We start from the raw sequence: 115,343 nt of genomic DNA, 5'->3' as shown, positions 1-115,343 counted from the left end.
AACCAAGGCTTTGGATGATGTAAGTGTAGCATTTCGGGAAAAAGAGTTCGTGGCTATTTTAGGGCCGAGCGGATCGGGCAAAACTACTTGCCTCAATATTATCGGCGGACTGGATCGGTATGACAGCGGCGATTTGATCATCAAGGGCAAAAAGACTAAGGATTTTAAAGACAGCGATTGGGATGCCTATCGGAATAATTCGGTGGGCTTTGTGTTTCAAAGCTACAACTTGATTACCCACTTGAGCGTTGTGGCCAATGTGGAACTTGGCATGACTCTGTCCGGTGTGTCTAAGGCGGAAAAGCACAAAAGGGCTTTGGATGTGTTGGAGCAGGTGGGCTTGAAAGACCATCTGCACAAGCGGCCTAACCAGCTTTCCGGAGGGCAGATGCAGCGGGTCGCCATTGCCCGTGCGCTGGCCAACGACCCGGAAATCTTGTTGTGTGACGAACCTACCGGCGCGCTGGATACAGTTACCAGCGTGCAGATTATGGATCTGATTAAAAAACTCTCCGGCGAGCGTCTGGTTATCATGGTCACCCACAACCCACAGCTGGCGGAGGAGTATGCAGACAGGATCATCCGGTTCCAGGACGGCAAAATAGTCTCCGATTCCCATCCCCACCAGGAGCGGCCAAAGCCGGACAGCTTCAAGCTGCGAAAAACCAGCATGAACTTTCTCACCGCCCTGAACCTCTCCTTCAACAATATCAAAACAAAAAAGGGGCGTACCTTCCTCACCTCCTTTGCCTCCAGTATTGGCATTATCGGAATTGCCGTTATCCTGAGCCTGTCTTCCGGCTTCCGTACGACGATCGATGATTTCCAGCGGGATGCGATGGCGCAGTTCCCAGTGCTTATCACGCAGAATACGGCGGAAATGGATTTGGAGCAGATGCGAAAGGAAATGGGTCAAAGACAGAATCTGGACGATGACGGCTACGCGGATTCTCAGGAAGTCTATTTAAAAGATCCTTCCAGTACCATTAAGCAGCATACCAACGTCTTTTCAGAGGAGTATCTGAATTATCTTTCACAAATTGATCCGTCGGTTTGTTCCAGTGTGGGGTTGACACGTATTGTCAACATGAATCTGCTGCGGGAGACGGAGGAGGGCGCTGTCCCCGTCACGTTTTCCAGTTCCTCCGGCGGGTCGGAAAGCGGAGGAAACGCCATGATGAGCGGGATGGAAAGTATGGGGATTTCCTCTTTCCCCCGGCAGCTTCAGGAGGAAGATTCCTATCTGGAACAAAATTATGAGCTTCTGGCCGGAGAATATCCAGATTCCCCTGAAGATATGGTGCTGGTGGTCGGCAAGGACAATACCCTGGATCAAACTATCCTCAAAAATCTGGGCTTTCCTATTGACGGAAGGGAATCTGTGAAATTTGCCGATATTGTGGGAACGGAGTTCCGTATCGTCTCAAATGATGATTACTATGTGAAGACTGAGTACGGTTTTTTGCCCGGTGAGGACTATCAGGCGATGTACGATTCTGATCGAGGGATCACAGTGCGGATTTCTGGAATCGTCCGGATCAGCAGGGACGCCGGCGTAGGCGTGCTGTCTGCGGGCGTGGCCTACAGCGATGAGCTGACGCAGAAAGTGATCGAACTGCAGGAAAGCTCCGAAATTGTCAAGGCTCAGCGGGACAGCGACAGAAATGTAATGACCCAGGAAGAACTGGATGCGGATGGTAAGAAACAGTTTCTTGCCTACCTGGGAGGAGACTCCACTCCTTATATGATCATGATGTATCCCAATTCCTTTGAAAGCAAGGATGAGGTGATCGCCTATCTGGATGCCTGGAACATGGGGAAGGACGACGGAGATATGGTGGTCTACACGGATATGGTAGAGACGATTTCCAATATGACCGGAAGCATTATGGACGGAATTACGGTAGTGCTTATCGCCTTTGCCGCCATATCTCTTGTGGTGAGCATGATCATGATCTGCATTATCATTTATACGTCCGTGCTGGAGCGCACCAAAGAAATTGGTATCCTCCGAGCGCTGGGCGCCAGGAAGCGGGATATCACCCATGTGTTTGACGCAGAAACCTTCCTGTTGGGTCTGTTTTCCGGTGTGCTGGGCGTGGTGATTGCCTGGCTGTTCACCTTCCCGATCAATGTGATTATTGAGAACATGACGGGGCTTGCCGGAGTTGCTCATCTGCAGCTGCTGCACGCAGTGCTGTTGGTGGCGGTGAGCACGGTGCTCACCATGCTGGGTGGTCATATTCCTGCAAGGATTGCCTCGAAGAAGGATGCTGTGGAAGCGCTGCGTTCTGAATGATAGGGAAGCGTTTTCCAGGATGCGGTAGAAACTTTTTCTGAATTTTCTAATTGAGCAGCCAGGGATGGTTTTGGCTTCGGAGAAAGAATTTTTGGATGTACTTGAACAGAGAAAACAAAATGGGAAAAACCTCCGGCCGCAGGGTGAAACTGCGAACGGAGGTTTTTCTGCGTCTGGAACAGAAGCGGTGATACTTTGTCAAGGCTTCTTTCTTGCCTGAGAAAAATTTACGCCCAGATCAGGGGAAACAGTAATCCCCCGCACATTGGGATTGGTGACAAAATAGGTGTTGTCCCGGAAAATAGGATAAAAAATACAGGCGTCAAGCAGAAAAGATTCCAAATTCCGATAGGAGGAAAGGTCGAAGTTCAAACTGTGCAGGGCGCTGTCATAGGAGGTGTCCTGCATAAGGCTTGGGGTTGCCGTGCTTTCAAAAGCCTTCAGCACATCGTAGGGCGTAGTTCCTCCAGCCCGCAGGGTGTAGAGAGCGGCTTCATAATCGCCAGAGGAGATTCTGCTTTGAAATTCTGATTCACTTAAAGGCTGGATATTAAAGGCGTTGTCCAATTTGTTGTTCCACGCCACCAGCATACCGTTGGCTACATTGACGGAATCCTCGTCATTGGGGCAGATGACAGTGATGCTGGGCAGCTTTTCAAGCTCCAGAGAGCGGAGCAGTGCATTGAGATCGATAGAATCGTCCTGCTTCTGAAAAAACTGTTCCCCCTCCGCATAATAGGGTTCGCCGTCCCAGCGAACACAATCCGGCATGATACCGCTGGCTTCCCCGGTGCCCTGCACCGTATTGGTATGGCGGGAGAGCAAATCCCCACGATCCAGAGTTTTAAGGAAAACTTCCCGTACACTCGTCTCTTTCAGCGAATCTGCCTGTGGGTTGAGGAGCAGGCCTGTCACTGCGTCATCCAGCGCCATAACGCCGCAGCCTTGATCTGCCGCAGCTTTAGCGGTGTCTTCGGGAAGCGAAAGAATATCTACGGCGCCCTCCTTTAGAGCGGCAATGGGATCTGTATCGATTTTAGAGCTGTAATCGATCAGATATGTTATATCGGAGGGCACAACGTTGTGGTCGCCTCTGTAGTATTCTGAACGGGAGAGAGAAATAGACCGTTTCCCATAATCTGTATTCCAAGAATAGATGTTGGTAAAGGCAAAAGGTCCATTTGTGATCAGGTATTCCGAGGAAAGTCCGTAATGGCCGGCGCTCTGCTCAAAAAAAGAACGGCTGCAGGGCATGTAGTGGATACCTGCTGTCAGTGCGGGAAAATCGGGATAACTCCTCTCCAGTTCCACCACAAGCGTGCGGTCATCCTTGGCGGTAACACCCAGCGATTCCGGCTCCAATTCTCCGGCGTAGACCGCCCTGGCGTTTTTCAGGACAAACATATCGTCGACAGAGGGCGTATTTGTCGAGGCTGTCAGGGCACGGGTGATACCGAAAACGAAATCGTCTGCAACAACCGGACTGCCGTCGCTCCATTTGGTATTGCCTCTTAGGTGGAAGGTAAATACAGTAGAATCGTTGTTTTCATCCCAGCTTTTTGCAACACCGGGCTGTGTTTTGCCTTCGGCATCAATCCGGCAGAGCCCTTCAAAGAGGGAGTCCAGCACGGCGCCGGCCGCTGTTCCCGAGGCTGTTTGAGGATCCAGTGAGGAGATATTCTGGGCGAGCACATAGGTAAAGCTCATATCGCTTTTAAAGCCGCCGTCTCCGCAGCCCCATAAACTGCACAGGAGACAGAGACAAACTATCGCGTTGAGGAAACGTTTCAAGGCAGCACCTCCTTCTACAGAATGAAACGAAAAAGGCAACAACTGTACCGTTTCAAAAGAGCAACCAAGTTTTTAATACTGCCCTTATAAAACGGCCAAATGGATTACTTAAATAGAAATAAGAGGCGGGAGGGCTTGAGATTTGGGATCAGACCCGCTACTATCAGCTCTCCAATTTATCAGAAGATTAAGATCATTATTTTTCTAGTATACACAGCAGCGGTAAGTTTATAGTTCTTATATTGAAATATAATTTTGAGCTCTCCAGAATATTTGTACGCTGTGACTGAAAAGAGAATATAGAAGTGGACGGCTTGCGGATTTTGACTGTTTGCGGTATAATCGACTCCGGATTTTGTTCAGGGAGATACAGTATGGAAGCTGCTCTCCCCTGGAAGGAGAGGAAAGACCTTTGGAAGAGAGAAAGGAAGCACTGGAAATGGCAAAGCGCGTACTGCGCTATTTTTTAGCCTTTTTGAAATGGGTGTTGGCGGCTGTTGTTCTGGGAGGAATCTGCGGGTCTGTAGGCACGCTGTTTCACAAAACGATTGATTTTGCCACGGAATTCCGAATGGGCCATCCATGGATGGTCTGGTTTTTGCCCCTGGCAGGAATATTGACACTGTTGCTTTACCGGCTGTGCAAGGTGAGCTTTGGAGCAGGCACCAACCTCATAATTGAATCGGTGAGCACCAATGAGCATGTTCCGGCATTTTTAGCGCCTTTGATTTTTGCCGGAACTTCGCTGTCTCATCTGTTCGGCGCTTCTGTAGGCCGAGAGGGCGCGGCCCTTCAGTTGGGGGGAAGTATTGGCCACAATTTTGGAGAACTGCTGCACTTCGATGAGGATGATGTGCGGGTACTGGCTATGTGTGGGATGACGGCATGCTTTTCCGCATTGTTCGGTACGCCTTTGACAGCCGCCATCTTCGTGTTGGAGGTTATCAGCGTGGGGGCGATCCGTTACAATGCTTTCCTTCCCTGCATCATTGCTTCCTACAGTGCTTTTGTCACTGCAGGGCTTTGGGGAGTAAAGCCTTTGGTTTTTACATTGGTCAACGAAATACCAGAACTCTCGACAGCTTCTTTCCTGCAGGTGACCGGCCTGGCGGCACTGTGCGGACTGGTGGGAATCCTGTTCTGTGTGGCGATACACTCTGCTACCCATTTTTCTGGGAAATTGTTTCGGAATCCCTATCTGCGCATTGCTTTGGGAGGCCTGTTGATGGCGGTGCTCACCACGGTTTTTGGGCTCTATGACTATAATGGCGCAGGTACGGATATTATTCAGAATGCCATGAACGGCAATGTAAAGCCTGCCGCTTTTCTTTTGAAAATTCTGCTGACAGCCCTCTGTGTGGGCGTGGGATTTCGGGGGGGCGAAATTGTCCCCACCATGTTTGTAGGAGCAACTTTCGGCTGTATGATGGGTCCGCTGTTGGGGTTGGATCCGGATTTTGCCGCCGCCATTGCTTTGGTGGCCCTGTTCTGTTCGGTGGTCAACTGCCCGATTGCATCCATCTTTCTGGCCGTAGAGCTGTTCGGCACCCTAAACCTGCCGCTTTTCGCCATTGCCATAGCGGTGAGCTATGTGCTTTCCGGCTATTTCGGGTTGTACAGCAGTCAAAAGATTGTCTTCTCGAAAATTAAGCAGCAAATTATTGACGCAAACACAAAATAGTACCGCGCAGCTGTGCGGAAGGAAAGAGGGGTATCTCAATGAACGATTTCAATATACTTGCCATTGGAAACAGCTTTTCCACAGATTCTACCCATTATATCCATCAAATCGCTGAAGCGGGCGGTGTGGAAGTCAAGGTGGTAAATCTCTATATCGGGGGATGTCCTTTGGAACGCCATTGGCAGAACATTCAGGCGGATGCTGCCGCGTACCGTTATGAACTTAACGGCATTCCTACAGAGCGCATGATTTCAATCCGGGAAGCGCTGGAAGAAGAGAATTGGGATTTTATTGTGACCCACCAGGCCAGCCATGACAGCGGCTTGCCGGAGACCTACCGCCCCTATGCCCGTTTGGTTACGGACTATGTCCGTAACCACTGCCCGAAAGCCCGGCTCTATCTGCAGAAAACCTGGGCCTACGAAATTGACAGCAATCATCCTGAATTTTCCCGGTATCATAAGGACCAGGCGGAGATGTATCGAAGGCTGAGTGAGGCCTATGAAGGGATCGCCCGTGAACTGGAACTCCCTCTGATCCCCAGCGGCGACATCATTCAGGAGGTACGGGGACTGCCGCCCTTCCGTTATCAGGAGGGAGGGCGTTCCCTTTGCCGGGACGGTTACCATATGGATTATCTCTATGGCCGGTACCTCTTGGGTGCGGCCTGGGTGGAGGCCTTGCTTCAAAAAGATATCAGAAGCATTGATTATCTGCCCCAGACACCCCTTGTTCCGGTGGAAGCGCCTGATCCAGCGGCGCTGCAGGTGATCAGGGAAACGGTGCATAAAATTTGCCATGGCGGCGATGCATGAAAAGCAGAAAGCTCCGATAAAACCGGAGCTTTCTGCTTTTTTCTGCCGGACTGTTACCTTTTTTCTGTGGGAAAGGTCTATTGTATAAGAAATCTAAAGAAGGAGGTGAGAGTCATCGGAAACGCAGTCGGTAGTTCAAAGCTGGTGCGCAGGGCGGTAAATGGGGATCAGAGCGCATTTATAGAGTTGGTCGACCTGTACCGCCGTTCTATGTATGCCACTGCTGTAGCGGTAACTCACAATGAGAACGACACATTGGATGCGATTCAGGATACGATTCTCATTTTATGGGAAAAGCTTTCCACGCTCAGGCGTCCGGATTTATTTAAAACATGGATGACCCGGATTTTGGTGAACAGATGCTGCAGCCTGATGCGGAAAGGCTGCAGAGAGATGCCTTCAGAGATTCTCAGGGAAGAGGAGCAGGAACAGAGGGAATGGGATACCTCCCTTGACGTGAGGGAAGCTCTTCAGCGGGTTTCGGAGGACGACCGTCTGATCCTGCAGCTATTTTATTTCGAAGATTTTTCCCTGCGGCAGATCGCACAGATACTCTCTATCACGCCAAATGCGGCAAAGATGAGACTCTCCCGCAGCAGAAAACGGTTTCTTGAGCAATATGAAACGGAGGCGCAATATGAACGATCATGAAATCAGAGAGTTGGTAAAAAGTGAACTCCCCTATCCTCAGCTGACAGACCGGGCCAATATTGCCTTCGAGAAAGCCTATCTGGCGTTACGCCCTTGTGCGGAGCGCGGTGATGCACGGCGTCAGGCTTCGGAAGAAGGCTGGAAGGAAGAGGCTGTTTTCAGTAAGGCCAGAAAGCACAGGGGACTGCGGACAATGGCTGTTTCCCTTTCTTCTGTGGCGGCCGCGTTCCTGTTTTTAGTGCTTCTGAATTCCGCCTTTCCTGCGCTGGCAGAAAGTATTCCAGGATTGGGCGGTATTTTCAGGACGCTAAATTACAAATTCGGATTGGGCTCCAACCTTCCTACCTATGAAAATCTCATTCAGCCGGTCAATGTGACATCGGGTTCAAAGTCCTGTGAAATCACTGTGCGGGAAGCTTACAGTGAAGGGGAAAATATTTTTCTGTCCCTCCAGCTGAAATCGGCGGATGAGGGGATAAACTCCGCCAAATGGCTTTCTACCGTCTACCATTACGACGAGGCTCTTGAGGGCTACCGAAAGGAATATTCAGCGGCGGTCAATGGGGAACAGGCCGAGATGACAAAGGAGATCATCTTCACAAAGGAGGGCGAAATCTTTGAATGTGCCGCCGTAATTCGGCTGCCTCATGAGGCAGCCGAAGGGGAGAAGCTCCACGTGGAGCTTCAAATCGACGCACTGCGTGGACTCAGGGAAGGGACTGTAATGCGTGCGTATCCCAACGAGACGACGCCAGAGGTGGAGATCACGGAGCCTGTGCTTCTCTCCTTCGACGTTACGGCGGATACCAGCAGGAATACCCAGGGAGAGGCAGGCGTCACAGTGGACAGCGTCGCCTTTGAGAGTTATGAGAGCACGCCCTCCTGTTTTCGAGCGACCCTCTCCTATCCCTGCATTGGAGGAGTGGTGTACGATTTTCCAGACTTTGGTTGGGTGGAGGCCCATACGGAGGACGGTACGCTTTTAGACCGTGTTTCCGGAAAAGACGGGGCGAGCCCTTCTGCTGAAGAACTGTCGGTGGGAGATACCGTCACCCATACGGCATCCTTTTCCGGCGTGCCGGAGGGAACCAGGCAGGTGATAATCACGCTGTATAACAATCAGCCCAGAGGGGAATCTATTGGGGACTGGGTGGACGGCGGTGTGATCGGTTCTTGTGTGTTTGCCGAATTTACTCTGGATTTGGAAACCGGAGAGGCTGCTGCCACAGAAAACTATGTAGAGGAGGGGTATGAAAAACTGCCCATCCAGGAATATCTGGAAATTCTCAAAGCGGGTCCTGAATTCCAAAACCATGTTTTCCTGCCCACGGCAAGCTTCGGCTATGGCAGACTGACCGGCCCGGACGAGGAATATGTGGAGGAAGAAATGCAGGGCGAATGGACTGTTTCCTTTTATGCCGACACGGAGGAGCCGCTTCCCTTAGAGGTGGAGTTCCACTGGGGAGACGAGATTGCGTTGACCATCCCTCTGCAGGAGCAGGAGGATAGTATCCCAACCGATACCGGGTATCGGACCCTCCGGGAAGAGTGGGGTGTCAATGTAGACAATTGCGTCTTGGAAAAGGAGCAGTTCGGCCTGGGATATGTGGACAGTATCAAACGTGAGTATACGGCATGCTTCTATCTGAATCGGGAGCAGAGCCTGAAACAACATTTCTGGCATTATGGCGATCCGGAGCTCATGTCATACCGGATTCTTAACGCGGAAACCGGCGAGGTGGTCTTTGACCATGAAAACTATGAACGTCCAATTCATTACATCAGGCCTCAGGATTTGGAGGAGTAACGGACAAAAGGACTGCCGCAGGTGATCCATTTCAGATCTGCCGTCATTTGTTGTGAAGGCCCTCTTTGGAATTGTGTTGTTGCCATAGGCTGAAACACGTGCTACGATAGGAACGGTTCCCTTTCTTTATGAAAATCAGGATGTGCGGAGAGCAATTTTCCTTTGTGGAAGGTTGCTCTCCGCTGCTTTTCAGCATGGATTCAGTAACCGGCTGAAATGTTTTTTCCATTGGAAGGAATTTTTTTGGTGTGGAATGTTGCATTTCAGAACTGTTGTCCATCTAATTAACGAAAGAGGAAGAAGGAGGGAGGCGGCGAATGGTGGAGAAACCAAAGACAGCGGTTCTGATACAGGCTGCACGAAAGGGGGACAGGCAGGCATTCACGACGCTGATCGGGTTCTACCGGCAAACCCTGTATGCCACAGCCATGGCGATTACCCACAATGAAAATAATGCAATGGATGCCATTCAGGATACGGTGCTCTCTATGTGGGAAAAGTTGGGCAGCTTAAAAAAGCCTGCCTATTTTAAAAGCTGGATGACAAGGATTTTGATTAACAACTGCTGTAGCTATATAAGAAAAGAAAAGCGGGAGGTCCCGGCAGAGTTTTTCGAGGAAGAGGAGGCGGAAGAATCAGACCTGGATACGCCGTTGGATGTGCGCGAAACGCTTTCCCGGCTTTCACAGGATGACCGGCTGCTGTTGCAGCTTTTCTATTTTGAAGATCTTTCCGTGAGGGAAATCTCCCGGATACTGGTCCTGACCCCGGGGACGGTGCGCATGAGGCTGACCCGCGGCAGGAAGCGATTTGCCGAGCAATACAGAGCGGAGGTGCGTTATGAAAAAGAATGAGATCAAACGAATTCTGGAAAGTTCGCTGCCCTATCCCAGAATGACTATTTGGGCGGACCAAAGGTTTGATGCGCTCAGTGCGATGCTGGAGGAACAACCCGGCACAAGTTCTCGGACTCAGAAAATTGGTCTGGAAGCGGAAAGCGATATTTCCCAGGCTGGAGAACTGCTGGAGGCTGAGCCCACGGTCAGGCGCCGGAGAAGGCCTGTGCTGAAGCTCTGCTTCTCCCTGGCTGCACTTGCCCTTGTCTTCCTATTTGTTCTGAATTTGACGCAGCCGTCCCTTACAGAAGCACTGCCTGGGATGGGAGGGCTGTTTCAGGCGTTCAACAAAGGCTTGTCCGGGGAAGAAGATACGTCAGTCTCCTCTTCTCCGGAAGAACCGCGTCAGATCCTGGAGTCTGAAGCGCCGTACCGTATCTCTTTGACTGACGCCTTCTGTGAAGGCAGTTGCATAAATGTCAGCCTGAGGTTGGAAACGGAGGATGCCGGCCTGTTGTCCGCTGTCTGGCTGTCACCGTATATTGATCCGAATGATCCGAAAAATGAAGAATACTCTGTCACGGTAAATGGTCAAAAAGCGAAACTGCTGACGGAAATCACGTTTGACAGAGAGGAAAATGGCTTTGACTGCCACAATATCTGCATTGAGCTTCCATTTCCGGCGGAAAATGGGCAAAAGCTTGCGGTGGAGCTTCGTCTGGATACGCTATGGGGAATAAAGGGTGATTATTCCACGGGCGTCACTTCTCAGTCGGAGATGATAACCGAGGAACCGGTCGCATTTTCTTTTGAAGTGACCGCCGACACCACAGCGAACCGGAGCGGAGAGTCGGCTTCGACAGCTGACGGCATCACCTTCGTGGGGTTTGAAAGCACGCCGCTTTACTTCAAAGCGAAGCTCTCCTACCCGGCGATCCTGCAGACGCCGCTGTCCAGGACAGGAGAACTGGTACATGTGGAAGCGCGCACGGAGGACGGCGGGGAACTGTATTATGCCGCAGAAGCGAATGAATGGCCGGAACCCGGTACGTATTTTCCGGGAGAGGTAATCAGCCATACGGCGGCTTTTTCTGGTGTTCCATCTACAGCAGGACAGGTAATCGTCACACTGTATAATACCTATTCCCAGGAAACCGTTTTCCCCTACGTGGACGGAGGCGTAATAGGGGCCTGTGTGTTCGCCGAGTTTACCGTGGATTTAAATACGGGAGAGGTAGCTGCCACGGAAACCTATCTGGAAAGGGGATATGAAAAGTTCTCCATTTCAGACTACACAGCCACCATGACGGCTGGTCCGCAGTTTGTGGATCATATGTTTGACCACCAAATCCAATCCGGTTTCGGCAGGGATTGCCTTCAGGAAGAAGAGTCAGCGGAGCCGGACAGTAAACCATCCCCGCTGCGGTGGACAGTCTTCTTCTATTCCGATACGGATGGAGAGCTTCCCTATGAGGTCCGTTTCTATATACAGGGCGAACTCTATCAAACAGTGCCTCTCTGCAGGACGGAGGACAGCGTGGATACGGAAACCGGCTACATGACGATTCGGGAGGAATCCGATCTGCGGGTGGAGGATATCGATCCCGAAAAGTGTGGGTTGACGGATGCCGTCAAACGTATTTATCACGCAAGCGCATATTTTGAAGGCGATTTAGATGACAGTGGATATGATTTAGTCAGCCTTGCCAATTACCAGATTGTAAATACAGAAACAGAGGAAGTGCTCTTTGATTACTCTTCCTATGAACGGCCGATGCACTTTTTTACCCCACCCGGTGATACAGGTGCGGAGCCTTAGAGAAAACGGCCGGATTTCATTGGGATTTTGCCAACTGAAAAAAAACTATGGCGCTATCAGAAAAGATAGCGCCATAGTTTTTTTATATGCCGTTCTTATTTGATGATACTCTCTCCCGTCATCTCTTCCGGCTGGGGCAGGCCCAATACCTTGAGCATGGTTGGGGCAATATCGGCCAGACGGCCGCCCTCACGCAGCTCACAGGGATGGTTGATTACGCAGAAAGGCACAGGATTGGTGGTATGGGCGGTGAAAGGGGTTCCGTCGTCGTCCACCATCTTGTCAGCGTTGCCATGGTCGGCGGTAAGCAGGATACAGCCGTCCATTTCCTTAACAGCCTCCGCCACGCGGCCCACACAGGTGTCCACCGCTTCCACCGCTTTGACGGCAGCTTCAAACACGCCGGTATGCCCTACCATATCGCAGTTGGCATAGTTGAGGATCAACGCGTCGTACTTGCCGGACCTGACGGCTTCCACCATCTTATCGGTCACCTCATAGGCGCTCATTTCAGGCTGCAGATCATAGGTTGCCACAGCGGGGGATTTGACCAGGATACGGTCCTCTCCAGGATACTGCTTTTCCACACCGCCGTTGAAGAAGAAGGTCACATGGGCGTACTTCTCAGTTTCTGCAATGCGAAGCTGGGTAAGGCCCTTATCGGAAATATATTCGCCAAAGGTATTCTTCAGGGATTGGGGCTTGTAAGCTACATCCACATTGGGCATGGTGGCGTCGTATTGTGTCATGCACACAAAATGAACAGGGAAGAACCCTTTTTTTCGCTCGAAGCCGGTGAAATCCGGATCCACCAGCGTCCTGGTGATCTCCCGGGCACGGTCCGGACGGAAGTTGTAGAAAATGACCGAGTCACCCGCGGAAATCGGTTCTGCGCCGTCACACACAGTGGGAAGCACAAATTCGTCGGTCACTTCTTTCTCATAGGAATTCTGCACTGCGCAGACAGGACAGGCCGCCTTTTCACCCTCGCCGTAGACCATTGCGGCATAAGCTTTTTCCACACGCTCCCAGCGGTTGTCGCGGTCCATTGCATAGTAGCGGCCCATCACGGTGGCCACTTTGCCTATGCCGATTTCCTGCAGCTTGTTTTGGAGCTGCTCCACATACTCTTTACCGCTGGAAGGGGGAACGTCGCGGCCATCCAGGAAACAGTGGACGAATACCTTCTCAAGACCTAAATGTTTTGCCATCTCCAGCAGGGCATACAAATGGCTGTTGTGGCTGTGAACGCCGCCGTCAGAGAGTAAGCCCATAAAATGCAGCGCCTTACCGTTTTCCTTTGCGGCAGACATGGCCTGCAGCAGCGCTTCATTTTTCTCCATATCACCGTCCTGCGCGGATTTGGTGATGCGAGTGAGCTCCTGATAGACAATGCGTCCCGCGCCGATATTGGTGTGGCCCACTTCGCTGTTGCCCATCTGTCCGTCCGGCAGGCCGACGTCCATACCGGAGGCTCCGATTTGGGTGAGCGGGTTTTCCTTCAAAAGCCGATCCAGGTTTGGCGTTTTTGCCGCCGCAATGGCGTTTCCCTCCTTGGGAGCAATACCAAAACCGTCTAAAATCATCAAAACCAAAGGTTTTTTCATGCTGGCACTCCTTTTTACTGAAGATATATTTCCGCGGCAATAAATGTACGGAAGGAAGACGCGGGGCGCTCATAATCTCACCCTGCATCTTCCTGTACGGCGGGCGCATCAGCCCTTGGTGGCTGCCTCTACGATTACTGCAAAATCATTGGGCTTCAGGGAAGCGCCGCCGATCAGGCCTCCGTCTACGTCAGGCTGGGCCAGAAGTTCCGCCGCATTGGCCGCGTTCATAGAGCCGCCGTACTGGATGGTGATCCCGTCTGCGGAAGCTTTGCCGTACAGCTCGCAGATTACTTCCCGAATGGTGTGGCAAACCTCGTTGGCCTGCTCTGCAGTGGCGGTTTTTCCAGTGCCGATTGCCCAAACAGGCTCGTAGGCAATAATCACACGCTTGAGCTCTTCCGCGGAGACGCCGCCCAAAGCGATCTTGGTCTGCATGGCCACCAGTTCGCTGGTGATGCCCTGCTCGCGCTGCTCCAAGGTTTCTCCCACGCACAGGATTACGGTCATTCCGGCATCCAGAGCGGCGCGTACACGCTTCTGCACGGTAACGTCGGTCTCACCGAAATACTGGCGGCGCTCGCTGTGGCCGATAATGACGATCTTCACGCCCATAGAGACGAGCATATCGGCAGAAATTTCGCCCGTATAAGCACCGCTCTTCTCCCAATGGCAGTTTTCAGCGCCGATCTGAATGTTGGTGCCTTCAGCGGCCTCCTGCGCGGAGCTCAAATCAACAAAAGGAGTGCAGGCCACCACGTCGCAGCCCGCATCCTTTACCAGGGGGGCAATGGCGGCAATGAGCTCTTTTGCTTCGGTTGGGGTCTTGTTCATTTTCCAGTTGCCTGCAATGACAGCTTTTCTCAGTGATTTGTTCATGATAGTATTTCCTTTCCATTGCGATATTATAAATGAAAATGTGATTGTCCGGTCCGAGGATAGGACAATAATACGGATGTTGCCTAACAGCAGAAAGGGCGGGAAGAAATCCCGCCCTACGGTGTGTCTTATTTCTCGTTGAGGCAGGCAATGCCGGGAAGCTCCAGGCCCTCCAGGAATTCCAGAGAAGCGCCGCCGCCGGTAGAAATATGGGTCATCTTGTCTGCAAAACCCAGTTTCTCCACAGCTGCAGCAGAATCGCCGCCGCCGATGATGGAAATAGCGCCACTCTCAGCTACGGCCTTTGCTACGCCGATGGTACCGGCGGCAAAGTTTTCCCATTCGGAAACACCCATGGGGCCGTTCCAGACCACGGTTCCTGCTCCCTTGATGGCTTCGGTGAAGGATTCAATGGTTTTCGGGCCGATATCCAGTCCCATCCAGCCGTCGGGAATATCGTCAGAGGGGACAGCCATGGACTCAGTGTCGGGCTTGTATTCCTTACCCACCTTGTTGTCCAGGGGCAGAAGGAATTTCACGCCGTTCTTTTCCGCATTTTCCATGGTAGTCTTGGCGAGCTCCAGCTTGTCCTCTTCGCAGATGGAGGTGCCGATGGGATGACCCAGCGCCTTCAGGAAGGTATATGCCATGCCGCCGCCGATGATCAGGGTGTCGACCTTGCTGATCAGGTTGTCGATAACGCCGATCTTATCAGATACCTTGGCGCCGCCCAGAATGGCGACAAAGGGACGCTTGGGATCCTGCAGGGCGCCGCCCATTACAGTGATTTCCTTCTGGATCAGATAGCCGCAGACAGAGGGCAGATAATGGGAAACACCCTCGGTGGAGGCGTGAGCGCGGTGAGCAGTGCCAAACGCGTCGTTGACGTAGATTTCAGCCATAGAAGCAAGCTCCTTGGCAAAATCGGGGTTGTTCTTGGTTTCTTCATTGTGGAAGCGCACGTTCTCAATGAGCTCCACTTCGCCGTCCTGCAGAGAGGCGGCAATGGACTTGGCGCTTTCGCCGATGACGTCCTTCGCCATCTTTACTTCCTGGCCCAGGGCCTTGGAGAGATATTCTGCTACGGGAGCCAGGGAATACTTGGGATTGAACTCGCCCTTCGGACGGCCCAGATGGGAACAAAGGATCACCTTTGCTTTGTGATCCACCAGATATTTGATGGTTTTCAGCGCTTCGTTAATGCGTTTGGGGTCGGCAATATTGCCGTTTTCATCGAAGGGAACGTTGAAGTCGCAGCGGACGAGGACTTTTTTGCCGCTGACGTCGATATCTTCGACGGTCTTCTTGTTCAGATAGTTCATGTTCAGTGCACTCCTTTATCAAAAATATGAGATTGTGAAATAATGCACAAATTACCAGAAACAATTGTACAGCAAAACGCGGCTCTTTTCAAGCCAAACTTTGCAAAATCCTCAGGGAATCAGCAATTTTCTAAGGCCTGAACAAAAGCCGCTTTGCTTTGAAAGCGCGTTACTGTTTGGTATCGTAGCGAATCTTGTCGAAATAGCTCTCCAGAGCAGAGCCTGCCTCCGTCGTACCGTCTCCGATTAAAAGAAATACATAATTTCGGGTTCTGCGGATTTGATAGGTTTTCACCCGGGCAGCCTCCTCGGGATTATCCGTATCATAGCGGTCTATCAGGTCCTGACAGTAGAGGCTCAGTACAGAGGCGGCCTTGTCGGCGCTTTTTTTGTCGACGGCATGCAGCAGTAGGATTTTCCGTGAAGTTCCGTCCGTAGCGACAAAGGCCTTTCCCTCTGAAAAGCCGGAAGAAGACACGCCCCAGCGGGTTTCCAGCTCAGAGAAATCTAATTCTTGCATCCCTTGTGAATAGACTGAGGTTTTCAGCAGGCAGTCGGAAACCTCATTCAGATTTAAATCTGTTTTGGGCCGCATGAAGATTAGAAGAATCAGCGCGATCAGCAGAATTGCAGCCGTACCCAGCACGGCCAGCCATTTTTTATAAGTCGATTTTTCTGGCGTCATAAAATTCCTTCTTCCCTGAAACTTCTGCAGCAGAAAAGCTTCTGTATGCATGCTGCGGAAAAATTTGGAAAACAAACCTGTCATTCCGGCGCTTTCATACTCTCCACCATGCTTACTTTTTTCAGCTTTCTGTGCATTACAAGGTTGACCAGCAGACTGAAAAGCAAGGTGAGCAGTGCAGCCCACAAATAACTTGGGGCGTAAATGGCTCGGCCAAACATTACCATATCCACCTCTGCAGTGCGGATGACAAACTGGTGAAGGAAAATGCCCAATACGAGGCCTACAGCAGTACCGATGATGGTAAGGGCGGCGGTTTCCCGGTAAATATAGGAGGAGACCTCCTTGTCGTAAAAGCCCAGCACCTTGATGGTGGCAATTTCCTTTTCCCGTTCTGTAATATTGATGTTGGTCAGGTTATAAAGCACCACGAAGGCGAGTGCTCCGGCAGAAATGATAAGTACAATTACGATGTAATTGATGCTGGCGATTGTGTTGCCGAAGCTTCTGGACAGCTCCGTGGTAAAGCTGGCTCCCGCCACATCGCGACATTTCAGCAGGTCTGTGGTGAGACTGTCCTCGTCCTCGGGTGTGCCATCAACCGGAAGCTGACAGAGAAGGGCGTTCTCTTCCATTTTCTCCCCGAAGGCCTTTTCATAGGCGGATTGGGACAGATAGAGGTAGTGGTAGACATAATTTTCACAAATATCTGTAATGGTAAAGCTGGCTTTTGTTTCCGCCTGGTTCTCCACGGTGATGGTATCCCCGACCTTGAGGTGGTGACGCTCCGCAAGCTTCTCCGTGATGATTACGGAGTTTTCATCAAAGGCGACCGGCTGGTCGTCGGTACGGTGGCGGAAGGTGAAATAATCCGGCAGAGCGGAAGCGTCGGAAGGTACGAAGATGGTGATGCTGTCTGCAGGGTCTCCCTTTTTCGGCACGATTTTTCCGTCGTTCTGCATGACGGCGAGGGAGCCCTTGATACGTTCTTTGTCCGATAGGATTTTTTGGAGATCCCGTCCCTCCAGGGCGCTGGGATCCTTGAGGCCGACGGTTAACTGGTACTTGCTCAGGTCGTTAAACTGAAGGGAGACGATGTCGGAAATGGAATCCTTGATACCGAAACCAGTCACAAGCAGGGCCGTACAGCCGGAAATACCGATCACGGTCATGAAGAAGCGTTTCTTGTATCGAATCAAATTTCGGGCCGTGACTTTGCGGGTGAATTTCATGCGGCTCCAAATAGGCGTGATATATTCCAGGAAAATCCGTTTTCCGGCCTTTGGAGCTTTTGGGAGCATCAAGCGTGCAGGCACTTCCCTCAGTTCGGCCCAGCAGGCGCTGAGGGTGGCAGCCAGCGTACAGGCGATGGCTGCCAGAGAGGAAAAGAGGGCGTAAGGGAAATTGAAAGGAGTCAAAATCTTCGGGATGTCATACATGATGTTGTAGGCACTGATGATGATGGTGGGGAAGAGATTCATACCCACCAGAAGGCCGAACACACTGCCCGTCACACTGGCAAAGGCGGCGTAGAACAGATACTTTCCCGCAATTTTTGCAGAGGAGTACCCAAGCGCCTTTAATGTGCCGATCTGCTGACGCTCTTCCTCCACCATGCGTGTCATCGTGGTGAGGGCCACCAGTGCTGCAACCAGGAAGAAAAAGACAGGGAACACCGTGGCGATGGCAGCGATTTTATCTGCATTGGAATCATAGCTGGAGAAACTTACATTGTCATCCCGGGTGAACAGATACCATTCACCCTCTTCGATATCCCGGATCTGCGCCTCGGCATCCTTGATCTTTTCATCTGCATCAGATAGCTTCTCTTCAGCCTCCGCTTTCTTTTCCTCATATTCTTTCTGGCCGTCTGCCAGTTTTTGCTTGGCGTCTGCCAGCTCCTGGACCCCGTCGGCATACTGAGCCCGGGCATCTGCCAGTTCTGCCTCAGCGGAGCTAAACTGGGCTTCTGTGGAGTCGATGGTCTGCTGCAATACAGCGGCGTTTGCATCCAGCTCCGCTCTGTTTGCGTTCAGAGTATCCTGCTGGCTTTGAAGTTCAGCTGACTTGTCATCCAGCAGTTTCTGCTGGGCGTCCAGCTGTGTTCTTGCAGCCTGTGCGGCAGCTAGGTTCTTCTCATACTCTGCAAGCCCGGCTTCCAATTGGGTTCGGGCCGAAACGGTATCCAGCCCCTGTTCCGCCAAAGCCTGCAGCCCGCCCTGCAGAGAGCTGAGCTGTTCCACCAAAGCGGCTGCCTGTTCCGGTGGGATAGGCAGCTCTGTCCCGGAGCCCAGCAAGCTCTGCAGCTGAGCAATCATAGCCAGAGCGCCTGCATCTGTGGTGTCGGAGACGGGAAGCCCCAGGGAGGCGGCCGTCTGCCAGAGCGCCTCTTTGCCGCTGTCCAGGCCGTCAAGATTCTGTTGGGTGGCGTCCAGCTGGGCCTTGGCGGCTTCCAACTGGGCATCGCCGTCAGAGAGCTGGGAATAGCCTTCCGTCAGCTGCGCCTGCGCATCTGTCAGCTGCTTTTTTCCCTCGTCAAGCTGGGCCTGGTAGTTCTGAATTTGGGCATATCCATCGTTCAGCTGCTGCCTGGCTGAGGCAATCTGGGTATTATAGGAGGCTCGGTTAGAATCCAACTCTGCCTGACCGTTATCGATGGCGGACTGGGCGTCCTTAAGCTCCTTTTCACCGTCTGCGATCTCCTGGGCTCCGTCGTCCAGTTCCTGTTTGGCATCCGCAAGCTTCTGGTCAGCCTCGGCCTTTTTTTCTGCATATTCCTCTTTGGCATCATCCAATTCGGCATTGGCATCGTCTACAATCTGTTCATAACGGATGGCAGAGCGGTCTTTGCCCAGGGTTTCCAGCTGATCGGTCACCGCAGCAACAGCATCTTCGTAGGCGCTGCCGAAGGAATTCATGTCCTTGGCGCCGCGGACTGAAAGGTAGAACCCGGTGTAATAATCCATGGTAAAACTGTCATCCGCCGTATAGGCCAGAAGCCCCACCTTACCGCTGCCTGCGGTGGTGTGCTCCTGCTCCATGGAGACATAGGCGGGACCCTTTACAGTACCCACCACGGTGAAGGTGTTGGCAACATGGTCTTTCAAATCTTCTTCATCGGGGTCAAGCGTAAGCGTTTGCCCCACCCATTCGTGCTGCTGCCCGATTGATTTGCTCAACAGCACCACGCATTCACCCGCCTTTTCCGGCAGTCGGCCCTCCACCAGGGTCAGGCGGTTCAGATAATCGGCGCTGCCGTCTCCAGTGTCTGACGGCAGACTGTGCATTCTTGTGGTGTAGGAGTCCCCTTCGGAAGACAGCAGGACAAAATCGCTGTCATGCACCGGCATGACAGCCTCAACTTCATCCAGTTTCCGGACTTCCTCCAAATCACTGTCGGTCAGGCCCAGTGTAGAGAGAATTCTAATGTCGTAAAGGTCTGCCTCGTCATAATAATGGTCTGCCGAAAACCGCATATCCACAGGGGAGGACAGCAGTCCGGCGAGAAAGCCGACACCCAGGGCAACAATGGCAAAAATAGCCAGGAATCTGGACAGGGTGCTGCGGATGGTACGAAGCACTGTCTTATGGTATGTTTTGTTCATGGAAGGAATATTTCCTTTCTCCGGGCTGCGGCAATCTTCTGTTCCCAAGAATTTGAAAGACGCAGCCTGAAAAATGCGGTACGGTCGTAAAAAGTGGGAACTACCATTCGATCTCCTCAACGGGAGTAGGATGCAGGTTCACTTCATTTGAGACAGCTTTGCCGCTTTTAATACGGATGATGCGGTCCGCCATACCGGTGAGGGCGCTGTTGTGGGTGATGACAATTACCGTTCGGCCTGTATTCCGGCAGGTGTCCTGCAGCAGCCCCAGCACTGCCTTGCCGGTGTTGTAATCCAGGGCTCCGGTAGGCTCGTCGCACAACAGGATTTTCGGATTCTTGGCCAGAGCACGTGCAATTGCCACACGCTGCTGCTCTCCGCCTGAAAGCTGGGCGGGGAAATTCCGCAGCCGCTCTCCAAGCCCAACGCCGGTCAGGGTTTCCCTGGCGTCCAGCGGATCCCGGCAGATCTCGCTTGCAAGTTCCACATTTTCCAGGGCGGTCAGGTTCTGTACCAGGTTGTAAAACTGGAACACAAAGCCCACATCGTACCGGCGGTAGGTGGTCAGCTGCTTTTGGCTGTATTCGCTGATCAGGTTCCCGTCCAGCACAATACGTCCCTCGTCGCAGGTGTCCATTCCGCCCAACATATTGAGCACAGTGGTTTTGCCGGCGCCGGAAGGGCCTACAATGATGCAGAACTCTCCCTTCTCCACAAAAAAACTGATGTGGTCTGCCGCCGTTATCTTATTTTCTCCCATGACATAATATTTACAGACATCTTCAAATTCGATGAAATGAGACAAGATACATTCCTCCTGTTCCGATTCTATATGTAAGTGAGAAAACTCACAGATATTCCGAATCCGGATGAGCTGATTTTGCGGCGGCCCAATCAAACTGCCGCAGCTCGCCGCTGCATTGCAGCATTGGAAAGCCCCACTGCCGCAGCACCTCGAACACGCCGATGGCCACGGAATTGGAAAGATTCAGACTCCGTGCGCCCTCCAGCATGGGAATGCGCACACAGGAATCCGGGTGTCCGAACAGCAGGGATTCCGGAAGTCCGGCGGATTCTTTTCCAAAAAACAGATAGCTGTTGTCCGGGTAGGAGACGTCGGAATACCGTTTCTGTGCCTTCGTTGAGAAAAAGAAGAAATTGCCGCTGTTTTTTTCAAAAAATTCGGGAAGGCTTTCATAATGAGAAAGAGTCAAAAGGTTCCAATAATCTAAACCCGCATGGCGAAGCTTTCTGTCGTCTAAAGGGAAGCCCATGGGACCCACTAAGTGCAGCGCCGCACCGGTGACGGCACAGGTACGGGCTATATTGCCTGTGTTCTGGGGGATTTCCGGCTCCACCAGAACGATGTGGAGAGATGCCAAAGGAAAACACGGCCTTTCAAAAAATAGATTTTAGAAAAGCCCTTTTGGAAGGACTTTTCTCGCATAATGGAAGAAGGAGACGGGAACCATGAAATTGTCCACAGTTTTAAAACTGCTCAACGCCACAATCATGATTTGGAGGTTCGATACGATGTACAAACAGACAATGAACGTAGCAAAAGGAATCGGCATGGGAGTGCTGGCAGGCGTCACGGTTGCCGCAATCAGTACCAAGGCAATGGCCGGCGGCCACCGCAAGGCAAGCCACATGAAGAAAAATGCTGGGAAGGCCATGCACACAGTGGGCAACCTGATCGGCGATGTGGAGAAAATGCTGCGCTGACGGCTGGAAACCGCCAGGAGGGAACTCCGGCGGTACATAGAGAGAAATGCGTTTTATTTCACTGATTTGCCACTTAATTATACCACTTGTCTTCCCAAAAAGAAACAGACAGGTTGCGCCCTGTCTGTTCATTTTTGGTATTAGTAAGGCCTGCCGCTGTCCTCACAGATGCAGGCGTGCTCTCCGGAGGGGCCCACAGTACGGATCTGGCAGCCGGGTTCCGCACGCCTTCCAGTGGCGGCGGGGCATTTGATCACTAATCCTGCGCCGGGCTCCTGGTCATAGCAATAGGAAAGCCTGTTGCAGCAGGCCTGGGAGGTCTGGAACCATTTGCAGGCATTGTGGTTGGTGCAGTGACGCACAGAATCCTGCAGGTCGATATATTCCTGCGCCACGGAACCTCCCGCATGGTATTCCCCGTTGCTGATGAGAATATGGGCGGCGCTCATTTCGGAGAACAGCCGGCAGTAGCCGGAGGCAGTGCCATGATGGGGCGCTTTCAGCACATTATAGCCGTCATACAATTCGTCCTGCAGACTTTCCAGAACCTCCGGAGTCACGTCGCCGGTCATCAGAATATCGTCAAAGCTGGCCTCTCTGGCACGTACATTGTGGAACACAACGGAGGCGGCGTTGATACAGTCGGAATAGGAGGTGGCGCTGATGGGACGCTCCAAAATTTCCCGTACATCGTGAGCGTTGGGACAGAGATTCAGCTCTGCCTTCAACCCTTCGATTTCCCGCAGGGTTTCATCCAGCCCTGCCAGATACTGACGGCGTTTTTCCGGAAGCGCACGGCCAGAAACAGAAAATGCTTCGCAGCACTTAACATAGAGGGAGAGAAAATCATTCTTCAGCGCCAGAAATCGTTGTTCGCATTCAGGCAGGAAAGGAGAAGAAAACAGAATATTCATCTCCTCAACAGCCGAGGCGACTTCCGCCTCAAAAGGAAATTCTTCCACCCGTGGCCAGAGAACCTTGTAGTCTACGCCGTCGAAGTGGAACAAATCCCCCGCCCGGAGAGTAAAAATCCGGTCAGGTCCCAGTTTTTCGCCCAACATGCGGAAGATACGGATACAGGAAGTATTCACCTGAGAACAGTCGGTCTGCGGAGGCAGAAAAAGATAGGCGAACATGGCAAAATCCAACAGCAGCGGAATGCCGTGGGAATCCAGAGGCATGCTGGGCAGAAATACACGGCTGAAATAGCCTTCCCGGGAGTCCAGCAGCTTTTTCAGCCCGCACAGATGGTCCCGGTGGTAGTGTGTGAGAAGGAAGAAGCGGTCCATAGCGTCTTCGTACCGCTCTGCTATGGATTCAAAACGCACGTCCAACGGGGTGTCTCCGTCCCGGACTTTCTGGTTCATGCTGCCGCAATCGACCATCAGGATACTGCGGTCCCTGCCGCCGAGCACGATGCATTCTCCATATTCCACATTGTTCAGTTCAATCCACAGCATAAAAAGCCCTCCGCAGGAGCCGGCTGATCAGGACTGGCCTGGCGCCTGTCCCGAAGCCTCGCTCAGCTCGTCTTTCGTCAGTTTTTTGTAGAGGATACCGTTGTGGTATTTTCCATCCTTCCATTCGCCTGAAAACACGATTTCTCCGTTTTCGTCGAATTCTGTCCCGCTTCCGCAGCGCTTCCCATCCTTCCACATACCGGTGTAGAGAAGATTGCCTTCACGGTCGAAGGCTGTGCCGTAGCCGGTGGGAACTCCGTCCATCCATTTGCCCACAAAAACACTGCCGTCCTCTCCATTATAGGAGATGCCGACGCCCTGTTTCTTTCCATTTTCAATTCTGCCGGCATAACGCAAGCTGCCGGACCGATCAAAAAGGGAGGCAAATTTACCGGGCCGTCCCTCTTCCCAGGGAGCTACGTGCAGGGCGTGGTCAGAATTCCGAAACGAGACGCCGACGCCGTCCTTTCTGTCGTCCTTCCAAAAGCCCGCATAACAGAGGGCGCCATCCTTATAATAATAGGAACCAAAGCCGTGGCGTTTTCCGTCCATGTAGTCTCCGTCGTATGCGGTGAGACCGTTGGGCTGTTCCGTGCGGCCGCGGCCGGAAATTCTGCCGTCCAAGATGGAACCGCAGTACCCTGCTCCGGATTCCGCCGACAAAGGAGCTCCTTCTGATTCTGCCTCCAGATATTCTTCTTCAGTGACCGGGACTGCTGCCGTCTGTTCTGCTTCTTTGAAGGCAGCGGCGGATTTTTCGCTTTCCATCCTGCCGGCGTTGTCCTTTGATTCTGCGGCCTTATGGGCGGCGTCCAGAATTTCCCGGTCTTCCGGAGCTTCCGGGAGACGGGCACGCTCTGATTCTGAAGATTTTTCAGGTTGCTGCGGCTTCTGTGCTGCGAAGCTATGGGCGGCTTCCAAAATTTCTGAAGCGTCCGGCTCTGCTTTTTCTGTGCAGTTTGACTTCGGATTCTCGGGCTCTGGAGAATGCTCACGGGCTGCCGCTGCGCGTAGCTGCGCCGTCTCGTCCTGCAGCAATTCCGCTTCCGGCGCGGCGGCCACAGCCGTTTCCTCGGGTGGACGGATGCGGGCGTATTCTTCCAGGCTTGTGAAAGCGATCTCGCTTTCAGGTTCTTCCTGGCTTTCACCGGTGAGGGAACCGTCTTTGACCTCCCAGGCAGGCATCAGCAGGATGGAACCGTTTCCGATATCCTTCAGCGCATTTTTGCGGCTGTCCGCCTCCTGTTCAGGACAGTAACAAAAATCTCCCTCTCCCGTAGAGAGGATGAGCTGCGGTTCTCCAAAGCGGGCGTTGAGCAGGCTCTGCTCCGCACTGCCCGGCAAATACGGTACGGGGTAGAGCAGGGTGGAGCGATACCTCTTTTTCTCCCGGTCGTAGTCAAACCGCTCCACGGCGTCAAAGGTATCGCAGGGCTTGAAAATGACCCGGGCGTTGGAATAATCCCTCGGCTCATAGTACTCGGATTTCAGCCAGATCTGACTTCTATCGAAAAACATGCGCCCAGTAATAATGCCCCGGAAATCCCGAAGCACCAGCATGGTTCCTCCCTTATGGTCGAAGGATTCCTCCAGAGCAACCTTTTTATTGCCTGAGGGAGCCGACTTATGGGCGGTTTTTTTCCAGTAAAAAGACCTGCGTGTAAGCTTTCCCTGCAGCTTTCCGTCGAAACCCTTGACGATTTCCCTTTGGCCCACCCGGACCGTCTTTCCGTTGCCGGTGAAGAATTTCTTTCGCGCCTCGGCAAATTCTCCGTGAAATATATCCATGCTGTCTCTGGCTGTAAAGCAGACGCAGTATACGTTGCGCGCCAGAAGGCTGGAACTCATGGCATTCGTCGTAATTGCTTCCATAACTAAAACGCTCCTATTACCCGATAAAACGACTTGATAGAAGACATTATAGCATAGTTTTCAGGCAGGAAAAACAGGTAAGGAAAAATTATCCGGCAGAATTTTTGAATTTTGCGTGTTTCCAAGAGCGAAGTCTGAGAGCGTGCCCGGAAGCCGGCTGCAGCAGGGCGTTCTGAACAAAACTTGCGGCTTTCCCCGGAACGCACTATAATAGGCAGAAAAAGGAGGAATGAATGTGCAGGAAACCTGGAATAACATCCTGAAAAAACTGGTGGATTGGGCCGGCGGATTTGCGGGGAACCTGCTGCTGGCGGCGCTGATCCTGTTGGGCGGCTGGTGGCTGGCAAAGCTGGCTGCGAAGCTGACCAAGCGCACGGCCTCCCGGGGAAAGGCTGATGCGCTGGTGGTCAGCTTTATAGGGTCTTTGGTGAAGACGTTGGTGCTGGTAGTGGCATGTATCAGCGCTGTGGCCCAGCTGGGTATCAACATCACCTCCCTGATTGCCGCCTTGGGTGCGGCGGGCCTTACAGCCAGTTTCGCGCTGCAGGGCAGCCTTTCCAATCTGGTGAGCGGGATGCAGATTATCTTTACCAAGCCTTTTAAGATGGGGGATTATTTGGCTTTTGGAACCTACGAAGGTACGGTCAAGCGCATAGAAATCCTGTCCACCACCTTGGCGACCTTTGACAACAAGGAGGTCATCATACCAAATTCCAAGATTACAGGCGATGTTGTGGTGAATTTCAATTCGAACCTCACCCGAAGGCTGGACCTGAGCTATGGGATCTCATACGGGGCGGATTTGAAAAGAGCCAAAGCGCTGCTGGCCCGCATCGCGGAGGAGGAGGAACGGGTTCTTAAGAATCCCGCTCCTGTTATAGCGGTGGGGGAACTGAAGGAGAGTTCCGTGACACTGGTGGCAAAGCTGTGGTGCAGCAGCGGCGACTACTGGAACCTGTATTATTCCATGCAGGAAAGAGTGAAGCTTGCCTTTGATAAGGAGAAAATTGCGATTCCCTTCCCGCAGCTGGATGTCCATCTGGATCATATGGAAAGGGATAGGCCGGGGTAATAATAATTGAGGATTTCCCGGTAGTCCGCTCCCTGGCGGGCCAAAAAAACAGCGCCGGCCTGGCTCATACCCACACCGTGCCCCCAGCCGCGTACCGTGAAAGTATAACTGCCGTCCGCATAGCTGATCTCGAGACAGGCGCTGCGCAGGGAAAGCATGGAGCGCAGCTCAGCCCCTGTCAAAGTGACTCCACCCAGCTGGATGCTTTTTGTATAACCGGAAGGAGATCGCTCCTGGTTTTGGAACCAATCCTCCTCCGGTCCGGAAAAATCGAAGTTTTTTTCCGCAAGCTGCCCGGCGGCATCCCTGATCTCATCAGCGCTGAAAACCGCTTCGCTGAGATACCCGTCGCAGAACGCATCCCCTGGACTGGCTACGGCTTGAAGATAGGCCAGGCCGGGCCCCCACACATTTTCTGCCGTCTCCGTATTGCCGGCAGAGATTGCGAAATAAGTGGCGCAGGCGGTGCGGCCGTTTATCATGAGCTGCTGCCCGCAGACATCTTCCGCAATGGCTTCTAAAACAGCATAGTATTCTTCAAAATTTTCTCCCCAGCGTTCTTGCATGGCCTCTTTTGGAACGTACACCAGCCAGCTTTCGCTGTCACAGGCAAAGTCGGCGCCATTCACCTTTTCGCCGGATGCCCGCTTGTAGCTGTAGAGCGTATAGATGGCGACAGCCTGCGCTTTGAGCGCCTCCTCCGGCGCTGATAAGTCCATTTCACAGGCTAGGGCTGAGACGAGAAACTCCTGTTCAGATACCTTGAGCAGCTGTTTTGTCCCGGCATCATAGACGGTAAAGAAAGAATTTTTGGACGCTGTGCTGCTGACAGGAGCGGGCAGGCGTCTCCCGTCTAAAAATGCAGGTGAACTGTTTTCCGGAGAGGGGGAATCTTGCGGAGCCCTGGAGTAGGGTTCCGGTTCCGAAGCGGAGGCCTCCCGGTTTGTCTTGGTAGAGGCATCTGAGCTGCCCATCTGCCCGATTGCGTACACAGCCGTAGGGATCAGACTGTATGCAGTATACAGAACCAGAAAGGAAAGCAGCAGACGTTTGAAATGGGTGCCCCTAGTTTTGTTTGACATGTGATCAATCTCCTTTTACATGATTTGTTTTTGAATTATGCATGTATCTCGGGATTTTTATTATGATATTGAATTTTTAGGGAGAGAAATGAAAGTCAATGTAATTTAAATTGCAAAACGGGTTGACTTGTTGAATGGATTGCAGTAAAATCAATCTACATTTTTTTCTTTTAAAATTTTTAGAAAGCGTATGGAACCAGAACGTTCTGACTCGTTTTGCGGGCGGAGGGGGCCGGTTAGAAAATTATTGGTGAAAGGCGGGGGTGCATTATGCAGCGGCTCAACAATGAGAGCAGCACCAGTACGACGATTCAGGAGTTGTGTGAGGAGTATCGTGCGCACAACATGATTACAAAGGAAGAGTATGAACAGAACCGGGTAAAGCGCGGCCTGCGCAATGCGGACGGCACCGGCGTAATGGCGGGGCTGACCCATGTGTGCAATGTGCATGGGTATCTGATTGCGGATGGCGATAAAATACCGGATGAAGGAAAGCTTACGTACCGCGGCATCAGCGTATCCGATATTGTGGCAGGCTGTGAAAAGGAAGACAGGTTTGGCTTCGAAGAAGTAGTCTGGCTGCTCATTTTCGGCAAGCTGCCCAATCGCAGACAGTTTGACCGTATTTGCGGCCTGCTGTATGACAACCGGGAACTGCCGGAATATTTCCCCGAGGATCTGATTATCAAGACGCCTTCCAAGGATGTTATGAACAAGCTGGCCCGTTCCGTACTGGGTCTCTATTCTTATGACGACGATCCGGACGATCTCTCTCTCGAAAATAACATGCGGCAAAGCATTTCCCTGATCGCCCGGCTTCCAGCCATCATGTCCTATGCTTATCAGGTAAAGCGCCGTCATTTTGATAAGGAAAGCATGTTCTTTCACCCCTTTGAACAGGGCCACTGTACAGCCGAAGCTATTTTGAACGCTTTGCGCCCTGATCGGAAGTTTACGAAGGAAGAAGCTCGGCTTCTCGATCTTTGTATGGTACTCCATGCAGAGCACGGCGGCGGCAACAATTCCACCTTTACCACCCGGGTGCTCACCTCTGCGGGGACCGATATTTATTCGGCCATAGGCGCGGCTATCGGTTCACTGAAGGGCTTCAAGCATGGCGGCGCAAACCATCGGGTCCGCATGATGATGGACGATGTAATGGAGCACGTGAAGGATTGGAAGGATGAAGACGAGGTGGGCCGTTACCTGGAAAAAATCCTGAAAGGGGAGGCGGCGGACCACAGCGGCCTGATTTATGGGTTGGGCCACGCGATCTATACGCTGTCAGACCCCAGGGCGGTTATCCTGAAATCCAAGGCCAAGGGCTTGGCGGAGGAAAAAGGATTCGGCGACAAGCTTGCCTTGTACGAGTTGGTGGAAAGGCTGTCTCCAGAGGCGTTCCAGCGGGTCACCGGAAACTCCAAGGTCATCAGTGCCAATGTGGATTTCTATTCGGGATTGATCTATGAGATGTTGGGTATCCCGGAGGAGCTGTTTACCCCGATGTTTGCAGTCTCCCGTATCGCGGGCTGGTGTGCGCATCGTATCGAGGAATTGACCACCGGCGGCCGTATTATGCGTCCGGCTTATCGGGCGCTGCCCCAGAACCAGCGTTATGTTCCGCTGAGCCAGCGTTGATTTGAAAGTTTGACGGGTTTGCCGCTCCAAGGGCTTGTTTCCCTTCGGGCGGCTTTTCTATGCATGTCTTTCTCCCTTGGAAAAAACTATTGGAAAGCGGACCGATTTATGCTATAATCTCTTTTATCCGAAAAAAATAATATTCCTTCGGGATTTCATAGACAAGGAATGGATGGTATGAATGTTGGCAACGCATTAAAGGTCACCTGTGTGGGTTTTGCAGGCGGAGTGCTTCTGCGAGTGGTGCAGATGTTGTTTTTTTATGATTATGAAACCGGCTTCTATACGGACAATGGCCTTATGGCCTGGATTTGTCTGGGCTTTGTGGTGATTTCGAGCCTTCTCGCCTGCGTGATGTGCTTCAGATCCCGCCGGTATTTCGGGCCCTATGTGCCCCGAAAAAATACGGCGCTGGGGGTGGTTTCCGTGTTGTCGGGCGCGGCGCTTTTGGCCTCTTCAGTACTCCAGTTCCTGGATTATATGAACTACCAGAAAACGGGCGCCTCCGCCTATGATTCCACCAAGCGCGGTGCGATCCATGTGGCTTTCATTGTTGCATGCCTGCTGTTTGGGGTAATACAGTTCTATGTGTCTCTGGGGTTTTTCCAGGGGAAAAATAATCTGGCCCGCGTGCCTCTGCTCTATCTGGCCGCCGTCGTCTGGGGTGTGGCCTATCTGGTGCTGGTCTATGTGTTCTATGCCAAATCTTCCTCCTTTGTGGAGAACTTTTTTGCTGTGATCGGCGGCGCATCTACCCTTCTGGCGCTGTTTTATCTGTGCAAGTTATTGGCTGGTGTGGATGAAGAAGGCGCGGCTAAACGTCTTTTTGTTGCAGGGATTTGCGCGGTGATTTTCACGGTTACCTATTCCTTTGCAAATTTGGCTCTGTTGCTTTTGGGAAAGAGTTACTCCGGAGAAATTCCTGCTATGACGCAGCTCTCTAGTTTGGGGGTGGCCTTTTTCTTGTTGGTATTTCTGGTCACGTTCCGGAAGTACAGCCTGCGCCGTACTCCAAAAAGCGGACCGCAGCGCATCGCTGGCCGGGAGCGTGAGGTCTCTTCCGGACAAAAGGCAGGAGAAGAGAAGAAGTCCCGGGGAGGACGGAGATTCCGCCCTAATTGAAAAGATTTGCCGAAAGTAAAAACTTTCCGCCTTGTTAGTGGGCGGGAAGTTTTTTTATTCCATAAAATTATTATTGACATATGTTCATAATCGCTGTATGATAATGCAAGCTTTTAAAGCGAGGTGAGGTTTGTTGGCAAGGCCAAATAAGTGCCGTAACATCTGTTCGATGCCCCAAGTGACGGAGTTCGTGCCCGCGGGGGGGAGTGAGAGCTGCGTTGTTTTGGGAGTGGATGCGTTTGAGGTCATCCGGCTGTTGGACTATAAAAAATTTACGCAGGAACAGTGTGCTGCGCGTATGAATATTTCCCGGACTACGGTGACGCGGATCTATGAGGATGCCCGTCGGAAGATCGCGGAAGCCATGGTTTTTGGCAGGCGTATCGTCATCGAAGGGGGCGACGTAATGGTCTGCCGGCAGATGAAGCCGGAATGTAAAAATGAGATAAACTGCTGTCATAGGCAAAGGGAAAAGGTGGAATGAAGAGCATGAAGGTACTGATACTGGGAGGGGTGGCCGCCGGAACCAAAGCGGCAGCCAAGCTGAAGCGGGAGGATAGAAGCGCACAGGTGACATTGATCACCAAGAGCGCAGATATCTCCTATGCCGGCTGCGGGCTGCCCTATTATGTGGGCGGCGTTATCGAAGAGAGGGGCGACCTCATTGTTAACACCCCGGAAAAATATGCAGCGTTGACCGGTGTGACCGTATATACGCTCAGGGAAGCCGTCGCGCTGGACAGTGAAGCTAAAACGGTGACGGCAAAAAATCTGGAGACCGGGGAAGATGAAGTCTATGACTATGATTCTTTGGTGATTGCCACGGGCGCTTCCGCGTCGGTGCCGCCGGTAGAAGGGGTAGAGCTGTCTGGCGTATTCACCATGCGTACCCCGGATGACGCCATCGGTATGCGGGCATATTTGGAAGAGAAAAATGTGAAACGGGCTGTCGTGGTAGGCGGCGGCTTTATTGGCCTTGAGGTGGCGGAAAACCTGAAGGACCGCGGGATTTCGGTGACGGTGATCGATTTTGCTTCTCAGCTTCTCCCCAACGTGCTGGACCCGGAAATGGCAGGTTATGTCAAGCGGCATCTGCAGAAAAATGGGATCCGGGTAATTACCGGCACCAAGGCTGAGGCAATTTTGGGTGATAATCAAGTTTCCGATGTACGTACCTCAGCGGGGACACTACCCTGTGAGATAGTGGTGCTTTCTGCAGGTATCCGTCCCAATACCGGCTTTTTGGCAGAAACCGGTTTGGAAATGTTTAAAGGAACGATCCTTACAGACGGAGGCCTTCGCACAAACCTGCCGGACATCTATGCGGTGGGCGACTGCGCGATGGTGAAAAACCGGCTTACCGGTGCGCCGCAGTGGTCCCCCATGGGCTCATCCGCCAATATGGAGGGACGAACCCTAGCTCAGACTCTGGCGGGGAAGGAAAAGTGCTATCCCGGCGTTCTGGGAACGGGCGTTGTCAAACTGCCCGGCCTCAACTGCGGCAGGACTGGCCTGACGGAAGCCGCTGCACGGGAAGCGGGCTTTGATGTGGAGACCGTGGTAGCGGTTACAGATGATAAGGCTCACTATTATCCCGGGTCAGATTACTTCATCACAAAGCTGATCGCGGACAAAAAAACCCGCAGGCTGTTGGGTGCGCAGGTGTTGGGTACCGGAGCTGTGGATAAGATGACCGATATCGCAGTGCTGGGAATTTCCATGGGCGCTGTTCTGGAGGACTTTGACAATATGGATTTTGCCTATGCGCCTCCGTTTTCCACGGCAATCCATCCCTTCGTACAGGCGGTTTACATCCTGGAAAACAAGCTCGGCGGCGATCTCATCAGTATGACGCCGGCAGAATACGCGGCGGGCAAGGCAGAGGGATACCGCGTGATTGACGTTGGACAGGAGCCGTCCATCCGCGGCGCTCTTCATGTGGATCTGGGTAAGGTGAACGGTCCTATAGAGGGTTTGGATAAGGAGGATAAGCTGCTGCTGGTCTGCAACAGAGGGAAAAGGGCATATTTTCTGCAGAACCGCCTGCGCTATTTTGGCTACACCAATACAGTAGTATTGGAAGGCGCTTCCTACTTTAATGAAGTGCGGGTAGGGGCGCCTGGCGCAGCGGTTTCTCCGGAAGAGATCACACGCGTCAAAGGTTTGGGCTTCCTCTTTGACAAGCGTACACAGGATCGCTTCAATGCCCGTGTGATCACGCGCAACGGCAAGGTCACTGCAGAGGAAAACCGTGCCATCACAGAGGCGGCCGAGCTTTACGGCACAGGAGAAATCGCCATGACCTCCCGGCTCACTGTCGAGATTCAGGGTGTTCCCTATGACAATGTGGAGCCGCTTCGGGAACATCTGGCGAAAGCCGGCCTGGAAACCGGCGGCACCGGTTCCAAGGTACGTCCTGTGGTTTCCTGCAAGGGTACAACCTGCCAGTATGGCCTTATTGATACCTTTGAGCTTTCTGAAGAGATTCACGAACGCTTTTACCGCGGCTATCACAATGTGATGCTGCCGCATAAATTTAAGATTGCGGTGGGCGGCTGTCCCAATAACTGTGTGAAACCGGATCTGAACGATTTAGGCGTCGTCGGCCAGCGAGTTCCGGAATTGGAAGCGGAAAACTGCCGCGGCTGCAAAGTGTGTCAGGTGGAGAATGCCTGTCCCATCAAGGTGGCAAAAATGGTAGACGGGAAGCTGGTAATTGATCAGGCCCAATGCAATCATTGCGGCAGATGCGTGGGCAAATGTCCCTTCAATGCACTGATGAATTATACAGACGGCTATCGTGTGTATATCGGCGGTCGCTGGGGGAAGAAGGTAGCCCACGGAAGATATCTGGACCGGGTGTTCACCAGCAAGGAAGAAGTCCTCGATGTGATTGAAAAGGCGATCTTGTTGTTCAGAGAGCAGGGGATTACAGGTGAGCGTTTTGCAGATACCATTGACCGTCTGGGTTTTGAAGCGGTGCAGGAGCAGCTTTTGAGCGACGGACTGCTGCAACGTAAATCGGAGAATCTTTCGGCACAGAAGCACCTGAAGGGCGGAGCTACCTGCTGAGAGGTAAAATTTTCTCTGATTGATTTGTATGTGTAAGGCAAAAAGCGCAGGCAGAAGTTTCTGCCTGCGTTTCTTTTGCTGAAAGAGAAGGGGAGAGATTATACTTCGATACTCTGTCAAAAAATAGAGAAACAGAATGGTTGAAATCATAAAAAATTGTGATATGATAAGGCGTAGTTCTATAGGCAGCATAGATCTGCCAGTGAATTCGGCAGTTTCACTTAGAAAGGGCTTTTTTATGGAGAAAAAACCTACGGTTGGGATTGTTTCCCTGTATGATGAAATCAAGGAGAGCTATTGGATGCTGCCCGGCTATGTGGAGGGTGTGGATGAGGCTGGCGGAATCCCCGTGATTTTGCCTCTCTCACAGCAAGGCGACGCATTGGCCTATTATGCTGAAGCTTTTGACGGTTTTCTGTTCCCCGGCGGCCACGATCTGAACCCTGTATTTTATGGGGAAGAGCGGCGGGAGACCTGCGGCACGCTCTGCCCGGAGCGCGATGAGATGGAACGCAGACTGTTTCCTCTGGTGCTTGCAACGAAAAAACCTATGCTGGGGATCTGCCGGGGTGTGCAGCTGTTCAATGTCATGCTGGGCGGGACGCTTTATCAGGACATTCCCACAGAATGTCCCAGCGGTGTGGAGCACCATGAAACGCCGCCGTACGACAAGGCGGCCCACACAGTCTGTCTGGCACAGGATACCCCGCTGTTCCTTGCGGTCGGGGAGGAGCAGATTCACGTAAACAGTTATCATCACCAGGGGATTAAAGCTTTGGGAAAAGGCCTGTGTGAGGCTGCTGCCGCGCCTGACGGGCTGACGGAAGCAGTGTACCTGCCGGAGCATCCTTTCTGCCTGGCAGTGCAGTGGCATCCTGAGTTTTCCTATAAAACGGATGAAAACAGCCGGAAGATTTTTCGGGCGTTTGTAGCGGCCTGCAAAAACAGGTTTTGATCTCCGGCCTATGCGCCGGATGCCTTAAGAAAGGTGTTTCCGGGCAAAAAAGCATGCACAGTTTTAAAATCGGAGGAGAGGTATCGATGCTGAAAGAGATCAATATGAGGCCGCTGACGGCCAGAGAGCTGAAGCCGGAAGGTTGGCTCAGGGAGCAGTTGGAAATCCAGGCCCGCGGTTTGTCGGGCCATCTGGACCAGATCTGGCCGGATGTGCGCGACAGCGCCTGGCTGGGCGGCGATAGGGACGGCTGGGAACGGCTGCCCTACTGGCTGGATGGATTTGTCCCTCTGGCTTACCTTTTGGAGGATGCAGACCTGAAAGCACGGGCGGACCGTTATATTTCGGCCATTCTTTCCCGGCAGGAGGAGGATGGCTGGATCTGCCCCTGTAAACCGGAGGAGAGAGGCGCCTATGATGTATGGACGGTGTTCCTGATTGCCAAGGTGCTGACGCTGTATGCGGATTGTGCCGGGGATGCGGACAGGAAAGTGCAGAATGCGGTCTGGCGCGTACTGAAAAGCCTGGATCGTCATTTGGATCACAACACACTGTTCGATTGGGCGTCCAGCCGCTGGTTTGAATGTTTGATTCCCATTTTTTGGCTTTATGAGCGTACTGGGGAGGAGTGGCTTCTGGATCTTGCCCAAAAGCTGGAGGCGGAGGGCGTAAATTATGAGCTGCTGTTCCGGGATTTTCGGGCGAAGCAGCCGGAACGGCGCTGGACCTATCTCACCCATGTGGTAAACCTGGCCATGAGCCTGAAGCAGGGAGCTCTGAAATCCCGGCTGCACGGCGGCGATCCGGAAGCTTATGCGGAAACGGCGTTGGAAACCCTGCGGCGATACCACAGTATGGCAGTGGATCATTTTACCGGGGACGAATGCCTTTCCGGCGACAGTCCCATTCAGGGGACTGAGCTGTGCGGTGTTGTGGAAACCATGTATTCCTATGAAACCCTCCTTTCCGTCAGCGGAGGAGCAAAATGGGGAGACCGGCTGGAGCGTTTGGCTTTCAACGCACTGCCCGCCACGCTAAGTGAGGATATGTGGACCCATCAATACCTGCAGATGACGAACCAGCCGGAGTGCAGTATCCTTCCAGAGGACCATGTGGTTTTCCGCACCAACAGTGGAGAGTCCCACCTTTTCGGCCTGGAACCCCATTTCGGCTGCTGTACCTCCAATTTCAGCCAGGGATGGCCCAAGCTGGCGCTTTCTGCCTTTCAAAGAACGGAAAAAGGGCTTGCCTCCGCGGTTTTGGTTCCCTGCCGGGCCGAAACGGAGATTGGAGGCGTTCCGGTCTCCTGCAGGCTGGAAACCGAATATCCTTTCCATGGAAAACTGAAATATACCGTCGAGACGGCGCGGCCTGTGGAATTCACCCTGGCCGTCAGGATTCCCGGTTTTGCAGTTTCCGCAGCAGTTGATGGCAACCCTGTATCAACGGGCGGGTTTACAGAACTGCACCGCTGCTGGGAAGGAGTGCAGACTGTGGAGGTGGAGTTTTCTTTTGCCTGCTGCCTCACCCCGCGGCCCAGGGGGATGGCGTGCCTGTGGCGCGGTCCGCTGCTCTACAGCCTGCCGGTAAAGGAACGCTGGGAGAAGCGGGAATATGTGCGGGACGGAGTGGAAAGAAAGTTTCCCTACTGCGATTATGAAATTTTTGCGGAGTCGCCATGGAACTACGGATTTGCCGGGGAAAATTTTTTACCAGAGGAGCATGGCGTTGGGGAAATTCCATTTTCCCATGACCATCCGCCCATTACCATACAAGCGGAGCTCTGTCAGGTGAACTGGCCTTTTGAGCACGGCGTATGCGCGATTGAGCCGGAACGGATGCCCTTGGCGCTTCCGGAACAGCTGGAGCTGATCCCCTATGGCTGCACAAGCCTGCGGATGACGGAACTGCCAGTGCTGTTTGTTTGAGGCTGCCGCCTGTTTTTGCACTGTCTACAAAATGATATCGATATGCGCCTTGCCGCCGGGTAAGGCGGGAAGCGGCGTCTGGCGTCCATACCTTTAGGCCTCGGTAGGTATGGACTGCCGGACGTTTTTCCGTGTGGGGACAAGCAGCGCGCACGGCAGGAAATGTGAAAAGGAGAAAACACGTAAAGTGACGCAAAAAAATTCTTTTTTCAGCTATGTTTTTTTCAATGTGGCAGGAATGCTAGGCCTTTCCTGCTATATTTTGGCGGATACCTTTTTTGTGTCCGCCGCACTGGGAACGGAAGGCCTGGCCGCCTTGAATCTGGCCATCTCGGTCTACAGTTTCCTCAGCGGGGCGGGCCTGCTCTTGGGGATCGGCGGGGCCAGCAGGTATGCGGTTTTATATGCAAGGGGAGACCGGGAGGAGGGAAACCGGGCTTTCAGCGGGACGTTTCTTCTGGGCCTTCTGTGTGCGGCAGTGTTTCTGCTGGCCGGCATTTTTGGTGCAGAGCAGTTGGGAAGCCTTCTGGGTGCTGAAGGACAGGTTTTGAAAATGACAGCGGCCTATCTGCGCATCATTCTCTGCTTTTCTCCCTGTTTCCTGCTCAACAACATTCTGTTGGCATTTGTCCGCAATGACGGCGGCCACCGGCTGGCCATGGCGGCCATGCTTGCCGGAAGCTTTTCCAATATCCTGCTGGATTATCTCTTCTTGTTTCCGCTTTCGCTGGGGATGTCCGGTGCTGCCTTTGCCACAGGATTGGCGCCGGTGATCAGTATGGGCCTGCTGTCCTTGCATTTGATCAGAAAAAGGAACGGTTTTCACCTCCGCCGCTGCCGGCTCACGGGAAGCATGGCAGTATGGCTGTGCGCGCCTGGGCTTTCCTCTCTGGTAACGGAGCTGGCTTCCGGCGTGACACTGTTGGTTTTCAACCTGCTGCTGCTCCGCCTTGTAGGGAATGTGGGAGTGGCGGCCTATGGAGTGACGGCCAATCTGGCACTGGTCGCCACAGCTGTATTTACTGGAATTTCCCAGGGAATACAGCCTCTGATAAGCCATGCTTATGGACAGAGGGACCGCAGAGCGGAAGGGCTGGTTCGGAATAAGGCCCTGGTCCTGGCACTTGGCCTGTCAGTTCTGCTGTTTTTGGCAGTGCTTCTGTGGGCGCCCGAATTGACGGCGATTTTTAACAGGGATGGAGACCGGCAGCTTGCCCTTTTGGCCGGACGGAGCATGCGGCTGTATTTTGCCGGATTTTTGCCGGCCGGGTTCAATATTGTGAGCGCGGCATATCTCAGCTCATCGGGACGGGAACGCGGCGGTTTTGCGATATCCCTTGTGCGGGGCTTTGCAGCTCTTTTGCCGCTGGTGCTGGCGCTTTCGACCCTTCTGGGACCGGATGGTATCTGGCTGAGTTTTCCGGCAGCGGAGCTGTGCGCAGCTGTTCTCACAGCTTTCCTGCTGTTTCGCCGGGAGCCCCCTCGTCAGAATAGGAAGAGCGGCCGCAATAGGAAAAAAGCTCGGACTGCTTGAAGTCTCTTCCCGACCTACAGGCGGAAAAGAAATCTGTTGCTGTAAAAGAGGGATTCGACATGCGGCCATCAGCGTGATATAATGATTTAAAGTCCTGTGAGTTATGGGAGAATCGCCGGTGCACTGCCAAGATAGGCTATGAAAAATGGGGGGACTGCAATGCCGCTGCATTATGAAGGGAAAAAGAAATTGCTGGTTCTGTTTGGCTCGCCCAACGGTCAGGGATGTACAAGGAAATTGTTGGACAGTTTCCTTGTACGTTTCCGGGAAAACAATTCCTGGGAGATAACGGAGATCAATGCCTATGAGGAGAATGTACATCCCTGTACAGGCTGCAAATCCTGTGCGAAAAAGGAAGGCTGTGTGTTCGATGATTTTGACCGGATTGACAAGGAGCTGAGAGCCAGCGACCTGCTGGTGGTGGCTTCCCCTGTTTATAACTGCTCTTTTCCTTCTCCCTTGAAGGCTGTGCTGGACCGGACGCAAAGATATTTTGAGGCGCGTTTTTCTCTGGGGATCAGACCGCCTATCAAAAAACACAGGGAAGCTGTGCTGCTTCTGACCATGGGTTCCCAGGAGGATTTTGCGGTGGAGGTGACCACGTATCAGCTTTCCCGTGCTTTCACTGTGATGAACACAGAGCTTGCCGGCTGCGCCGTCTGGGACGCTACCGATCTGGGCGAACAGAAAAAGGGGGAAGCGCAACAAAAAGCCCAAGGAATCGCTCTTGAAATCCTCTCCCGGATGTGATATCATTTTTGGAAGAAAAAATAGACCATAAGGCGGTTTTAGTATGTCAGGACATTCAAAATGGAACAATATCAAACGGAAAAAGGAAAAGGCGGACGGCGCTAAGGCCAAAGTTTTTACCAAAATCGGCCGTGAACTGGCTGTGGCGGTAAAAGAGGGCGGCAGTGCGGATCCCGCAGCAAATTCCCGCCTGCGCGACTGCATCGCCAAGGCAAAAGCTGCCAATGTTCCCAATGACAACATCGAGCGTATTATCAAAAAAGCTGCGGGCGAGGGAAACGCCAACAGCTTTGAGGATGTCACCTACGAGGGATATGGACCTTCCGGTGTGGCTGTCATTGTGGAAGCCCTTACCGATAACCGCAACCGCACAGCGGCTGATGTGCGCCATGCTTTCGACAAGTTTGGAGGCAATTTGGGAACCACTGGATGCGTATCCTTTATGTTCAACAAAAAAGGCGTAATTGTGGTGGAACGGGAAGGTTTGGATGAGGATACCGTAATGAGCGACGCGCTGGAAGCAGGAGCGTCCGATTTCGCTGCGGACGGCGATGTGTTTGAAATTTCTACCGATCCTGCCGATTTCAGCGGCGTGCGGGAGGATTTGGAAAGCAAGGGCTATACCTTTGTCTCTGCCGAGGTGGAGATGGTGCCGGATACCTATACCAAGATTGAGGATCCTGAAGTGGTCATCAAAATGCAGAAGATGCTGGATCTGCTGGAGGATAACGACGACGTACAGAATGTCTGGCACAACTGGGATGAGCCCGAAGAGGACGAGGAAGAATAAAGTTTGCGGGCCTTTCCGGTGCAGAAGTGCTGGAAAGGCCTTTCTTTGAGAAAGAGAGGTTTTCCTATGAGACACCTGATTGATCCTCTGGATTTTTCCAGAGCGGAGACGGACCGCCTGCTCTCTTTGGCGGAGGACATCATCGGATCCCCGGCGGATTACACGCACCGATGTGATGGGAGGATTCTGGCAACGCTGTTTTATGAGCCCAGCACCCGCACCAGGCTGAGCTTTGAATCGGCAATGATGCGCCTGGGCGGGAAGGTGCTGGGATTTGCTTCGGCGGAGAGCAGCTCTGCCTCCAAAGGAGAGAGCGTGGCAGACACCATCCGGATGATCTCCGGTTACGCCGATATAGCGGCTATGCGGCATTTTAAAGAGGGCGCGCCCTATGTGGCCTCCCGATATGCCAGGATCCCTGTGATCAACGCGGGGGACGGGGGACATCAGCACCCTACCCAAACCTTAACCGATCTGCTCACAATCCGCCGGAAAAAGGGGAAGATCAGCGGCGTGACCATCGGCCTCTGCGGCGATCTGAAGTTCGGCAGGACGGTACACTCGCTGATTAAATCTCTGGTGCGGTATGAAGATGTGAAATTTATCTTTATCTCCCCGGAGGAACTGCATGTTCCCGGGTATATCGTGGAAGAAGTGGTGAAACCATCCGGACATTTTTACCGGGAAGTCCGGGCGATGGAGGAGGTCATGCCCGAGCTGGATATTCTCTATATGACCAGAGTGCAAAGAGAACGCTTCTTCAATGAAGAAGACTATGTGCGCCTGAAGGATTCCTATATCCTGACTCCGGAAAAGCTCTCCCTGGGGAAAAAAGATTTGGCCGTGATGCATCCGCTGCCCCGTGTGAATGAAATAGCCGCCGAGGTGGATGAAGATCCCCGTGCGGTATATTTTGAACAGGCCAGAAACGGTGTTTTTGTCCGGATGGCCCTGATTCTGGCTTTGTTGGGACTGGAATCGGACGTCTTAGAGAAGGGAGAATAACCATGCTCAACATCGACAGTATAGAAAATGGAATCGTAATCGACCATATCACTGCAGGGCGCGGAATGCGGGTTTATGAGCTGCTGGAACTGGATAAGCTGGATACCTGTGTAGCCATCATAAAAAATGCCAAGAGCAATAAATTCGGCAGGAAGGATATCATCAAAATCGAAGGCGTATTGAATATCGATCTGGATGTGCTGGGTTTCATCGACAACAACGCGACGGTGTGTACGATTTTAAACGGAAGGCTGGTGGAAAAGAAGAAGCCTACGCTCCCGGAAAAATTGGTCAATATCGTCTCTTGCAAAAACCCCCGCTGCATTACCAGCATTGAGGATGTGGATCAGGTTTTTTATCTCTGCGATGAGAAAGCCCACCGTTATCGCTGTAAATACTGCGAACAGGAGTATAAGAAATAAAAGAGTCCAGGGACGCACGGGCCTTTTCCTGGGAGAAAGCAAATATAGGCAGGCTTTCCCATGCATGTTTCCCGCCCAAAAGGCAATTTGACGCCAGAATGACTCCTTCACGAATAAAAAAGTTCTGTACTGCTGAGTATTATGCGCCAGAGGACGTTGCAATTGGGAGGAGAGGCTAAGATATGAGTGTATATGAAGAAGGCATCAAATTGATCGACGAGATGTTTGGGAACGGAAAAGACAACCTTATTGCCCTTGCGACGGTTGCACGGGAATTGAGTGCGGACGGGAAACCCCGTCCGGTGGTCCGTTGTGTAGATGCCTATTACGAAGACTGCACATTTTATGTTGTTACATATGCAAAGTCAAATAAAATGCTGCAGATTGAAAAAAATGCTGAAGTTTCCATAGCATTTTGTTCGGAAATGTTCACTGCCAATGGGACTGCTGAAAACTTGGGTTGGGTACTGGATTCCAAGAATTCTGGCATAAGAACCAAGCTGCGTTCAGCTTTTGCCGACTGGTATGAAATGGCAAACAATGAAAACGATAAAGACTGTTGTATTTTGGCAATTCACCTCATAAGAGGAACTTTAAATATAAACCATTGGGAAAAGTTATATCACCTGGATTTTGTGAATAAAACGGATATGGAATCTGGGGGGATATTTTAAAAGTAGGAAACAGGGCCTTGAATATGGTAGTTTCCTTCTGTTTCCATTTATTACAGAAAAGGAAGGGATGTTCATTTGGAGATAAAGCTTGTTTTGCCTGAAGAGTCCCAGGCAGAAGAACTGGCTGGGCAGCGAAATGATCCGGAGGTCACCCGTTACACTGGAGACGCCAAGTATCCGTATACGGCAGAGGATGCGCTGGAGGATATCAGGAGCTTTCTGAAGGAGGAGAATAAATCCCGGGTTACACGTACGGTTTTGGTGGATGGACGTCCTGCGGGCTGCGTCTACTTCTATCTTCCATGGCGGGGGCAAAAATCTGTGGAGTTGGGATACTGGCTTGGGAAACAGTATTGGGGCCGGGGGATCGCCACCCATGCTGCGAGGGAATTGTGTGATTTCGCTTTCCGTACCCTGGACATCAACCGTATCTGCGCCAGCGCCCTGGAGGTCAACGTGGGTTCCTGGCGCGTGATGGAAAAGCTTGGGATGCGCCGGGAGGGGAAGTTCGTCAAAGCAATCTATCTGGACGGCACGTTTTATGACGATCTCTATTATGCTGTGCTTCGGGAAGAATATTGCCTGAAAGAAACTGAGGCAGAAAAAAACCTCCCAAACTAGGAGAAAGGGTACCGCGGGCCACTGACTTTTGTTGTGCGGGCCCGTCTGAAAGGGATAAGAGCGTATGAAGAAGGATAAAAAAGCGGGGCAGTCAGGCGGATGTTCCGGACAAAGGGCTGTTGGGAGAAAGCCTCGAAGTGTGCCTCCCAGCGCGGGATTCAAAGGAGGAAAAAAAGTATCGGCAGGGAAGCTGCTGCTGGCACTTGTCACATTTTGCAACCTTCTGCTCTCCTTGCTGCTTGCCGTCCTGAATCGTCAGGAAGTGATCAGAGCGGTGCGGCGGGAGGAAAAGGTGGAGGTGCTGCTTTCCTCTCAAAAGGAGACAAAAACCTGAATTTTTCCTTGACTTCCCCTTGTTTGCTATGGTATGATGTGTAAGCCGCTTATTGTGGGTTATAGGAGAGCTATGCCCTCTTGCAAAAGCGGGCTGCCGTATTGAAAGCGGCAGGCCCACCCATTGTAGCGAGACTATAGAAAAGGCAGGCAAAAGAATGTTTGCAGTTATTGAAACAGGCGGAAAGCAGTACAAGGTACAGTATGGCGATGTGATCTATGTTGAAAAGCTGGACGCTGCCGACAATGATACCGTGGAATTCCCCGTGGTGGCAGTGTTTGGAGAAGAGGGTACAAAGGTTGGAACCCCCTATGTGGACGGCGCCGTGGTAACCGGTAAGGTGGTAAAGAGCGGCAAGGCCAAGAAGATCACAGTTTTCACTTATAAGCCCAAAAAGAACGTGAAGCGCAAGATGGGCCACAGACAGCCCTATACCAAGGTGCAGATCGAGGCTGTCAAGGCCTAAAGTATGATTTGTGTCGAGTTTTTGGCTCAGCCGGACGGCCGGGTGATGGGCTTTCGTGTGGAAGGCCATTCCGGTTATGCAGAGGAAGGGGCAGACATAGTTTGCGCTGCGGTTTCTTCAGCGGCGTATCTCATCGTCAATTCAGTCACTGAGGTGCGCGGCGTTTCTCCCTTGTGTCTTCGGGCAGAGGAAGGAGACATGCTTTTCCGGATCGAGCCGAAGGATGAACCGGTCTGCCGTGATTTTTTTGCGGGGCTACGGCTTCATCTGACGGGACTTGAGGAACAATACCCAGAGTACCTCGAAGTCAGCTATTTGGAAGTGTAATTTGAATTTGCGGAAAGGAAGATACTGTCATGCTTAAAATCAATATTCAGCTTTTTGCTCATAAAAAAGGTATGGGTTCCACAAAGAACGGCCGCGATTCCGAGTCCAAGCGCCTCGGTGTAAAGCGTGCTGACGGCCAGTTTGTGCTGGCTGGCAACATTCTTGTCAAGCAGCGCGGTACCAAAATTCATCCCGGCGCCAATGTAGGCCGCGGCTCTGATGACACTCTGTTTGCTCTGGTGGACGGCAAGGTGAAATTTGAGCGTCTGGGCGCAGACCGGAAAAAGGTCAGTGTTTATGCCATTGAGCAGTAATCTGTGAAATTTGGGAATACTACTGTAATCCCGGAATATGCAGAACCCAAAAGCTTCTTCGGGCAATGTCTGAAGAAGCTTTTTTCGTGGTAGACGGATAAGGAAAAATCAGGAAGTCAGCAGATGCTGAAAGGGGGCAGCCCAATGTTTATCGACATTGCGAAAATTGTATTGAAGGCCGGAGACGGCGGGGACGGAGCGGTGGCTTTTCACCGGGAAAAATATGTAGCTTCAGGCGGTCCGGACGGCGGAGACGGCGGCAGAGGCGGCAATATCGTTTTTCAGGTGGATGACAATCTTTCGACTCTGGCTGATTTCCGGTATAAAAGAAAATATACCGCCCAGCGGGGAGAAAATGGAAGGGGAAACCGTTGCTTTGGCAAAAGCGCGCCGGATTTGGTGGTCTGCGTACCTCGGGGCACAGTGGTGAAGGATGCCGAAACGGGCAGGGTGATTGCCGATATGTCCGGTGAGGAGCCTCAAGTAATTGCAAGAGGGGGAAAAGGCGGCTGGGGAAACACCCATTTTGCCACACCGACAAGGCAGACCCCAAGGTTTTCCAAGCCGGGTACTCCGGGGGAAGAACTGGAAGTGCAGCTGGAACTGAAGCTTTTGGCAGATGTTGGATTGGTGGGATTTCCCAATGTAGGAAAATCCACTTTGATTTCGGTGGTCAGTGAGGCGAAGCCCAATATCGCCAACTACCATTTCACCACTTTGACACCTGTTTTAGGCGTGGTGCGCATGCAGGAGGGAAAGTCCTTCGTCATGGCGGATATCCCGGGACTGATTGAGGGCGCTTGGGAGGGCGTGGGCTTGGGACATCAATTCCTTCGCCATGTGGAGCGCTGCCGGCTGCTGCTGCACATTGTGGATGTCTCCGGCAGCGAGGGCCGGGATCCCAAGGAGGATTTCCGCATCATCAACGAGGAACTGAGGAAGTTTAATCCGGAACTGGCGGAGCGGCCCATGTTGGTGGCCGGCAACAAATGCGATATTGCATCCGAGGAACAGGTTGCCGAATTCGAGGCTTTTGTCAAGGCAGAAGGATATGAGTTTTTTCCCATCATGGCGCCTATCCGCCACGGAGTGGAGGAATTGCTCAACAGGACGCTGGAGCTTCTGTCAAAGCTTCCGCCTGTAAAGCGATTTGAGCCGGATCCGATCCCGATGCAGGACGTGGAGGAACTGAAGCGCGGCAAGGTGGAGATTACCGAAGAGGACGGCGTCTATTTTGTGAAAGCGGATTGGCTGCTGAAAATTCTCAACACCATAAATTTTGACGACACGGATTCTGCCCAGTATTTCCAGCGTGTCCTGATACAAACCGGCGTGATCGACGCGCTGCGTGACGCGGGAGTACAGGAGGGAGACACGGTAAATCTCTACGATCTGGAGTTTGATTTTGTAGAGTGAGCATAAATTCTTACAGGTCGCTTGGGCGTTTTGATTGGGCGAGAAAGAAAACTTGTACGGAAACGGCAGTGAAGAGCAGCCGTTTCTGCAATTGCAAAAGAAGGTATGTATTTGGAAATGAATCAATCGAACGTGCAGGAAAATCCTGATCTGCTGAGCCCCTTGACATTGGCGTTTATTGGGGACGGGGTCTATGAACTGCTGGTACGTCAATATATTGTTGAGAAGGGAAATTGCTCTGTTAAAAAACTCCATGGGCAGAAGGTGGAATTCGTCCGCTGTGAAACGCAGGCGAAGGTTCTTGCAGAACTTATTTATCCTGTCCTTTCGGAAAAAGAGCAGGATATCTGCCTGAGAGGGAGAAATGCCCATGTGGGGCATATACCGAAAAATGCCAGTGTAGCTGATTATCACGGAGCTACTGCTTTGGAAGCTCTGTTCGGCTGGCTTTACTTAAAGGGGGAGCAGGAGAGAATACAGGAATTGTTCTCTCTTATTGTGAGAGACTATAGGGAAAGTTAGCCTGGTTTTGCGAAAGGGGCGCAGTCTATGAAAAATGGAAAAAAAGCAAAGAGCCTTGCGCTGGACTTGCTGTTTATGCTGGCTGGATCGATGGTCTATGCAGTCTCTGTCAACGCGTTTACCGCGCCGAACAATATTGCGCCCGGCGGAGTGACCGGTATTGCCACGATGCTGAATTATCTGTTTGCCACGCCGATCGGCCTTGTGGTGTTTCTCATCAACGTGCCGATTATTCTTTGGGCAGTGCTGGAAATTGGCTATAAACTGGTGGCCAAAACCATAGTTGCCATTGTGCTTTCTTCTGTTATGATCGACTTGTTTTCCTGGTTTATTCCCGTTTACCGGGGCGACCCCATTCTGGTGGCGCTGTTGGCCGGAGTGTGTGAAGGAGTCGGTCTTTCCCTGACTTTCATCCGGGGTGCAACCACTGGTGGTACAGATATGATTGCGAGATTGCTTGGCCGCAGAATGCCCCATCTTTCTATGGGAAAGCTGATGCTGGCCATTGACGGTTTGGTTGTGCTGGCTTCCGCTTTTGTATTTCAAGGAATCGATAATGCCATTTACGCCTGCATTGTTATTTTCGTATCCACTTCCATTATTGACTCTATTCTTTACGGTACGGATGTGGGTACCGGAAAACTGTTTTTTGTCATGTCTCCCAAGGTGCAAGAAATGGGAGACCGTATTATGGATGAGCTGGACCGCGGCGTGACCTATTTGGATTCCAAGGGGGGATATTCAAAAACGCCGGGAGAAACCCTGCTTTGTGCGGTAAGAAGGTTTGAAGTATATCAAATTCAGGCGATTATCAGGGAAGTGGACCGAAATGCCTTTGTCATTGTGGGGGATGCCGGGGAGATAGCAGGGGAAGGTTTCAATCCGGTTCATTCCGATGATAAACCACTGAAAGAACTTCTTCAGGGAATGAAAAGTAAAAATGATAAGAAAAAAGAAACGTGATTTTTGATAGCATTCTGATGAGCACGATAAAAAACAGGGAAGGAAAAGCCAAAAGCTTTTCCTTCCCTCGTTTCGAACGGCACTTTAGAACTGGTCGTTCTGCTCCTTGCGCATCTCAGAGTTCTGAATTTTGCTCCGATTGTTATAATCGGGAATTTCCCGCTTGGAGTTCTGGCTCTGATTCTGAGAGCGGTTCTGAGAACTCTGCTGCTGACGGTTCTGAGAAGAAGAGTTGTTGGAATTCTGGCTGGACTGGTTGTTGCTGTTGTTGTTCTGATTTTGATTGTTGTTCATTTTGTTTATCGCCCCTTTCCGATTTTATTTTTTGCAGGGGCCGCTCAAATATACAAAAAAATTTTGGATTTATATCTTAATATCGTTTAGTTCCTGCCGGTGTTTTTTTGGAAGCTTTTTCACCGCCGCAGCATAGGCGTGGTCGATCATTTCAAGAAGTTCTTTGTCCGGAAGGTCGGATAGCAGGTCTACCGTGTTAAAATAAGGCTGCTGAACAGGCGGGCAGTGGTAGCCGCGTGTGACGGCGTCGGGAAATACGCTGCGGTAAAATTCACCGGTTTCCCTGTCGCAATAAAAGGTGACTTTTGGACGGCCCTTCAGGCTGAAAAACTGCGCAAAAATCCGTGCGGCACTGTGCTCAGCTTTCACTTTTATCACGGCGGTTTCCGGTCCAAAGGGATAATCCAAAAAAGTGCCCGGCTTGCTTAGACAATAAACGATCATTTCTTTTTGTGTCATCCTTATCCCCCAAGCTTTTGATTTTTTAGTCGGAAGGAACAGAGGAAAATGCTGCCTGAATGAAAAGTCGGAACTTCAGCTTTTAAAGCCAGAAAAAAACAGTCCCTGAAAGGAAGGTTGTAAAAATGGAACTGCCATTGGTATTCCGGCAGAGAATGCAAAAATTGCTGAGCGAAGAATACGAGACGTTTCTCTCCTGTTATGAAAAGCCGCCTTATCAGGGAGTACGGCTGAATTCGCTGAAATGTGGGGAGGAAACGCTTCGGGCATGCCTGCCTTTTTCCATTTCACCTTCCCCATTTTCTCCGCTCTCTTTCTACGGTCCGGGTGAAAAGGTTGGAACTTTGCCCGCGTACCATGCAGGCATGTTCTATTCTCAAGAGCCTTCCGCGGCCTCTGCGGTTACCGTGCTGGATCCCAGACCAGGAGAACGGGTTTTGGATCTCTGCGCGGCGCCGGGAGGGAAGAGCAGTCAGATTGCCGCCCTGATGCTGGGAGAGGGGCTTCTTTGGTCCAATGAGATCGTCCGTTCACGCGCAAAAATCTTACTTTCCAATCTGGAACGTATGGGAGTGCAAAACGCTGTAGTCTCCTCCTGCCATCCCCAAAAATTGTGCGAAAGTCTGACTGGCTATTTTGACAGAGTGCTGGTGGACGCCCCCTGTTCAGGAGAGGGGATGTTCCGGCGGGAGCCGAACGCCGTGAAGGAATGGAGTCCTGAAAACGTGGCGGCGTGCGCCCAACGTCAGGGCGCAGTGCTGGATTCTGCTGCGTTGGCTGTGAAGGAAGGAGGTTACCTCGTCTATTCCACCTGTACATTTTCTGAAGAGGAGAACGAAGGGGCGGTGGAAGCGTTCCTGAGGAGGCACCCGGAGTTCCAGCTCTGTCCGGTGGAGGTGGAGTTCGGCAGACCCGCCCTGCGGATGCCTGCCAGAAGGATTTATCCCATGGAGGGCGGCGAGGGACATTTTGTAGCCAAATTCAGGCGTACCGGGGCATGTTCGTGTAGAGTTCGGCCTTTTGCAGGGCTCCTGACTGGTAAAGAACTGCATGCTGCGCAGGATTTCTACGGCAGCCTTTTTGGGAATCAAAAGCCGCAGCGCTTTGCAATATTTGGTGAGCGCCTGCTGATTTTGCCGGAAGAAATGCCGGAAACAGTCGGAATGCAGGTGCTCCGTGCGGGAATAGAACTGGGAGAACGGAGAGGAAACCGTTGGGAGCCCTCCCATTCCGTGTTCCAAAGCCGGGCTGGATGCGACTGTCTGCGTTCCGTTGACTTTGCGCCAGATGCTCCTGAATTGGCAGCTTTTTTACGTGGGGAGGAGCTGGAATGCTCCGGGAAGGGGTATACTGCGGTTTGCGTTTCCGGCGTGACGACGGGCTTCGGCAAAGCTTCCGGCGGTAAATTAAAAAACAAGTATCCGAAAGGGCTGCGGAATCTGAAGTAAAAGACTGGCCCCAAAACGAGATTACGGCTGAAAAATGTCGGGAAGAAGCTACCCTGCTGATTTCGTCGGGATGCACAGTTGTTTCCATGGTTGCCGTATTGCAGTCACCGGAGCAATGGGTTTAGATTATAATCCTGCGGTGCGTGCTGTTCAGCCCGGCATTGGTGATTATGGGGATCTCGGCAGTCGTGGCAGAGTGATAGGGCTTGATAGTAAAGAAGGAAAGCAGATGTTCACAAAGGCAGCGTGGACATCTGTTTCCTTTTCATAGGAAGGCACGGTGTTCCGGCCGTTTTGGGATTTAAAGCCTAAAACTGCGAAGGACAGCTCTGCGGGTGAGAGAACCTTCAATATCGCCACGGAAGAAATCGGCGGCCTTGAGCAAATCGGCTCTTTCCAGCGGCGCTTCAGGAGCGGTACCGGGAGAAAACAGCTTTTGTTCTGCGCACCAGTTCAGGGCGCCGGAATAGCGATGGAGGAAACTTTTATCCCCCGCCCTGAGTTTTTCGATGCGTCCTTCCACTGCAGCGCTTCGCGGCGCCAGGAGCATTGCAAGTTCCCCTTTGGTCATAGGAGTGTCAGGCCGCAGGGTGTTGTCGGAATAGACGACGGCGTGGGTGCGCTGCAGCTCTCGGAACTGGTCAAAGTCAGGGTCTTCACTGCCGGTGTCGGCAAAGGGGGACAGCTCTATCAATTCAGACACGGTCATAATGCGGTAACCTGCTTTGGTGAGAAGCTCCAGCTGTTCCCGAAGGCCGAAAGCCACAGGGGTACGCAGAGCCATGTTGTAGCCGTCCTTTTGAAAGATGATCTGTCCGCAGAAAAAGGCCTGGTCCTGGGCAAGGGCTCTGCGCACGGGCTCTGTCATCTCCCGTACCTCGGCGAGCTGCTGATCCCCAGTCTTTGCAGGCAGCCAGCCCTGCCCGTCGAAAGAGGCGGCCAGATATTGGTAATTGAGCAGGGCGCAGGCGTCGTAAGCGGTAAATACGCCGTCGATCTGGTCCACATAATGAGGCGGCCGGGTCATCTCCATCTGATAACCGTGACGGTCGGCCAGCAGCCCGTGCAGCTTTTCCATGTCTGACGTTACGTCGTCCAGCTTTCCCTGGAATTGACGCTTTCCGTAGACATAAGGCTTTTTTCCAAAGATGATGTGCCGATAGCCGTGGTTTGTAATCTGATGTCCTTCATTGAGAATCCGGTCAATCAGGCGTGGACAGTTTTGAGCGCCTCCCTTACTATCCTGTCCGAATTCCGGATAATGGTCAAAAGCCGTGCCGCCCCAAGTAGGACTTCCGGCAGGCCCGCAGACGTCAGGATAGTTTTCCGAGGTATCGCCGACAACATCAAAGACGCCCTTTGCTCCGAATTCAGCGAGAGTGTCCAGCAGCACGTCTGTAAGCGCTTCTCCGCCGAATCGGTCCGGAGCGCAGGGAAGATCCATAGGTCCGTCGTCAAAGGTCATGGCGCATACTTTTTCCGGCGTTTTGATCCGTTCAAATCGCCGTACGTAGGAGACTACGGGCTTCGGCGCAGGAAGAAGTACCGATTTTGCGAAGCGCTTGACCTTTTTTCCAAGTTTGATCAATGTGGATTCCATAAGAAGTTTCACCCTTTCTTCTGTCTGCAGTCCCTCCAGGCGCACAATATCCGGAAGGCCTGCCAGCGCATCCAGGCGGCAGGGCCTGCGTGGCTTTTTTGAAGCTTGATTTTTTGACTTTCTGCAATGGCAAGATTCCGGCAGGGCTGACAGCAGAAAGTGGCGGAGGTTCCGCCTGCCAACGCTGCTTTCAGCGATTCCAGCGTCTTTTCCCGGCATTCTATCTTGAGAAACGCCGTGCCGATTTCCTCAGGCAGATGGGCGTCGCTCCCAGCGGTGGAGATGCAGGGCTTTTGAAAACGGCCGGCAGCTGTTTGAGCCAGCTCGTTGGCCTGCAGTCTTTTTTTGGTGGCCCGCCGGTTGCAGATTTCGACGCCGTCCAACTCATGTTCCATTTCCCGGAGCATCTCGAACCGTTCCTCCACTGTTTGCGCAGTGCTCTGAAAGGGATGGGCCAGCACCGCCACTCCGCCGCAGCCGTGAATGAGCGCTGCAGCCTCTGAGAAGGGAAGGCGCCTGCCGGTGTGTGCGGGGCAGGGTACAGTGAGAAAAAGCCCCAGAAGGTGTCCTTTGTCCGTAGAATATTCTACGCCGGGTATCAACAGCACGCCTTCCCGTTCCGGCTGAGAGAAAACCTCATCGACGGGAGGAACGTCGTGATCAGTGACAGCCAGAAAATCCATGCCTGCCCTCTTTGCTGCCATGATGGCATCCGGCAGCGAAGTGCGGCTGTCGGGAGAGTGTTCCGTGTGGACGTGAAGGTCGGCTTTCAGCAGCATATCAATCGCCCCTCTTTGTCAGCGTGTTTTTCAGGTAAAGGAAAAAAGGCTTGGGATCCCGCCAGGAGAACAAGGCCTCTTTTGACTTGGGCCGGAAAGGCTCCGTTAATCCGCTAAGCGCTTTGCCGGGTTGACCATGACACAGATAGGAGAGACAGGCGAGCGTGTCGTTGAGAAGAAAACGCATGCGAATTCCCTCCTTGTATTCCGGCCCTTCACAGACAGCGGCGGCGTTTCCCGAAGCGGCTTGGACATAGCGCAGGGAAAACGGAGAACCACATTTTTCCGTCAGAGGAAAACTGCCCCATACCCGGGGATTGATCTCCAATAATTTACCGTCTTTAAATTCCACCATGGCGATACCGACGAAATGCAGGGCCTGAAGGAGTTCTACCGCATACCGGACCAGTGTGCCGTCCCAAAAGCTTTCGCAGCAAGCGGAAGGTCCGCCCTCGATGGGATATTCCCGGATTCTGCGGTGGCAAACGACGGAGACCGGCCTGCTGTTTTGATCCATGACGGCTGAAACACCGACGCCGTCCCCTGTAAGCAGCTCCTGCACCACCGGTTCCGGATCAAACCGGGCCATTTTGGAATAGGCTGCGGCAAAGTCGGATTCCTGGTATACCTTACAATAACGTTCTTCTGCGTGCAGGCCGAGCTTTTCTCCGCAGCGCGGCTTTATCACTACAGGAAACCGGGGAGGCAGCCTGTCCTCCCGGCAGTCAAATTCCTCGGGAATGGGAATGTTCAGAGTCTGGGCAAGCTCTGCTACGGCACGCTTGTCGTTGGCGCGGTCCAACACTTCGGGCGGGGAGATGAGAAACCTTGCGGTGGATGCCAATTCCTCAGAATGTCCTGCAACCTGGGAAAGCGTTGCTGCTCCAATTGGAAAGAGTACGGGGACCTGCTCTTTCTCAGCCCTGATAGAATTGCATATTTCCGCAAGCCGGGCGGGATATTCCACATCGTAACAAGAGCCGGGAACAAGAAAAACGCCTTTGGCATAGACAGAGGAAAAAGCCGGCGGCGTGCCCTGAAGCTCTGCTTCGGTCTGCGCTGTGTACACGGGGTATCCAGCTTTTCCAAGCGCCTGAACAGCTGCCAAGGAAGCGCGGTATTTTACATCGGTAAACAAAACGGGAGGAAGAGGGAGAGTCATGGAGCGCCTTCTTTCTCTAAAAAAGTGAAACGGAAAGTCAGTCTTTTTCTCATTATAACAGATTCCTGAAAGAATGGAAAGCACTTGCAATTCAGCGCATTGCTGTGCTATAATTTTGGGCATGAAATGTTACTATAACCTTATTGGAAAGAAGTGTTAGCGATGCAGGAAATCAAGGTCGAGCTGACCCAAAATCCGAAGCAGAAGCCTGCGGACGAATCAAAGCTTGGGTTTGGAAAAATTTTCACCGACCACATGTACATCATGGAATACAACCCTGAAAAGGGCTGGCATAATCCCCGGGTCGAACCCTACCACGCTATCTCTCTGGAACCCTCCGCCATGGTTTTTCATTATGGCCAGGAGATGTTTGAGGGGATGAAAGCATATAAAACAGAGGACGGCCGTATCCTGTTGTTCCGACCGGACAAAAATATTGAGCGTGCCAACAACTCCAACCGCCGTCTCTGCATTCCGGAAATTCCGGCGGAGGATTTCCTGAACGGTTTGAAGAAGCTGGTGGAGGTGGATCAGGACTGGATTCCCACTCAGCCCGGTACGTCCTTATATATCCGTCCGTTTGTCATTGCAACAGATCCTTTCCTGGGTGTGCGTCCGTCGGATACCTATCTTTTTATGATCATTCTCTCCCCCTCCGGGGCTTATTATGAGAGCGGTTTGGATCCGGTCAAAATCTGGATCGAAGACGACTATGTCCGCGCAGTTCGCGGCGGTATCGGTGAGGCGAAAACGGGCGGCAACTATGTGGCCAGCCTGAAGGCACAGGTGAAGGCCCATGACGAGGGATATTCCCAGGTTCTTTGGCTGGACGGAGTGGAACGCAAATACATTGAAGAAGTGGGCGCTATGAACATTTTCTTCAAAATTAACGGCAAGGTGGTCACTCCCGTGCTCAACGGCAGTATCCTGCCCGGGGTTACCCGCGCTTCCTGCATTGACCTGTGCAGGCATTGGGGCCTGGAGGTGGAGGAGCGCCGCATTTCTGTGGACGAGCTGGTGGCTGCAGCCAAGGATGGTTCCCTGGAAGAGTGCTGGGGCAGCGGAACCGCGGCGGTGATTTCGCCGGTGGGGCATTTGCGTTTTGAAGACAGCGTGATGCAGATTGGCGGCGGCGGAATCGGGCCTGTCAGCCAAAAGCTCTATGATACGGTCACCGGTATCCAGACGGGCAAGCTGGAGGATACGCTGGGATGGACTGTCCGTGTGAAATAAGGGTCAGTTTTGTGCGAAGAATCTCGCTTGGGTTGCATCAAAACAAAACGATAAGGTATAATGAGAAGCAGAACCTTTTGGTTCTGCTTCTTTATTTTACCCTGCGAAGGAGTGACGGTTATGCAGCGGCAAAAGGACCGGGCGCTACTGGCTTTGATTTTCATTCTCCTGTTGACTTTGCCCGGCTGTGGGACAACAGCCGGAAAAATCTCTTCCGGCAGCCGGTCTCCGGAGGAAACCGCCGTCCCGCCTGCTGTGAGTGCAGGAGAGAAGCCGGAACTTAGGGCGACGCCGGATCCGACTCCGGAGCCGCTTAAAGAATTGGAAGGAGTTATCACGGGCGCATCGAAAAGCATATTGGAGCTCCGTGCGGCCGGAGGAGAAGAGTATACCATATTCCTGACAGATGAGACGGAGCACGTCGGTGAAAGTTTAGAGCTGGGAAACAGCGCGGTGGTTTCCTATCGGGAAAGCGAATGCACCGGGCAGGGAATCAAGGCTCTAAAGCTGGAAATCAATGCGGGAAAGCATCGGGATACAATAGCCGTTCTTTTGGAATCAATGACGCTGGAAGAAAAAATAGGGCAGATGTTTTTTGTACGCTGTCCGGATAATGCGGTGGAAGAGGCGGCAAAGTTTCAATTCGGCGGTTACATTTTATTTGATGCGGATTTTCGGGGAGAGACGCCCGAGTCAATCCGGACAAAGCTTCAGCAGTATCAAAACGCTGTAAAACTCCCGCTTCTGGTAGGCGTGGACGAAGAGGGCGGAGAAGTGGTGCGCGTCAGCGATAAGCCGGGTTTTTGTGAAGAACCTTACTGGTCCCCGCGGGAGCTCTATGCGGCAGGCGGTTTGGAGCTGGTGCTCTCTGTAGAAAAGGATAAAGTAGAACTTTTGTCCTCGTTAGGCGTGAACGTGAACTTTGCCCCGGTGTGCGACATTGCCGGGGACGAGGATGATTTTATGTACAGCCGTTCCCTGGGTCAGGATGCGGAAACCACGTCGGAATTTATCCGGCAGACGGTGTTGCTCTATTCGGAACATTCCATGGGATGTGTGCTCAAGCATTTTCCGGGATATGGGGATAATCCGGATACGCACAAAGGCATCGCTTTGGATGAACGTGAGCTCACGGAATTTGAGACCAGGGATTTCCTGCCGTTTTCTGCGGGAATTCAGGAAGGGGCGGAGTGTGTGCTGGTCTCCCACAATATTGTTTCCTGTTTGGACAAAACGGTTCCCGCGTCGCTTTCCGAGGAATGGCACAGTCTGCTGCGTGGAGAGTTGGGGTTCACCGGCTGCATTATTACAGACGATTTATCCATGGGGGCCATTCGGAAGTGTTGCGACATCCAGGCAGCCGCGATTCAGGCAATCAAGGCGGGCAATGATCTGCTGTGCTGTACAGATTATGGCATCCAGCTTCCTGCGGTGATAGAAGCGGTGCGCACTGGGGAAATTTCAGAGGAAAGGATCGAAGAATCCGTCCGTCGGATTTTGGCCTGGAAGCTGAGGTTGGGGCTGCTGCCTGAGGATGCTGTCCTATCATAAATACAGCGCCTCATTCAGTGCTTCACCAACCATGGAAGTCGCACCTATCAGGTAAATTCAGCAATGCTGGTTTTGGAGGAATGGAGTGGGAAATAAGATTATTGTCTGTGGGGGAAACGGTGCGGGGAAAAGCACTTTGGGAATCTATTTGGCAAGTCAGCTGGGCTGTAAGTTTCTGGATATTGAAGATTACTATTTCCCTGAGAATCAGACGGAGAGACCCTATGAAACTGCCAGAACACGGGAAGAAGTATCCCGTGACTTGCTGGCGGACCTGAATAAATATGAAAACTGCGTTTTCGCAGCGGTGAAGGGGAATTACGGCCAGGAGGTGGAAGCACTGTTTACTTGTGCGGTTTTCATTGAGGTTCCCAGTGAACTGAGAAGTGCCCGTGTGAGAGAAAGGTCGTATCAAAAATTTGGAGACAGGATATTTCCTGGCGGGGATTTATATGAAAAAGAAAAGCGGTTTTTTGAGATGGTGGACCGGCGCTCCGCAAAGGATGTGGAAGAGTGGCTCAGTGCCGTCCGGCTTCCAACGATAAGGGTGGACGGAACCAAAACGAAAGAGTATAATGCCGCGCTGATAGTAGAAGCGTTGCGAAAGAAAGAGACTTCTTCTGTTTTTAAACTTTGATCAGCTTTTCTGTATAGTCGCGTCCACAGGGGAAAGGCGTGGGAAAGGCCAGGGCGTAGAGATCGTCTGCCCGGGCTTCAAGCCGGAATAAATTTGCAAAGCTGCCGCCCAGACGTTCAAAATCGACTGGACGCACCGCCACGGGAAGCGTGGGCGTGGCGTCTTTTAAAATCCGCGCTCCAGTTTCAGTCATACCCAGGATCCTCAGATAGAGGGGAAGTTCCGGGAGACCGGAAGGAATTTCCAGGAAAGCGCTCATGACGAGCCTGCGGATTCTGGCATGGGAATACCGTTTGGATTTTACCAGGGAATAGAGTTCTTCCAGGGAACGGGCTTCTCTGGCTGCGGTATGCAGCCTATTTTCCAAGCCTTCGCTCAGGTCGGGCAGAGCGGAAAAATCCTCTGGTTTCATCGTTCTGAGTTTACATAAAATTGAACGTTCCAACCAGGACAGAGAAGCGGGACAGTGCCCTGAGGAGAGGAGCTGCTCCAGCGTCACGCACACATTTTCCGGGACTAGGCCGGCAAGCTTTCCGCCTGTGCGCAGCAGATGGCGCAGCTCGCCGGCAGAGCGGTATTCCTGATTCTCTGCTGCACGGTCATGTCCTGCGCCTTCACGAGGGAAGGCTATAGGGGTGAGCACAGCATTCTGCCGGCGGATTGCTTTCAGATACTCAATTCCCAGAATGCAGTTTGGCTTTTGAAGAAGTGACGACGCTGTCTCCCCTAACATGGAGTGAAGAGCCGCCTCTCTGCGTTGTGCAAAAGACAGGCCTTTGCTGGGCACTTCAGAAAACGCTTCTGAAAATTTTGGAGAAAGCAATGCTTCCGCTGCCGCATCCATGCGGGCAACATCGGGTACTTCACTGCCGAATGCCAAAAGGTCACAGCGGAGGGCCTCTGCCAATGCCACACCGCCCGCGGCAAAATGTTCTGCTCCGGAACAGGCCCAGGGCAGAGGAAGTTCTACGATCAGATCCGCCCCGTTCTGCAGGGCAAGCCGTGTCCGTGCCCATTTGTCCAGAATAGCGGGCTCCCCACGCTGTACAAAGTTGCCGCTCATCACGCAGACGATCCCATCAGATATGGCTTTCATCTGATCCAAAAGCAATTTGTGACCCATATGCAGGGGATTGAATTCACAGATTACGGCAGAAATCTTCAATTTCTCCATCATTTTAAGCAAAACTCCTTGAATTTAGCTGCAAAAAGGTTTATGATAAAAAACAGTCTTACCGGCTCTGCTGCCCCAATCGTCGGTCAGTTTCGGAGGACCTGAGAGAGGCGGAAGAAAAAGAACCGTTACTCCATATATTACAGCAGCGGCCCCGCTCTTTACAAGTGGCCCTCGCTGAAAATTGAATTTTCCGGGGAATCGAAAGAGACTGAAAGGCGGGAATGCTTTTCAGCCGCTTTTTCGTGCGGTTTCCGTACGGCGAACGGACATATCTGGAAAGGAAGAAGAAAAATGAAGATTCTGGTTATCAATGCGGGAAGCTCGTCCCTGAAGTATCAGCTGATTGATATGGAAAGCGAGAAGATGCTCTGCAAAGGAAATTGCGAACGGATTGGAATGCCTGCAGGTGTGTTCACCCATAAGACGGCGGATGGGAAAGAATTGGTAAAGAAAGTCAACATGCTGGATCACACGGCGGCTTTTATGCAGGTGAAAAACGCGCTGATCGATGAGGAGTACGGTGTGATTGGGAACCTGGAGGAAGTGACGGCAGTGGGCCATCGCATTGTGCAGGGCGGTTCCCTCTTCAGCGAATCCGTACTGGTGGACGAGAAGGTAATTGAAGGGATTGAAAGCCTAATTCCCCTTGCGCCTCTGCATAACAAGGCGCATGTCCAGGGAATTCGCGCCTGCCGCGAGGTCTTTGGGCCGGAAGTGCCTGAAGTTGTGGTCTTCGATACGGCTTTCCATTCTACCATGCCCCCAAAAGCTTATATGTTCAATGTACCTTATGAATATTATGAAAAGTACGCGGTACGCCGTTATGGCTTCCACGGCACTTCACACCGGTATGTCAGTGCCCGCTGTGCACAGCTGATGGGCAGGGATATCGCGGAAACCAAGATGATCACCTGTCATTTGGGCAACGGATCTTCCATCACAGCGGTAGACGGCGGCAAATGCATCGATACCAGCATGGGGCTGACCCCGCTGGACGGCTTTATGATGGGAACCCGCACCGGAACGCTGGATCCTTCCGTGGTTACTTTCATCATGGAGAAGGAACATCTCACGCCCCGCGAAATGGACGAAGTCCTCAATAAAAAATCCGGCCTTTTGGGTATTTCCGGCGTGTCCAGCGACGACCGTGATGTAACCGCTGCCAATCAGGCGGGAAATCCTCGTGCCAAGCTTGCCCAGGACATTCTGGAATATCAGATTGCCAAGTTTATCGGCGGTTATATGGTTGCCTTGGGAGGCTGTAACGCCATCGTGTTTACAGCCGGACTGGGAGAAAATCAGGCGTCTCACCGTATGGCTGTGGGAAAATATCTCTCTTATCTGGGCGTGAAAATTGATGAAGCTCTGAACGAAGAAATGATTCATGGCAGGGAGGGTAAGATTTCTGCTCCCGATTCCAGCATTGAAGTTTATGTAATTCCCACCAATGAGGAGTTGGTGATTGCCAGGGATACCAGAGATTTGGTGGAAAAGCTGTAAGTCTGCTAAAAAGCGGAGACCGGGGAATTTTTCCTGGTCTCCGCTTTTTATAAAAGGCAAAGACAGTGGAAGATTTCCACTAATGTGAAAATTTCAATGAAAAGTTGCATTTTTGTAATCTATCGTTTATAATAGTTGAACCAGTTATGTAAACAGAGGAAACTGACGAATTTCGGAGGTAGGTTGTGAATTTGTTACATAGAATGAATAAACGGAAGCTGCTGCAGAAGACGGTGGTACTGCTGCTGGTTTGTCTGATACCTGTGGCGATGCCTGTTTCGGCCTTAGAGGACCAGAACTCTTCGTTCCCGGAAGAGACGCCGCTGTCCTCACAGATAGAAGAAACCAGCGAGGCTTCTTCAGAAGGGAACCTTCCCGAAGGCGAACTTTCCCAGGAGCCATCTTCTTCTGAGGAACCCGTAGAGGAATCCACCCTTCCTGAGGAGGGAGAAGAGACGCTGGAGAATGAGGCCAAAACCTTCCAGGCTTCGGAGCTTCTGGTCACAGGGGGACATAAGGCGTATATGCACGGCGAAAGCGGGAGAAAATTCCGGCCTGACGCCAACATGACCAGGGCAGAGGTGGCGCAGATGCTGTACAACCTTTTGGCCGCTAAGCCTGCGGTTTCCAGCTCTGTCTTTTCCGACGTAAGCCTCAGCTCCTGGTATGGGGTAGCAGTCAATACGCTGGCGAAGCTTGGGGCGCTCAATGGTTATGCAGACGGCACCTTTGACCCTGAGGCTCCCATCACTCGTGCAGAATTTGTCAAGGTGGTGGCGCTTTGCTTCCCGATGAAGACAGGTGATATTCCATTCCCCGATGTATCAGAAAAACATTGGGCAAGAAAGTATATTTCATCAGCAATAGCCTATGGATGGATTGGAGGATATAAGGACGGAACCTTCAGACCAGACAGTCCGATTTTGCGTTGCGAGGCGGCAAAGCTGATGAATGTTGCGCTGGGCAGGATGGATGAGGATTTTGCGGCAGACGCGGAGACGCAGAAATTCGTCGATGTTCCCAAGAGTCACTGGGCCTATAAGCACATTGCAGAAGCGGCAGAGCCAGTGGAAGGAGGACCCGTGGATCCTTCTGTAAATGGAGATTATGTGCGGGTGACCGCCACCAGCGGACTCAATCTGCGTTCCGGCCCCGATACCAGCTATGACAGCCTTACCGTATTGCCGCTTGGCACCGTGCTGACAGTGCTGAGCACAAAAGCCGCCCCTTGGATTCAGGTCAAGACCAGCGGCGGGACGGAGGGTTACGTGCATCAGGACTATGTGCAGGACTACACACCTGGGGCAGCTTCCAACGTGTCGGTTTCTGCCTCTTCAGCTGAGGTGAGACAGTACAAAACGCTCTATCTGGTGGGGACGGTGTCGCCTGCAGGTACTGCAATGGAGTGGAAAAGCAGCAACGAGAGCGTAGCTACGGTTTCGGAGGGTTTTGTCTATGCCAAAGCGCCCGGAACGGCCACGATCACCTATACGGACACTTTGGGGAAAAGCAAGGCTTCCTGCCAGGTTACCGTCACCTCACCGGAGGCGGTACGTGTGGCATATACAGAGCCAAATATCGTCTCAGCCGGCGCTTCCTTTGATTTGATGGCAGTGACTGATCAGACAAAGAGTGCGGTGCGTTTTACCGTAACAGGGGGAGGAAGCGGACCTTGGGAGACTTCCGACTACACGACGGAGTCCCAATCCGCCACAGGGCTGCCCACCAACACGGTGCGGCTCTTTAAAAAGTCGGTAAAGTTCAATGCTCCGGGGACGTATACGCTCAGGGCTTACTCAAAGACCGGCAGCGGATCCTACTCTACGGAATATGCCGAGTTTACCGTACTGGTGATTTCGAATTACGATGTGACTACAACGACCTATGACAACAGAAAGGCGAGTTCCGAAGTAATTGATATCATCGCACAGTTTGAAGGCTTTTTGCCCACGGTATATCCCGATACGCTGGCAGGGAATATTCCCACGGTAGGATATGGGTATGTGGTCTCCCGAAATGAGACTTTTTACAATAACGTGACGAAAACAGAAGCCCGGGCGCTTCTGGCAGATACCATTGACAGCGGTTGGTATGCATCTGCTGTAAACAGCTTCCGGAGTTCCTATAACCTGAAGATGAGCCAGTGCCAGTTTGACGCTTTGGTGAGCTTTGTCTATAACTGCGGCGGCGGAACCTTAACCGAGTCCAGCGGCGGCGAACCGGAATACGGCACAGCTCGGGTGCTGACAAACGCTGTTGTCCCGCCTTCCTCTTTCCCGGTATCCGGCACGGTCAATATCAATGACAGCGTGGTCTACCAGGATACCAGCGCAAAATCCACAAAAGTGGGAACCATCAAGCTGGGGTCCTCCCTCAGTGTGCTGGGCGTCAAAACCAATGTGGGCAACAACAAAGAGGTTTGGTATCAGGTGGAGTCCGGCAAAGTTAAGGGTTGGGCAAGAGCAGGAGATATCCGCCTTTCCGGGGATTATACACATGATCTGGCTTATGTGGACGCGATCACATTCGGAAATAACCTGACCCAGTGGAATATTGCCGGAGGGGTGCATCTCGTAGGCTTGTTTGACCGCCGTATGGCGGAAGCAAGGCTGTTCTCCTATGGGGATTATGCAGGATGCTACCGTTCAGATCCCGGGTATGATTATAATCCCGGATACACAATTCCCAGCTGGTATAATTGACAGCAAAACAGCCTCCGGCAGTTCAGTTACGCCGGAGGCTGTTTTTATTTAGAGAGGAAGGTTTGTGGAAATGGAAACGATGAATCTTGAGGATCTGATTTGCTCGCTTCGCTCGTCCAAACCCAGTCAAGGCTACCGTGCGTTTCAGCAGCTGCTGGAGATCGGCCGGGATTCCGATGTACTTTCTGGGTATCTGGAAGAATTTTTAAGCTTGTCGGAGGGAAAAAACTCCTATCTTCGAACCAGGGGCCTGCTATTGCTCTGCGCCAATGCAAAATGGGATTCAGCAGGAAAAATAAATGCTGCATTGGAACGTATCCTCGGGCACATTACAGATGAAAAGCCCATCGTTTCCCGGCAATTTATCCAGTCGCTTCCGGAATTGTTACAGGGGAAACCGGAAGTGAGGGAACAGGTCAGAGAGGCCCTGCTGAAAGCTGACCTTTCCCGGTACGCGGACAGTATGCAGCCTTTAGTGGAGCGGGATATTCAGAAGGCCTTGAGCGAGATTTAGACCCCTTGCCAGTATTTTCGATCCAGACTCCGGTACTGCACTGCTTCTGCCGCATGGGCGCTTTCTATTTTCTCGCTTCCCTCCAGATCGGCGATAGTCCGCGCTACCTTCAGCACCCGTTCATAGGCCCTGGCGGAAAATCCAAATTTCTCAAAGGCCCTCTTGAGAAGCTTTCCTGCCGGCTCTGTCAGCAAACAGGTTTCTTGGAGCAGGGAGGCCGGTATATTGGCATTACAGGTGACGTCTGTTCCTGAAAAACGCTCTTCCTGGCGTTTCCTCGCGTCATTGACCCGGACCCGGATTTCTGCCGAGCTTTCACTTTTTGTCTGGTTGGAGAGTTCGTCGAATTCTACGGGAGGCACTTCTATATGCAGATCCAGCCGGTCTAGAAGCGGGCCCGAGATTTTGGAAAGATACCGTTCAACAGTGTGGGGAGAACAAGTGCAGGGATGAGTTGGATGTCCAAAAAAACCGCAGGGACAGGGATTCATGGCGGCAATCAGCATAATGTTGCAGGGATAAGTAGCCGTGCCTCCCACTCTGGAGATGGTCACGGCGCCGTCTTCAATCGGCTGCCGCAGGACCTCCATAGCGCTGCGGCTGAATTCCGGGAGCTCGTCAAGAAACAGAACGCCATTATGAGCCAAGGAGAGTTCGCCGGGTCTGGGCGTGGGCCCGCCGCCTGCCAGGCCTGCAGTGGAGATAGTGTGATGCGGAGAGCGAAAGGGACGCTCCCGGATCAGGGAAACACCGCCGGGCACAAGCCCTGCTATCGAGTGAATTTTTGTGGTTTCAATGGATTCTGAAAAGGTCATATCCGGCAAGATGGAAGGAACGCGCTTTGCCAGCATGCTCTTTCCTGTTCCAGGCGGGCCTATGAGCAGCACGTTGTGCCCGCCGCTGGCGGCAATTTCCAGTGCGCGTTTTGCCTCAGCCTGACCCTTGACATCGGAAAAATCAGGGAGGGATTCCCGGCTCGACTTTTCCAGCAAGGGAGAGGCTGGAAAAATTTCCTCGCTTCCCCGCAGATGAGAGACCAGTTGCGGTACATCTGTTACAGGATACACGGTCAGCCCCTCCACCACAGCGCCCTCTGGAGCGTTTTGAGACGGAACGAACAGGCGCAGGAACCCCAGCTCTTTCGCCTTTACTGCCATGGGCAGCACGCCCCGGACAGGGCGGACTTCTCCAGATAGGGAGAGTTCACCGAGAAAAATACAGTCGTCTGTGCCGCATTGCAGCTGACCTGATGCCTTGAGCAGGGAGACGAGCAGAGGCAGGTCATATACCGGACCTTCCTTTTTCTTATCTGCCGGAGCCAAATTCATGGTGATACGGCTGATGGGAAAATCAAATCCGCAGTTTTTCAGAGCGGCGCGCACTCGGTCTCGTGATTCTTTGACCGCAGTGTCAGGAAGACCCACAAGTTCAAAGGCAGGCAGCCCTGCAGAGAGATCGGTTTCAACTTCTACGCCAAAGGCCTCCAAACCGAAAATACCCATACTGTATGAAGTGGCAACCATCAAAAAACCCCTTTCCATACTCTTAGTTTCCATTATACGCCAGTTGCTTTTTTGCTGCAATGTACATTTTTCTCAGGCCGAAATATTTCTTGACTAACCGGTAACTTTAGGCTATGATAGTATCCAAAAGAAGTCTGTCATGAGGTGCCAGCATGTCCGGGAATTATCATGAGCTCAGCGATACCGAACTTGTCCGTAAGGTCAAGGAGGAAGACCGTGATGCGTTTACAGAGCTCAGCGGACGTTATTTTTGGCTTATCCGTGCAAAGGCGGCTGAGTTTGAAGGCGCTTCTTCCCCTGAAAAAGAAGATTTGTGCCAGGAAGGCTTTTTAGGTCTGTTCGTGGCTGCGTGTTCTTTTAATGAAAGTTTGGCAGCTTCCTTTAAAACCTATGCCGGGGTGTGTATTTATAATCGTATGGCCAGTGCGGTACGGTTTCACGGCAGCCAAAAGAACAAGCTTTTGAATGAATCGCTGCCCCTGGATAGCGCCGATACGAACCGGATTGCTTTTGCGGAAAGTCCGGAGGCACTGCTGGAAATCCAGGAGAATTTTCAGAATATCCTAAAACGGATGGAATTGTCTTTGTCACCCTTGGAACGCAGGGTTTTAGCGCTGTATTTGAGCGGTTATGAGCGTTCTGAAATCCCTGAAAAAACAGGCATCCCCCTTAAAACCTTCGATAACGCACTGCACAGGGTAAGAAATAAGATGAAGAACCTATGAAAAAAGCCGCCAGGCTTTTTATATGCCCCGTGCTGGCAGTCGCTGGTCTCAGAGAACGGTGTCATTTCAGCCGGAAGCAACAATCCTAAACTCAAAGCGAGGTAAAATCAAATGTACGAAGACAAGACTCTCATCTGCAAGGAATGCGGCAAAGAATTTGTGTTTACAGCCGGCGAGCAGGAGTTTTATGCTGCCAAGGGCTTTGTAAACGAACCGCAGCGCTGCAAGGAATGCCGCGATGCCCGCAAAAATTCCGCAAGGCCCGAACGTGAAATGTATACGGCTGTCTGCGCATCCTGTGGAAAGGAAGCCACTGTTCCCTTTAAGCCCCGGGAAGACCGGCCCGTCTATTGCAGTGAGTGCTTTGCCCGTATGAAGGAAGAACAGATGTAAGCATCGTCTCCTCATATTGCAAAATGTGTCCCGGCAGGGCGTTGGCTTTTCCGAAAACGAGTGCGCTGATTTCTTTTGAAAAATTGGCGGTTTGTTGTGGTTGGCCTGCGGTCGGCCGGGCAAATTTTATTGTCAATCATTGAAATTTGAGGATTTCTGTATTGCAGGAATCGCTTCAGGGTATTATAATATTACATATTATTTTTGATTGGAGGAATTGAGTATGGCGGCGATCACAAAAGACACGATCATTGGCGATATTCTGGATCTCGACGGCTCTACGGCGCCTTTCTTCTTGGAGATGGGAATGCATTGCCTGGGCTGTCCTTCTGCCCGGGGGGAATCTCTGGAACAGGCTTGTGCGGTTCACGGCGTAGACCCGGACGAGCTGGTCAAGAAAATCAATGCTCATCTGCAGGATAAGTGAGCACAATAGATTGAGACAGGAGCTGCCGCCCGGCTAACGTCGTGCGGCAGCAGACTTTTTATGGGGGAATCGGGAATGGAGAGACCTCTTTTTCAGCTGGGCGGAAGGTTGGCTGCCTGTGCCCGGCTGGTACGCAGCGGCAGGCCGATGGCGGATATCGGAACAGACCATGCCTATCTGCCCATCTGGTTGATTAAGAATAGCATCGTTCCCCGTGCGGTAGCAGCCGATATCCGGTCGGGGCCGTTGGCTGCTGCCCGTAAGAATGCGGAAAAATATGGCGTGACGGAACAGCTGGCGCTGGTTTTGTCGGATGGCCTGGAAGCGCTGTCGCCTCAGGATGCAGACGACGTGGTGATCGCCGGTATGGGCGGAGAATTGATGCTGCGGATGGTAAAGGAGACGGAGTGGCTGAAAAATCCGGAGAAACGACTGATTCTGCAGCCCATGAGTTCCACTCTGGAGCTGCGCGAAGGTCTTGCGGAAAGCGGGTTTTCCGTGCAGGAAGAGATTGCTGCAGAAGACGGAGGAAAGGTCTATTCAGCCTTTTCCGTTCAATACATAAGTACAAAACCGGAAACGGACACGTTCTATCCCTATCTTGGCAAGCTGGCGCCGGGAACAGCAGCTGTCCGGCTGTACGCGGAAAAGGTGGTGCGGGAACTGAAAAACAGAGCTGTTGGCGCCGCCTGTGAGGGAAGGGAAAGAGAAGCGGAAAAACTGCGAGAGTTGGTTCGGGCTGTGGAAATCCAATTCATAGGGGAAAAAGGAGAGACGTAAAATGGCGGAAATCGGATCCATTTACGATGCAATAGATCTTATAGCGCCGTTTGACAGCGCCCTGGATTTCGACAATGTCGGGCTATTGGTAGGGGATAAAAAAGAGAAGACGGACAGAGTGCTTCTGACGCTGGATATCACCCGTAAAGTGGTGGAAGAGGCATGCTCTTTGGAAGTCAAGCTTATAGTTAGCCACCATCCGGTGATCTTTCATCCGCTTCGCAGTCTGAATTCTGCGGATATACCCTATTTGCTTGCGGAGAAGGGGATAGCCGCCCTTTGCTGCCATACCAATCTGGACCTTTCCCCGGCGTTTGGAACCAATACGGCTCTGGCAGCTGCGCTCGGACTCCGTGAATTTACTCCGGCGGAGGATGCCGGAAGGAACGCTGCAGTCTTTTGCGGAGAATTGGAACAGCCTATGGAACCGGACGAGTTTGCCGGGTATGTAAAGGAAAAGCTTAAAGCCTCCGGTTTAAAATATCATCCGGGAAGCCGTCTTGTACGCAGAGTATTCCTGTGCAGCGGCGCCGGCGGGGAGGGGCTCTCTTTCGCTGCGGCTCAGGGAGCGGACGCCTTTGTTACGGGAGAATTGAAGCACCACGAGGCATTGGAGGCTGCAGTTCGCGGAATTACTGCGGTGGAAGCGGGGCATTATGAAACGGAAAGGCCTGTGGTTCCATTTTTGGCGGCCTACTTGCAGAAAAAGTTTCCAAATGTGGAATTTATATGCTCGTCTGCGGAACAGCCGCCGATGAGATGGAAGTAATTATTCTGGAAAGGATCAGAAACTATGGCTTTGGACGGCATCTTTTTACGGCATTTGAAAAGGGAATTGGAAGAAAAGCTGATTGGAGGCAGGGTGGATAAAATCCATCAGCCGAACAGGGAAGAACTGGTGATAGCCTTCCGCACCAGGGAAAGTGCCTATAAGGTGCTGCTGTCTGCTCGGGCCAACAGCGCCCGCGTCCATTTTACCTCGGTGGCGTTAGAAAACCCGAAACAGCCGCCCATGCTCTGCATGCTGCTGCGAAAGAAGCTGCAGGGGGCAAAGCTTCTCGAAATCCGGCAGCCGGAACTGGAACGGCTTCTGCATTTTGACTTCGATGCGGTTAACGAACTGGGAGACCATGTAGTACTCACCTTGACTATGGAAATTATGGGGCGGTACAGCAATGTGATACTTACCGATGAAAACGGCAAAATTGTGGACGCCTTGAAACGGGTGGATGCGGAGATGTCCTCGCAGCGCCTGGTGCTGCCGGGAGTCGCCTATCAGCTGCCGCCTCCCCAGGAAAAACTTTGCCTGCTGAATGCTTCCAACTCGGAGGTGGTAGCCGCTGTCAAGGCTTTGCCGGGAGATGCGGCCCTGTCAAAGGCATTGCTTTCCGTACTGCAGGGAGTGTCTCCTATTGTTTGCAGGGAAATAGAGCATCGCGTGGGACGCGGGAAGGATCTTGCCGTCCGTCAGATGGATGAGGAGCAGTATTTCAGGTTGGGGTATTTCTGCCAAAAGCTGAAGGATACGGTGGAAAGGGTAGACGGATCCCCCTATCTGGCGGTTAACCGCCAGAAAAAACCGTTGGATTTCTCTTTCTTGGATATTCAGCAGTATGGTACTGCGGCGATTGTCTATGAAGAAAAGAGTTTTTCTGAATTGCTGGACCGCTTTTATCTGGAAAAGGATCAATTGGAAAGGATGCGTGCCCGGGAGCAGGATTTGCTTCGTCTTCTCTCGAATGCCTCGGAACGCCTCTCTCGGAAAATAAACGCCCAAAAGGCGGAACTGATGCAGTGCGCGCAGCGGGATGAACTTCGGATTGCGGGAGACCTGATCAGCGCAAATCTTTATACGATCCCCAAAGGTGCAGATAAGGCGGATCTGCCGAACTTTTATGAGGAGGGGACTCCGCTCCTTCAGATAAAGCTGTATCCGGCGCTGACAGCTTCTCAGAATGCGCAGAAATACTATAAGGAATACCGCAAAGCGAAAACTGCGGAAGAAAAGCTGACGGAGCAAATTGAAATTGCTCAAGATGAGATTATCTATCTGGACAGCGTATTTGAGGCTCTTTCCCGCGCAGCCACCTCGCAGGATCTGGGTGAAATACGGGCCGAGTTGATGGAACAGGGATATATCCGTAAGCTGCGAAGCAAAAAGGAAAAGCCAGCTGCAGTCAGCGCTCCCCTTACCTTTCAAACTTCCGATGGATTCACGGTTTTAGTTGGCCGCAATAACCGGCAGAATGACAGGCTTACCTTGAAAACAGCCAACAATAATGATATTTGGTTTCATACCAAGAACATCCCGGGTTCCCATACAGTGCTGGTGACCGATGGGAAAAAGCCTACGGAGACCGCGATGACGGAGGCTGCCGTACTGGCGGCGCAGCACAGTAAAGCCAAGGATTCTTCCCTGGTACCGGTAGATTATACGGAAATTCGCAATGTGAGTAAACCGCAGGGATCCAAACCCGGTATGGTAATTTATAAGGCGTATAAAACTCTGTTTGTCAATCCGGCCTGAAAGGCCACATACATATAATGGGGACAGTTCTGCCGCCAAGCGGGGGCGGGAGACACAGTTCAGAAAAACTGTATGCAGAAAGGTTTGATGCGAATGGTAACTGGTAAGGTGAAGGTTGTCAATCGGTCCGGCTTTCATGTGCGGCCCGCCGGATTTTTTTCTACGGAGATGGGCCTGTTTTCCAGCGAAGTGAAGGTGGGCTTTCGCGGCGGAATGCTGAACGGAAAAAGTATTATGAGCCTGATTGCCGCATGCATCAAATGCGGCGAAGAAATTGAGATTCAGTGCAGCGGACCTGATGAGGGGGCCGCGCTGAAAAAAGCGTTGGAATTGGTAAAATCCGGTTTGGGTGAAACTTAGAAACGGAGATGACGCAAAGATGAAAACCGTATGGAAGGGAGTGGCTGCTTCCCCGGGAATCGGGGTTGGGAAGGTTTTTTGGTATCGGGAAAGAGAACTGCGCTTTCATGCCCGGCATGTGGCGGACACACAAATGGAGTTGCAGCGTTACCGGCAGGCTGTAGACCGCTTCTGCGCCGATACTGAGGCGCGGGCAAGGCTTGTGGCAGCTACAGTGGGGGAGGAACAGGCAGAGATAATCCGCACTCATATCATGATGATTCAGGATCCTTACATACATGGTCAGGTGGAGGGGCGCATTTCTTCAAACCAGTGTGCTGAGGCAGCGTTGGATGCAGTCTGCAGTGTATTCCTGTCCCTATTTTCAAATTCGGGGGACGAACTTGTCAAACAGCGTGCAGCTGATCTGCGGGATGTGAGAGACAGCATGCTGCGGCTGCTTCTGGATGTATCGGAGACAGATCTTTCCGGGTTAGAACCGGGCACCGTCCTGGCTGCGGAGGAGTTGACGCCGTCGGTGACAGCCTGCATTGATCCCAATCTTATAGTAGGGATTGTAACACGGAAAGGAGGGAAGACCTCACACAGTGCAATTCTGGCCAGGGCTCTGGAAATTCCGGCTGTGCTGGGGGTTGACCTGCCCGCGGAAGGATTGAAGAATGGAGAATTAATTGTGGTGGATGGTTTGCAGGGCCGTGTGGTGCTTTCTCCGGATGAAGAGGAGCTCTCCTTTTATCGGCTCATGCGGGCGGATGATTTGAAAGAACGTGTGGCGCTCAAGCAGTTCACAGGCCGGAAAACAGAAACCGCTGATGGAATGCAGGTACGTCTGGCCGCCAATGTGGGCGGACCGGAGGAAACAAAGCGGGCAGCGGAGTTTGGTGCGGATGGGGTAGGCCTGCTCCGCTCGGAATTCCTCTATCTGGATCAGAAGGCGCCGCCGGGAGAGGAAGCACAGTTTGAAGCTTATCGCAAAACTGTGCTGGCCGCGGGCGGAAAACCTGTCACTATCCGTACGCTGGATGTAGGCGGAGATAAGGAAGTTCCATATCTCGACTTTGGAAATGAGGAAAATCCTTTTTTGGGGTGCCGTGCGATCCGGATTTCCCTGCGGAAAAAGGAAATGTTCCGGATTCAGCTGAAGGCAATCCTGCGTGCGGCGGCGTTTGGGGAAGTAAGCATCCTGATTCCTTTTATCACCAGCTTGGAAGAGATACGGGCGGTAAAAGTGCAGCTGGAATGGGCTGCCCAGGAATTGCGGGAGGAAGGACGGCAGTTCAGCAGCGAAATCCGTCTGGGTGTTATGATTGAAACGGCTGCCGCAGTTGTCATGGCGGATAGACTTGCAGCAGAGACGGATTTTTTCAGTATTGGAACCAATGACTTAACCCAGTATGTTTTATCGGTGGATCGGGGGAATCCAAAAGTTGCCGAGTTTTATTCTTATTGTGATCCTGCAGTACTCCGGTCTATCAGACGTGCGGTGCATTGCGCTAAAGAAGCGGGAATCCAGGTGGGAATGTGCGGCGAGGCAGCGTCGGATCCGCTTCTGACGCCGGTGCTTTTGTCGCTTGGGCTGGATACCTTCAGCGTCCCGCCCTCCTCTGTTCTCAGCATTCGCCGCGCCATTTCTCTGTGGGCTCTGCCAGAGGCAGACGCGTTGACAGAGGAGGCGTTTTCGCTGGGAACGGAGCGTGAGGTGCGGGAGCTTCTGGAAAAGCACAGGCGCGGTTGATGTGGTCTGATCCTAAAATGAAAAAGGCATGCAAAAGGAGCCGCTGCAGAATTTATATTTTGCAGCGGCTCCTTTGTTGAATGCACAAAGGCATATTTCCAAGAGTGGCTTGCCCTGGCTACAGATTTCTGGGAATAGGATATTCTAAGTGCACTGTATAAGAGATGTGGCTTTCCTTTTTTCATCAAATCTTAATGCCGCACCTTCTATTTTTAATGAATGTCAGGAGAAAGGAGTGTACATTTATGATACGAGTTTATTGTCTTTACCGTGTATCCACCATAGGTCAAGTGGAGAAAAACGACATCCCGATGCAGCGGCAGGCGTGCCAAGCATTTGCCGCAGAAAAGGGATGGCAGATCGTGGAAGAATTTTCTGAAAGAGGAGTTTCCGGCTACAAGCAATCTGCTGAACAGCGTGAGGCTTTGCAAGAGATAAAACGCGCTGCGCTTCAAAAACGGTTTGATGTGTTGCTTGTTTTTATGTTTGACCGACTGGGCCGCAGGGATGATGAGACACCCTTCGTGGTGGAGTGGTTCGTCAAAAACGGAGTGAAAGTCTGGAGCGTGGTAGAAGGAGAACAGCGGTTTGATGACCATATTGACAAGTTGCTCAATTATATACGCTTCTGGCAATCTTCTGGTGAAAGTCTCAAAACTTCTATTCGCACCAAGGCACGGATGGATCAGTTATTCCAAGAGTACGGCTTTGTAGGAGGAACTGCGCCCTATGGTTACCAGCTATGCCGAATGGGCCGAATCAGCAGACGCGGTCATGAGCTCTATGACCTGATAATCGACCCAGTGGCGTCACGGGTAGTAAAAAAAATATTTGACCTCTACTGTATAGCACGGGAGCCAGCGTCATAATTTATATGCCCCCGCCGAGCAAGCAAACTACGACAACTTAATACAGCGTATCCTATAAACTTCCAGAAATGGAAGAATATGGGGGTATAGCTCAGCTGGGAGGGCACACACCGTATTGCAGTTCAACTCAATTCCGAGGGATGCTGTACCAAACGCGGAGCCCAATGGAATAGCGCCAGCATACGGAATGTGCTGCAAAACCCAATTTATACCGGGGTCCGGCAGCGCGGCGATATTCAGACAAACCGATTTATACATTTGCAAATCATTGAGGACAAGCTGTTTTTGATGGCTCAATCCAGATTGGAACGGAGCAAATTAGAAGCACCGATCGGTGATACCAAGTACAGAGAAAACGTTTTGCTTTCAGAACATCTTTTTTGTATGCATTGTGGAAAACGTATGACGGTAACGCGCAATATAAAAACAAGGATAAAGAAGGACGGATCAAAAGTTACTTATCATCGTCTAAAGTACATTTGCATCAATAAGAGTACCCTGCATCCCTGCGATGGTCAGAGAAGCTATTCTGCTGAGCTTATTGACGCAACGGTATTAAAACTGCTCCAAACAGCCCTGTTTTCAGAGAGTTCCTCCGTTACTGCGCCGGACACATCCTCTGCCAGACTCCAGCATGAAAAATTAGTGCAAGAAATTGCACAGGAACAAATCTCGTTGGAAACCTTGAAAGCTGAAGTCGTCCAAGTGCTTCAGGGCACCAGTGCCTTTGGTTCCGTTTTGATCCGTGACCTTATTCAACGATCGGAAAGCAGATTAATGACACTCAATCAGGAACTTCTTGCCGTACAAGAGGAGCAGCGCAGCAGCAAAGCGCAATGGGGCAGGATTTCAGAGCTTCGCAAAACGCTGATTAAAACAAACGTAAGCAAGCTCAACACTCTTCCGCTTCATCAGCAACGTGAAATTGCCAATATGCTGATTTCCCGCATCGAGCTGGGACAAGGCGGAGCAATCCGAGTCCAGTGGAGCTACGGGGATACTGCTCACTTGCCTGCAAGAGCCGGCGGTTGAAGGGCATGCAAAAAATCACCTGAAAATGGAAGAGTTTCTTCGAATAAGCATAAAACTCGTGGCAGGTAGCCACAAGTCGGGGGTATACATTCTTCGGGCAAAGCGGAAGTTGGGAGTCAACCTTTCCATGAGCGCAAAAAAAGAAAGCCTTGAAAACATAGTGTTTTCAAGGCTTTCCTGTTCTTGGTGGAGATAAGCGGGATCGAACCGCTGACCTCTTGAATGCCATTCAAGCGCTCTCCTGAGTCCATCGGTTACATACCCCTCTAAATGGAGTTAGGAGAAGCGCATCAAAACGTGGGAGAGCCCTTTGTTATCAAGGTTTTCTCTATCCTACCTTATAAAATTGGAAATGTCAACGCCGCCCATAGTCTCCATAGGGCGGCGTTGTATTTATTATTTTATCTATCTTCGCGGTGCTCATCATCATGGCATACGTTGCACAAAGTCTCTAAATTTTCTTCTGTGTTGTCTCCTCCATCTGCATGGTGCTTTTTGTGATGAAGCTCCAACATCTTTCTCGGGTCATCTTTTGACAGCATATCTCGGTTCCAGCCACAACGCACACAAGAAAAATGATCTCGTTCCAGTACTGCCACACGCACAGGGTCCGGTATCTTTCTATCATGCGGGGGCGCCTGTCTATCTTCTTCTAAGACATAAACCCCAACAGGTAAATCCTCTCGGCCCGTATTTTTAGTTACTATCGGCCAGCCTTCCTCTGTACGCAATTCTCTTACCCGGCGTGCCCATTCTTTTGTGTTGCTAGCTAGATAACTCAATTCTTCTCCAGTGACCTGGGCACCAACATTTTTTCTAAAATACTCAATGAGTTTATCCTTAGTAGCTATCTTCTTTCTGCGGATTTCATTGAGAATATTCCATCGAAGTGCGGCCTCCTTATCCTGTTCAGTACGCATCAGCACATATTGATCCGGCTTAATTCTTAATGGATCAATGCCAATAGCTTCAAATGCAAAAATGTCATCGGGATTTTGAGCCATTTGCCTAAAGGTTACCCCTGAGTATATCCACCACCCGAATTGTATCCGTAATTCTCTGACACGCCGTGCCCACTCACTTATTCCCGATACCACCATGAGTTCATCCCCATCAATGACTGTTTGAGGATATTGTTGAAGATAGGCTATAATGCGATCCCTCGCTGATGGTGCTTCGTCGGGCGAAATTAACGAGCTACCCAAATCTCTGAGTTTGTGAAACGCCGGCACTAGCGCAACTACCTTGGCTCTTAGATTGTCCTGCTTTAGTTCCTCTGAAAAGTTAACCAACAAATCAACTAGAGATTGACGAATATCTTCTGGTATATTATTTGGCTGAGATCGACGTGTCAAACCGTCACCTTCTTTCGTTATTCAGACGATGTTTCACTAAGCAAAAAATTTTTCAAACGTAACACTAAAGCATCCTCGTTCTGTTTTTTAATCTCGCATTCCCAAACAATTAATACTCGCCAACCAAGTTCATTAAGTTTTATTACATCTATTTCATCGCGTTTAATATTTTTGCCTATCTTCTCATTCCAAAATTCTACATTAGTTTGTGGCCGATGGCCGCGTTTACAATCGTGTCCATGCCAAAAACAGCCGTGGACAAAAATTACCGCTTTATATTTAGGCAATACGATGTCAGGTTTGCCGGGTAGGTCTTTTCGGTTTAAGCGAAATCTAAATCCATTTCGATGTAAAATACTCCTTAATTTCACTTCAGGGGCAGTATTTTTTACCTTAACCCGCGACATTATTTGACTTCTTTTCGCTGGATCAAATACATCAGCCATACTTTTCCGACCTTATTTCTAAAAGTCTTTCTACACACCCTGCAACTTGTGCGGCCAGTAAAGGCGGAACAGCATTTCCTATTTGTTTTGCCACTTCAATTTTACTTCCTAAAAAACGAAACGTGTCAGGGAATGACTGTACCCGTGCAGCTTCACGATGTGTAATTGGCCTGTGCTCTTTAGGATGCAAATACCGGCCCTTTTCCGGCTTAAAAAACTCGGTACGTATAGTGACGGATGGCTTGTCCCACCATAACCGCCCGAACAAGTCGGTACCTCCAGACTTCTTATTAATCCAACACTGTGGCGTTATCTCCGGTGCTACCCGTTGCAAGTCAAAGCGGTTCATTCCCTCATCGGGTATCGCCTTATAGCGCCTAAGGCTTACTTCCGTTGGAGTACGTCCAAAATGTAAATCCAGAGGCGGCTTGACATCCCGTCTTATTTCTGTACCAACCGGCTTAGGCAAATCTTCAATGGCGTCCCGAACCGTCCGCCAAGGCAACGGATTTTGGACATATCCATCTTCTGGTTTTATAGAAGCCAGAGAAACGGTGGCGGGGTTATAATGCGTTTTTAATGGAGGAAAAAACTCATTTGGATCTGCAAACTTACACCCAAGAATAAATGCTCTATATCTCACTTGTGGCACACCATAATCGGCAGCGCATAATTTCGCCTTAGCAAGTGTAGAAAAGCCCAATTTCGCAGCAAATTGTGCAATAGCTTTGTATTCATCTGAGTCCAGTAACTGCGGTACATTTTCCATCACGAAAACTTCTGCCCCAGACCGCTTGACAACTTCCATAAATGGACGCCATAGACTTCTTCTTACATCTCCATCGCGGTTTCTATTTAATAGGCTAAAACCTTGACATGGTGGCCCGCCAATAACAACATCGGCAGATGGAATTTTTATTTTCGGGTCATCCAACAAATCAATTATGTCACCGACGACACAATGGTTGTTGTAATTTTCATTGTATGTATCAGCGGCATATTGGTTAAAGTCATTGGCCCAAACCGGTTCAAAGTTGTGTCCCATTATGCTACTAAAGCCGAGAGATAACCCCCCGGCACCACAAAACAAATCAATTAATCTATATTTTCGGTTCGCCATTGTTTCACCTTTATAATCTTAGAATTTATTTGTTTGATGCCATGTCTTGATTTTGATTATATTCATAATATCACAAAAAACGGACTGTGTCACTCGATTTTATTTGATAAACCTATTTTAATGTCAACGCCGCCCTATGGAGACTATGGGCGGCGTTTTCATATATCCTAGCAGGCCAAGCCGTTAGGTTTGGCCTTTTTTCATGCCACGAAAGAGGAGGTATCAGTGAATGGCAGACGAAACGAAAATCACCGGCACGGGGGAAACGCCCGCGCCGGAGTCCCATGACCTTGAATCACCCGGCCCCCCAACCTCCGAGCAGGGCGTAATTCCGGGGATTGACAATCCCCCCCGCCTTCGGATAAGGTGATCAACCTCTCGGATGTTCTGAAGGGAGCTGGCAGCGGTGACGAGGCCGCCGTGACGGATGAGAAAGGCCCACCCGTGCCGGAGGTGACTAATCCCCCTGCTGGCCCGACCCAAAGGGGTAAGTCCCTGGAGGACGATAACCGTCAGGAGTGGGAAATACCCAGCGCCGAGCTGGAGGCCCGCAAGCAGAAGCCCAAGCGGGGCCGCCCGCCCAAAACCCAGGATACCCCCGGCAAGGGCAAGCGGGCCGCACCGGGCAAGGCAGGCCGCGCTCCCAAGGCCGCCGATAAAGGAGGCCCGACTGCTGAGAACCCTCCGGCCCCCACGGTTGACCCGCCCGAGCCCCGCGACGCTTCCAGCGGTGTGGAGGAGAAGGTTGAATATATCAACCTGTCGGAGCTCCACCCCTCCCCGCTCAACCCCTTCGGCGTGCGGGATGATGTGGAAATGCAGGCCCTGGTGGAAAGCGTCAAGACGGGCCGTTTGAACCAGCCCGCGCTGGTGCGCCCCCGTCCCGATGTCGGCTATGAGATTATCGCGGGCCACCGTCGGCACAAGGCCAGCGAACTGGCCGGGTACTTCAATATGCCGTGTATCGTCCGGCAAATGACCGACGATGAGGCCATTATCGCCATGACGGACGATAACCTCCGGCACCGGGAAAAGCTGTTGCCCAGCGAAAAGGCCCTTGCTATCAAGCAGCAGTATGAGGCGATTAAGCACCAAAGGGTCCGTAGGGACGATGAAGAGGCTGGTTCTTATCAGAAAACTGCCGGCATATTGGGGGGTATAGCTCAGCCGCAGACAGCTGAGCTATACCCCCCACTGAAAAGCAAATTAAGTTAAAAAAACGGCCTAAAACTTTCGTTTTAAGCCGTTTTTTTGGTGGAGATAATCGGGATCGAACCGATGACCTCTTGAATGCCATTCAAGCGCTCTCCTGACCCCATCGGTTACGTACCCCCTAAATGGAGTTAGGAGATGCGCTTCAATACGTGGGAATTATAAAATATTTTATAGCACTTCAATATATGGGGTGAATGTCCTGAATTCAGGATTTTCAGTGCATATCTGTTCAGCAAATGCAAAATCATCTGAGCAGGAAAAAACGCATCTTTGACAATGAATTATCTGAGCTCTGTTAAAATACTCCACCAATTCTATATCTGCTTGCATAAAAGATTTATCAGCAAATAATGTGCTGTATGTTTTAGCATCATACATTCCCAATAATAGCATTGGGGAAATTGGAAATATAATTTCTATTCCATCTGAACTCAACCCAGAATAACTTATAAATCGATCATGTTTATGCGGGATATTAACTACGGGATCGTCCGATGTATAAAACGGTGTATCCGTTTTGTTGACATACATGACCCAAATATGTTGTCGAATAGCATTTGCAAAGTCTACTGCCATATCGGGATCAAGGATCATTCCGCTATGTTCAAGTTTTATATAGTCTTTATTTACCGAAACCGCAAAGGCATCACGCGGTAACGCATCTTCTTCACACATCTGAGTTTTATAAGCCAGTGCTTGAACAAATTGCTCATATGTGCTACTAAGACTTTCTCTAAAGGATTTTGTTCGAATTATCTGTATGGCAATAAAAAAGGCTAGAAGGTCTTTCTCCTCCGCCGAAAAAGCTCTGCAATTTTTCATAACCCATGTGTTCCCGCCATAACTTTTTTTAATAATATTTTGCAATAGGTTGCTATAAACCCCTTCAAGTGTACTAAAAAACTGTTTTTCGATATGTTGGCTCCCATCCAACTGTCGAATAGTCTCCTCAATGTTTTCTGTCTCAAGTATTTGCTTTAAGTCTTGGGTAATCTTTTCCTGTTCTTCAAGCGTTGCCTTATTAAATATGCTATCGAAGTCCAAGTCATAAAAATGATTTTCCATTGCCACATCTAAAAGTTTTTGATTTAGCCGGATTTGCATTTTATGCTTATCAAAGACATTAATATGTTCCGGAGTTGAAGAAAAGTTTTTTAAGTAGCACCTTGGAACATAATGCTCCTTTTTTGTTTCGGCCAACACACTTTTCCTCCTTCGAATTTTATCATAAATTTATTATAGCAAAAATAAATGCTGTTGCAAACATTTTAGTTGTGGTACTGTGTGTATTACGCCGCCCTATGGAGACTATGGGCGGCGTTTTCATATATCCTCGCAGGCCACGCCGTAAGGTTTGGCCTTTTTTCATGCCAAGAAAGAGGAGGTATCAGTGAATGGCAGACGAAACGAAAATCACCGGCACGGGGGAAACGCCCGCGCCGGAGTCCCGTGACCCTGAATCACCCGGCCCCCCTACCGCCGAGCAGGGCGTGCTTCCGGGGATTGACAATCCCCCCGCGCCTTCGGATAAGGTGATCAACCTCTCGGATGTTCTGGAGGGCGCTGGCGGCGGTGACGAGGCCGCCGTGACGGATAAGAAAGGCCCGCCCACGCCGGAGGTGACTGATCCCCCTGCTGGCCCGACCCAAAGGGGCAAGTCCCTGGAGGACGATGACCGTCAGGAGTGGGAAATACCCAGCGCCGAGCTGGAGGCCCGCAAGCAGAAGCCCAAGCGGGGCCGCGCTTCCAAGGAAAATCAGAGCCAGGATACCCCCGGCAAGGGCAAACGGGCCGCGCATGGTAAGGGTGGGCCGTCCGCCCCCAGCAAGGTGGGCCGCACTCCCAAGGCCGCCGCAAAGCCGGGGCCGGTCAAGGAGGGCCCTCCGCCCCCCGCCGCTGACCCGCCCGCGCCCCGCGACGCTTCCAGCGGTGTGGAGGAGAAGGTTGAATATATCAACCTGTCGGAGCTCCACCCCTCCCCGCTCAACCCCTTCGGCGTGCGGGATGATGTGGAAATGCAGGCCCTGGTGGAAAGCGTCAAGACGGGCCGTGTGAACCAGCCCGCGCTGGTGCGCCCCCATCACGATGGCGGCTACGAGATTATCGCGGGCCACCGTCGGCACAAGGCCAGCGAACTGGCCGGGTACTTCAATATGCCGTGTATCGTCCGGCAAATGACCGACGACGAGGCCATTATCGCCATGACGGACGATAACCTCCGGCACCGGGAAAAGCTGTTGCCCAGCGAAAAGGCCCTTGCTATCAAGCAGCAGTATGAGGCGATTAAGCACCAGGGGGCCCGTGGGAATGACGAGGAGGCCGGTAAGCTCTCCCTTGCCCAGGTGGGTGAGCGCAACGGCATGAGCATCAAAACGGTGCAGCGGTATCTCTGGCTGGATGACCTTGTTCCCGAACTGAAAACGGCGATGGACGAGAGCAAGCTGTCCTTTACCCCCGCCGTGGAGATTTCCCGTATCCGGCCCAAGCTCCAGAAGTATATCGCCGCTTCTATTGAAACGCTGGGTTCTCCGTCCCAGGGACAGGCGAAACGGATGCGGGAGTTGGATAAGAAAAAGGAACTGAATACCGATGTTGTTGACATGATCATGGGTGAGGAAAAGAAAAAGGAGGATCGCAACGTGATTATTACTGGCGCTGAACTGGAGAAGTATTTCGGCCCGGAGGCCCCGGTTGATGAAATGAAGGGCCAGATCCTGGCCCTGCTGGACGAATGGAAGGAAAGGCAGCCCTCCGAACTGGACAAGGGCAAAACGGAAAAAACGGCGGATATTGAAAAGTAGCCTCTGGTCATCCTGGCCAGAGGTTTTCGTTTCTCCAAACACGCCCCGGTGAGCATGGCGCTGGTGGTGATATATCCCCCGTCGCCGCCCTTCCCTGGGCGCAGGCGGGGTTGACAGTCAAGGGTGCGAAGCACCGCCGCCTTGCGGCGGCTTGCCCTTGACGGGCGGCCCCGGCTGTGCCACACCCAGCGGCGCGACGGGGGGTATATCCTCCAGAGCCGCCCCCTTTCCCATGAATGGGAAAGGGCGGGGGATAGGGCTGACCCTACCTTGTAAAAATATCGGAGGTTTTGAAGACGAAAAGACCCTTTGCGTATATTACCGCCGCATGGCGCGGCGACCCCTGCGAGGTGACGGAACAGGCGGCGGAGTACTGCCGGGCTGTGTACGAGGCGGGCTTTTCGCCCATCTGTCCCACGCTGTTTCTGCCGCTGTTTCTCAATGACGCGGTGCCGGAGGAGCACAAGGACGGCATCGACATGGGCCGCGACCTGCTCCGGCGCTCCCGTGTGCTGGTGGTGTGCGGCATCCCTATCACTGAGGAGATGAAAAACGACATCGCCGTAGCCCAGCGGCTGGGGATCACGGCCACCACCCTGGAGGGTATTCTGGCGGTCAAGGGCCAGGGGCGCAGGCGCGGCGGGCGCTGATGGCGCTTCTGGCCATCGTGGCCAGAGGCCCGGATTGAAAGGAGGCGGTTTGCATGATTGACGAGGAAGTGTCCCGCAGTACCATCGCCATCACCGTCCGGGCCAGTAAGCTGACGGCGCGGGGCCTTGCCTATGTGCTGGGTGCGGCTGCCCGGAAAATCCGCAAGGCCCAGCGGGCGGGAAAAGCGCCCCAGGGCAAGCAGAGCGCCCGGAGGCTCATGCGCCAGGTTGGGGACACCAGCGGCATGGATTTGCCCGGCGATACCCGGCTGTTTGACCGGGTGGCCCGGCGCTGGGGCGTTGACTACGCCATCCGGCCCGTGGATAAGGGCAAATATCTCTTGTTGTTCAAGGCAAATCAGGCCGACGCCATCACCGGCTGTTTTTCGGAATACTCCCGGCGTATGCTGGCCCGCACCAAGAAAGGGCGGGCCCCTGTGTTGGAGCAGATGGAGCAAGCCCAGGAACAAGTGCGCCAACAGCCCCATCGCCAGCGGGAGCGTGAAAAGGAGGTAGCGGCTGAGGACAGATAAAATCCGCAAATACATTTTACCCAATTTACCTTATCTGTTTATCCTGTGGGCCTGCCTGAAAGTGGGGACGGCCTATCGTCTGGCGGCGGGCGCTGGCTTCGGTGAAAAGCTCATCGGGACGATCCAGACCATCGGCCCGGCCTTTGCGGACTTCGCGCCGGGGCTTGTGCCTTTCGATTGGCTGGTGGGCATCGTGGGGGCGGCGGCCTTCCGGCTGCTTATCTACTGCAAGACGAAAAAGGCCAAGAAATACCGGCCCGACGCGGAGTACGGCAGCGCCCGCTGGGGCACCCCCAAGGATATAGCCCCCTTCACCGATCCCAAGTTTGAAAACAACGTCATTCTCACCGGGACGGAGTTTCTCACCATGAACACCCGGCCCAAGATACCGGCCAACGCCCGCAATCTGAATTGCTGTATTATCGGCTCGTCCGGCTCCGGCAAGACCCGGTTTTGGCTGACCCCGCAGCTATTGCAGGCCAGCGCGGGCAAAAACGGCGGATGCAGCTATGTGGTGGTAGACCCGAAAGGCGGCGTCCTCTCCCAAGTGGGCTCCTTCCTGCAAAAGCGGGGGTATAGGATCAAGGTATTCAATTCCATTGATTTCAGTAAGTCGATGCACTATAACCCCCTGGTGTATATCCGTAACGAGGTAGACATCTTGAAGTTTGTCAACGCCCTGATCGGCAACACCAAGGGCGAGGGGAAGGAGTCAGACCCCTTCTGGGAAAAGTCGGAGCGGCTGCTCTACTGCGCGTTGATTGCCTATATCATTTTCGAGGGCCCCGCCGAGGATCGGAACATGAATACCCTGGTGGATATGATTTCCGGCATGGAGGTCAAGGAAGAGGACGACGACTTTATGAACGCGGTGGACTATATGTTCGCGGGGCTGGAAAAGCGCAAGCCGGATTGCTTTGCGGTGAAGCAGTATAAAAAGTACAAGCTGGCCAGCGGCAAGACGGCCCGCAGCATACTTATTTCCTGCGGTGCCCGCCTTGCGCCGTTTGACATCCCACAGCTCCGGGAGATCATGTCTTATGACGAAATGGAGCTTGGCCGCATGGGCGACAGGCGCACGGCAACCTTTTTCGTGATCTCCGATACGGACAGCACCTATAACTTTTTGGTGGCCTTGGCCTTTTCGCAGATGTTCAATCTGCTTTGCGAGAGGGCCGATAACGTCCACGGGGGCCGCCTGCCCCATCATGTACGGGTACTCTGGGATGAGGCCGCGAACACGGGGCAGGTGCCGGAGCTCCAGAAGCTGGTGGCCGTCATACGCTCCCGCGAGATCAGCCTGTGCCTGTTCTACCAGCAGATGGCGCAGTGTAAGGCCATTTACAAGGACAACGCCGAGACGATCCTGGGCAATATGGACAGCGTTATTTTCCTGGGTGGCCGGGAAAGCTCCACCATCAAGGAGATTTCAGAAAATTGGCTGGGCAAGGCCACCATCTCCATGCAGACCGAGGGGCGCTCCCGTGGGCAGTCTGAAAGTTTCAACCTGAATACCCAGCGGCTGGGCCGTGAACTGATGACCCCCGCCGAGCTTGCCACCATGCCGGGCGACAAGTGCATTTTGCAGCTCCGTGGCCTGCCGCCCTTCTTCTCCCACAAGTACGATCTGAAACAGCACCCCAATTACAAGTACACCGCCGAGGCCGACAAGCGGAACGCCTTTGACCTGGGCCGCCTGATTGACCGGCGCATGAAGGACATAAACCCCGACGAGCTATATACCGTGTACGAGGTGGACGTGCCGGACGAGCACATGGAAGAGGACGAGGACATCCTCAACTATGATGATCTCGATGACCCGGACACTTTTGTATAATAAACACCCCCCACGCTCCACTAAGAATTGGAGCGTGGGGGCCACTATAATACAGCGCCTTGTAAAATGGATAGTAACTACTATAAGACTTGTTGTGCGTATTCGTTCCAATACTCATCGTCACTTGTTACGCCATGTAACCAGCAGTACAAAAGTATCGCCTCTAATTCTTGCTTCCGCCCTTTGATGAAGCTCTTTTTAGGCATACTTCTATATAGAGAATCCAGACAAAAAAGATTGCTCTTTTGCCTATAATCATAATCCCAAAAGAACGATTCACTTAGGCTAATTCCTTTATATTCTGAACGCTTATCATAATATTCGGTTTTTTGCTTATGCCCTTTGGGCCACATTTCTGGGCATTCAAAAAAATAGTGCGCCCACTCATAACAAAAATTATAGACATTTACACCATGCTTATTATAAGTATCAAATATCCATTCATTAACACTATCTGAAATATAAAAATCCGAATCATATGGGTAAAAGGAATTTCTAATTCGGTGGGCCTCTTTTACAAAAAGAAATACCATTTCCGATTGTCCGTCAAGGAATTTAAATCGCTTAATAGCCTTTGGATAAATATCATATGAAAGCGCTCGAAACTCGGCTTCGCTGTCGTAAAGGAGAAAATAATTATCTGTGATCAAATTCATTAATTGCTTATGCATATATTTACCGTAAGATGAATAAATCGAGACAAGCCACTCCCTTACCTCTGAATTGTATTCCCGAACAATATGCCTATACTTATCTACTTTTTGTTCATGCAGAACAGTTTTTTCGTCGGCGGGCTTTAAGTCCAAATAGTTATTAAAGTATTCAAATATATAGTTAACACAAATCCGTGTATTTTCTGAACGCTTTTCCAAATCGTATTCATTGATGCCATCTTCTCGTTTTCGTTTTACGATGTATTCTTCAAGCGTCATCGTATACACCTTTCCTTCACATAATATAGACTTTATCTTACAACACAAATGCCTTCAAGACAACATACTACAACCTGTTTTCGATCAATATTTCATAAAATCTGTGTACGAGGTGGACGTGCCGGACGAAAGGTACATGGAAGAGGACGAGGACATCCTCAACTATGACGATCTCGACGACCCGGATGCCTTTGTATAGCTTCTGGCCAGTGTGGCCAAAGGTGTAAGTGCCGCCTGAAAGGGCGGCTTTTTTCATGGCCGGGGCGCTGTCCCCGGAGAAATGGAGGCACTATGCAGTTTTTCGCTACCGCCGTTACGACCCTTCAAACCCTTGTGATCGCCCTGGGCGCTGGTTTGGCCGTGTGGGGCGTGGTCAATCTGCTGGAGGGCTACGGCTCGGATAACGCGGCGGCCAAAAGCCAGGGGATCAAGCAGCTCATGGCCGGGGGCGGCATCATCGTCCTGGGCACTACGCTGATCCCCCTGTTGTCCTCACTGTTTTAAGGGCGGCAACACATGGGTATTCTCACCGACTGGATCACGGACTGGCTGAAAGGGCTTCTCATTGACGGAATTATGGGGAACCTGGAGGGGCTTTTCGATACGGTCAACACCCAAGTCGGGGAGATTGCGGTACAGGTGGGGACGACCCCGGCGTCGTGGAACGCCGGGGTTTTCTCCCTCATACGGCAGCTTTCCGAAACGGTGATACTGCCGGTGGCCGGGCTGATCCTAACATTCGTTGCTACCTACGAGCTTATCCAGATGATCCTGGAAAAGAACAATATGCACGAGTTTGATGTGGCGAATATCTACAAGTGGGTTTTCAAAACCGCCTGCGCCATCCTCATTCTCTCCAACACCTTTAATATTGTCAACGCCGTGTTCGACGTGTCGCAGAGCGTCATCGCCCAGGCCGGTGGGCTCATCCAGGGCTCCACGGACATCACGCCGGACATGCTGGCGAACCTGGAAACGACGCTGGAGAGCATGGAGCTGGGCCCCCTGCTGGGCCTCTGGCTCCAGTCCTCCCTCATCGGCATTACCATGTGGGCGCTGAATACCGTGATCTTCGTGATCGTCTACGGCAGAATGATAGAAATATATTTGCTGGCCAGTTTAGCGCCCGTGCCGATGGCGACCCTTGCCAACCGGGAAATGGGGAACATGGGCCAGAACTACCTGCGATCCCTGTTCGCCGTGGGCTTCCAGGGCCTTCTCATTTTGGTATGCGTGGGGATCTATGCGGTTCTCATCCAGGGCATCGCCACAGGCGGCGACCCTATCGGGGCGATATGGGGCACCGTGGGCTATACGGTCTTGCTCTGCTTTATGCTGTTCAAGACGGGCAGCATCTCAAAAAGTATATTTGGCGCTCACTAAAAGGAAAGGTGATACATGACAGACCATTTTACTTCTGGCCAGTGTGGCCAGAGCTTTGCTCCGGACGGGCGGCCCCTGGCCCCGGACGGTTTGTTTCTCATGGACGGGATCGAGGGCCTGCGCTCCCTGCCCCGTCACTCCGTCGATCTGCTCCTGACCGATCCGCCCTACGGCACCACCCGGAATTACTGGGACGTGCCCCTGCCCCTCCCGGAGCTGTGGGAGGCGGTGCGGTGGGCGGTGAAGCCGGAGGGCGCGGTGCTCCTGTTCGCCCAGTGTCCCTATGACAAGGTGCTGGGGGCCTCCAACCTCCCCATGCTCCGCTATGAGTGGGTGTGGTACAAAAGCCGCTGTACCGGGTTTCTCAACGCCCGCCGGGCCCCGCTGAAAAAGTCGGAGAACATTTTGGTGTTCTACCGCAAGGCCCCGGCCTACTATCCGCAGTTCGACCAGGGGGAGCCGTACAAGAAAATCCACCACCGCAGCGGCAACAGCCCCAACTATGGGAAGTTTGAGCGTACCAGCGGCGAGTCGGATGGGCGGCGCTTCCCTGGGAATGTGCTGGCCTTCTCCACCGTGGCCAGCGGCATCCACCCCACGCAGAAGCCGGTGGACTTGTGCGAGTACCTGATCCGCACCTACACCCGGGAGGGCCAGGTGGTGGCGGACATCTGCGCGGGGAGTGGCACAACGGCGGTGGCCGCCCTGAACACGGGCCGCCGGTACATCTGCTTTGAAAACGCCCCGGCCTTTTACGGCCCGGCCACCGAGCGCCTGGAACGGGCGCGGGAGGCCGTCAACCAGGGCTGGAAGGGAGTGTAACTATCGGAGACTATTCCATCATCTACGCCGATCCCCCCTGGCGCTACGGACAAAAGGGGGTGCAGGGGGCGGCGGAGCACCATTACCCCACAATGGGGATTGACGAGTTATGCGCTCTGCCCGTGGCCGATCTTGCGGCCCCGGACTGTGCGCTTTTTTTGTGGGCCACCTTCCCCCAGCTCCCGGAGGCCCTGCGGCTGATCCGGGCCTGGGGCTTCACCTACAAGAGCGCGGCCTTTGTCTGGCTGAAAAAGAACCGCAAGGCGGATAGCTGGTTTTATGGCCTGGGCTTTTGGACAAGGGCCAATGCGGAGGTGTGCCTGCTGGCGACCAGGGGCCGCCCCAAGCGGCAGGCGGCCAACGTCCACCAGTTCATCATTTCCCCCATCGAGGCCCACAGCAAAAAGCCGGATGAGGCGCGGGACAAGATTGTGGCCCTGCTGGGGGACGTGCCCCGCGTGGAGCTGTTCGCCCGGCAGACAACGCCCGGCTGGGACGTGTGGGGCAACGAGGTAACGCCTACAGCCAACTTATGGCCATCGTGGCCAGAGGTGGGCGGGGCCGGAGAGGAGGCAACGCATGGCCTATGTGAACGTCCCCAATGACCTGTCCAAAATCAAGACCAAGCTGGCGCTGAACCTGACCCGCCGCCAGCTCCTGTGCTTCGGCGGCGCGGCGCTGGTGGGCATCCCGGCCTTCCTGCTGACCCGGAGCGCCATCGGCAATACCGGGGCTATGTTCCTGATGCTGGCCGTCATGCTCCCAGCCTTCTTCCTGGCGATGTATGAGCGGGACGGCCAGCCCTTTGAAAAGGTGGTGCGGAACATCGTCCGGGCGCGGTTTCTGCGCCCCGGCGTGAGGCCCTACCGCACGGAGAATATGTACGCCCCGTTTACAGGAAAGGAGGAGCCGATTGACCAAAAGCAACCCCACAGCAAAACACGGCCCCGCAAGGGGTAAAGGGTGGGCGGCCCTGTCCGCCCAGCAGACCGTCCCCTATGTGGAAATGCTCAAAGACGGCGTTTGCAAGGTGCGGGACGGCTACTATACCAAGACCATCGCCTATGAGGACATCAATTATTCGGTGGCAAGCACCGAGGATCAGGCGGCTATCTTTAGCGGCTGGTGCTCCTTCCTGAACTACTTTGACAGCGCCCTGCCCTTCCAGCTCTCCTTCGTCAACCACCGCTCCCGTGGCGGGGGCCGCTATAAGGTGAACATTCCCCCGGCCCAGGATGCCTTTGACAGCATCCGGGCCGAGTACACGGAAATGCTCAAACGGCAGATTGCCCGGAGCAACAACGGGATCGTGCGCTCCAAGTACATCACCTTTGGTATTGCCGCCGCCGACCTCGCCGCCGCCCGGCCCCGGCTGGAGCGGGTGGAGGCGGACATCATGGGCAACTTCAAGCGGCTGGGGGTACATTCCGTGGCCCTGGATGGGCGGGAGCGACTGGAGGCGCTCCACGGACAAATGCACCCAGGGGGCCGGGAGCCCTTCCGCTTCTCCTGGGGGGACATCCCCAAGACGGGCATGGGGACGAAAGATTTCATTGTTCCCTCCAGCTTCGACTTCCGGCAGTCCCGCACCTTCCGGGTGGGCCAGTCCTGGGGGGCGGCCTCCTACTTGCAGATCATGGCCTCCGAGCTGTCCGACAAGCTCCTGCTGGAGCTGTTGGAGCTGGACGCGGAAATGACCGTCACCCTCCACGTCCAGACGGTCGACCAGACCAAGGCCATCAAGACGGTCAAGGGCAAAATCTCCGACATCGACAAGATGAAGGTGGAGGAGCAGCGCAAGGCCACCCGGAGCGGCTACGACCCGGACATCCTGCCCCCTGATCTCATTACCTACGCCAAGGACGCGGCGGCCCTGCTGGCCGACCTCCAATCCCGCAACGAGCGGATGTTCCTGCTCACGTTCTTAATCGTGAACACGGCCCCCACCCGGGAGAAGCTGGAGAACGAGGTGTTCACGGTGTCCGGCATCGCCCAAAAGCACAACTGCGCGTTGCGGCGGCTGGACTGGCAGCAGGAGCAGGGCTATATGTCCTCTCTGCCTCTGGGGTACAACGGCATCGAGATTCAGCGGGGCATGACCACCAGCTCCACGGCCATTTTCATTCCCTTTATGACAAAGGAGCTGCGGATGGACGGGCAGGCCCTCTACTATGGCATGAACGCCCTTTCCGGCAACGTCATCATGGCAGACCGCAAACGGCTGAAAAATCCCAACGGGCTTTTCCTGGGCACCCCCGGGAGCGGAAAATCCTTCGCGGCCAAGCGTGAGATTGTAAATGTGTTTCTGACGTGGCCGGAGGACGACATCGTGATTGCAGACCCGGAGGGGGAATATTACCCCCTCGTCCACCGCCTGGGGGGCCAGGTGGTGAAGCTCACCCCTTCGGCCAGCTCCGGCACCTACATCAACCCCATGGACATCACCCCCGACTATGCCGACGATGAAGATCCGCTATCCCTGAAAAGCGACTTTATCTTGTCCCTGTGTGAGCTCATCGTGGGGGGCCGGGGCGGACTGGCCCCGGTGGAAAAGACCGTCATCGACCGGGCGGTGCGGAATGTCTACCGCCCCTATCTGGCAGACCCGGCCCCGGAGCGGATGCCCATTCTCCAGGACTTGTACGAGGAGCTGCTGCGCCAGCCGGAGCCGGAGGCCCGCCGGGTGGCGTCGGCCCTGGAGCTCTACTGCACGGGATCGCTCAACCTCTTTAACCACAGAACCAACGTGGAGGTGAACAACCGCCTGTTGTGCTATGACATCAAGGCCCTGGGGAAGATGCTCAAAAAGATTGGCCTGCTCATTCTCACGGATCAGGTGTGGGGCCGGGTGACGGCCAACCGGGACAAGCACCGGGCGACCTGGGTGTACCAGGACGAATTTCATATGCTTTTGTCCGATCCGCAGACGGCGGCTTACAGCGTCGAGATTTTCCGCCGTTTCCGCAAATGGGGGGCTATCCCCAGCGGGATTACCCAAAACGTGAAAAGCCTGTTGGAGAGCAGTGAGATCGAGTCCATTTTCGGCAACTGCGATTTTCTCTATCTGCTGTCCCAGGCCGCCGGGGATCGGGAGGTGCTGGCCAGCCACCTGGGGATCAGCCCCCACCAGCTTTCCTACGTCACGCACTCCGGCTCCGGCGAGGGCCTGCTGTTCTATGGCGATACCGCCATCCCCTTTGTGGATCGCTTCCCCAAGGATACCGAGCTGTATGCCCTGCTGACCACCAAGCCGGAGGACAAGGCCGATGAACGAAACGGCGAATGAGGCCGGAGCCCGCCCCGGCCCCGGCGAGGACACTTCTGGTCAGGCTGGCCAGAAGTTCCGGCAGGAAAGCACACAGGAGCGGCTGAACAAGTCCAAGCTCCGCATGGAGAAACGGGGCGGCAAGCTGGAGGCGGCCCGGGAGAAGCTGGCAAACCAAAAACCGCCCAAGCGGCCCGGCCCCGTCAAACGGGTGGGCCGGGCCGCCGGGCGGGGGGTGCATGGCTATGTCCACGGTAAGCTCTTTCAAGTGGAGCAGGATAACGTGGGCACCGAGGGCGCTCACCGCTCTGAAATGGTGGGCGAGGCCGCCCTGCGGGGCGGGGCGCGGTTTGTGAAAAAGCGCGTCCGCACCCATCCGGCCAGGGCCGCCGCTCACGCCGAGTCCAGCTATCTCAAAGCCCAGGCCGACTACCAGACCCGCAAGCTGGCCCAGGAGCACCCGGAGGCTATGAAAAACGCCCTCTCCCGCCAGTGGTATAAGCACAAGCTGAAAAAGCAATATCAAAAAAAGGAGCGGGAGGCCGCCAAGCAGGGCACAAAGGCGGCGGGAAAAACCACCGCCGCCACGGGCAGGGCCGTGGCGGGCTTCGTCAGGCGGCATCCCGTGGGGGCGCTGATCCTGGTGGCCTGCTTTCTGCTCCTGCTCATCATGCAGTCCTGTATGTCGCAGATGGTATCCCTGGGTAACACCACGGTGGGCGCGGTGGCCGCCAGCACCTATCCCGCCGAGGACGGCGACCTGCTGGGGGCCGAGGCCGCCTATGCGGCGCTGGAGGCCGACTTGCGGGGCTACCTGGACAGCTACGAGTCCACCCACAGCTATGACGAATATCATTACGACCTGGACGAGATCGAACACGACCCCTATAATCTGCTGTCCATCCTCTGTGCGCTCCATGAGGGGGCCTGGACGGTGGACGAGGTGCGGGACACCCTGCAAATGCTCTTTGACCGCCAGTATATTCTTACGGAGGATGTGGTGGTGGAGCGGCGCTACTACATTGAGCACGACACCTGGACGGACGAGGACGGCAACACCCATACCGACAGCTACCGGGTGTACTACGATTACTACATCTGCACCGTGACCCTCGAAAACTTCAACCTTTCCAAGCTCCCGATCTACATCATGGGCGAGGAACAGCTCTCCCGGTACGCCCTCTTTATGGCGACCCTGGGCAACCGCCCCGACCTGTTCCCCGGCTCCGGCTATGTGGGAAAGTACGTCACCAACCCGCCCCCGGACTATGAGGTGCCCGAGGAATATCTGGCCGACGAGCGGTTTGCGGCCATTCTGGCCGAGGCGGAAAAGTACATCGGCTATCCCTATGTGTGGGGCGGCTACTCTCCCAGCACGTCCTTTGACTGTTCAGGCTTCGTGTCGTGGGTCATCAATCATTCCGGCTGGGCCGTGGGCCGCCTGGGGGCGACGAGCCTATACAACATCTGCACCCCCGTTTCCACCCCCCGGCCCGGCGACCTTGTTTTCTTCGTGGGCACCTATGACACGGCGGGCTGTTCCCACTGTGGCATCTATGTGGGCGACGGGATCATGCTCCACTGTGGCGACCCCATCCAATATTCCAACCTGAACAGCAGCTATTGGCAGGCTCATTTCTACGCCTACGGGCGTTTACCATGATTGGAGGTTTTACATGGCGACAAGCAAAAGCGCGAAAATCCAGGCCGAGATGGAAAAGGTCAAGGCCAAGATCAGCGAGGCCCAGGCCAAGCTGAAAGAATTGGAGCAGAAGCACCGGGAGGCGGAAAACGAGGAGATCGTGGACATCGTGCGGGGTATGAGCGTCCCCCTGGACGAGCTGCCCCTCCTGCTCCAGAAGCTCCGGGGCGCTTCTGGCCAGGGTGGCCAGAAGTCCGGCCCTGCGGGAGAGGGGGCGGCGGAATGAGAAAAGCGCGGTTTTTAGCGGCGGCCCTGGGGCAGGTCAAACAGATTTTGCTGTCCGCTTTTGTAAGCAGCGCCCACCAAAATAGGGCCGGAGGCATCCTTGCAATCCACCCGGAACAGAGGGATAATAATAGTGGGGATACTCTCTATGTACCTTGAAAACTTCATATTTCCCACGTATTGATGCGTCATCTCAATTTGACAACGTATGATTGAGAAAGGACGGATCAATATGGAAAACCGGGTTTATTGCTTATACAGAGTTTCCACCGACAAGCAGGTGGATCACGACGATAAAAACCAGGCGGACATCCCCATGCAGCGCAAAGCCTGTCACCGCTTCGCAGAGGAAAAGGGCTGGACGATTATTCACGAGGAACAAGAGGACGGCGTTTCCGGCCACAAGGTACGGGCGGAAAACCGGGACAAGGTGCAGATTATCAAGGAACACGCCAAGCAGGGCAAGTTTGACATTCTGCTTGTGTTCATGTTTGACCGCATTGGCCGCATCGCGGATGAAACGCCCTTTGTGGTGGAATGGTTTGTCAAGAACGGCGTCCGGGTGTGGAGCACCCAGGAGGGTGAGCAGCGGTTTGACAATCACACCGACAAGCTCACCAACTACATACGGTTTTGGCAGGCCGACGGTGAAAGTGAAAAGACCTCCATCCGCACCCGGACGAGCCTGGGCCAAATGGTGGAGGAGGGGCACTACAAGGGCGGTAACGCCCCCTACGGATACGACCTCGTAAAAAGCGGGCGGATCAACAAGCGCAAGCATGAAGTCTTTGATTTGGCCGTCAACGAGGCCGAGGCCGCCGTGGTACGGATTATCTTTGACAAGTACGTGCATGAGGGCTACGGAGCCCAGCGGATCGCCAGCTACCTGAACAACAAGGGCTACCGGGCCCGGACGGGCAAGAAGTGGCACCACGCCAGTATCCGGGGTATCATTTGCAATCTCACCTATACCGGGGTTCTGAGAAGCGGCGAAAGCCGTTCCCCCGTCCAGCCCCATTTGCAGATTATCCCGCCGGAGCTGTTCGAGGCCGCTCAAAAGATACGCACCGCCCGCGCCAACTCCGCCGAACAGGAGCGCACCGTCCCCCTGAACACCAGGGGCAATTCCCTGTTGGCCGGGAACGTCTTTTGCGGTCATTGTGGCTCCCGCCTCTCCCTGACCACTAACGGCAAGGCTTATCCCTGCAAAGATGACCCCAGCCGGGTGGTAAAGCGTGTGCGGTATATCTGCTACGGCAAGACGCGCAAGCAAACCGAGTGCGACGGGCCAACCGGCTACACGGCCCACATTCTGGATAGTATCATTGACAAGCTGGTGCGCCAGATATTTGAGCGCATGAAGGCTGTCCCCAAAAGTGAGATTGTCAATGTCCGCTACCGGGAAAAGATGGAGGAGCGGAAAAATCTGCTGGCCTCTGTCCGGGCCGATTATACCAAGGCCGCCGCCGACCTGGACACGCTGAAAGGGGAGGTCATCAAGGCGATCCACGGGGAAAGCGCATTTTCTCAATCCCTGCTGGGCTCACTGATTGCCGAGGCCGAGGCCAAATGCACTGAACTGAAACGCAACTATGACGCGGCCCAGGCCGCCTACGACGAGGGGCAGGCCGTCCTGGCCTCGCTCAACGCCCAATACGACGACATTATTTCCTGGTCTGAAATGTACGACACGGCCAGCTTTGAAGCAAAGAAGATGATCGTCAACTGCCTGATCGGGCGGGTGGAGGTTTACCGGGACTACAAGCTGCACATTGATTTCAACATCGACTTTAACCAGTTTAGCCTCGGAATGGACATTGTGACCATAGCCGCATAAAGCAAAAACCCGCTTCTTTTCAGAAACGGGTTTTTGTCTGCACTCTCTTGAATGTTGGTGGAGATAAGCGGGATCGAACCGCTGACCTCTTGAATGCCATTCAAGCGCTCTCCCAGCTGAGCTATACCCCCAGATTGTAAGAGAGTGCATATTCGATTTTAGGTTTTGAACTACGGGGATACGTAACCGCTTCAACCGGGCTCCCAGCTGAGCTATACCCCCATAATAGTCGTTTGCCGACTTTAAAAAAACTTCATCTCTCAAGTGCTTTGATATAATACCATAGGCCTAAAAAAAATGCAAGCCCTTTTTTGGCTTTTTTAATTTTATTTTTCTTTCCGCTCTATCAAATCGTCAAAAACTGCCGATGTATTTTCTATATCAAGCTGGCAGAATGAAACTGTGCTTAGAAAAAAGTGAATGTTTATTATTTTATTCCTGAAAAGACTTGACACTAAGAAATGTATATAGTATTGTTACAGTATGAACTGAAATTTGAATTATTACAGTATAAAAGCATTTTTGTACAACCAGGCGGCGGACTAAACATCTAACCCGTTAATAGAATTTGGGTATCTAAAAATTTATGATTCCGGTGGTATCGCGGTTTGGTCCTGTTCAAACCTGGCTCAAAGTCAGAACAAAGAAAATCCCGCTTTGCAAATTCAGAAAATCCAAAAACGGAAAGAAGGAAATCCAATGAAAAAGTTCGAGAACATGATTATCGGTTTCGGAAAAGGCGGTAAGACGCTTGCTGGTGTTCTTGCCGCCGCTGGGCAGAGCGTGGCGCTGATTGAGAAATCTCCTTTAATGTACGGCGGCACCTGCATCAATGTGGCCTGTATTCCCTCCAAAGCTCTGGAACATAGCGCACGGTTTTCTCAGGCGCAGGGAGGAACGTTTCGGGAACGGGCTGTCCGTTATCGCACGGCCATCTGGGAAAAACGGGAGCTGACCGCTGCGCTTCGGCAAAAAAATCTGGAGAAGGCAGTTTCTGCAGGTGTAAAAGTAATCCTGGGAACCGCCACTTTTCTGGACGATCACCGGATAAGGCTGGAAAAGGCGGATGGAACGGAGGATGTGCTTTGGGGAGAGCGTATTTTCATCAATACAGGCGCTAGGCCGTTTCTGCCGCCGGTTGACGGACTGCAGAGCAGCCGTTTTGTCTATACCAGTGAGACTATGATGGAACTGGAGACTCTGCCAGGCAAACTTGTGATTATCGGAGGCGGCTATATTGGCCTTGAATTTGCTTCTTATTACAGGAATTTTGGCTCTGATGTAGTCGTACTCCAGGACAGCGATATATTTTTGCCGAGGGAGGATGCTGAAATCGCTGCGGCCGTCCTGGAGAACCTGGAAGCACGCGGCATTCAGGTACTGCGGGGCATACAGGTTCAAAAAATCCGTGACCGGGAGGATGGGGCAGATCTCACTGTCAGGACCGAGTACGGGGAGAGAAAACTCAGCTGCAATGCGGTATTGGTTGCCACGGGCCGACGTCCCAATCTTCAGGAACTTCATCCGGAAGTGGCAGGAATTGAACTCACAGCATACGGCGCGGTCAAGACGGACGAACATCTGCGCACCAATGTGCCTCATATCTGGGCTATGGGCGACGTGGCAGGGGGATTACAGTTCACTTATATCTCTCTTGACGACAGCCGGATTGTAAAGTCACAGCTGTTAGGGGACGGTTCCCGTACGACTGAAAACCGCGGCGCAATTCCCTACAGTGTCTTTTTGGATCCCCCTCTTTCCCGGGTTGGGCTGACTGAGGAAGAAGCGGTGAAAAAGGGTCATGCGGTCAAGGTTGCGCGGCTGCCTGCAGCTGCTGTTCCTAAAGCCAAGGTACTGCGGCAGACGAACGGTCTGCTGAAAGCCATTGTAGACGCAGAGACGGGACAGCTCCTTGGAGCACACCTGTTCTGTGCAGAATCTCAAGAGCTGATCAACCTGCTCAAACTGGCTATTGATGCAGGGATTCCCTATACGGAGCTGCGGGATGCAGTGTATACTCATCCGACTATGAGCGAGGCGCTGAACGATCTGTTCACCGCTGTGAACTAGCAGATAGATACAGGAGTACAGGTAGGAGACCATGTGCTTGTTTCCGGGAAGAAAGCGGGGCTCTTGCTATAAAAGAAAACTTGTTCCTGAAAACTATCGCTCCGGTCTTTCACAAAAGTTGCCCTGCCGCTATAAACTAGGATAGAAGTTTTTTCCGGCATTGGCTGAAAAGTGATTAAGCTTCTGAAATGGTGGCAAACTATCAGTGAAAGATTTTTACCGGAGAGTGAAAACCGTGATAGTACACAGAGGAGACATCTATTATGCAGATTTGAGCCCCGTAGTCGGTTCCGAGCAGGGAGGTGTGAGGCCGGTCCTTATCGTGCAGAACGATGTGGGAAATAAATTCAGTCCCACTGTAATAGCGGCAGCGATCACCAGCCAGCGGGATAAGGCAAATCTGCCCACCCATATCGAAGTGGATACCGGATCCTCCGGACTCATGAAAGATTCCGTTGTGCTTTTGGAACAAGTACGCACAATCGACAAGCACCGTCTCAAAGAAAAGATGGGCAAGCTCGATGAGAACTCCATGAACCGGGTGAACGAGGCTCTTTCCATCAGCTTCGGCCTTCCTACATAGGGCCGATAGCAGAAAAAGGCTGAGGCGAAGCGGCGGCAGTTATGTGCTGCACTGCTTTGCCTCAGCTTCTTGTTTTTTCCGCTTCCTGCAGCAGGATGTCCCGGTCGTTTTCGAGAGTTCCCGATAGGACTTTTTCCAACAGGAAGGAGAGCTCCTTCCCCAAAGCGGGACCTGGGTGATATCCGAGAGATAAAAGATCTTTCCCGGTGACGGCTAAATCCCGAAGAGTCAAACAGTCCTGCCGTGAAAGAATTGTCTCTGCAAGCTCCTGACTGTCCCGCAGAGCTGTCAGGTGTTCCTCTAAACGATTTGTGTCTTGTCCTGCAAGGTTTGCACGCATCAGTGAGAAGAGCTCAAAGACCCAGTCTCCGCCGAATTCTCCCAAAAGCTTTTTCAGCCTTTTTTCAGGAAGGGGAAGCGCTTCCCCGTGATACCGGATTAGCGAGCAGACTCTGTCTGAGTCCCGATTCGGAAAGCGCAGGCGTTTCAGGATCATGCCTGCGAGCTGCTCGCTTTCTGAGGCGTCTCCATGAAAATGAGCTGTTCCTTTCTCAGGGGCTCTTTTACAGGCAGGTTTGCCGCAATCATGCAGCAGTGCGGACCAGCGCAGCAGTGGATTTGGCGAAACGGCGCTCAGTACCTGTAGGCTGTGCTCCCATACGCTGCACCGGTGATAAAGCGTTTCATAATTGCAGGAGGCCAAAGGAGCCAGTTCGGGCAGCAGAGAAAACAGAATTTCGGAATTCCGGCGAAGCGTCTCGGCAGCATCTGTTCCGCAAAGTAGCTTTTGCAGTTCGTCCCGTACTCTTTCCCTGGATACGTCTTCCAGAAGTCCTCGGGCGTCCATGGCCGCCTGCAGGGTTTCCGGTTCTATTGCAAATCCCAGCGTAGAGGAAAAGCGCAGGCAGCGCAGAACGCGGAGAGCATCTTCTGAAAAGCGTTTTGCGGGAATCCCTACACAGCGCAGCAGCCCGGTTTCCAGATCGCGCAGCCCGTCGAAAGGGTCCCTCAACCCGCTGTTTTGCCGGTACGCCATAGCGTTAACGGTGAAATCCCTGCGGGAGAGATCCTCTTCCAAGGAGTTGGAAAACTGGACGCTGTCCGGATGGCGGGCATCGGAGTAGACGCCGTCCATCCGAAAGGTGGTGAGCTCCACCGTGTGACCTTCAGAGAGTACCGAGATGGTCCCGTGACGCATCCCTACATCAAAGGTGGGATAATCGGAAAACACTTGTTTGGTTTCGGGCGGCAGGGATGAAACAGCCAGATCCCAGTCTTCAGGAATGCGCCCCAGGAGACTGTCCCGGACACAGCCGCCTACACACCAGGCTTCATAACCTGCATCATTTAATTTTGCCATCAGTTTGTTAACATAATCCGGTATTTCGATTTGTACCTCTATGTGCATCTGTGTGGGCCTCCTCGTTATATGCCTGCACTTTCTGCGGCCTTCCCGGATGCTGTAGTGTATGCAGGACCGCCGGAGATATTTATTTCTTTGGGAAACATACCATGTTTTTTTTCTGGATTCAAGGGGAAAAGGAGAGAAAAGCGGATTTCGTTGACAGATACGTCAAAAAATGATAAGATACAAAACCGAAAGAACTGAAAATATCTCAAGCAATGGAGTGGACGTCATGGCCTTATTCGAGCAGTGGCAAAAATATGCAGAAGAAAAGCAGAGCGGCCCGGACGGCGTGAAATTTTGGGAAACCTATTTCAGCACCGAAACCGACATTTATAAGAAAATACTGGAAGAGAAACCCGATAAGAACACCGTGAAAGGCTATGCTGAAAAGTTCGGTGTGGATCTGATGACGATGGTGGGCTTTCTGGATGGCATTAATGAAAGCTTGAAAGAAAAGAATCCGTTGGAAGAAATCGAGGAAGACAGTGAGGTCAACTTGGATTACGAGGAGGAGCTCCTCTATAAAAACATGGTGGACGCAAAGGCTGATTGGCTTTATCATCTGCCTCAGTGGGATGCGTTGATCCCGGAGGAACGCAGGAAGGAACTCTATAAAGAGCAGAAGCTTTCCAAAACTGTGGTGAAAGGCCAGAAAATCGGTCGAAATGATCCCTGCCCCTGTGGAAGCGGAAAAAAATATAAAAAATGCTGCGGCCGCGATATGTAAGCAAAGTCCTATATGGGCGGGCGTCAACGGACAAAGGGTCCGGTTTACGCTATGCTTTCTGTGATTAAACGGTCTGAAAAATGCAAACAATACCTCCGTAAGAAATAATTGCGGAGGTATTTTCATCATGCAGGGCAAGGTTGAAATCTGCGGCGTCAACACGTCGCGCCTCAAGGTGCTTAAAAGCAGCGAGACCAGAGAGCTGTTGATCAAAAGCCATGAAGGGGATAAAGAGGCGCGGGAAAAACTGATTTCCGGCAATCTGCGTCTGGTACTGAGCGTAATTCAGCGTTTTAATAACAGGGGAGAAAATCCCGACGATCTGTTTCAGGTTGGCTGCATCGGCCTGATGAAGGCTATCGACCACTTTGACGTCAATCAGGGCGTGCAGTTTTCTACCTATGGGGTACCGATGATTATCGGCGAAGTACGACGTTTTCTGCGGGACAACAATTCCGTACGAGTCAGCCGTTCTATGCGGGATACCGCCTACAAGGCAATTCAGTGCAAGGAAAAGCTGACTGCAGAAAACGGGAAGGAACCTACAGTAGAAGAAATTTCCCGGGAGCTGGATATGAAGCGGGAAGATGTAGTCGTTGCGCTGGAAGCCATTGTTGAACCGGTTTCCCTCTATGAGCCGGTTTTTTCCGACGGCGGTGATACCATTTATATCATGGATCAGGTCGGAGATGGAAACGATGGAGACTGGCTGGAAGAAATCGCCATAAAACAGGCGATCCGTAATTTGGGAGAGCGGGAAAAGAAAATCCTCTCAATGCGGTTCCTGGATGGCAAAACGCAGATGGAAGTGGCCAATGAAATTGGGATTTCTCAGGCACAGGTGTCTCGTTTGGAAAAGGGAGCGCTGGGGAAAATCAAAAAAGAAATTCGATAATAATCCGGGGCTGATGTAAAACCAGAGCAAAAAACTCTGTTTTTGTCCATCAGCCCCTTTTCCTGCTTCACTTCAAAGGATGCTTAAAATATCCAAACTACACCTGGCTCATAGGCCCGGGTATCGCCGCTTTTTTGAGCCGTGCAGCCATCCGGCCTGGTAGCGCCAAGTCCGCTTCTCCATTTTGAATAATTAAAAAGAAAAGTGTCGCCGCAACGGGTTTACTCCTTGATTTTGAAAAGCAGTCCGTCTTCCCAGTTCTGTTTGTCCTAATATTTCCTCCTTTGAAATTCAGCGGCAGAAATCATTCAGATAGCGTTCCAGACAAGAGGCAATGATGGCTTTTGCGGCTTCGTGATCCTTTACCTCGCTGATTTCCGTGCTTTTGGCGTCCTCCAACTGTTTATACACAGAGAAAAAGTGCTGCATTTCATCAAAAATATGGGAAGGGAGCTCCTTAATATCACGATAGCCGTTATAGGTGGGGTCGTCAAAAGGAATGGCGATGATCTTTTCATCCTGGCTGCCGCTGTCATCCATGATGATGACGCCGATGGGGTAGCAGCGTACCAGGGACATCGGAATGATGTTTTCTGAACAGAGCACCAGGACGTCCAGCGGATCGCCGTCGTTTGCATAGGTCCGGGGAATAAAGCCGTAGTTTGCCGGATAATGGGTGGAAGTATAAAGCACCCGGTCTAAGCGGAGCAATCCGGTCTCCTTGTCCATTTCATATTTTGCCTTTCCGCCCTTTGTGATCTCTATCACAGCATAGAAATCCTCTTCCCGGATACGTTTTGGGGAAATGTCGTGCCAGATGTTCATCGCGGCACACGCCCTTTCTGTTTCAATGGAGCGGCGTCTTTGACAGAGCAGTCACTTTCGCTTTCCATTTTTTACAATCATAGCATACCCGGGATAAAACCGCAATTGCGGCATACATATGAATCATAGGCTTTCACCGTCGGCCTGCGGAAGGATGACTCCGCGGTGCGGTAAGGTTGGCGGGAAAACCAGGTCCTGATTCTACGATGCTTCAAAAAGATATCCGGATCCGGAAAGGGTGGTGGTCCCAGCGATGAGCTGCAGGATGGGGGAACTGAGAAATAAAGAGGTGATCAATGTCAAAGATGGCACCAGAATCGGCTTTGTGTGCGATGTGGAAATTGACACGCATACGGCCGTGCTGACTGCGGTAGTGGTGTACGGCAGACTGCGTTTGTTTGGCCTTCTGGGCCGTGAGGAGGACTTTGTCATTCCATGGCAGGATATCGTGCTGATCGGAGACGACGCGGTGCTGGTAAATTTTGAAGAGAAGGATGAGAAAGAGAAAAAAGGCTTTTTTACTTCTTTACTGGATAAACTTTGTTTTTAAGAACTGAAAAGAGTGAAAATCAGGAAAATAATGCTTGATTCTGCACCGGCAGCGTGCTATAATATTTCAGCAAAACACACGCCGGACTTTCGGTAAGGTGCCTGTATAGGTTTGCCCCGAAAAGAAAAAAGTGCGGCGGAGGAAAAACCAAGGAGGTTCATTGTAATGGCAGTCGTATCTATGAAACAGCTTTTGGAGGCCGGCGTACATTTTGGCCACCAGACCAGAAGATGGAACCCAAAGATGGCTCCCTATATCTTCACGGAACGTAACGGAATCTATATCATTGATCTGCAGAAGACCGTAAGGAAGCTGGAAGAAGCTTATAATTTTGTGCGCGATCTCTCTACAGAAGGGAAAAGCGTTCTCTTCGTGGGCACAAAGAAGCAGGCTCAGGAGTCGGTCAGGGAAGAGGCCACCCGTGCAGGCGCCTATTATGTAAATGCCCGTTGGCTGGGCGGCATGCTCACCAACTTCTCTACCATCCGTAAGCGGATTCAGCGTCTTGCACAGCTCCGCAAGATGGAGGAGGACGGCACTTTTGAGCTGCTTCCCAAGAAGGAAGTCAGCAAGCTGCAGCTTGAAATTGAAAAATTGGAGAAATTCTTGGGCGGCATCAAGGAGATGAAGGCGTTCCCCGGAGCCCTGTTCATTGTGGATCCCCGCAAAGAGAGGATTGCCGTGGCGGAAGCCAAGAAACTGGGAATTCCGATTGTCGCCATTGTGGATACCAACTGTGATCCGGATGAAATCGATTATGTGATTCCTGGCAACGATGATGCAATCCGTGCGGTCAAGCTGATCGCCGGCGCTATGGCGGATGCTATCATTGAGGGCCGCGAGGGTCAGATGGGCGCAGCTGCCAGAGAAGAAGAGGCTGTTGCGGAAGCCGAAAAGGTTGAAGAAGTGACCGAAGCGTAATCGTTTTGAAGTTTTGACTGAAGGCCCCGTGCGGATGATGATTCGCACGGCGCTTTCCGGTTTACCAGAGAAAGAAGCCAGCAAAAGAAAGGATGACGAAACAATGAACTTTACTGCAAAGGATGTTGCAGCGCTTCGTGAGAAGACCGGCTGCGGAATGATGGATTGTAAAAAGGCGCTTACCGAGTCCAATGGCGATATGGAAAAGGCAATTGATTTTCTGCGGGAGAAGGGCTTGGCTGCTTCTGTGAAGAAAGCTGGGCGTGTTGCCGCAGAAGGCGTGGCTTTTGCTGCTGTCAGTGAATGCGGAAAAATTGCCGTTGTGATTGAAGTGAATGCAGAGACCGACTTCGTGGCCAAGAATGCCGATTTTCAGGCTTTTGTAAAGACCTGTGCTGACACGGTGATTTATGAAAATCCTGCTGATGTGGACGCACTGCTTGCCTGCAAGGCTCATGGCTCCGAGCTGACGGTAGATGCGCTTTTGAAGGAAAAGATTCTCACCATCGGCGAGAATATCAAAGTGCGCCGTTTTGCCCGTTATGAGGGCGCGGTTACCTCTTATGTGCACGCCGGCGGCCGTATCGGCGTCATTGTGAAGTTTGATACCAGCGATGAAATCGCTTCTTCTGCAGCATTTCAAACTTATGCCCATAATGTGGCAATGCAGATTGCGGCCCTGAACCCGGAGTATCTGGATGAGAATGCTGTTCCTGCCGATCGTGTTGAGAAGGAAAAGGCTATTCTTACCGAACAGATCGTTGGGGAAGGCAAGCCTGCCAATATTGCTGAGAAAATTGTTGCGGGTCGTCTGAACAAGTTCTTTAAGGAAATCTGCCTGGTGGATCAGGTTTATGTTCAGGACAGCAGCATGACTGTGAAGCAGTACACCGAGTCTGTTGCCAAGGAGTTGGGCGGAGAGATTAAAATCGCGGCGTATACCCGTTTCGAAAAAGGCGAAGGTCTTGAAAAGCGGGATGACTCCAATTACGCTCAAGAAATTGCAGAATTGGTGAAATAATTTTTTGTTGTTGTCGTGCGGTGAATAATGACCCTATCGTCCGTGTTTTTGGACCTGTTTTTAAGATATCGAACGGGTATCCAAGGTCCAAGAGAGCGGAGAGAAGGCGACAGCAGTCTTAATAAGCAAAGAAATTAAAGAACCAGAAGATACGAATTGTATCTTCTGGTTCTTTTTTTGTTTTTAAAATAGACGATTACATAGACTCTTTCAATAACGGCAATTATTCCGAGCTTTTTAATGTAAAAAACTTCATTTTTTTGAGTATATGCATCAAAATTCAAAATAAAGGAAACAAAAATTAAAAAATTATAATTAATCCTTGAATTTGCAATTGAAAACACAAATAGGTCTGAAGTGGCTTGTCAGCAAGGTGATTTTAACCATGGCAGTTTGTCGGGGATGGTGAGGTAAGTGCCAGGTGCCATTAGGTCGCTGGGGTGTGCGGTTATAGAGAGGGGCTGAAAAAGCGGTATTGCGCTGTGGACTTCAGGCGATCAAATCTTACGGAAGTTTGACAACGAAGAGGATACGTTGTAAGATGTGATATAAGAAAAATGAATCCAAAATTAGGGCGGACGGCCTTTATGCAGAGGTGTGAAACGATGCTTTCACAGAAAAAAATACTTGTAGTTGAAGATAATGCAATTAACCGGGAAATGCTCAGAGCAATCCTGTCAGCGGAATATGAAGTTCTGGAGGCCAAGAACGGAAAAGAGGCATTGGAAGTACTGAATGAGTTTGGTGAGAATATATCTCTGATACTGCTGGACATTGTGATGCCGGTAATGGATGGTTATACGTTTTTGTCGGTCGTGAAAGAGAATTCCGCCTATTCAGCAATCCCTGTCATCGTAACAACTCAAAGTGATGGAGAGTCAGACGAGGTGACGGCGTTATCCCATGGGGCTGCTGATTTTGTTGCAAAGCCATATAAGCCCCAAATTATTCTGCATCGTGTGGCCAGCATTATCAATCTGCGGGAAACTGCCGCGATGATTAATCTGATTCAGTATGACCGTCTGACAGGGTTATACAGTAAAGAGTTTTTTTATCAGCGCGTTAAAGAAATCCTGATCCGGAATCCGGATCGGGAATATGACATTGTTTGCTCGGATATTGAAAATTTTAAGTTGGTAAACGATGCGTTTGGAATACCTGCTGGGGACCGTCTGCTGTGTGATGTCGCTGCGCTGTACAAAGACAGGGTGGGCAACAGAGGAATCTGCGGGCGTTTTAACGCGGATCAGTTTGCTTGTCTTCTGGAGCACCGCTGGACATATACCAATGATCTGTTCCTTGAAGCGCTGAATCAAATCAATGAACTGACCAATGCTAGGAACGTCGTGATGAAATGGGGCATTTATAGAGTGAAAGGCCGGTCTGCATCTGTAGAACAGATGTGTGACCGTGCGTTGCTTGCGGCTCAAAGCATTAAAGGCCAATATGGTAAGTATTTTGCAGAATATAACGATGAGCTGAGAAATAAACTGCTTCGGGAACAGGCGATTACAGACGAGATGGAACAGGCGCTGGAACAGGGTCAATTTGAAATTTACCTTCAGCCCAAATATCGTATTAAGGATGACAGCCTGGCGGGAGCGGAAGCTTTGGTGCGCTGGAATCATCCTAAGTGGGGGATTCAGTCCCCGGCGGAATTTATTCCTCTATTTGAGAAGAACGGCTTTATTACGAAGCTGGATCAATATGTTTGGGACAAAACCTGCAGGGTGCTGCATGAGTGGGAAGACAAAGGCTATCCTGAGCTTTCCGTGTCTGTAAACGTATCCCGTGCCGATATTTATCATGCCGATCTGGTTGGGATTTTAGTACATACAGTAAAGAAATATGGCTTGCCGCCCTCACGCCTTCACTTGGAAATTACGGAAAGCGCTTATACGGAAAATCCTAAGCAGATTATTGATACAGTGAACAATTTGAGGGAACAGGGCTTTGTAATTGAGATGGATGACTTTGGAAGCGGTTATTCCTCTTTGAATATGCTGAATGATATGCCCATCGATGTTTTGAAGCTGGATATGAAATTTATCCAGAATGAAACAGCAAAGCCGGTCAACCAGGGAATTCTGCGTTTTATTATGGGACTTGCCAGGTGGATGAATTTAAGCGTTGTAGCGGAAGGTGTGGAGACCGGAGAACAATTGGAGCGACTGCGGGAGATTGGCTGTGATTTTGTTCAGGGATATTTTTTTGCAAAACCTATGCCCTGTGCAGAATTTGAAAGCCTTATGGTACCGCAGGGCGGCTTGGCGCGGCAATCTGTTTCTGAGATGGGGCGGGAAAAACAGGTTCTTTTGGTTGCTGATGAAAATGAAGAATATCGAGAGAGGGTGAGAAAAACCTTTGAGGCTCGATATGAGGTGATAGAATGCAGCGACGGTGCAGAAGCGTTGGAGAAAGTTGCCGAATGCAACAGGCAGGTGACGGCAGTGATATTGAGTTTGGAGTTATCAGATGGATTTTCTGCATTGGAAGCCCTGCGGATTGAAAACTGCGTGTGGAATATCCCGGTGATAGGAACTGGGGCGGCAGATCCGGAAGTAGAAGAAATGGCGCTTGAGCAGGGTGCGGCCGATTATGCAGCAAAGCCGCATACGATGAAAAGCCTATGGAAAAGAGTGATTCGTGTCACGGGATTTGATTGCTGGATCGGAGAAGAGGAGACTCTGCTAGAAAATGAAGTGTACCGCGACCATTTGACATCTTTGTTAAATCGCTGTGGATTAGAAATGGCGGTAAAAGAACTGAAAAAAGAGGATACACCCCTGGCTTTCTGTCTGTTCTATGTGGGAAATCTAAAGTGGGTCAATGGGGAATCTGACTGTCATAGCAAGAATTTGTTGTTGAAACGGATTGGAGAGGTGTTGAGAAGGCATACGCGTAAAGCCGACATGGTTTCACGTTTTGGAGAAGACGAATTTGTGGTGATTATGAGGCAATTGGGATCAGAAGAAACGGCAGTAAAAAAGGGCGAAGAAATCTGTAGGAAAATCGAACTGTGTGCGGGCGGTGTCTCTGGAAAATGTATCTGCGGCACGGAGATATGGGATGTGGACGAACCCATGTCAGAAGTGGTAGAGCGGGCCTATCTGGCGCTGTACCGGGCGAAATCAAAGAACGCGGGCGGCTGAAGCGCTGGAAAGGATTGAAAGGAATGACGGTTCAGAAAACGACGGCTATTGAAGTGGTGAAGGCTTTTTGTCAAAGCTGGTTTGAGCAGTGTGACGCGGAAAAGGCAATATCGTTTTTGGCGGAGGATGTTGGATTTATCGGTACTGGAATTGATGAAATTGCCCAGGGGAAGAAAGAAATGGCCGAGTATATCCAGCGGGATATTCGAGAAATAACAGAGCCGTTTCATTCTGAACTTCAGGTGCTCCGGGAACAGCAGATTGCTGAGCAGACGGTCAGCCTTTCGGCAGAATTGTTTTTGAAAACGTCGCTCTATTCTTGGCGCCTAAGGGGATTTTTTACACTTTCCCGGATGGAGAACGGCGAGTTCATAATCAGAAATCTTCATTTTGCGGAGCCGGGGCGCAGCCAGAGATGTGAAGAACATTATCCTCAAACACTGGTGATGGAAAATTTAGCCCGGCAGCGTCAGGAACTGCTCAATGAGTCGCTGGCTGGCGGTATGATGGGAGGATACCTTGAGGAGGGTTTTCCTTTCTATTTTATCAACCGACAGATGCTGGACTATCTGGGTTATGAAACAGAAGCGGAGTTTGTTACCGATATTGAGGGAATGATTTCCAACTGTATGCATCCGCAGGACCGGGAAATAGTGGATCAGTCGGTGGCGTTTCAGCTGGATAAAAATGGAATGTATGTGGTTGAATACCGGATGAAGAAACAGGATGGCTCTTATATCTGGATACATGATTTAGGCCGGAAAATTGTGGCAGAGAATGGAAAGCCTGCCATTGCATCTGTCTGTATTGACATCACAGCTCAGAGACAGGCCCAAGAGGAAGTGTTGCATCTGTACAACAACATTCCGGGCGCAGTGTTTCGCTGCCGCTTTGACGCGGATTTCTCTGTGATTGACGCCAACGACGGATTGTTCGAGTTTCTTGGATACAGCCGTGCGGAGTTTGCGAAGATGGGTAACTGCATGTCAGCTGTCATTTATCCGGAAGATCTGTCTGTGATGACTGCAAAGTTGAAAAGCCAGCTGCGCAGCGGAAATACCATTCACAATGAGAATCGTTTGATTTGCAAAAATGGAGCGGTAAAATGGATTTCCATCAAAGCCCAGCTCTTAACGGAAGGAGATGGAGAGGAATATTTTTACTGTGTTTTTGTGGACATTACGGAAGAAAAACAGCTTCAGGAAAAAATAAGCGAACTTTATAGAAAGGAATTGGCCTATTTTGCCGAGCTTTTCTCTGCGGAAGGCAGCATACAGGGAAGTATCAACGTTACGCAAAACCGGATGGAAAGCTATGTCTCGAGCGTGGATACGGCAGTTGCTGAGGTAGGGGATTCTTATGATGCTACGATTGAGAACCTGGCCGCCTCTGCTGTAGATACGGACTATGGCGGGAAAATCCTCCGTATGCTGAACCGGGATAAGGTATTGGCAGATTATGAAGACGGAAAAGTGGATTACCACTTGGACTTCCTGCGCAGATGCAACAGCGGTACTTTCTGGGCCAGCACTTATCTCCGGTCTTTTCGGAATCCGGAGTCAGGAGAAATCATAATTAATTTTTATACTCTGGACGTCACGGAGCAGAAGCTTCGCGAACAGCTTTTGAACAGGATTGTCGAGTTGGATTACGAGAGCATCACGGAAATCGATGTGCGCAAAGATACGCACCATTCTATGACAATCAGTGGGCATCACAGCGCTGGATCGATTCCAACGCAGGGAGGATTTCAAAAAGAGGCGCAAATGTTTGCCGAACGGTATATGGATGAAACAGCTGGACGCGAATACCTGAAGAACCTGGATTACGAATATATGGAAAAGCGTCTGGCCGAGGAAAATGCCTATACGTTTTTGGTGGAAATGCGGGAAGGGGAGCATGAGGTACGGGTAAAACGCCTCGAAGTATTTTACATTAGTAAGGAATTGAGCAGGGTATGTATCGCACGTACAGACGTCACAGATGTGGTACGTCAGGAACAAAGGCAAAAGGAGGAACTGGCCGCCGCACTGGTGGCAGCAGAACAGGCAAATGCGGCAAAATCGGATTTCCTGTCCCGTATGAGCCATGAAATCCGGACGCCGATGAACGCGATTATCGGCATGAGCACAATCGCTGCGCAGTCCATCGGCGATGAAGAGCAAGTGGCAGATTGCATTTCCAAAATCGGAATCTCTTCCCGGTTTTTACTTTCCTTGATCAACGATATTTTGGATATGAGCCGGATTGAAAGTGGGAAAATGCTTTTAAAAGGCGAAAAGATCCCGACAGAAGAGTTTCTAAACGGCATTAACTCTATCTGCTATACACAGGCAGCTGCAAAGAATGTGGACTATGAATGTATTGTAGACCCAATACTGGACGATTATTATATCGGCGATGCAATGAAGCTGCAGCAGGTTTTAATCAATATTCTGAGCAATGCCATCAAGTTCACAAGAGAAGGGGGAAAAGTTACTTTCTCTGCATCACAGCGTAAACGTACCAAAAACGATGCCGTGCTTCGTTTCATTATTAACGATACGGGGGTTGGAATGAGCGAGGAGTTTCTGCCCCATATCTTTGAACCGTTTTCGCAGGAATCGGCTGGAACCACTACCCAATATGGCGGAACCGGACTTGGGCTGGCAATCTCGAAAAACATTGTGGATATGATGGATGGAAAGATTACCGTACGTTCCATTAAAGGGCTGGGCAGTGAATTTACTGTGGATGTTAAGCTTGGGATTACGGAAGAGGAAAAACTCAGGCATAATCAGAAAAGAAACCATTTGAATTTTTCCCATTTGAAAACCTTAGTGGTAGACGATGATGTGGCTGTCTGTGAAAGCGCGGTTGTCACATTGTGTGAAATGGGAATAAAAGCAGAGTGGGTAGACAGCGGGCGGAAAGCCATTGAACAGGTGAGAGCTTTTTGGAATCAGGGAAAATACTATGATATGATTCTGATTGACTGGAAAATGCCGGATATGGATGGAATTGAAACCGCAAGGAGAATCCGGGGTATTGTAGGCCCTGAGGTGACAATCATTATCATGACGGCCTATGACTGGACCTTTATCGAACATGAGGCAAAGCTGGCTGGAGTTAACCTGCTGATGAGTAAACCTATGTTCAAATCTTCCTTGATATCTGCGTTCTCGCGGGCGTTGGGTGAGAAAGAAGAACAGAAACAGAAAGCGGAGGAGACGAACTATGATTTCACAGGAAAGAGAATACTGTTGGTAGAGGACAATGCCATAAATACGGAAGTGGCTGTGATGCTTCTGGAAAACAAAGGATTCAAGGTAGAGACGGCCGATAATGGGCTTCGGGCTCTGGAAATGTACAGTAAGTCGGAAAAAGGGTATTATGACGCCATTTTGATGGATATACGGATGCCCTTGATGGACGGTTTGACTGCCGCTTCCAATATCCGTCATCTCAGCAATGCCGATGCAAAGTCGATTCCTATTATTGCAATGACAGCCAATGCTTTTGACGACGATATTGAGAAAAGCAAAGCTGCAGGAATGAACGCCCATTTAGCAAAGCCCATAGAGCCAGACCGGTTGTATCAGACCCTATACGATTTTATTTCCGGAAAGGAGGTCTGACTATGCAAAATTTCAAAGAATTATTTGAGGCATACGGTGCAGATTATCAGGATACTATGTCGCGTTTTATGGGAAATGAAACGATGTATCTGAAATTTTTGAAGATGCTGTTTCAAGATGATAATTTGCGGAAATTGGGAGAGGCCATCGACTCCGGAAATTTGGAAGCAGCCTTTGATGCGGCACATACCTTAAAGGGAGTAGTGGGGAATATGGGGCTCACCCCTCTTTACAAAGCGGTTTGTGATATTGTGCAGCCTCTTCGTGCCAGGGAGGAGCGTGAGGATTACCCGCTGCTGTATCAGGCGATTCAAAAGGAATTTCTGAAGGTGGAGGAGCTCGGAAAAAAATTGAACAGAGGTAATCAAAACCCTGGTTAATAATCTGCTTTCGGCAGAGGAAATGGGGTACGGCGCCGGATCATGTACCTTTGGCGGTCTATGCTGCTGCAGGTCAACCGGTTGGCGAAGACTTCGCTGTTCAGCGGCAGAGAGGGAGAAGAAATTTCCTATTATCAGGCTGTGGAAGCTAATTAGTTGTGTCCCTTTTGCATTAAAATTCGAACCTGTGGCTGATGGGAAGGAGTCCCATGGACTACACTAACAAGAGCGGCTGCTGCAGGACGGAAAAAAGATGGTTTCGGGGCGCTGCTTTTTGATGGATGTTCAAATGCCGGAGCTGGACGGTTAGGAAGCCGCCAGAGAAAATAGAAGGTTGAACCGGAAAGATGCAAAGCAGGCCCTGATTGTCGCAATGACCGAAAATTCTTTTACAGAGGACATACAGGAATCTTTGGATGCGGAAATGGCTGTTTATATGGTAAAACCCTATTGATATGGAGGAACTGTGAAATAGGATAACTTTGATTCTGCAAAAAAAGAGGATTTGAAAAAAGCAAGGGATGCACGGTTTCTGTAGAGGCATCTCCTGCTTTTTTCATTTAATACAATTTGGCGCATATACTGTATTGTGTATAATCAGAGAGAGGAGGGGAACCCCATAAGCGCACAAGGATATCTGATAACTCATGTTTATACCTCTGACGCAATGATTCCTTTAGAGGATTCCACTGTAACAATTACGCAGAAACAGCTTGACGGGATAGAAGAACTTCTGGCGATCCGAATCACGGATGAGAGCGGAAACACAGAGCGTATTGCAGTACAGACTCCAGATCTGTCCGCAAGTCAGGCGCCAGCGCAGGAAACGCCTTTTTCCACGGTGGATGTGACGGCGGAGCATCCTCTTTACGAAAGGATCGTCGTTGAAAATGTTCAGGTTTTTCCGAACACAGTAACCAGACAGGATCTGCAGATGATCCCGCTGAACGAAATGCCGGAAGCCTGGAACCAAACGGAAATATTTGACGTTCCGCCGCAGAACCTGTAAGGAGGAATACTCATGGCGATTGTAATTCCTTACATACCAGAATTTATTACCGTTCATCTGGGCACTCCTGCCAGCAACGCGCCCAATGTTACGGTATCCTTTGCAGATTATATCAAGAATGTGGCTTCCAGCGAAATATATCCTACCTGGCAGGAAAGTGCTTTGCGGGCAAATATTCTGGCCCAGGTTTCTTTCGCTCTCAATCGGGTATATACAGAGTTTTACAGAAGCCGAGGCAGAAACTTCGATATTACAAATTCCACCGCTTATGATCAGGCTTTTGTCAACGGGCGAAATTTTTTCGACAATGTCAGCCGTTTGGTAGACGAAATTTTTAACGATTATATCAGGCGGCAGGGCTATGTGGAGCCCTTGGCAGCTTCGTTTTGCAACGGTACCACTGTGACCTGCGACGGACTGAGCCAATGGGGAGCAGAAAATTTAGCCCGTCAGGGATACAATTCATTGGAGATTCTCCATGCCTATTATGGAGATGCCATAGAAATTGTCGTGGATGCGCCAATACAAAATATTACAGCTTCCTATCCGGGAACGCCTCTTCGGGAAGGTGATATCAGTCCCAATGTAACGGTAATCCAAACTTCTTTAAATCGCATTGCTCAGAATTATCCTGCAATTCCCAAAATATCGCCGGTAGACGGTGTTTTTGGGGCAAAGACTTCTGCGTCAGTCAGAAAATTTCAATCCGTGTTTGGTCTTGCTGTAGACGGAATTGTGGGGAAAGCCACGTGGTATCAGATTGTCCAGCTGTATGTAGGGATCAGGCGGCTGTCTGAATTGAATTCGGAAGGACAGACTTTTACAGGGATATCCTGGGCCTATCCCGATGCGATCGTGGAAGGAAACAGCGGGAAAAAGGTTTCCCATCTTCAATACATGCTGGCTGTGCTTTCACAGTTTAATCCCGGTATTCCTCCCCTTCAGGTAACTGGATATTTTGATGCGGCAACAAAACAAGCGGTCCAGGCATTTCAAAAGCAGTCTGGAATATCTGAAACCGGAGTGGTTGGAGCTGCTGTCTGGGATGCTATCTATGATGCTTATGCGGGAGTGGCGGAAGCAGTTCTGTCACGGGGCGAGTTGTTTCCGTTTGATCAGGAAGTTGTTCCTGCAGGAACAATTCGAGAGTTGCAACAACAGTTGAATAGTATTGCCGATACTATGCCGGGGCTTCCCCATCTGCAAATTACGGGCAGACTTGGGACAATGACACAGCGGGCAGTGGAAAAATTCCAAAAAATGTGTGGTATTCCGGGTAACGGCAGGTTGAATGACGCTACTAAAAAAGTGCTTGCCGCCGATGTAGAAGTGCTGAAGTTTGAATCAACTTCGAGATTTACTCAGTTTCCAGGCTTTGATCTACGGATGGGAAGTACAGATTTCAGGCGGGGGGTGCAGCAATGATAGGGATTAGGCAGGAGCTGGTGGGGCAGCCGGTCCGCAGTCTGCAGATCATGCTGCGGACGATCGCTCAGTATGACAGCGAAATTGCGGCAGTTATCCCTGATGGCATTTATGCAGACGACACCCGAAAATCCGTGGAATCTTTTCAGAAACGTCACGGCATGCCTGTAACAGGAGTTACGGATATCGATACTTGGTATGCTGTGGCGGACGAATATCGAAGGGCTGTCATCGAGCTTTCTCCTGCAGAACCTGTCAACCCGGTTCTGCAGCCCGGGCAGGTCATACGCGCAGGTGAACGGAATGAACATCTGCACATGATACATGGCATGCTTCGGGCCATCGGCGCCAGGTATGCGTCGCTGCCGGAAGTTGCCTGCAACGATATCCATGATTCAAATTCCGTTGAAGCGATACGCTGGCTCCAGCGGAAGGCCGGGATAGAGGCCAGCGGCGATATCACCCGACTGACATGGAAATATCTTGCACGCCTCTATCGGATTTCGGTAGGAGATGGCACCGGTGAGCGTGCGGGAACCCGTCCTGCAGCGGAATAGATCGCTGCGGCCAGATGCCAAGCCAGGATGAAACCCTGCTTCATTGAAAGAAAACCTCTTCCATTTCACGTTGGAAGAGGTTTTTATCAGTTAAGATAGAATTGAGCAGGAGGCTACAGATAATAGGCGGAACCAGAACGTTTTTGCCTTCTATCGCTGGACAGCATTGAATAAAGAGAGAGATCTACAATTCCCTTATCGGGCCAGCAAAAGCCCTCCCGAATAGTGCCTTCTTTGACAAAACCACAGCGCTCCAGCACTAAAACGGCACGATAGTTGATAGGGAGTACATAGCACTGGATCCGATTCACTTCAATCGTATCAAATAAATATTTTACTGCAGCCCGTAATGCGGCACTGGCATAGCCGAATCCAGTGTGCCGACGGCCCAGCGTGAAATTAACGGTTACTTCATTCACTTCTGTATCAAATCCGGTTATCTCAAATATCCCCAGCAATTGATTGAGACTGTCGTTGGAAAAAATTCCTAAAACAATCATTTGTCTGTCGCGAAAGAGAGTGCCGATTTGCCGCAGCTTGACAGCAGCTTCTTCCCTGGATCTGAGCGCCGCTGTGGGGCTGAAACGGTAGTTTTCGTCATCTCCCATAATCTCCCAGAGAGAATCCAGGTTGAGGTCGGTAATCTGTGTGAGAGTAACCTTTTCGCAGCTGATAAAAGGGAAGCTTGAAAACAGCAGTTTGGTTTTCATGAAAACTCCTTTCTGCCCCGATTATAAGTACTGTCAGACAATTTCCAGCAGTTCTGAAATGGAAGATATCTGAGGCGCTTCCGGCACTTGGCCAAATCCATAAGCTGCATGTATAAATGGCAGTCCGGCACGTTCGGCGGAATCATAGTCCAGTTCGGTATCACCTACATATACAGGATTTTGAAACTCATTTCGTTCAACCACCAAGCGGATGTTTTCCCATTTCTGAAGCCCGGTACGCCCAATGCATTCCCAATCCAAAAAGTACTTTCGCATCGAATGGGCGTCTAAAAAAGTTTCAATATACCCGTTATTACAATTGCTCACAATACAGAGGGGGTGGCGTGCGGAAAGTTTTTCCAATGTGTGTTCCAATCCCGGATACAATGTACCGCCATGTTCTCTGAGATAAACCATTTCGACTTCGCAGCAGTGTTGGAAAAGTTCCTGCCCACGTTCGTAGGACAGATATGGAAACAACTGGGCCATCAATTTTTCAGAAGTCATGCCCATCACTTTTTCCAATTCCTCCGTACTGGGGGCACGTTCAATATCGGGTTGGTCTTTTAAAGCAATAGCCCAGGAAACAGCAATTGGTTCTGTGGCGTTCCAAAGGGTGCCGTCTAAATCGAATAGGATGCCGTCATATTTCATAGATGAATTCCTTTCTGCGTTTTCTATCTTTAAAGCCGGTACCGGATTTGAAGAGTAGAAAACTCTATAAATAACATTATAAAGGATTCAAGCGCTATTTTCAATCATCAACTCTTCTATGGGCAGCATCAAATAAGAAAGGCGTGCAGTGAATTTTCATTCCCTTGCACGCCTTATTCAAAGAGAATCGCGGGTTACAGCCTAATGGCAGTCCCCAGAGAGGACAGAAGGTTTTTGGAGAGCTGCTCAAGCTCTTCGAGTGTTTTTGCAGATGGGGCAGACCGAATCGTTATGACCGGTTCCAAAATTCTCATGCCCTGCAATCCCTCCAGGAAAGCACGCATCTGTTCCCCAACAACAGGAGACCAGGATCCGTTTTCTATTAAGGCGACTGTGCGGTTTTGCAGATTCAATGCTTTCATATCATGCAGGAAATTGAGCATTTCCGGGTATATGCCGTTGTTATAGGTAGGCGCAGCTAAAACCAGGTGGCTGCAGCGGAATACTTCTGCAATCAACGTGGAAACGTGGGTGCTGGATACATCATGAACCGCAATGCTTTTGACTCCGTCCTCCGCCAGTTTGCAGGCCAGCAGATTGACGGCGTTTTCTGTGTTTCCATACATGGAAGCATAGAGCAGAGCAACCGCTTGTTCTTCGGGTTCGTAACGGCTCCAACGGCTGTACTTATTCCAAATATAGTCTATATTTTTACGCCATACTGGGCCGTGCAAAGGACAGATCATTTGGATGTTCAAACAAGAAAGCTTTTCCATGGCACGCTGTACCTGGCTTCCGTATTTGCCTACGATATTCCCATAGTAGCGGCGTGCGTCTGGGAGCCATTCCCGATCAAAATCCATTTCATCCTGAAATAGCGCGCCGTTCAGCGCACCGAAACTTCCAAAAGCGTCGGCGGAAAAGAGGAGGCTTTCTTTTTCTTCATAGGTAACCATTACCTCCGGCCAATGCACCATCGGTGCAAAGGCAAATCGCAGCGTGTGACTTCCCAGAGAGAGAAAATCGTTTTCCCGAACGGGGATTGTGCGGCCTGTCAATTCCAAATGATAAAATTGGTGTAATAATTCAAATGTTTTTCTATTTCCAACAAGCTTCAGGTTGGGATAATAAAGTAATAACTGAGCGATGCTTGCACAATGATCCGGTTCCATATGGTTGATCACCAGATAATCCAGTGGCCGGTTATTGAGTACAAATTGAATATTTTCAAGGAACTGCAGGGTGATGGAGGAATCTACGGTGTCGATCAGGGCGGTCTTTTCGTCCAAAATGAGATAAGAGTTGTAGGTTATGCCGCGGGGGATGGGAAACAGGTTCTCGAACAAAGCCAGCCGGCGGTCTGTTCCACCTACCCAGCTCACGAAATCGGTTAAAGTGCGGGTACAGTACATCCGTTTATGCTCCCTTCAGGAATAAAGTCGTGATGACTTGAAATGCTGCGGTATCATTTACAGAATGCATTGCAGCAAGTCTTTATTCAGCTTTATTTTGAGAAGCGAAGCGCAGAATATGACAACAGAACGAAAATTTATTGTTTGTGAGTATATTGCAGTTTGCCAAAAAAGGCGATATTTCATCAAAGAAAATACCGCCTTTCGGTGCTTTTTATGACATTACAGTGAGTCAACTGTAAAAAAGTACCCATGACAAGATAAAATAGTATGAAAATGTAAGGGTACTCATTATCTGTATGAAAAAGATTATGACTGAAGGAGAAACCGACAACCACAGGAAAAATTATTTATTTGTATCAAACAGGAAGTCGAAAGGCGTTTGCTGGTAAACGTAATAATTTAACCAGTTGGCAACCAGCAAATGCGCGTTGCTCCGCCAGGTGAAGGGAGGGGTCCTGCTGTCGTCGTCTTCCGGGAAATAGTGATAAGGAACCTTGGGATTCAGTCCTTTATTGACGTCGCGGAAATATTCTTTTGCCAGCGTTTCACGGTCATATTCCGCATGGCCGGTTACAAAGATTCTCCGGCCGCTCCGTTCTGCTACAATATGAAGGCCTGCCAAATCAGAAATAGCTAAGGGAATAAGATCGGAATGCTTCTTGATATCTTCCATACGTACTTCCGTGTAACGTGAGTGGGGGGCGAAGTAATTATCGTCAAATCCCCGCATCAAGGGATGATAGGGGTTTAAAACTTTATGATTGAATATGCCGCTTAACTTTTCGGATAGAGGGTATTTAGGAATATCATAATGATAATATAGGCCGGCTTGCGCCCCCCAGCAAATATGGAGGACTGAATAGACATTTGTTGTGCTCCATTCCATAATATCGCACATTTCCTCCCAATAGTCTACCTCTTCAAAGGGAAGCTGCTCAACGGGGGCACCTGTAATGATCATTCCGTCAAACCGGTCAGTCTTAATTTCATCAAAGGTTTTATAAAAGGTGTTAAGATGGGTAGAACTGGTATTTCTGCTGATGTGAGTGGCGGGATGAAGCAGTTCCACATCGACTTGTAAGGGCGTGTTCCCGAGAAGCCGCAAAAGTTGGGTCTCAGTTTCGATTTTGGTCGGCATCAAATTGAGTATGGCAATTTTCAACGGCCTGATATCCTGAACAGCAGCCCGCTCATGTGTCATCACAAAAATGTTTTCACTTTCCAGAACTTCGATTGCAGGAAGATCTGCCTGAATGCGTATAGGCACAAAACCACGACCTTTACTGGGATACAAAAAAAAGCCAGAATATTCCAAATAATTTAAAATAGTCTTGCATTTTCTCCGTATCCTATGGTATAGTAATAACACCCCCCTAAAAAGGAAGAAAGGGGGTATGACTATTATATCATATTTCTCCCTTCTCTGTACAGAGCCGTTGAAGGTTGGGTTACAGGAAATTCGTCCATTAAGAGACAGTTTAAAACTTTTTTGAAAAATTTGAAAAAAGTAGTTGACAAAAGGATAAGGATTTGATATTATAGTCAAGCGCTCGAGAGAGAGGGCGGAAGCGGAAGGGAGCTCGAGAGAGCTTGAAGCCGCATAGAAGCTGGATTTCGAGAGAGCAGAGGACCTTGAAAATTAAACAACGAGAAGAAAGATAGGACCCGTAATTCCTTGAGGGAACTCGAGGGAGAACAAAGGAAACAGAACCTAAAATCTGTGACAGACGTCAGAGACGTCAAATGAGCTACAAAAGCTCTAAAGATGATTTGAGACCCGAGAGGGTTTTAGATACCATATTTTAGAGAGTTTGATCCTGGCTCAGGACGAACGCTGGCGGCGTGCCTAACACATGCAAGTCGAACGGAGATAGACGCTGAAAGGGAGACAGCTTGCTGTAAGAATTTCTTGTTTATCTTAGTGGCGGACGGGTGAGTAACGCGTGAGTAACCTGCCTTTCAGAGGGGGATAACGTCTGGAAACGGACGCTAATACCGCATGAGACCACAGCT

General features: G+C 51.6%; 103 protein-coding genes, 1 tRNA gene and 1 rRNA gene (2 of these 105 cut by a window edge). 74 read left to right on the top strand and 31 right to left on the bottom strand.

The window, feature by feature from the left end:
• Window positions 1–2,299, top strand: partial view of an ABC transporter ATP-binding protein/permease gene (locus tag BN3911_RS05705; RefSeq protein ID WP_066862592.1) — the 3' portion only. It extends 50 nt beyond the left edge of the window; the window shows 2,299 of its 2,349 coding nt (coding positions 51–2,349); the start codon falls outside the window, past its left edge; the stop codon is at window positions 2,297–2,299.
• Between the two features lie 198 nt (window positions 2,300–2,497).
• On the opposite strand, the gene BN3911_RS05700 is transcribed toward BN3911_RS05705, so the two are convergent.
• A complete protein-coding gene (locus BN3911_RS05700) occupies window positions 2,498–4,090 on the bottom strand; it encodes a peptide ABC transporter substrate-binding protein (protein ID WP_066862590.1) in 1,593 nt (530 codons plus the stop codon).
• A gap of 412 nt (window positions 4,091–4,502) precedes the next feature.
• Here BN3911_RS05700 and BN3911_RS05695 point away from each other — a divergent pair, with 412 nt between their 5' ends.
• The 6 genes from BN3911_RS05695 (at window position 4,503) to BN3911_RS05670 (ending at window position 11,699) form a co-directional block, all read left to right on the top strand.
• Window positions 4,503–5,771, top strand: coding sequence for a chloride channel protein (locus BN3911_RS05695; protein WP_242871080.1), 1,269 nt, complete (start codon window positions 4,503–4,505; stop codon window positions 5,769–5,771).
• 38 nt (window positions 5,772–5,809) lie between these two features.
• A complete protein-coding gene (locus tag BN3911_RS05690; RefSeq protein ID WP_066862587.1) occupies window positions 5,810–6,586 on the top strand; it encodes a DUF4886 domain-containing protein in 777 nt (258 codons plus the stop codon).
• Between the two features lie 105 nt (window positions 6,587–6,691).
• On the top strand, window positions 6,692–7,237 hold the full coding sequence (locus BN3911_RS05685) for an RNA polymerase sigma factor (RefSeq protein ID WP_082942129.1): 546 nt from the start codon (window positions 6,692–6,694) through the stop codon (window positions 7,235–7,237).
• A complete protein-coding gene (locus BN3911_RS05680; RefSeq protein ID WP_066862584.1) occupies window positions 7,224–9,044 on the top strand; it encodes a DUF4179 domain-containing protein in 1,821 nt (606 codons plus the stop codon). The genes BN3911_RS05685 and BN3911_RS05680 overlap by 14 nt, the downstream gene beginning before the upstream one ends.
• 317 nt (window positions 9,045–9,361) lie before the next feature.
• Window positions 9,362–9,898, top strand: a complete 537-nt coding sequence (locus tag BN3911_RS05675; protein ID WP_066862581.1) for an RNA polymerase sigma factor — start codon at window positions 9,362–9,364, stop codon at window positions 9,896–9,898.
• Entirely contained in the window at window positions 9,885–11,699 is a 1,815-nt protein-coding gene (locus tag BN3911_RS05670) for a hypothetical protein (protein ID WP_066862578.1), read from the top strand. The genes BN3911_RS05675 and BN3911_RS05670 overlap by 14 nt, the downstream gene beginning before the upstream one ends.
• A 95-nt stretch (window positions 11,700–11,794) precedes the next feature.
• Here the strand turns inward: BN3911_RS05670 and gpmI are convergent, their stop codons facing one another.
• The 7 genes from gpmI to BN3911_RS05635 form a co-directional block, all read right to left on the bottom strand.
• Window positions 11,795–13,306 carry a 2,3-bisphosphoglycerate-independent phosphoglycerate mutase gene (gene gpmI, locus BN3911_RS05665; protein ID WP_066862575.1) on the bottom strand — a complete coding sequence of 504 codons (1,512 nt, stop codon included), beginning with the start codon at window positions 13,304–13,306 and terminating at the stop codon, window positions 11,795–11,797.
• A gap of 108 nt (window positions 13,307–13,414) precedes the next feature.
• On the bottom strand, window positions 13,415–14,185 hold the full coding sequence (tpiA, locus tag BN3911_RS05660; RefSeq protein ID WP_066862572.1) for a triose-phosphate isomerase: 771 nt from the start codon (window positions 14,183–14,185) through the stop codon (window positions 13,415–13,417).
• Window positions 14,186–14,313: 128 nt separating this feature from the next.
• On the bottom strand, window positions 14,314–15,507 hold the full coding sequence (locus BN3911_RS05655; RefSeq protein WP_066862570.1) for a phosphoglycerate kinase: 1,194 nt from the start codon (window positions 15,505–15,507) through the stop codon (window positions 14,314–14,316).
• A 169-nt stretch (window positions 15,508–15,676) separates the two neighbouring features.
• Window positions 15,677–16,192, bottom strand: coding sequence for a DUF4358 domain-containing protein (locus BN3911_RS05650; protein ID WP_187127689.1), 516 nt, complete (start codon window positions 16,190–16,192; stop codon window positions 15,677–15,679).
• An 80-nt stretch (window positions 16,193–16,272) separates the two neighbouring features.
• Complete coding sequence (locus BN3911_RS05645) at window positions 16,273–19,797, bottom strand: FtsX-like permease family protein (RefSeq protein ID WP_066862564.1); 3,525 nt, start codon at window positions 19,795–19,797, stop codon at window positions 16,273–16,275.
• A 100-nt stretch (window positions 19,798–19,897) separates the two neighbouring features.
• Window positions 19,898–20,602 carry an ABC transporter ATP-binding protein gene (locus BN3911_RS05640; protein ID WP_066862561.1) on the bottom strand — a complete coding sequence of 235 codons (705 nt, stop codon included), beginning with the start codon at window positions 20,600–20,602 and terminating at the stop codon, window positions 19,898–19,900.
• A 43-nt stretch (window positions 20,603–20,645) separates the two neighbouring features.
• On the bottom strand, window positions 20,646–21,179 hold the full coding sequence (locus tag BN3911_RS05635; RefSeq protein ID WP_066862559.1) for a tRNA (cytidine(34)-2'-O)-methyltransferase: 534 nt from the start codon (window positions 21,177–21,179) through the stop codon (window positions 20,646–20,648).
• An 88-nt stretch (window positions 21,180–21,267) separates the two neighbouring features.
• On the opposite strand from BN3911_RS05635, the gene BN3911_RS05630 reads away from it, so the two are divergent.
• Complete coding sequence (locus tag BN3911_RS05630) at window positions 21,268–21,522, top strand: hypothetical protein (protein ID WP_066862557.1); 255 nt, start codon at window positions 21,268–21,270, stop codon at window positions 21,520–21,522.
• A gap of 140 nt (window positions 21,523–21,662) precedes the next feature.
• Here the strand turns inward: BN3911_RS05630 and BN3911_RS05625 are convergent, their stop codons facing one another.
• Both BN3911_RS05625 and BN3911_RS05620 read right to left on the bottom strand, forming a co-directional pair.
• The gene (locus BN3911_RS05625; protein WP_066862554.1) at window positions 21,663–22,982 is read right to left on the bottom strand and encodes a ComEC/Rec2 family competence protein; all 1,320 of its coding nucleotides are present in this window, start codon (window positions 22,980–22,982) and stop codon (window positions 21,663–21,665) included.
• A gap of 27 nt (window positions 22,983–23,009) precedes the next feature.
• Window positions 23,010–24,854 (bottom strand): hypothetical protein, encoded by a 1,845-nt coding sequence (locus tag BN3911_RS05620; RefSeq protein ID WP_066862551.1) that lies wholly within the window; start codon window positions 24,852–24,854, stop codon window positions 23,010–23,012.
• 235 nt (window positions 24,855–25,089) lie between these two features.
• On the opposite strand from BN3911_RS05620, the gene BN3911_RS05615 reads away from it, so the two are divergent.
• Window positions 25,090–25,926 (top strand): mechanosensitive ion channel family protein, encoded by an 837-nt coding sequence (locus BN3911_RS05615; protein ID WP_187127688.1) that lies wholly within the window; start codon window positions 25,090–25,092, stop codon window positions 25,924–25,926.
• On the opposite strand, the gene BN3911_RS05610 is transcribed toward BN3911_RS05615, so the two are convergent.
• Complete coding sequence (locus tag BN3911_RS05610; RefSeq protein WP_066862546.1) at window positions 25,899–27,008, bottom strand: SpoIID/LytB domain-containing protein; 1,110 nt, start codon at window positions 27,006–27,008, stop codon at window positions 25,899–25,901. The two genes, BN3911_RS05615 and BN3911_RS05610, sit on opposite strands and share 28 nt — an antisense overlap.
• A gap of 270 nt (window positions 27,009–27,278) precedes the next feature.
• Between BN3911_RS05610 and BN3911_RS05605 the strand changes: the two genes are divergently transcribed.
• The 20 genes from BN3911_RS05605 (at window position 27,279) to BN3911_RS05510 (ending at window position 45,861) form a co-directional block, all read left to right on the top strand.
• The gene (locus BN3911_RS05605) at window positions 27,279–28,646 is read left to right on the top strand and encodes a citrate synthase (RefSeq protein WP_066862543.1); all 1,368 of its coding nucleotides are present in this window, start codon (window positions 27,279–27,281) and stop codon (window positions 28,644–28,646) included.
• A gap of 177 nt (window positions 28,647–28,823) precedes the next feature.
• Window positions 28,824–29,768, top strand: a complete 945-nt coding sequence (locus BN3911_RS05600; RefSeq protein ID WP_066862540.1) for a hypothetical protein — start codon at window positions 28,824–28,826, stop codon at window positions 29,766–29,768.
• Between the two features lie 133 nt (window positions 29,769–29,901).
• The gene (locus BN3911_RS05595; protein ID WP_066862537.1) at window positions 29,902–30,252 is read left to right on the top strand and encodes a DUF134 domain-containing protein; all 351 of its coding nucleotides are present in this window, start codon (window positions 29,902–29,904) and stop codon (window positions 30,250–30,252) included.
• Window positions 30,253–30,257: 5 nt separating this feature from the next.
• Window positions 30,258–32,840, top strand: coding sequence for an FAD-dependent oxidoreductase (locus BN3911_RS05590; RefSeq protein WP_066864197.1), 2,583 nt, complete (start codon window positions 30,258–30,260; stop codon window positions 32,838–32,840).
• A 238-nt stretch (window positions 32,841–33,078) separates the two neighbouring features.
• Complete coding sequence (locus BN3911_RS05585) at window positions 33,079–33,795, top strand: gamma-glutamyl-gamma-aminobutyrate hydrolase family protein (protein ID WP_066862534.1); 717 nt, start codon at window positions 33,079–33,081, stop codon at window positions 33,793–33,795.
• Window positions 33,796–33,881: 86 nt separating this feature from the next.
• Window positions 33,882–35,723 carry a beta-L-arabinofuranosidase domain-containing protein gene (locus BN3911_RS05580; RefSeq protein ID WP_066864195.1) on the top strand — a complete coding sequence of 614 codons (1,842 nt, stop codon included), beginning with the start codon at window positions 33,882–33,884 and terminating at the stop codon, window positions 35,721–35,723.
• 187 nt (window positions 35,724–35,910) lie between these two features.
• Window positions 35,911–37,257, top strand: a complete 1,347-nt coding sequence (locus tag BN3911_RS05575; RefSeq protein ID WP_066864192.1) for an MATE family efflux transporter — start codon at window positions 35,911–35,913, stop codon at window positions 37,255–37,257.
• Window positions 37,258–37,416: 159 nt separating this feature from the next.
• Complete coding sequence (locus BN3911_RS05570; protein WP_066862531.1) at window positions 37,417–38,007, top strand: flavodoxin family protein; 591 nt, start codon at window positions 37,417–37,419, stop codon at window positions 38,005–38,007.
• A gap of 43 nt (window positions 38,008–38,050) precedes the next feature.
• On the top strand, window positions 38,051–38,797 hold the full coding sequence (locus BN3911_RS05565) for a YebC/PmpR family DNA-binding transcriptional regulator (RefSeq protein ID WP_066862528.1): 747 nt from the start codon (window positions 38,051–38,053) through the stop codon (window positions 38,795–38,797).
• Window positions 38,798–38,863: 66 nt separating this feature from the next.
• Window positions 38,864–39,802, top strand: a complete 939-nt coding sequence (gene pyrB, locus BN3911_RS05560; protein ID WP_066862525.1) for an aspartate carbamoyltransferase — start codon at window positions 38,864–38,866, stop codon at window positions 39,800–39,802.
• A 2-nt stretch (window positions 39,803–39,804) separates the two neighbouring features.
• Entirely contained in the window at window positions 39,805–40,224 is a 420-nt protein-coding gene (locus tag BN3911_RS05555; protein ID WP_066862522.1) for an aspartate carbamoyltransferase regulatory subunit, read from the top strand.
• A 182-nt stretch (window positions 40,225–40,406) separates the two neighbouring features.
• The gene (locus tag BN3911_RS05550; protein ID WP_066862519.1) at window positions 40,407–40,898 is read left to right on the top strand and encodes a pyridoxamine 5'-phosphate oxidase family protein; all 492 of its coding nucleotides are present in this window, start codon (window positions 40,407–40,409) and stop codon (window positions 40,896–40,898) included.
• 75 nt (window positions 40,899–40,973) lie between these two features.
• Complete coding sequence (locus tag BN3911_RS05545; protein WP_066862516.1) at window positions 40,974–41,519, top strand: GNAT family N-acetyltransferase; 546 nt, start codon at window positions 40,974–40,976, stop codon at window positions 41,517–41,519.
• A 64-nt stretch (window positions 41,520–41,583) separates the two neighbouring features.
• Entirely contained in the window at window positions 41,584–41,853 is a 270-nt protein-coding gene (locus tag BN3911_RS05540) for a hypothetical protein (protein ID WP_066862513.1), read from the top strand.
• A gap of 157 nt (window positions 41,854–42,010) precedes the next feature.
• Window positions 42,011–42,319: a 50S ribosomal protein L21 gene (gene rplU / locus BN3911_RS05535; RefSeq protein WP_066862510.1), complete on the top strand. Its 309-nt coding sequence runs from the start codon at window positions 42,011–42,013 to the stop codon at window positions 42,317–42,319.
• 3 nt (window positions 42,320–42,322) lie between these two features.
• Window positions 42,323–42,646 carry a ribosomal-processing cysteine protease Prp gene (locus BN3911_RS05530; RefSeq protein WP_066862507.1) on the top strand — a complete coding sequence of 108 codons (324 nt, stop codon included), beginning with the start codon at window positions 42,323–42,325 and terminating at the stop codon, window positions 42,644–42,646.
• Between the two features lie 29 nt (window positions 42,647–42,675).
• Window positions 42,676–42,960, top strand: a complete 285-nt coding sequence (rpmA, locus tag BN3911_RS05525) for a 50S ribosomal protein L27 (protein WP_066862503.1) — start codon at window positions 42,676–42,678, stop codon at window positions 42,958–42,960.
• Between the two features lie 144 nt (window positions 42,961–43,104).
• A complete protein-coding gene (gene obgE / locus BN3911_RS05520) occupies window positions 43,105–44,376 on the top strand; it encodes a GTPase ObgE (protein WP_066862500.1) in 1,272 nt (423 codons plus the stop codon).
• Between the two features lie 117 nt (window positions 44,377–44,493).
• Window positions 44,494–44,898 (top strand): Mini-ribonuclease 3, encoded by a 405-nt coding sequence (locus BN3911_RS05515; RefSeq protein WP_066864189.1) that lies wholly within the window; start codon window positions 44,494–44,496, stop codon window positions 44,896–44,898.
• A 27-nt stretch (window positions 44,899–44,925) separates the two neighbouring features.
• On the top strand, window positions 44,926–45,861 hold the full coding sequence (locus BN3911_RS05510; RefSeq protein ID WP_066862497.1) for a YitT family protein: 936 nt from the start codon (window positions 44,926–44,928) through the stop codon (window positions 45,859–45,861).
• Window positions 45,862–45,945: 84 nt separating this feature from the next.
• On the opposite strand, the gene BN3911_RS05505 is transcribed toward BN3911_RS05510, so the two are convergent.
• Both BN3911_RS05505 and BN3911_RS05500 read right to left on the bottom strand, forming a co-directional pair.
• Window positions 45,946–46,155 carry a hypothetical protein gene (locus BN3911_RS05505; RefSeq protein WP_066862494.1) on the bottom strand — a complete coding sequence of 70 codons (210 nt, stop codon included), beginning with the start codon at window positions 46,153–46,155 and terminating at the stop codon, window positions 45,946–45,948.
• Between the two features lie 69 nt (window positions 46,156–46,224).
• Window positions 46,225–46,614, bottom strand: coding sequence for an MmcQ/YjbR family DNA-binding protein (locus BN3911_RS05500; RefSeq protein WP_066862491.1), 390 nt, complete (start codon window positions 46,612–46,614; stop codon window positions 46,225–46,227).
• 125 nt (window positions 46,615–46,739) lie between these two features.
• Between BN3911_RS05500 and BN3911_RS05495 the strand changes: the two genes are divergently transcribed.
• The gene (locus tag BN3911_RS05495) at window positions 46,740–48,062 is read left to right on the top strand and encodes an RsmB/NOP family class I SAM-dependent RNA methyltransferase (protein ID WP_066862488.1); all 1,323 of its coding nucleotides are present in this window, start codon (window positions 46,740–46,742) and stop codon (window positions 48,060–48,062) included.
• A gap of 301 nt (window positions 48,063–48,363) precedes the next feature.
• On the opposite strand, the gene BN3911_RS05490 is transcribed toward BN3911_RS05495, so the two are convergent.
• From BN3911_RS05490 to BN3911_RS05480, 3 genes are read right to left on the bottom strand one after another with little or no spacing between them, the layout of a single operon-like run.
• Entirely contained in the window at window positions 48,364–49,662 is a 1,299-nt protein-coding gene (locus tag BN3911_RS05490; RefSeq protein WP_066862485.1) for a polysaccharide deacetylase family protein, read from the bottom strand.
• 8 nt (window positions 49,663–49,670) lie between these two features.
• Complete coding sequence (locus tag BN3911_RS05485; protein WP_066862483.1) at window positions 49,671–50,441, bottom strand: PHP domain-containing protein; 771 nt, start codon at window positions 50,439–50,441, stop codon at window positions 49,671–49,673.
• A 1-nt stretch (window position 50,442) separates the two neighbouring features.
• Window positions 50,443–51,603, bottom strand: a complete 1,161-nt coding sequence (locus tag BN3911_RS05480; protein ID WP_066862480.1) for a carboxylate--amine ligase — start codon at window positions 51,601–51,603, stop codon at window positions 50,443–50,445.
• Window positions 51,604–51,765: 162 nt separating this feature from the next.
• On the opposite strand from BN3911_RS05480, the gene BN3911_RS05475 reads away from it, so the two are divergent.
• From BN3911_RS05475 to BN3911_RS05465, 3 genes are all read left to right on the top strand, one after another.
• A complete protein-coding gene (locus BN3911_RS05475) occupies window positions 51,766–52,836 on the top strand; it encodes a branched-chain amino acid aminotransferase (protein ID WP_066862477.1) in 1,071 nt (356 codons plus the stop codon).
• A 120-nt stretch (window positions 52,837–52,956) separates the two neighbouring features.
• Window positions 52,957–54,387 (top strand): glycoside hydrolase family 3 N-terminal domain-containing protein, encoded by a 1,431-nt coding sequence (locus BN3911_RS05470; protein WP_066862474.1) that lies wholly within the window; start codon window positions 52,957–52,959, stop codon window positions 54,385–54,387.
• A gap of 85 nt (window positions 54,388–54,472) precedes the next feature.
• Window positions 54,473–55,024 (top strand): AAA family ATPase, encoded by a 552-nt coding sequence (locus BN3911_RS05465; protein WP_066862470.1) that lies wholly within the window; start codon window positions 54,473–54,475, stop codon window positions 55,022–55,024.
• Here the strand turns inward: BN3911_RS05465 and BN3911_RS05460 are convergent.
• Complete coding sequence (locus BN3911_RS05460) at window positions 55,014–56,201, bottom strand: tRNA(Met) cytidine acetate ligase (protein ID WP_066862465.1); 1,188 nt, start codon at window positions 56,199–56,201, stop codon at window positions 55,014–55,016. The genes BN3911_RS05465 and BN3911_RS05460 overlap by 11 nt on opposite strands.
• A gap of 291 nt (window positions 56,202–56,492) precedes the next feature.
• Between BN3911_RS05460 and BN3911_RS05455 the strand changes: the two genes are divergently transcribed.
• The 3 genes from BN3911_RS05455 (at window position 56,493) to BN3911_RS05445 (ending at window position 60,917) form a co-directional block, all read left to right on the top strand.
• Window positions 56,493–57,701: an acetate/propionate family kinase gene (locus tag BN3911_RS05455; RefSeq protein ID WP_066862462.1), complete on the top strand. Its 1,209-nt coding sequence runs from the start codon at window positions 56,493–56,495 to the stop codon at window positions 57,699–57,701.
• A gap of 191 nt (window positions 57,702–57,892) precedes the next feature.
• Window positions 57,893–60,403: an S-layer homology domain-containing protein gene (locus BN3911_RS05450; RefSeq protein WP_187127687.1), complete on the top strand. Its 2,511-nt coding sequence runs from the start codon at window positions 57,893–57,895 to the stop codon at window positions 60,401–60,403.
• Window positions 60,404–60,473: 70 nt separating this feature from the next.
• Window positions 60,474–60,917 carry a hypothetical protein gene (locus tag BN3911_RS05445; protein WP_066862457.1) on the top strand — a complete coding sequence of 148 codons (444 nt, stop codon included), beginning with the start codon at window positions 60,474–60,476 and terminating at the stop codon, window positions 60,915–60,917.
• Here BN3911_RS05445 and BN3911_RS05440 read toward each other — a convergent pair.
• Window positions 60,914–62,440: a YifB family Mg chelatase-like AAA ATPase gene (locus tag BN3911_RS05440; protein WP_066862454.1), complete on the bottom strand. Its 1,527-nt coding sequence runs from the start codon at window positions 62,438–62,440 to the stop codon at window positions 60,914–60,916. The two genes, BN3911_RS05445 and BN3911_RS05440, sit on opposite strands and share 4 nt — an antisense overlap.
• Before the next feature lie 152 nt (window positions 62,441–62,592).
• Here BN3911_RS05440 and BN3911_RS05435 point away from each other — a divergent pair, with 152 nt between their 5' ends.
• From BN3911_RS05435 to BN3911_RS05390, 10 genes are all read left to right on the top strand, one after another.
• Entirely contained in the window at window positions 62,593–63,165 is a 573-nt protein-coding gene (locus BN3911_RS05435; protein ID WP_066862453.1) for a sigma-70 family RNA polymerase sigma factor, read from the top strand.
• A 111-nt stretch (window positions 63,166–63,276) separates the two neighbouring features.
• Window positions 63,277–63,558, top strand: coding sequence for a zinc-ribbon domain containing protein (locus BN3911_RS05430; RefSeq protein ID WP_066862450.1), 282 nt, complete (start codon window positions 63,277–63,279; stop codon window positions 63,556–63,558).
• Between the two features lie 223 nt (window positions 63,559–63,781).
• Window positions 63,782–63,985 carry a DUF1858 domain-containing protein gene (locus tag BN3911_RS05425; RefSeq protein WP_066862447.1) on the top strand — a complete coding sequence of 68 codons (204 nt, stop codon included), beginning with the start codon at window positions 63,782–63,784 and terminating at the stop codon, window positions 63,983–63,985.
• Window positions 63,986–64,060: 75 nt separating this feature from the next.
• Entirely contained in the window at window positions 64,061–64,765 is a 705-nt protein-coding gene (locus BN3911_RS05420) for a class I SAM-dependent methyltransferase (RefSeq protein WP_066864186.1), read from the top strand.
• Window position 64,766: 1 nt separating this feature from the next.
• A complete protein-coding gene (locus BN3911_RS05415) occupies window positions 64,767–65,534 on the top strand; it encodes a Nif3-like dinuclear metal center hexameric protein (protein WP_066862444.1) in 768 nt (255 codons plus the stop codon).
• Between the two features lie 24 nt (window positions 65,535–65,558).
• Window positions 65,559–67,292 carry an Rqc2 family fibronectin-binding protein gene (locus BN3911_RS05410; protein WP_066862442.1) on the top strand — a complete coding sequence of 578 codons (1,734 nt, stop codon included), beginning with the start codon at window positions 65,559–65,561 and terminating at the stop codon, window positions 67,290–67,292.
• A gap of 93 nt (window positions 67,293–67,385) precedes the next feature.
• A complete protein-coding gene (locus tag BN3911_RS05405; protein ID WP_066862439.1) occupies window positions 67,386–67,652 on the top strand; it encodes an HPr family phosphocarrier protein in 267 nt (88 codons plus the stop codon).
• Window positions 67,653–67,671: 19 nt separating this feature from the next.
• Window positions 67,672–69,387: a phosphoenolpyruvate--protein phosphotransferase gene (ptsP, locus tag BN3911_RS05400; RefSeq protein ID WP_066862436.1), complete on the top strand. Its 1,716-nt coding sequence runs from the start codon at window positions 67,672–67,674 to the stop codon at window positions 69,385–69,387.
• 245 nt (window positions 69,388–69,632) lie between these two features.
• On the top strand, window positions 69,633–70,256 hold the full coding sequence (locus BN3911_RS05395; protein ID WP_066862433.1) for a recombinase family protein: 624 nt from the start codon (window positions 69,633–69,635) through the stop codon (window positions 70,254–70,256).
• 114 nt (window positions 70,257–70,370) lie between these two features.
• On the top strand, window positions 70,371–71,288 hold the full coding sequence (locus BN3911_RS05390; RefSeq protein ID WP_242871099.1) for a recombinase family protein: 918 nt from the start codon (window positions 70,371–70,373) through the stop codon (window positions 71,286–71,288).
• A 401-nt stretch (window positions 71,289–71,689) separates the two neighbouring features.
• Here the strand turns inward: BN3911_RS05390 and BN3911_RS05385 are convergent, their stop codons facing one another.
• From BN3911_RS05385 to BN3911_RS05375, 3 genes are read right to left on the bottom strand one after another with little or no spacing between them, the layout of a single operon-like run.
• Window positions 71,690–72,643 carry an HNH endonuclease gene (locus BN3911_RS05385; RefSeq protein ID WP_066862427.1) on the bottom strand — a complete coding sequence of 318 codons (954 nt, stop codon included), beginning with the start codon at window positions 72,641–72,643 and terminating at the stop codon, window positions 71,690–71,692.
• Between the two features lie 17 nt (window positions 72,644–72,660).
• Window positions 72,661–73,089: a very short patch repair endonuclease gene (locus BN3911_RS05380; RefSeq protein ID WP_066862425.1), complete on the bottom strand. Its 429-nt coding sequence runs from the start codon at window positions 73,087–73,089 to the stop codon at window positions 72,661–72,663.
• Entirely contained in the window at window positions 73,082–74,209 is a 1,128-nt protein-coding gene (locus tag BN3911_RS05375; RefSeq protein ID WP_066862422.1) for a DNA cytosine methyltransferase, read from the bottom strand. Before BN3911_RS05375 ends, BN3911_RS05380 begins: the two co-directional genes overlap by 8 nt.
• A 444-nt stretch (window positions 74,210–74,653) precedes the next feature.
• On the opposite strand from BN3911_RS05375, the gene BN3911_RS05370 reads away from it, so the two are divergent.
• Complete coding sequence (locus BN3911_RS05370) at window positions 74,654–75,424, top strand: ParB/RepB/Spo0J family partition protein (protein ID WP_066862420.1); 771 nt, start codon at window positions 74,654–74,656, stop codon at window positions 75,422–75,424.
• Window positions 75,425–75,592: 168 nt separating this feature from the next.
• On the opposite strand, the gene BN3911_RS05360 is transcribed toward BN3911_RS05370, so the two are convergent.
• Window positions 75,593–76,624 (bottom strand): DUF4238 domain-containing protein, encoded by a 1,032-nt coding sequence (locus BN3911_RS05360; RefSeq protein ID WP_066862418.1) that lies wholly within the window; start codon window positions 76,622–76,624, stop codon window positions 75,593–75,595.
• Window positions 76,625–76,818: 194 nt separating this feature from the next.
• Here BN3911_RS05360 and BN3911_RS05355 point away from each other — a divergent pair, with 194 nt between their 5' ends.
• From BN3911_RS05355 to BN3911_RS05340, 4 genes are all read left to right on the top strand, one after another.
• Complete coding sequence (locus BN3911_RS05355) at window positions 76,819–78,225, top strand: ParB/RepB/Spo0J family partition protein (RefSeq protein WP_066862416.1); 1,407 nt, start codon at window positions 76,819–76,821, stop codon at window positions 78,223–78,225.
• Window positions 78,226–78,515: 290 nt separating this feature from the next.
• Window positions 78,516–78,875 carry a DUF7768 domain-containing protein gene (locus tag BN3911_RS05350; RefSeq protein WP_066862413.1) on the top strand — a complete coding sequence of 120 codons (360 nt, stop codon included), beginning with the start codon at window positions 78,516–78,518 and terminating at the stop codon, window positions 78,873–78,875.
• A gap of 53 nt (window positions 78,876–78,928) precedes the next feature.
• Entirely contained in the window at window positions 78,929–79,408 is a 480-nt protein-coding gene (locus BN3911_RS05345) for a PcfB family protein (RefSeq protein ID WP_242871079.1), read from the top strand.
• Window positions 79,395–81,245, top strand: coding sequence for a VirD4-like conjugal transfer protein, CD1115 family (locus tag BN3911_RS05340; RefSeq protein ID WP_066862412.1), 1,851 nt, complete (start codon window positions 79,395–79,397; stop codon window positions 81,243–81,245). The genes BN3911_RS05345 and BN3911_RS05340 overlap by 14 nt, the downstream gene beginning before the upstream one ends.
• Window positions 81,246–81,325: 80 nt before the next feature.
• Here the strand turns inward: BN3911_RS05340 and BN3911_RS05335 are convergent, their stop codons facing one another.
• Window positions 81,326–82,177, bottom strand: coding sequence for a hypothetical protein (locus BN3911_RS05335; protein ID WP_066862409.1), 852 nt, complete (start codon window positions 82,175–82,177; stop codon window positions 81,326–81,328).
• Between the two features lie 291 nt (window positions 82,178–82,468).
• Here BN3911_RS05335 and BN3911_RS05325 point away from each other — a divergent pair, with 291 nt between their 5' ends.
• The 8 genes from BN3911_RS05325 to BN3911_RS05290 are packed head-to-tail and all read left to right on the top strand — an operon-like array spanning window position 82,469 to window position 89,575.
• Entirely contained in the window at window positions 82,469–82,681 is a 213-nt protein-coding gene (locus tag BN3911_RS05325; RefSeq protein ID WP_066862403.1) for a Maff2 family mobile element protein, read from the top strand.
• Window positions 82,682–82,693: 12 nt separating this feature from the next.
• Complete coding sequence (locus BN3911_RS05320; protein WP_066862402.1) at window positions 82,694–83,560, top strand: VirB6/TrbL-like conjugal transfer protein, CD1112 family; 867 nt, start codon at window positions 82,694–82,696, stop codon at window positions 83,558–83,560.
• 15 nt (window positions 83,561–83,575) lie between these two features.
• On the top strand, window positions 83,576–84,382 hold the full coding sequence (locus tag BN3911_RS05315; protein ID WP_066862399.1) for a DNA-methyltransferase: 807 nt from the start codon (window positions 83,576–83,578) through the stop codon (window positions 84,380–84,382).
• A gap of 17 nt (window positions 84,383–84,399) precedes the next feature.
• On the top strand, window positions 84,400–84,987 hold the full coding sequence (locus BN3911_RS05310) for an MT-A70 family methyltransferase (protein WP_187127712.1): 588 nt from the start codon (window positions 84,400–84,402) through the stop codon (window positions 84,985–84,987).
• A complete protein-coding gene (locus tag BN3911_RS05305; RefSeq protein WP_066862396.1) occupies window positions 84,962–85,342 on the top strand; it encodes a PrgI family protein in 381 nt (126 codons plus the stop codon). The genes BN3911_RS05310 and BN3911_RS05305 overlap by 26 nt, the downstream gene beginning before the upstream one ends.
• Complete coding sequence (locus BN3911_RS05300) at window positions 85,296–87,668, top strand: VirB4-like conjugal transfer ATPase, CD1110 family (RefSeq protein ID WP_372496224.1); 2,373 nt, start codon at window positions 85,296–85,298, stop codon at window positions 87,666–87,668. The genes BN3911_RS05305 and BN3911_RS05300 overlap by 47 nt, the downstream gene beginning before the upstream one ends.
• Entirely contained in the window at window positions 87,649–89,310 is a 1,662-nt protein-coding gene (locus tag BN3911_RS05295) for a C40 family peptidase (RefSeq protein WP_066862393.1), read from the top strand. The genes BN3911_RS05300 and BN3911_RS05295 overlap by 20 nt, the downstream gene beginning before the upstream one ends.
• Window positions 89,311–89,323: 13 nt before the next feature.
• A complete protein-coding gene (locus BN3911_RS05290) occupies window positions 89,324–89,575 on the top strand; it encodes a DUF4315 family protein (protein WP_066862391.1) in 252 nt (83 codons plus the stop codon).
• Between the two features lie 14 nt (window positions 89,576–89,589).
• Here the strand turns inward: BN3911_RS05290 and BN3911_RS17160 are convergent, their stop codons facing one another.
• Window positions 89,590–89,751: a hypothetical protein gene (locus BN3911_RS17160; protein WP_154669696.1), complete on the bottom strand. Its 162-nt coding sequence runs from the start codon at window positions 89,749–89,751 to the stop codon at window positions 89,590–89,592.
• 55 nt (window positions 89,752–89,806) lie between these two features.
• On the opposite strand from BN3911_RS17160, the gene BN3911_RS05285 reads away from it, so the two are divergent.
• Complete coding sequence (locus BN3911_RS05285; protein ID WP_066862389.1) at window positions 89,807–91,411, top strand: recombinase family protein; 1,605 nt, start codon at window positions 89,807–89,809, stop codon at window positions 91,409–91,411.
• Between the two features lie 55 nt (window positions 91,412–91,466).
• Here BN3911_RS05285 and BN3911_RS05280 read toward each other — a convergent pair.
• Window positions 91,467–91,542 (bottom strand) — tRNA-Ala (locus BN3911_RS05280).
• A 568-nt stretch (window positions 91,543–92,110) separates the two neighbouring features.
• Here BN3911_RS05280 and BN3911_RS05275 point away from each other — a divergent pair.
• Both BN3911_RS05275 and BN3911_RS05270 read left to right on the top strand, forming a co-directional pair.
• Window positions 92,111–93,481: an FAD-dependent oxidoreductase gene (locus tag BN3911_RS05275; RefSeq protein WP_066862386.1), complete on the top strand. Its 1,371-nt coding sequence runs from the start codon at window positions 92,111–92,113 to the stop codon at window positions 93,479–93,481.
• Between the two features lie 235 nt (window positions 93,482–93,716).
• Window positions 93,717–94,064 carry a type II toxin-antitoxin system PemK/MazF family toxin gene (locus BN3911_RS05270; RefSeq protein ID WP_066864173.1) on the top strand — a complete coding sequence of 116 codons (348 nt, stop codon included), beginning with the start codon at window positions 93,717–93,719 and terminating at the stop codon, window positions 94,062–94,064.
• 61 nt (window positions 94,065–94,125) lie between these two features.
• Here the strand turns inward: BN3911_RS05270 and BN3911_RS05265 are convergent, their stop codons facing one another.
• Window positions 94,126–95,472 carry a CCA tRNA nucleotidyltransferase gene (locus BN3911_RS05265; RefSeq protein ID WP_066862383.1) on the bottom strand — a complete coding sequence of 449 codons (1,347 nt, stop codon included), beginning with the start codon at window positions 95,470–95,472 and terminating at the stop codon, window positions 94,126–94,128.
• 229 nt (window positions 95,473–95,701) lie between these two features.
• Between BN3911_RS05265 and BN3911_RS05260 the strand changes: the two genes are divergently transcribed.
• Both BN3911_RS05260 and sigG read left to right on the top strand, forming a co-directional pair.
• Window positions 95,702–96,199: an SEC-C metal-binding domain-containing protein gene (locus BN3911_RS05260; protein WP_066864170.1), complete on the top strand. Its 498-nt coding sequence runs from the start codon at window positions 95,702–95,704 to the stop codon at window positions 96,197–96,199.
• Between the two features lie 124 nt (window positions 96,200–96,323).
• A complete protein-coding gene (sigG, locus tag BN3911_RS05255; protein ID WP_147578528.1) occupies window positions 96,324–97,094 on the top strand; it encodes an RNA polymerase sporulation sigma factor SigG in 771 nt (256 codons plus the stop codon).
• 291 nt (window positions 97,095–97,385) lie between these two features.
• On the opposite strand, the gene BN3911_RS05250 is transcribed toward sigG, so the two are convergent.
• Window positions 97,386–97,919 carry an inorganic diphosphatase gene (locus tag BN3911_RS05250; RefSeq protein ID WP_066862378.1) on the bottom strand — a complete coding sequence of 178 codons (534 nt, stop codon included), beginning with the start codon at window positions 97,917–97,919 and terminating at the stop codon, window positions 97,386–97,388.
• 253 nt (window positions 97,920–98,172) lie between these two features.
• Here BN3911_RS05250 and BN3911_RS05245 point away from each other — a divergent pair, with 253 nt between their 5' ends.
• The 9 genes from BN3911_RS05245 to BN3911_RS05200 all read left to right on the top strand — a co-directional run bounded on the left by BN3911_RS05245 (window position 98,173) and on the right by BN3911_RS05200 (window position 110,551).
• Complete coding sequence (locus BN3911_RS05245; protein WP_066862376.1) at window positions 98,173–98,469, top strand: YlmC/YmxH family sporulation protein; 297 nt, start codon at window positions 98,173–98,175, stop codon at window positions 98,467–98,469.
• A 165-nt stretch (window positions 98,470–98,634) separates the two neighbouring features.
• Window positions 98,635–99,390, top strand: coding sequence for a 30S ribosomal protein S2 (gene rpsB, locus BN3911_RS05240; protein ID WP_066862374.1), 756 nt, complete (start codon window positions 98,635–98,637; stop codon window positions 99,388–99,390).
• Between the two features lie 103 nt (window positions 99,391–99,493).
• Window positions 99,494–100,411 carry a translation elongation factor Ts gene (gene tsf / locus BN3911_RS05235; protein WP_066864167.1) on the top strand — a complete coding sequence of 306 codons (918 nt, stop codon included), beginning with the start codon at window positions 99,494–99,496 and terminating at the stop codon, window positions 100,409–100,411.
• A 605-nt stretch (window positions 100,412–101,016) separates the two neighbouring features.
• Window positions 101,017–103,563 (top strand): EAL domain-containing protein, encoded by a 2,547-nt coding sequence (locus BN3911_RS05225; RefSeq protein ID WP_066862369.1) that lies wholly within the window; start codon window positions 101,017–101,019, stop codon window positions 103,561–103,563.
• A 23-nt stretch (window positions 103,564–103,586) separates the two neighbouring features.
• Window positions 103,587–107,180 carry a response regulator gene (locus BN3911_RS05220; protein ID WP_066862367.1) on the top strand — a complete coding sequence of 1,198 codons (3,594 nt, stop codon included), beginning with the start codon at window positions 103,587–103,589 and terminating at the stop codon, window positions 107,178–107,180.
• A gap of 2 nt (window positions 107,181–107,182) precedes the next feature.
• Window positions 107,183–107,560, top strand: coding sequence for an Hpt domain-containing protein (locus BN3911_RS05215; protein ID WP_066862364.1), 378 nt, complete (start codon window positions 107,183–107,185; stop codon window positions 107,558–107,560).
• 589 nt (window positions 107,561–108,149) lie between these two features.
• The gene (locus BN3911_RS05210) at window positions 108,150–108,569 is read left to right on the top strand and encodes a spore cortex-lytic protein (RefSeq protein ID WP_187127686.1); all 420 of its coding nucleotides are present in this window, start codon (window positions 108,150–108,152) and stop codon (window positions 108,567–108,569) included.
• A 12-nt stretch (window positions 108,570–108,581) separates the two neighbouring features.
• Window positions 108,582–109,994: a peptidoglycan-binding protein gene (locus BN3911_RS05205; RefSeq protein WP_066862362.1), complete on the top strand. Its 1,413-nt coding sequence runs from the start codon at window positions 108,582–108,584 to the stop codon at window positions 109,992–109,994.
• Complete coding sequence (locus tag BN3911_RS05200; RefSeq protein WP_066862360.1) at window positions 109,991–110,551, top strand: peptidoglycan-binding domain-containing protein; 561 nt, start codon at window positions 109,991–109,993, stop codon at window positions 110,549–110,551. The genes BN3911_RS05205 and BN3911_RS05200 overlap by 4 nt, the downstream gene beginning before the upstream one ends.
• 113 nt (window positions 110,552–110,664) lie before the next feature.
• Here the strand turns inward: BN3911_RS05200 and BN3911_RS05195 are convergent, their stop codons facing one another.
• The 4 genes from BN3911_RS05195 to metA all read right to left on the bottom strand — a co-directional run bounded on the left by BN3911_RS05195 (window position 110,665) and on the right by metA (window position 114,597).
• On the bottom strand, window positions 110,665–111,261 hold the full coding sequence (locus BN3911_RS05195) for a GNAT family N-acetyltransferase (RefSeq protein WP_066862357.1): 597 nt from the start codon (window positions 111,259–111,261) through the stop codon (window positions 110,665–110,667).
• A 33-nt stretch (window positions 111,262–111,294) separates the two neighbouring features.
• Window positions 111,295–111,915, bottom strand: a complete 621-nt coding sequence (locus tag BN3911_RS05190; RefSeq protein WP_066862354.1) for an HAD family hydrolase — start codon at window positions 111,913–111,915, stop codon at window positions 111,295–111,297.
• 194 nt (window positions 111,916–112,109) lie between these two features.
• A complete protein-coding gene (locus BN3911_RS05185; RefSeq protein WP_066862352.1) occupies window positions 112,110–113,327 on the bottom strand; it encodes an FprA family A-type flavoprotein in 1,218 nt (405 codons plus the stop codon).
• Between the two features lie 346 nt (window positions 113,328–113,673).
• Complete coding sequence (gene metA / locus BN3911_RS05180) at window positions 113,674–114,597, bottom strand: homoserine O-acetyltransferase MetA (protein WP_066862350.1); 924 nt, start codon at window positions 114,595–114,597, stop codon at window positions 113,674–113,676.
• 532 nt (window positions 114,598–115,129) lie between these two features.
• Between metA and BN3911_RS05175 the strand changes: the two genes are divergently transcribed.
• Window positions 115,130–115,343, top strand: a 16S ribosomal RNA gene (locus tag BN3911_RS05175) (it continues 1,326 nt past the right edge of the window).

Origin of the sequence: Neglectibacter timonensis, from assembly GCF_900048895.1 — a bacterium.
GTDB classification, from domain to species: domain Bacteria; phylum Bacillota; class Clostridia; order Oscillospirales; family Acutalibacteraceae; genus Acutalibacter; species Acutalibacter timonensis.
The sequence above is the reverse complement of the archived record's forward strand: the minus strand, read 5'-3'. Positions and strand labels throughout refer to the sequence as shown.

Coding starts and splice junctions, on each gene's coding strand:
- BN3911_RS05215 (WP_066862364.1), top strand. CDS start 107,183: ATGCAAAATTTCAAAGAATTATTTGAGGCATACGGTGCAGATTATCAG.
- BN3911_RS05590 (WP_066864197.1), top strand. CDS start 30,258: ATGAAGGTACTGATACTGGGAGGGGTGGCCGCCGGAACCAAAGCGGCA.
- BN3911_RS05250 (WP_066862378.1), bottom strand. CDS start 97,919: ATGAACATCTGGCACGACATTTCCCCAAAACGTATCCGGGAAGAGGAT.
- BN3911_RS05645 (WP_066862564.1), bottom strand. CDS start 19,797: ATGAACAAAACATACCATAAGACAGTGCTTCGTACCATCCGCAGCACC.
- rpsB (WP_066862374.1), top strand. CDS start 98,635: ATGGCAGTCGTATCTATGAAACAGCTTTTGGAGGCCGGCGTACATTTT.
- BN3911_RS05410 (WP_066862442.1), top strand. CDS start 65,559: ATGGCTTTGGACGGCATCTTTTTACGGCATTTGAAAAGGGAATTGGAA.
- BN3911_RS05335 (WP_066862409.1), bottom strand. CDS start 82,177: ATGACGCTTGAAGAATACATCGTAAAACGAAAACGAGAAGATGGCATC.
- BN3911_RS05500 (WP_066862491.1), bottom strand. CDS start 46,614: ATGACACAAAAAGAAATGATCGTTTATTGTCTAAGCAAGCCGGGCACT.
- BN3911_RS05555 (WP_066862522.1), top strand. CDS start 39,805: ATGCTCAACATCGACAGTATAGAAAATGGAATCGTAATCGACCATATC.
- BN3911_RS05690 (WP_066862587.1), top strand. CDS start 5,810: ATGAACGATTTCAATATACTTGCCATTGGAAACAGCTTTTCCACAGAT.
- BN3911_RS05505 (WP_066862494.1), bottom strand. CDS start 46,155: ATGAACAACAATCAAAATCAGAACAACAACAGCAACAACCAGTCCAGC.
- BN3911_RS05190 (WP_066862354.1), bottom strand. CDS start 111,915: ATGAAATATGACGGCATCCTATTCGATTTAGACGGCACCCTTTGGAAC.
- BN3911_RS05460 (WP_066862465.1), bottom strand. CDS start 56,201: ATGATGGAGAAATTGAAGATTTCTGCCGTAATCTGTGAATTCAATCCC.
- BN3911_RS05510 (WP_066862497.1), top strand. CDS start 44,926: ATGAAAAATGGAAAAAAAGCAAAGAGCCTTGCGCTGGACTTGCTGTTT.
- BN3911_RS05570 (WP_066862531.1), top strand. CDS start 37,417: ATGCCGCTGCATTATGAAGGGAAAAAGAAATTGCTGGTTCTGTTTGGC.
- BN3911_RS05530 (WP_066862507.1), top strand. CDS start 42,323: ATGATTTGTGTCGAGTTTTTGGCTCAGCCGGACGGCCGGGTGATGGGC.
- BN3911_RS05440 (WP_066862454.1), bottom strand. CDS start 62,440: ATGGTTGCCACTTCATACAGTATGGGTATTTTCGGTTTGGAGGCCTTT.
- ptsP (WP_066862436.1), top strand. CDS start 67,672: ATGAAAACCGTATGGAAGGGAGTGGCTGCTTCCCCGGGAATCGGGGTT.
- BN3911_RS05610 (WP_066862546.1), bottom strand. CDS start 27,008: ATGTCAAACAAAACTAGGGGCACCCATTTCAAACGTCTGCTGCTTTCC.
- BN3911_RS05295 (WP_066862393.1), top strand. CDS start 87,649: ATGAACGAAACGGCGAATGAGGCCGGAGCCCGCCCCGGCCCCGGCGAG.
- BN3911_RS05630 (WP_066862557.1), top strand. CDS start 21,268: ATGAAATTGTCCACAGTTTTAAAACTGCTCAACGCCACAATCATGATT.
- BN3911_RS05405 (WP_066862439.1), top strand. CDS start 67,386: ATGGTAACTGGTAAGGTGAAGGTTGTCAATCGGTCCGGCTTTCATGTG.
- obgE (WP_066862500.1), top strand. CDS start 43,105: ATGTTTATCGACATTGCGAAAATTGTATTGAAGGCCGGAGACGGCGGG.
- BN3911_RS05200 (WP_066862360.1), top strand. CDS start 109,991: ATGATAGGGATTAGGCAGGAGCTGGTGGGGCAGCCGGTCCGCAGTCTG.
- BN3911_RS05580 (WP_066864195.1), top strand. CDS start 33,882: ATGCTGAAAGAGATCAATATGAGGCCGCTGACGGCCAGAGAGCTGAAG.
- BN3911_RS05260 (WP_066864170.1), top strand. CDS start 95,702: ATGGCCTTATTCGAGCAGTGGCAAAAATATGCAGAAGAAAAGCAGAGC.
- BN3911_RS05565 (WP_066862528.1), top strand. CDS start 38,051: ATGTCAGGACATTCAAAATGGAACAATATCAAACGGAAAAAGGAAAAG.
- BN3911_RS05395 (WP_066862433.1), top strand. CDS start 69,633: ATGATACGAGTTTATTGTCTTTACCGTGTATCCACCATAGGTCAAGTG.
- BN3911_RS05550 (WP_066862519.1), top strand. CDS start 40,407: ATGAGTGTATATGAAGAAGGCATCAAATTGATCGACGAGATGTTTGGG.
- BN3911_RS05585 (WP_066862534.1), top strand. CDS start 33,079: ATGGAGAAAAAACCTACGGTTGGGATTGTTTCCCTGTATGATGAAATC.
- BN3911_RS05285 (WP_066862389.1), top strand. CDS start 89,807: ATGGAAAACCGGGTTTATTGCTTATACAGAGTTTCCACCGACAAGCAG.
- BN3911_RS05380 (WP_066862425.1), bottom strand. CDS start 73,089: ATGGCTGATGTATTTGATCCAGCGAAAAGAAGTCAAATAATGTCGCGG.
- BN3911_RS05355 (WP_066862416.1), top strand. CDS start 76,819: ATGGCAGACGAAACGAAAATCACCGGCACGGGGGAAACGCCCGCGCCG.
- BN3911_RS05245 (WP_066862376.1), top strand. CDS start 98,173: ATGAGCTGCAGGATGGGGGAACTGAGAAATAAAGAGGTGATCAATGTC.
- BN3911_RS05430 (WP_066862450.1), top strand. CDS start 63,277: ATGTACGAAGACAAGACTCTCATCTGCAAGGAATGCGGCAAAGAATTT.
- BN3911_RS05275 (WP_066862386.1), top strand. CDS start 92,111: ATGAAAAAGTTCGAGAACATGATTATCGGTTTCGGAAAAGGCGGTAAG.
- BN3911_RS05290 (WP_066862391.1), top strand. CDS start 89,324: ATGGCGACAAGCAAAAGCGCGAAAATCCAGGCCGAGATGGAAAAGGTC.
- BN3911_RS05320 (WP_066862402.1), top strand. CDS start 82,694: ATGGGTATTCTCACCGACTGGATCACGGACTGGCTGAAAGGGCTTCTC.
- BN3911_RS05480 (WP_066862480.1), bottom strand. CDS start 51,603: ATGACTCTCCCTCTTCCTCCCGTTTTGTTTACCGATGTAAAATACCGC.
- BN3911_RS05435 (WP_066862453.1), top strand. CDS start 62,593: ATGTCCGGGAATTATCATGAGCTCAGCGATACCGAACTTGTCCGTAAG.
- BN3911_RS05315 (WP_066862399.1), top strand. CDS start 83,576: ATGACAGACCATTTTACTTCTGGCCAGTGTGGCCAGAGCTTTGCTCCG.
- BN3911_RS05420 (WP_066864186.1), top strand. CDS start 64,061: ATGGAGAGACCTCTTTTTCAGCTGGGCGGAAGGTTGGCTGCCTGTGCC.
- BN3911_RS05485 (WP_066862483.1), bottom strand. CDS start 50,441: ATGCTGCTGAAAGCCGACCTTCACGTCCACACGGAACACTCTCCCGAC.
- BN3911_RS05425 (WP_066862447.1), top strand. CDS start 63,782: ATGGCGGCGATCACAAAAGACACGATCATTGGCGATATTCTGGATCTC.
- BN3911_RS05650 (WP_187127689.1), bottom strand. CDS start 16,192: ATGACGCCAGAAAAATCGACTTATAAAAAATGGCTGGCCGTGCTGGGT.
- BN3911_RS05605 (WP_066862543.1), top strand. CDS start 27,279: ATGCAGCGGCTCAACAATGAGAGCAGCACCAGTACGACGATTCAGGAG.
- BN3911_RS05455 (WP_066862462.1), top strand. CDS start 56,493: ATGAAGATTCTGGTTATCAATGCGGGAAGCTCGTCCCTGAAGTATCAG.
- BN3911_RS05540 (WP_066862513.1), top strand. CDS start 41,584: ATGAAGAAGGATAAAAAAGCGGGGCAGTCAGGCGGATGTTCCGGACAA.
- BN3911_RS05490 (WP_066862485.1), bottom strand. CDS start 49,662: ATGGAATCCACATTGATCAAACTTGGAAAAAAGGTCAAGCGCTTCGCA.
- BN3911_RS05195 (WP_066862357.1), bottom strand. CDS start 111,261: ATGAAAACCAAACTGCTGTTTTCAAGCTTCCCTTTTATCAGCTGCGAA.
- BN3911_RS05185 (WP_066862352.1), bottom strand. CDS start 113,327: ATGTACTGTACCCGCACTTTAACCGATTTCGTGAGCTGGGTAGGTGGA.
- BN3911_RS05375 (WP_066862422.1), bottom strand. CDS start 74,209: ATGGCGAACCGAAAATATAGATTAATTGATTTGTTTTGTGGTGCCGGG.
- BN3911_RS05515 (WP_066864189.1), top strand. CDS start 44,494: ATGAATCAATCGAACGTGCAGGAAAATCCTGATCTGCTGAGCCCCTTG.
- BN3911_RS05675 (WP_066862581.1), top strand. CDS start 9,362: ATGGTGGAGAAACCAAAGACAGCGGTTCTGATACAGGCTGCACGAAAG.
- BN3911_RS05655 (WP_066862570.1), bottom strand. CDS start 15,507: ATGAACTATCTGAACAAGAAGACCGTCGAAGATATCGACGTCAGCGGC.
- BN3911_RS05495 (WP_066862488.1), top strand. CDS start 46,740: ATGGAACTGCCATTGGTATTCCGGCAGAGAATGCAAAAATTGCTGAGC.
- BN3911_RS05225 (WP_066862369.1), top strand. CDS start 101,017: ATGCTTTCACAGAAAAAAATACTTGTAGTTGAAGATAATGCAATTAAC.
- BN3911_RS05445 (WP_066862457.1), top strand. CDS start 60,474: ATGGAAACGATGAATCTTGAGGATCTGATTTGCTCGCTTCGCTCGTCC.
- BN3911_RS05220 (WP_066862367.1), top strand. CDS start 103,587: ATGACGGTTCAGAAAACGACGGCTATTGAAGTGGTGAAGGCTTTTTGT.
- BN3911_RS05265 (WP_066862383.1), bottom strand. CDS start 95,472: ATGCACATAGAGGTACAAATCGAAATACCGGATTATGTTAACAAACTG.
- BN3911_RS05415 (WP_066862444.1), top strand. CDS start 64,767: ATGGCGGAAATCGGATCCATTTACGATGCAATAGATCTTATAGCGCCG.
- BN3911_RS05325 (WP_066862403.1), top strand. CDS start 82,469: ATGCAGTTTTTCGCTACCGCCGTTACGACCCTTCAAACCCTTGTGATC.
- BN3911_RS05620 (WP_066862551.1), bottom strand. CDS start 24,854: ATGGAAGCAATTACGACGAATGCCATGAGTTCCAGCCTTCTGGCGCGC.
- pyrB (WP_066862525.1), top strand. CDS start 38,864: ATGAGACACCTGATTGATCCTCTGGATTTTTCCAGAGCGGAGACGGAC.
- BN3911_RS05670 (WP_066862578.1), top strand. CDS start 9,885: ATGAAAAAGAATGAGATCAAACGAATTCTGGAAAGTTCGCTGCCCTAT.
- BN3911_RS05205 (WP_066862362.1), top strand. CDS start 108,582: ATGGCGATTGTAATTCCTTACATACCAGAATTTATTACCGTTCATCTG.
- BN3911_RS05345 (WP_242871079.1), top strand. CDS start 78,929: ATGATTGACGAGGAAGTGTCCCGCAGTACCATCGCCATCACCGTCCGG.
- BN3911_RS05680 (WP_066862584.1), top strand. CDS start 7,224: ATGAACGATCATGAAATCAGAGAGTTGGTAAAAAGTGAACTCCCCTAT.
- BN3911_RS05470 (WP_066862474.1), top strand. CDS start 52,957: ATGCAGCGGCAAAAGGACCGGGCGCTACTGGCTTTGATTTTCATTCTC.
- rpmA (WP_066862503.1), top strand. CDS start 42,676: ATGCTTAAAATCAATATTCAGCTTTTTGCTCATAAAAAAGGTATGGGT.
- gpmI (WP_066862575.1), bottom strand. CDS start 13,306: ATGAAAAAACCTTTGGTTTTGATGATTTTAGACGGTTTTGGTATTGCT.
- BN3911_RS05475 (WP_066862477.1), top strand. CDS start 51,766: ATGCAGGAAATCAAGGTCGAGCTGACCCAAAATCCGAAGCAGAAGCCT.
- tpiA (WP_066862572.1), bottom strand. CDS start 14,185: ATGAACAAATCACTGAGAAAAGCTGTCATTGCAGGCAACTGGAAAATG.
- BN3911_RS05305 (WP_066862396.1), top strand. CDS start 84,962: ATGGCCTATGTGAACGTCCCCAATGACCTGTCCAAAATCAAGACCAAG.
- rplU (WP_066862510.1), top strand. CDS start 42,011: ATGTTTGCAGTTATTGAAACAGGCGGAAAGCAGTACAAGGTACAGTAT.
- BN3911_RS05625 (WP_066862554.1), bottom strand. CDS start 22,982: ATGCTGTGGATTGAACTGAACAATGTGGAATATGGAGAATGCATCGTG.
- tsf (WP_066864167.1), top strand. CDS start 99,494: ATGAACTTTACTGCAAAGGATGTTGCAGCGCTTCGTGAGAAGACCGGC.
- BN3911_RS05600 (WP_066862540.1), top strand. CDS start 28,824: ATGAATGTTGGCAACGCATTAAAGGTCACCTGTGTGGGTTTTGCAGGC.